A 92,188-nucleotide genomic window follows, 5' to 3' on the forward strand; every position below is an offset into this window, starting at 1 on the left:
GCTTCTGCCGAGAAAGTAACAGTGAAAGTGATCCATCGGCCTTAAATTAATGATATTAGAGATCCATACTGATGCCTGGGGATCGTTATTCTGGTAAAGAAGCACGGCCATCTGGCACTGGGCTAAGAAATTCGGTTCATCTTTAACTAATAAATCTTTCAGTATCTGTTCAGCCTCTTTCTGCCTGTTCTGGTACATTAAAGCCTCAGCCAGATACACATAAAGATTCCAGTGTGATGGGACTGCCGCCATCTGCTTTCTTGCCTCTTCTTCGGCTTCCGCATATCTGCCGCTGTTCAGAAGGCCGATAAAATGAAAATCATCCAGCTTCTCTTTGGCAGGGATAACCTTCTCTCCAGATTCCCTCAGCTGATTATTAACCATATCTAAAAGGGATTCCGCGTCTTCAGAAAATTCGCCTTCTTCGTCAATTTTTAAATATACCTCAAGATTCTCTTTAGCTTCTTCCAACTTTCCGAGATGTGCCATATTATTAGCCAGAAAGAAATAGCATTCACTCATCGAAGGATCAATATCAGTCTTTATTTTAGTCAGATAGTCATTCGAGGCTTCATACTCTCCTCTTTCAGATAGAACAATAGCCAGCTGGCAGCTGAATACCGGTTCTTCCGGTTCAACACGGATCGCCCGTTTAAAATATTGTACAGCACGTTCGATTTGCTGATTCTGGTATGCTTCAATTCCTTTTTTATAAAAGTAACCGCCATCCTGTATAAAAGGAATGACCTGTCCCTTTTTTTCCTTCGTTTCTATACCTGGCATTCAACGTGCCTCCATTTCATTTATACAAAATTCTATACGTTAATTTGACTTTTTTCTCCAATTTTCGCCTTAACCTAGTTGAAGTATAACACGGAGACAATGAACGGACAACGCGGCTCGGCTTTTATCCGAAGAAGAAGCATCAAAATATAAGATTAAGAATTTTTTGAAAGGGTAATTAACTATATTAGAGTCTTTTAACAGTTTCGCCTTATTATCTTCCCTTAAACCGCCTGGTATTAGAAAGCTTACCGCCAAGTCCCATTATAATCTTTGAACTTTTTATACTTATTTCTTTCACAGCTCTGAATTTTCCGTTGAGTATAAAAACAGGGAGGATAGAAATGACTATTCATAACATCATTTTTTTCATTATTACTTTTATCTGGCTCGCTGAATTTATTGTCTTTAGAAACCGGAAACCAGGCGAGAAGAAAAAATCTGAAGAAACCTTTACGTTTTCAGGAATTCTTCTTTCAGTATTGGCAGTCATAACTGCCTCCGTCTTTTCCAGGGAACTGAATATCTGGCTTATAGAGTCTTCATTGGTGTTATGGGTCGGCCTCCTTATTTACGGGACCGGGACGGGGCTCCGTTATTGGGGAATAATTAAGCTTGGAAAGCAGTTCACACGCCATGTTAATGTGGCGGAAGAGGATACGATCGTCAGCTCGGGTCCTTTCCGCATGATGCGTCATCCATTGTATACCGGATTATTTTTTATCCTCCTTGGAATTAGTACATCGATGGGGAGCATAGCCGGGCTGTTACTTGTATTTATTGTTTTTATGCCTTTTTTACTTAGACGTATAAGACTGGAAGAAAAAATGCTGACAGAAACATTCGGTGAAGAGTATAAAGACTGGGCAGGTTCACGATACCGGCTCATCCCTTTTTTATACTGATTAATTCATAATTTTATATTAGTGGAGGTGCATGTCATGCAGCATAAAAAGAAAGCTGTGGTGATTGGGGCAGGACTGGCCGGTCTTTCTTCTGCAATCCGATTGGCAGGAGACGGCTACGATGTGACTGTTCTGGAGAAAAATGAAAACATAGGCGGAAAGTTAAACCGCCGCTCAGGAAAAGGATATACTTTCGATACCGGTCCCTCTATTTTAACGATGCCATGGGTTCTTGAGCAGCTTTTTGAAAGCGTCCATAGAAAGCTGGAAGATTACATTGAGATAGAACGTATTGAACCGCAGTGGCGGACGTTTTATGAGGATGGGACAAGTATTGATGTGTTATCCGATTTGCCGGAAATGCTGGAAGAAATGCGGAAAGTAAAGCCTGACCCTGATTCATCGTTTATGAAATTTCTTGCATATTCACAGGATATGTACGATATTTGTATGAAAAGCTTTTACAAGACGAGCATTACAGGTTTAAAAGAACTAAAAGCTCAGCATACACTAAAAGAACTGCTTGCTATGGACCCTTTCCATACAGTAGCAGACGGAACAAAGAAGCATTTTAAAAACAAGCATCTGGAACAGCTTTTTAACTTTTTCGTTATGTATGTCGGTTCTAATCCATATCAGGCCCCGGCCATACTTAACCAGCTTGTCTACGTCCAGCTCGGCCTTGGAATATACTATGTTAAAGGCGGCATGTATAACATTGCGAAAGGCATGAAAGCTGTACTCGATGAACTTCGGGCGGAGGTTCATACAGACTGCCCCGTTTCACACGTTGTGGAAGAAGAAGGAACGGCTAAAGGCGTTGTTACTGAAGAAGGCGAGTTTTTCGAGGCAGATGTCGTAGTGTCGAATCTCGAAGTCATCCCGGCGTATAAAACGCTCCTCCCTAAAAACAGCCGTACTAAAAAAGAAATAAAACAGCTTACAAAAACGTTTGATCCGACTGTTTCAGGGCAAGTTCTATTACTCGGTGTCAACAAAGAGTTTAAAAATCTCAAGCATCATAATTTCTTTTTCTCTGAAGATCCTGAGAAGGAATTTAAGCAGATATTTGAGAAAGGAGTTCCTGCGGATGATCCGACTGTCTACATTGGTATCTCTTCTAAATCGGATCCAAGCCAGGCGCCTCAGGGGAAAGAGAATTTATTCGTGCTGACCCATGTGCCTCCTAAGACAGCTATGAAGAAAAAAGCTGACTGGGATAAATACCGGGAAGTCATCCTTGATAAGCTGGAACGGATGGGCATGGAAGGTTTGCGTGATTCGATAGAATTTGAGTATGAATTTACGCCGGATACTCTTGAAGAGTTATACGGTTCCACTGGCGGCTCAATTTACGGGATCGCTTCTAATAAAGGGACGAATGGCGGGTTTAAAATCCCTTCAAAAAGCTCGGTTTACGAAAACCTTTATTTTACCGGTGGTTCGACCCACCCGGGAGGCGGGGTACCGATGGTAACTCTTTCAGGCCAGCTCACTGCGGATCTCATTAAGAAACACTCTGAAGAAGCCGAACTCGGTAAAAACGCCTGACAGGCCATACAACACTAAAACCCTGAGGCAGCTGAAAGCTGCTTCAGGGTTTTGTCATTAAAAAGACCGGCTGCTATTTTTTACCGGAATGGCGGTCGGCTAACCGTCTAAGAACATCATCGATAGGAAGGTTTTGTTCACGCAGAAGAACGAGCCAATGGTACAGTAAGTCGGCACTTTCCCAAGTCAGCTCTTCTTTATCCCTGTTTTTAGCAGCGATAATCACTTCTGACGCTTCTTCGCCGACTTTTTTCAGAATTTTATCGACGCCTTCCTCAAATAGGTAAGTCGTGTAAGAGCCTTCAGGGCGCTCCGCTTCCCGGGCTGCAATGACACTCTCCAGTTCATTGAAAATGGCAAACCTGTCCTGTTGGTCTGTTGAAGAAGAGTTCTCTTTCTCTAAAGCATCTGCAGGACTGTTCACATCGCCGGCTGTCCAGAGCGTCTCTGAAAAACAGCTGTAGTCCCCTTTATGGCAGGCGGGACCTGCCGGTTCAGCAAGGATAACCAGTGCGTCCTGGTCACAGTCATACCGTATTTCATTAACTTTCTGAGTGTTTCCGGAGGTGGCTCCTTTATGCCATAACTCCTGCCTGGAACGGCTGTAAAACCACGTTTCTCCTGTTTCCATTGTTTTGTTCAGTGACTCTTCATTCATATACGCCAGCGTCAGGACCTGTTTTGACTGATGGTCCTGTACGATGGCCGGAATGAGCCCGTTTTTATCAAAAGACAGTTCGGTCATCGAATTTCCAGCCCTTTCTCTTTTAAATACTTCTTCACTTCAGCTACAGACGTTTCGCGATAATGAAAAATGGAGGCGGCAAGTGCTGCATCAGCTTTCCCTTCGGTAAACACCTCATAGAAATGTTCCTGATTGCCGGCTCCTCCTGAGGCAATGACTGGGACAGACACAGCTTCACTAACAGTTTTCGTAAGAGACACATCAAATCCTGACTTTTCTCCGTCTTCGTCCATACTTGTCAGTAAAATCTCCCCCGCTCCCTGGGCCACTGCTTCTTTCGCCCACGCCGTTACTTCCCGGTCGGTTGGCGTACGTCCGCCGTGCGTATATACGCGCCAGGAAGACAACTCATCGTCCCACTTCGCATCAATAGCGACGACGATACACTGGGTTCCAAAAAAATCAGCGCCTTCACGGATCAGTTCAGGCCGTTTGACAGCAGCTGTATTAAGGGATACCTTATCAGCGCCGGCCCGGAGAATGCGCCTCATGTCAGCCACTGTGTTTATCCCTCCGCCTACAGTAAACGGAATAGCAAGTTTTCCCGCGACCTCTTCCACCACATCGACCATTGTTTCCCTGCCTTCATGGGAAGCAGAAATATCAAGAAACACCAATTCATCCGCCATCTGTTCATCATAAAAAGCTGCAAGTTCAACCGGATCACCGGCATCACGGAGATTGACAAATTGCACGCCTTTTACGACCCGGCCTTCTTTAACATCAAGACACGGAATAATACGCTTTGTAAGCATTATCAGCGCACCTCCCTTACGGCGTCTTCAAGGCGGATTTTATCAGTATATAATGCTTTTCCGATAATAGCTCCGGCTATGCCGTCATTTTTCCGGGTGATCAGTTCTTTCAAATCATTCATGCTGCTGACCCCGCCTGAAGCGATTACTTGCTTCCCTGTCGCTTTACCAAGGTTCGCAATAGCTTCCACATTCGGTCCTGACATCATCCCATCACGTGAAATATCCGTCATAATGAATGTTTCTGCTCCCTGTGCCGCCAGCTCAGCACCGAGTTCTTCAGCTTTCACTTCTGATGTCTGAAGCCAGCCGTGTGTCGCCACATAACCGTCACGCGCATCTATTCCGATAGCAATCCGTGCGCCTCCATACTCATTAAGCATCTCTTTCACAAACCCGGGGTCCGAGATAGCCGAACTGCCCAGTATGACACGGGAGACACCCGCTTCCAAATACGTCTTCACATCCTGCGGGGTCCTTATGCCTCCGCCCACCTGTACGCTCGCGTCCAATTCGGAAGCAGCCCGAAGAACTTCTGTGTGATTAACAGGCTCTCCTTTTTTAGCACCGTCTAAATCCACCATATGGATCCACTTCGCGCCTTTTTTCTCAAAGCTTGAAGCCATTGCAAACGGGGAATCGCCGTAGACTGTCTCTTTATCATAATCTCCTTGAAGAAGACGGACGCATTTTCCTCCGCGAATATCTATTGCAGGATAAATAGTAAAGTCAGTCATGGTCCGCCACTCCTTCTTTGTCGATAAAATTTTTCAGCATTCGCATACCGAGGACACTGCTTTTTTCAGGATGAAACTGTGCTCCCCATATTTCACCTCGTCCGACCACCGCCGGCACCCTCTCTCCGGCATAATCCGCCGTTGCCACGAGTACTTCCGGTGATCCTTCCTGGACAAAGTAAGAGTGGACAAAATAGACGTGGCCATCAGGAACTTTATCCAGAACAGGATGCTCCGGCTGCTCGAAATTCAGTCTGTTCCATCCCATATGTGGCACTTTATAATCTCCGTTTTTAAAACGGCGGACATGCCCCGGGAGAATTTTGAGGCCCTGGGTTTTACCGTTTTCTTCACTCTCTTCAAACAGAAGCTGCATTCCTAAACAAATTCCGAAAAGGGGTTTATTATCCGCTGCCCATTGTTTAATAAAAGGTGTCAGGCCCCTCTTTTCCAGCTCTGCCATTCCGTCCCTGAATGAGCCGACCCCGGGAAGAATCAGTTTGGATGCTTTTGCCAGCTCTTCTGGCTCCTCTGATAAAAACGGCTGATGGCCAAGCCGCTCCAGCGCTTTAGTTACACTGTGCAGATTGCCCATCCCGTAATCAATAATCCCGATCATGATAAACTTCCTTTCGTTGAAGGGACTCCTTTAACCCGCGGGTCAAGCTGAGTCGCCTCATCAAGGGCACGGCCAAGTGCTTTAAAGACCGCTTCAATTATATGGTGCGTATTCGTCCCGTAATGGACGATCACATGCAGGTTCATCCGGGCTTCCAGAGCAAGCTTCCATAAAAACTCTTCTACAAGCTCTGTATCAAATGTACCGACTTTCGCCTGGGGAATATCTCCGCGCAGCTCAAAGTGCGGGCGGTTGCTTAAGTCAATGACAACTTGGGCAAGGGCGTCATCCATTGGAACAAACGCATTACCGTAGCGGCGAATACCCTTTTTATCCTGCAAGGCTTCTTTTAAAGCTTCACCTAACACAATGCCGATATCTTCTGTCGTATGATGGTCGTCTATTTCCGTGTCACCCTTGGCTGTTAATGATAAGTCAAACAAGCCGTGGCGGGTAAACAAGTCAAGCATATGTGTCATAAACGGCACGTCAGTTCTTAAATCGGCATTCCCTTCACCGTCGATTGTAAAATTCAGCTGAATATCTGTCTCATTTGTTTTACGTGATTTTGATGCCTGGCGGTTAGTCATTGTATTCCTCCAATCGTTTTTCCACAGCCCTCGCATGGGCTTCTAAATCTTCGAGGCGGGCAAAAGCCGCTATTTTTCTACCGTTGTTTTTGACGGCTTCTTTGCTGTATGAAATGATACTCGATTTTTTAGTGAAATCTTCCACATTCAACGGACTGGAAAACCGTGCGGTACCGTTGGTCGGCAGGACATGGTTCGGGCCTGCAAAATAGTCTCCGACAGGCTCGGAACTGTTTTCGCCTAGAAAGATTGCTCCTGCGTGGCGGATTTGCGGAAGGATGGCCCAGGGATCTTCGGTGTGTACTTCGAGATGCTCGGCAGCCAGCTCATTGACCGCTTCGATAGCCTGTTCCATCGTTTCCGCCACGTATACAGCCCCGTAGTCATCAATTGATGCCTTTGCGATGTCTTTTTTCGGCAGTGTTTCAAGCTGTTTTGTTACTTCTTCAGATACTTTTTCGGCCAGCTCTTTATTGTCAGTGACAAGGACAGCAGAAGACATTGGATCGTGCTCTGCCTGCGAGAGAAGATCAGCGGCTATGTAAGACGGCTTCCCTGTCCTGTCAGCAAGAATGGCCACTTCACTTGGCCCTGCAATCATATCGATATCAACTGTTCCGAAAACAAGCTGTTTCGCCAGAGCGACGAAGATGTTTCCAGGCCCGACGATTTTATCAACAGGGTTAATGGTTTCCGTTCCGTAAGCTAACGCACCAACGGCCTGTGCTCCGCCTGTTTTAAATATTTCTTTTACTCCCAGCTCATTGGCTGTAACAAGTACAATATCAGACAGCTTGCCGTTTTTCTGCGGCGGAGAAGTCATGACGATCCGTCTGACCCCAGCGACCTGGGCGGGAACGACGTTCATAATAATCGAGGATGGATAGGCTGCCCGTCCCCCGGGCACATAGACACCTGCTGCCTCAAGAGGAGTGACCTTCTGGCCAAGCATGGTGCCGTCTTCTTTGGTCGTAATCCACGACTGCTGGACCTGACGCTCGTGAAAATCACGGATATTATCAATCGCTTCACGGATAATCTCCAACGTTTCATCACTGACAGCCGTATAAGCTTCTTCTATCTCCTGAGCAGAAACACGGGTTTCCGGCAGGTCCACACCGTCAAATTCGTTAGTGTAATGCCTGAGTGCAGCATCTCCTCTTTCTTTAACATCCTGTAAGATGGAAACAACGGACTGGCGCTGCTTTTCTGTTCCCTGGTCAATTGACCGTTTTAAAGACACATCTTCTCGGAGCGGGATAATTTTCATCGGGTCACTCTCTCCCTTCTTTTGCAGCAATCACATCAGCCAGCCGGTCGACCATCTCATCAATTTCAGCAGATTTTGTCCGGTAACTGACAGGGTTCACAATAAAACGTGACGTAATAGGCATCATTGTTTCAAGTTCCACAAGTCCGTTTTCTTTCAGCGTCTGGCCTGTAGAGACAATATCAACGATTCTGTCCGCAAGCCCGATAATCGGTGCGAGCTCAATTGAACCGTTCAGCTTTATAATCTCGACTTGTTCCCCCTGTTCGCGGAAGTATTCGCTCGTCAGGTTCGGATATTTAGAAGCAATTTTAGGGGCTACTTCAGAATTCGGGTTGTAAGACGGCAAAGAGGCCACCGCCATATAGCACGCACTGATTTTAAGGTCGAGAACTTCGTAAATGTCCCGTTTTTCTTCTATCATGACATCTTTCCCAGCGACCCCGACATCCGCTACGCCGTGTTCCACATAAGTCGGAACGTCCATTGGTTTGGCGAGAATAAATCGCATGCCTGCCTCAGGTACTTCTATTATTAACTTCCGGGACTCTTCAAATTCCGGCGGGAGAGAATAGCCTGCTTTTCTTAGTAACTCCACTGCTTCGTCAAAAATACGGCCTTTTGGCATCGCAACTGTCAGATTTTCATTGCTCATTTAGACGCACCTCCATTTCCATTGGTGCCAATATAGTAAATAACGTCCTGGAACTGTGCAGAGTAGGCATCGACATCTTTAACCCCTGTCAGTTCCTGCATGACAACCGCCTGTCCATCCTGGCGCAGCTGTTTAGCTTTTTGCATGGCCTCTTTTCGGCGGTCATGGCTGAAAATAAGACACGTGTCTTTTGTGACTGGCTCTTTTTCTTTCCCGAGCGCTTCAGTCAGGCGGTCAAGTCTGAGCCCGAACCCGGTAGCCGGTTCGTGGTGGTCAAACTGGTCGAGCAGCTGGTCATACCTGCCCCCGCTGCCGACAGGGTACCCCAAACCTTCACTGTACGCTTCAAAAACAGTGCCTGTATAATAGCTCATATGCATTACCAGGTTTAAGTCAATAATCAGTTTGTCTGAGAGATCGTAAGACTCAAGAATAGAAATTAAGTTATTCAGCTGCTGAAGAGCCTCTTTCGCTTCGGCGGATTCCACAAGCTCATCTGCCTGACTGAGGATTTCCGGTCCGCCTTTTAATCTGAGCAGCTGGAAGAGCCGGCGCTTATCAATAGAAGAGAGCGGGAGCTTTTCAACTTCCTGTCTGAAGCCTACATAATTTTTTTCATATAAATAACGGCGGAACCGTCCGGCGCGCTCGTCATTTCCAAGCACTTCACGAAGAAGAGCGTTCACAAAACCAATATGGCCTACAGCAATCCGGTAAGATGCGGTCCCTGCCCGTTCAAGTGAGGCCATCATAAGCGAAATTACTTCCGCGTCGGCACTGCTTGACTGGTCGCCAATCAGTTCCACTCCTACCTGTTCGAATTCTGCCGGTTTTCCGCCTTCACGCTGCTGAGCTCTGAATACAGGCGCGTCATAAGTGAGTCTTAAAGGCCGGTCGGCTTGATTTAAAGTAGAGGCTGCAATACGGGCAATCGGCGCTGTCATATCCGGCCGCAAAACGAGCGTATTCCCCTGCTGGTCAAGCAGTTTAAACAGCTGCTGGTCAAGGGTGGCTGAGGCGGCTCCTACCGTTTCATAAAATTCAAGCGTCGGTGTTTCAATTGGTTCATACCCCCAGAGAGACACCTCGCTCGATATAGCGTCTTTCACTTGTCTTTTCAATTGATATAACTCAGGAAGGGTATCACGCATCCCGAGCGGTTTCTCGAACATAAATAACTTTGACATAGTGTTGCCCACCTTCCTTATCTCATAAAGCTTATCTGTCTTCTTACCAGGAGAACATAATCTGCTCTCACACCTCTTATGCCTTATGTATCATACGTATTTTCCCCTGACAGTTTTTGAGGATTTAATTATAAAATTCCGGCTTTCGCTTTATCTCACTAATGTGATAGAGTGATAAAGACCTTATTTAGTAGTCTACAAGGGAATCCCCCTCGAGTCAACAGAAAAACGTTCCAGGAAATAACTGGGGGGTCAGACCCCCCAGTTATTTACAAAAAAGCAGCGGCTTTACATGGGCCGCTGCTTCTGCATTTGTTCTTTTGTCCTGATTGTCTGCATCGGGTTGCCTCCGACGAATGTGCCGGGCAGAACATCTTTATGGACAAGCGTGCCGGCTGAGACGATGGCGCCATCGCCAATTGTCACGCCAGGCAGGATAGTCGTATTTGCTCCGATCATCACATTATCCCCAATGTTAACATCTCCGAGCCGGTATTCATCAATTAAATATTCATGAGCCAGTATGGTCGTGTTATACCCTATAACAGAATTTTTCCCAATTGATATTCTCTCGGGAAACATCACATCCATCATCACCATCAGAGCGACCGCCGCCTGATCGCCTACTTTCATGCGCAGGAAGGTCCGGTAAAGCCAGTTTTTCATAGACAAAAAGGGAGTATAGCGGGCCAGCTGGATAACGATAAAGTTTTTGACCACTTTTAGGAAAGGAACCGTTTTATAGACTTGCCATAATGAATTGGCTTCTTTTACGGGATGGCGCTCTGTGTTGCGTCCCATCATGCCCACCTGCCTCAGACGAATTTAATTTTGCTTCACGCTGTTCTTAATTCCGAGAAAATCAAGTAAATCCGGCATATGATTGAGCATTACGTCCGGTTTATAGGACTCCAGATGCTCCCTGCCCTTAACACTCCAGGCTACCCCGGCTGTTTGTGTGCCTGTGTTTTTGCCTCCGAGAATATCATGTTCACTGTCACCTACCATCACAGCCTTTTCAGCTGAAGAGTTGAGGCCGTTCAATGCTTTTTCAAGAGGTTCCGGATCCGGTTTATAGTTAGTGACATCATCAAGCGAGACAACAACAGGGAAGAATTTTTCCATTTCCAGCAGCTTTAATCCTTTAACAGCCGTTTCCCTGCGTTTTGTCGTGACAACCGCCATTTTAAATTCGTTTTCGTGAAGGATTTCCAAGGTTTCTCTTACACCTTCATACTCTTCTACAAGCTCATCGTGCTTCTCGTGGTTAAATGCCCGGTAAGTCCTCGTCATGTCCTCCACTTTAGAAGGATCGAGTTTAGTAAAAGTTTCAGAAAGGGGCGGTCCTATAAAGTGAATCACATCTTCCCTGCAGTACTCTCCCGGGTAATACGTCTCCATCGTATGCAGAAACGAGGCGACAATTAAATCGATCGTATTAATTAATGTGCCGTCCAAATCAAATAATAGTGTATCTATTTTTTTCGTCATTATTTATGCATCCTTTCCCAGCTGTCAAAATCTTTTACGAACGTTGTGAATAAGACACCGAGGCCGTTTCAGTCTCTTCATTTTCCTGTTTTTTCTCAAGCCTGTTCCAGACAAAGGCTACGGTGACAGTAAGCAGTATAGCCACCACGAGTCTTACGAGCAGGAGAGGCCATAGCGGAATGCCGAGAGGTGCAAACAGCAGCGTGTCTTCAATAACTGCGTGGCAGGCCACAAGAAAAATAAATACTAAATAAAGATCTTTCTTGCTTACACCGTCTTCTTTCGCTGCCTGAATCATGACACCTGCACCGTAAGCAAGGCCGAACGTCAGCCCCGCCGCAAGCGTGGTAGACGTATTTGGTTTCACTCCCAGCACTTTTGTAAATGGCGTCATCCACTTAGAAAAGACCTGAAGCCATTGCAAGTCTTTCATAATCTGAATGAAAACCATTATCGGAATAACTATGGCCGCCAGCTGGAGAATGCCTATTATAGCGCTCTCCATCCCGTAAAGGGCAATGGCTCCGTAACCTTCAATATTCTCTGTTCCCCCGGAAGGCACAAATCCGTAGCTCGCTTTTTCACTTCCGCCCTGCCAAAAAATGTGGATTAGCCAGGCTGAAACAAGAGCCAGACCAATACGAACAAGCAAAACCACCCATATTTTCAGCCCTACTTGCTTGGCAACAGCTGATTCTACGAATAAGTTATGAGAAAAAGACAGCATGACTGCCAGTATAAAAACTTGTTTCACCGTAAGGTCCATGGTCAGCATGGCGCCGATAGCCGCGTAGAGATTAAGGACATTTCCAAGGACGAGCGGGATAGCCGATTCACCGGACAAGCCTATAAACCCCATCATCGGTGCCATCATCCGCGTTAACCAGTCCATAACAAACGTCTGACTCAGCATAGTGACAATTAACGTAATCGGAAAAATAATTTTCCCGAGTTTCCATGTAGTCAGGAGACCGGTTTTCAAACCTTGTTTTAACGTATTCATCTGTTCCAGCCTCCTTAATGGATGTCTTGGCTACTTTTTCTTTTTTCCGCCTTTACGCGGATTTTGCCTGCCTTTATTTTTAGGAGACGGTTTTTTCTCCTCTTCATTATCCAAATACCGTTTATCGGAAAGACCGGTCTTTCTGCGGTAGATGATGAGGATAATTCCCCCAATAATCGTTAACACAGAAACCACTTGGGCTGTTTTGAGCACACCGAAAATCAATAGATAATCTGTCCGTATACCTTCGATAAAGAACCTTCCTACAGAATACCAAATCAAGTATGAAATGAACAGTTCCCCGCGGCGGAGATTCACACGCCTTAAATATAGAAGGAGAGCGACCCCGAGCAGATTCCAAATGGATTCATACAAGAACGTTGGCTGATAGTAAGCCCCGTTAATAAACATCTGATTAATAATAAAGTCCGGAATCAGCAAATTCTCCAGGTAGGCTCTTGAAACTTCCTGGCCGTAAACTTCCTGGTTCATAAAGTTGCCCCATCGGCCAATGGCCTGGGCAAGCAGAATACTTGGCGCCACGATATCTGCGATCTTCCAGAATGAGAGCCCCCGGACTCTTGAGAAAATTAAAACAGTAATGAAGGCTCCAATCAGACCGCCGTGTATGGCGAGCCCGCCTTCCCAGATTGCGAAAATCCTGGCGGGGTCCCCGGCAAACTGCTCCCAGCGGAAAATGACATAGTAAAGCCTTGCCCCGATAATACCAGCCGGCAGGGCGAAAATAAGCAAGTCTGCTAAAAAGTCTTCCGGCATGCCGCGTTTTTTTGCTTCATGGTTTGCAATCAAATACCCTATAAATGCCCCAAGCCCGATAAGAAGACCGTACCAGTGAACGGAAATAGGACCGAGCTCAAAGGCAATAGGATTGTAAGGTTGAATCGTTCCAACAATCATATGTACACCTCATTTACAATTTTTCCTGAACGATGATAAAGGACAGCTCAGGCTGCCCCTTAGTCAATATTAATAATGTATCATATTTTTGAAAAATCAATGAAGAATTCGGCTTACAGACTTTTTATTGAAAAAAACTGCCTGTAAAAAAGGATTTCGCCTTGTCCTGGCGGTAAGCCAAGTTTCCAAATTAAAATTCTTCTTTATCTCCGTCTTCAATAACGTTATTCAGCCTTTCAGAGAACTGCTCAGCCGCATTAATGCCCATCCGCTTCAGCCTGAAATTCATGGCAGCCACTTCAATAATTACGGCCAGGTTTCTACCGGGCCGGACCGGAATCGTAATTTTCGGCAGATGAGTATCAAAGATCTTAATGGTTTCTTCATCTAGCCCCAAACGGTCGTACTGTTTTTTCTGATCCCAGATTTCAAGATCAATAGAAAGCCCGATTCGTTTATAGTTCCTTACAGCCCCTGCACCGAACAGAGTCATTACGTTAATAATTCCCAGCCCTCGGATTTCAAGAAGGTGCTTAATAAGGTCAGGCGCACGTCCGACAAGTATGCCGTCATGTTCCTGGCGTATCTCTACCGAATCGTCAGCGACAAGTCTGTGTCCTCGTCTCACAAGGTCGAGGGCCGTTTCACTTTTACCTACACCGCTTGATCCCGTAATCATGACGCCAATCCCGTAGATATCAATAAGCACCCCGTGGATGGCGGTCATCGGTGCAAGCCGGCTTTCTAAAAATGTGGTTAACTGACTGCTCAGCCGCGTAGTCGTTATAGGAGATGAAAGGACAGGAACACCGACACGGTCAGCCGCTTCCTTTAAACTCTCAGGCGCCTCGAGACCCCTGGATAAAATGATCGCGGGTGTATCATATGTACAAAGCCCTTCCATTCGCTCTACCTGGGTTTCACGATCCAGTTCATCATAAAAGGACATTTCTGTTTTACCTAAAAGTTGTATGCGCTTTGCAGGGTAATAAGTAAAATAGCCGGCCATCTCTATACCAGGCCGTGAAATATCACTCGTAGAAACCGGGCGAAAGGCAACAGCATCTTCGTCGTTCAATAATTTAAAGTCAAATTCCTCAATTAAGTCTTTGGCGGTTACTTCTGCCATGTAGAATGCCTCCTTATAATGCTTGTGAGCTATCTTTACATTACGTTTATTTTAGCATACCTAAAAAGATCGCGTGCCATAATCCGTAAAATCCCGTTTTCTTCCTAAAAAAAGCCCTGAATTCCTTAAACGGAGAGGAATTCAGGGCTGCGGTCTATCTTTTAGTAATTGGGTCGACAATAAGGGAGTGAATAAGGGCGCTTAGCAGAGCAAATATAATCGCAGCCAGAATCGCTACGCCAAAACCGTCAATGACAAAGCTGCTGCCCATAATAGCTGAAGTCAGCATCAATGTAACCGCATTGATGACGAACAGGAACAAGCCAAGCGTTAAAATGGTCACAGGAAGTGTAAGAACGAGAAGGATCGGCTTCACTATAAGATTCACTATAGCTAATATAAAACTTGCCAGAAGTGCAGCTCCAAATCCTTCAACTTCAACTCCCTGGAAAAAGTTGGCAATTATAAGGAGAACAACTGCATTGACTACGAGTTGTATGAGCCAGCTCATTTATCTGTTCACTTCCGTTTCGTTTGGAATAACAAATACCCCGATAAAATACGCCAGTATAACTCCTAAGTTTAATGGGATAATCAAAAGCAGCATAATGATCCTTACGATCGTCGGATCAATATTAAAATATTTGCCCAGCCCGCCGCAAACGCCGGCTATTTTACGGTCATCCACTGTTCGGTACAAGCGGTTCATAGTATCCACTCTCCTTTGTCATCGTTAATTGCTAATTTTTAACTGAAATAGCTCCTGTAGTTGCTTCTGCTTCTACATAAAAGTGAGCAGCTTCGTTCTTGTTTGATAAAAATGACATCTTTTTACTGGCGAATTCTTTCTTTTCATCTATCACAGTCATCTGCGGTAAGTCGCAGGAAATACCTCCGACTGTTGACTTCAGTTCTCCCTCAGTCTTCACTCCATCAGGAACACGGACATTGACACTGCCTGTAGTTGTTTTGATATACGCCCGCGCATTAGCTGGTTCAAGCAAAGTATAATGAACAGTCCCGTTTAATGTCTCTGCATCAAGATCCCCTTTCGCCGTGTTAACAGAAATAGTTCCGTTAACGGTTTTGATATCACTCTGGCCGGCTTCAAGACGGGTCACTGACACTGTTCCATTGACTGTTTCAAGGCGTACTTCTTCAGCCTGAAGGGCTTCAAAACTGATGCGGCCATTAACCGTTTGTGTTTCAAGCTTGTTCAAGGTCACATTTTCCCCGGATATTTTACCGTTAAACGCATAAAGCTTGATTTTCTCAAGACTTTTCCTAGGAACGTATACCGTCGTATTCACTTTCATCGATTTTTTACGAGAATCCAGCTTGACTTTTTCATCTGCGTAATTAAACATCACATCATCAAGAAAAACACGGCGGGCTTCATCTGTATCCCGTACTTTATACACTTTTACATTGCATTCCACGCGGACGTCGTCCTCATCCCATGGACGGAATGTAATGCTTCCGTTTTCAACATGAATATCCACTTCTTTAACGGACGCGTTACGGTGATGGAAAATGTGCTGGATTTCAACAGAGGATCCAAAATTAAAATCAAGGTCAAACTCTTTAATTTTATGGACGGCATCATCAACAAATTCAGAGAACTTCGTCGCAAACGTCGTCATTTTTTCTTCCGCTCGCCGGTAGCCTCCGCCTTCCCAATTGACATCGCGTGACACATAGTGGTCAGTAGACTTCTTGCCTGCATTCGAATCCGTGTCGTCAAAAGGATCTGGATCGCTGTGCGGCCCCGACTTTTGTTTACGTGCACCCTCGGAACCTTTCTCATCTTTGAGAGCATTCAGCAGCTGCAGTCCTTCCTCCGCCGTAATCTTCCCATCCTCAATCATCTTCAAAATCATCTTTCTCTCTTCATGCATCGTAACTCCTCCTTTATATTGGATTACTCTATAAATTAACTGGCTGATACTCTGCTGGAAAAAGACATTCACCTATTATTTAATTCCCTATTTTAAAGCAAAATTACACCGAATTTTTGGCATTTTCATGAAAAATATCGGTGCTCTCTTTATTATAACGAAAAGACAAGGAAAGAAGTTTCAAAAATTAAATGGAAAGGCTTTGTGATTCGGGAGCAGGGGGGCTGAGGTGCGGGCAGCACAGGAGATTTTGGACGGGTACTTTAGCGTGGGGATTCTCCTTGTAATGGCGGGATTAGCTTTGTGTATGCGGGGATTCTTGCTTATAATCGCGGGATTTACCGCTTTGATCGGGGGATTCTGCCTCATAATCGCGGGATTTACTGCTTCGATCGGGGGATTCTTGCTTATAATGGTGGGATCTACCGCTTTGATCGGGGGATTCTGCCTCATAATCTGAAGACTCTACCTTATAAACCGACGACTCTATCGTATAACCCCCCAGCTCTACCTTATAAACCGCCAGCTCTACCGTATAGATGGCTCACTCTACCGTATAAACCGCCAACTCTACCGTATAACTATATTCGACATTTTTCGCCATCAAAGTTTCCTGTCTTCCCTCAAGCTGTCTATTTCATTTTTAATTACTTCAGAAGATAGTAAGTCAAATTGCGAGTTTGTTGTGATGCCTTTCCTGCTGACTTTTAAAGTTAAGAGTAGTCGTCTTACAGTCCTGGGATCTTCAATATGTAAAAACTTCTGTAAGTCTTTGTTTTGGGCATACCTCCCAAATAATAAAACATAATCTGTTAAAGCTTTTATATGGGCATTTTGGAAACTCATGCCGCACGACGCGCAGTACCACGTGCGCTTCACACGGGACATTGAAAACTTCTGGCACACCGGGCAACTCACTCCAAGCTTCAGATCATCTTCAGATAAACCTAATTGACTAAGCGGAGAGTTTATAAAATCATCTTTTATATGGTTTCTTTTTATACGGGAAATGACTTTTTTCAAATCAGAGTTTGAGAGAGGAGGGGGTGAAGCTGCGTAGTGTCGTTTTAGAGAATAGATGTAATCAAGAAGGCAGTTGCTTCTGATCATTTTTGGAGAAAGATATTGGGTATTTTCCAGAACCAGGCGGGAATTGGTAAAGACGGCGAGGTGTTCAATTGGCGGCAAAGTCAAATGCCGGGATTCAAGCCAGCTTTCAAGCTGCCATTGCTGATGTTTTGCCTGCTGAACGGGATTTTCGTAAACACGCTTGACGCTCCCGTCCCATTTCACCAGGTCTCCCCGCTCCTGGACTTCCAACACCCCTGACCAGTGCTTGACTTCCACTATTAAGGTGAATTCGGGAAAAATAACGAGGGTGTCAATTAAAAAGTTGTGGCCGTTATTGCTTAATTTTAAACCGTGCAATATAAAACAGGATTCGGTCTTCAGAAAATCAAGGTAATAGTCGACCGATTGCTCCCCACGGTGGCCCCATATTGGTTTGCCCAGTTCTTCTTCGTAAAGGGGTCTTCCAGGATGATTAGCTGACAGGCGTTCGAGTAAAGCAGATAAAACGAGGATTTTGACAGGGATCGTGCGAGGTTTTATCAGCATAATAAAGTAATCACTTCCTTTATCTAATTATCTAACTGATATTCTATTAACTCTTTTAAAAATCCTCTTTTTTATGGAAAAAATCAAGAGGGGCAGTAGGATAACTGTGAGAATCGACCCCACATTGGATAATTCGTCCGAAAAACTGCGGGACTCGCCCTTACGTTTGGACGACTCTACCGTATAAATGCGTCACTCTACCGTATAACCCGACCACTCTACCTTATAAACCGCCAGCTCTACCTTATAGATGGCTCACTCTACCGTATAAACCAGCAACTCTACCGTATAACAATATTCGACATTTTTCGCCTCCCCACCCCCTTTCCGACGAACATCGCCCCCTTCGGTGAATCCACCCAGGACTCACCTCCACTCCCCTCTCCTTACAAAAAAACAGGCTGACATTTGTCAGCCTGCCTGTTCCATACTATACGGAGCCGGCGCTTTCCTTTTCTCTCATACGCTCAGCCATTCGGGCGCGTTCACGCTCGAGGACGGGCTTCAGATACTTACCCGTATAGGAGCCTTCTACTTCTGCCACCTTCTCAGGTGTTCCCTGGGCGATAAGCCGGCCGCCTTTGTCGCCGCCTTCCGGTCCAAGGTCAATAATATGGTCCATCGTTTTAATCACATCGAGGTTGTGCTCAATGACAAGAACAGTATCTCCATTTTCCACCAGGCGCTGAAGCACTTTCAGCAGGCGGTCGATATCTGCGACATGTAAACCTGTCGTCGGTTCATCGAGGATGTACAAGGTTTTACCTGTTGACCTGCGGTGAAGCTGTGACGCCAGTTTCACCCGCTGGGCCTCACCTCCGGACAGTGTCGTGGCCGGCTGTCCGAGTTTCATATATCCGAGACCTACGTCAAACAGTGTCTGCACCTTACGCTTAATTCTCGGGATATTTTCGAAAAATGTGAGAGCGTCTTCCACTGTCATTTCAAGGACATCAGAAATATTTTTACCTTTATATTTCACTTCCAGCGTTTCACGGTTGTAGCGTTTCCCGTGGCATTCTTCACAAGGAACATACACATCTGGAAGGAAGTGCATTTCAATTTTAATAATACCGTCGCCGCGGCAGGCTTCACAGCGTCCGCCTCTGACGTTGAAGCTGAAACGGCCTTTTTTGTAGCCGCGGACTTTCGCTTCATTGGTCATAGCGAAGACATCCCGGATGTCATCAAATACACCCGTGTAAGTCGCCGGGTTAGACCGAGGAGTCCGGCCGATCGGTGCCTGATTAATATCCACGACTTTTTCCAGCTGATTGATCCCTTCCACACGTTTCACTTTTCCCGGCTTCTCTTTAGCCGTTGTCAGTTTTTGTGCAAGCGACTTATACAAAATATCATTAATCAGGGTACTTTTACCTGAACCTGACACTCCTGTTACTGCTAATAGCACACCTAACGGAATATCCACGTTTGTCTTTTGCAGATTATTCTCTTCTGCCCCTCTGATCGTCAGCTTTCGTCCATCAGGTTTACGGCGTTCTGCCGGGAGAGGGATAAACTTTTTACCGGAAAGGTACTGGCCTGTTAAAGACGCCTCGTCTTCCATGACTTCTTCAGGCGCCCCGGTAGAAATGATTTCCCCGCCATGGGCCCCTGCTCCGGGTCCCACATCAATCAGATGATCAGCAGCGAGCATCGTATCCTCGTCATGCTCAACGACGATCAGCGTATTGCCTAAGTCACGCATTCTTTCGAGCGTTTTGATAAGCCTGTGGTTATCCCTTTGGTGAAGGCCGATAGAAGGCTCGTCCAGAATATACAGGACACCCATCAGTGAGGAGCCGATCTGTGTCGCAAGCCTTATCCGCTGGGCTTCACCGCCCGATAACGTACCTGCCGACCGGGACATTGTTAAATATTCGAGACCGACATTAATAAGGAAACCGAGCCGTTCTTCAATTTCACGGAGAATCATTCTCGCGATCGTCATTTCCTTTTCTGTCAGAGTCAGCCCCTGGAAAAACTTCTGTGCCTCTTTAATTGACATGTCTGTTATTTCACCTATATGGTGACCATTCACTTTTACGGCGAGCGCTTCTTTAGTCAGACGGTTGCCTTTACATCTTGGGCACGCCTTTTGGGCCATATAGCCTTCCATCTGTTCACGAATATAATCAGAGCCTGTTTCGTGATAGCGGCGGGAGATATTTTCCATGACCCCTTCAAAATAAATGTGTTTTTCCCTTACGCGGCCGAATTCATTTTTGTACCTGAAATAAATCTTTTCATTTCCGCTTCCATAAAGGATTTTATCAAGCTTCTGTTTTGGCAGTTTCTCAACAGGCACGTCCATATCAATGCCGAAATGGTCGCACACACTTGCTAACAGAGAAGGATAATATTGAGAACTCGTCGGTTTCCACGGCGCAATCGCATGCTCTTTCAAACTGAGTTCCGGATCAGGGATCACGAGTTCAAGATCAACCTCCAGCTTATGGCCGAGGCCGTCGCAGGATGAACAAGCGCCGAACGGGCTGTTAAATGAAAACATCCGAGGTTCCAGTTCGCCGATTGAAAACCCGCAGTGGGGGCAGGCGTGCTTCTGGCTGAACAGCAGTTCTTCTTCACCGATGACATCCACCATGACCCGGCCGTCAGCAAGGTCAAGCGCCGTTTCCATAGAGTCAGCAAGGCGGGATTCGATGCCGTCTTTAATAACAATCCTGTCGATCACCAGTTCGATGCTGTGTTTCTTATTTTTATCAAGAGTAATTTCCTCAGCTACTTCGCGCATCTCCCCATCTACGCGGACACGCACATAGCCTTGCTTCTTAATGTCTTCAAGAACTTTCGCGTGTGTCCCTTTGCGTCCGGAAACAACCGGGGCGAGGATCTGCATCTTTGTCCGTTCGGGATACTCCATCATTCGGTCGACCATCTGCTGGATAGTCTGGGAGCTGATTTCAATCCCGTGGACCGGGCAAATCGGCCGGCCGACACGGGCAAAAAGGAGGCGGAGGTAATCATATATTTCTGTCACCGTCCCAACAGTGGAACGGGGGTTCTTACTCGTTGTTTTCTGGTCAATGGATATTGCCGGTGACAGCCCTTCTATCGCGTCCACATCCGGTTTATCCATCTGCCCGAGGAACTGGCGGGCGTATGCAGAAAGTGATTCTACATATCGCCTCTGGCCTTCCGCATAAATCGTATCAAACGCAAGGGATGACTTTCCGGAGCCGGAAAGCCCTGTCATGACGACTAGTTTGTTCCTCGGGATCGTCACGTCTATATCTTTTAAGTTATGGGAACGGGCTCCCTTTACAACAATATTATCTAAAGCCATCAGTTGTTTCACCCTTCCGCTTTCAGTTCTATAATAATATCACGCAGTTCAGCTGCTCTTTCGAAATCAAGGTCTTTAGCAGCTTCCTTCATTTCTTTTTCCATTCGCCCGATCACTTGTTCACGGTCTTTCTTGCTAAGTTTCTGAGACGGTGCTTTTGTGAATGCTTCATATGCTTCTTCTTCTTCAGCAGCATAAGTTGCCTGGATCAGTTCAGGGATCGCTTTTTGAATAGTCTGCGGCGTAATACCGTGCTTCTCATTGTGCTCTTTCTGGATGGAACGGCGCCTTTTTGTTTCTTCAATTGCAACGTTCATGGAGTTTGTTATTTTATCCGCATACATAATGACATGGCCGTTTGCGTTTCTCGCCGCACGTCCCATCGTCTGAATTAGAGACCGTTCCGCACGGAGGAACCCTTCTTTGTCCGCATCAAGAATGGCAACGAGGGAGACTTCAGGAATATCAAGTCCCTCCCTGAGAAGGTTAATACCAACGAGGACATCAAATTCGCCTCTTCTTAAATCCCTTATAATTTGTATTCGTTCCAGTGTCTTAATATCAGAGTGCAGATACTTCACCTGAACACCAACTTCTTTTAAATAATCCGTCAGGTCTTCAGACATTTTTTTCGTTAGAGTAGTCACAAGGACACGTTCATTTCGTTCCTTCCGCAGGCGGATTTCCTCTATCATGTCGTCAATCTGGCCTTCAATCGGGCGGATATCCACGGACGGATCAAGCAGCCCTGTCGGACGGATAATCTGTTCTATCATTTCCGGGCAATGCTCAATTTCAAAAGGCCCAGGCGTGGCAGAAACAAAGATTGTCTGATAAATATGCTTCTCGAACTCTTCGAATTTAAGAGGCCTGTTATCCTTTGCCGAAGGCAGGCGGAATCCATGGTCGACAAGCACCCCTTTACGTGCCTGGTCGCCGTTATACATTCCCCTTACCTGAGGAAGTGTGACGTGGGATTCGTCGACAACAATTAGGAAGTCATCTGGAAAATAATCAAGAAGCGTGTAAGGTGTAGCGCCCGGTTCACGGAATGTCAAATGCCGTGAGTAGTTTTCTATTCCCGAACAGTACCCCATTTCATGCATCATTTCGATATCGTAACGTGTACGCTGTTCAAGACGCTGGGCTTCAAGCAGTTTTCCTTTGTCGTGCATTTCTTTTAATGTCTCTTCCAGTTCTTTTTCGATATTCACAATGGCTCGTTTCAGCTTTTCTTCGCGGGTAACGAAGTGGGACGCCGGAAAAATGGCCACATGTTCTCTTTCACCTAGAATTTCACCGGTGAGAGCATCCACTTCAGTAATTCTGTCAATTTCATCCCCGAAAAATTCAACACGCAGGCAATGCTCATCCCGGGACGCCGGGAAGATCTCTACCACATCGCCGCGTACTCTGAACGTTCCGCGAGTGAAATTAATATCATTCCGTTCATATTGAACGTCAACTAGCTGACGAAGAAGGGCGTTTCTGTCCTTCTCCATCCCCGTTCTTAGCGATACGACAAGTTCCCGGTATTCAACCGGAGAACCGAGGCCGTAAATACACGACACACTTGCCACAATAATAACGTCGTTTCTTTCAAAAAGGGAACTGGTCGCAGAGTGGCGGAGTTTATCTATCTCATCGTTAATACTCGCGTCCTTTTCTATATAGGTGTCTGACTGTGGAATATAGGCTTCAGGCTGGTAATAGTCGTAGTAACTAACAAAATACTCTACGCGGTTGTTCGGAAAGAACTCTTTAAACTCACTGTAGAGCTGCCCTGCTAATGTTTTGTTATGCGCGATGACAAGCGTCGGTTTGTTAACCTGCTGGATCACGTTCGAAACAGTGAATGTTTTTCCTGTTCCTGTCGCCCCAAGCAGTGTCTGATACTTTTCACCGCTGTTTAATCCGTTAACCAGTTTTTTGATCGCTTCAGGCTGGTCGCCTTGCGGACTGTATTTTGATACGAGATCAAAGGTAATGTCATTAGTTTCTGCCACAGCTTTTCCTCCTTCACATACTCACTTTCATATATAGGCAAACATTATCGTTTTACTTTCAGGGAAATCTTTCATGCATTATTGACAATGAGGACTAAAACTAATCCTTTTACTGAGCCTACCGATTTAATTTGAAAAAATCAAACAAACGGCATTTAACATGCTTACAGCTGTTTTTATATCCATACCCGAACTTTTCACGTAATTATCATTATACCATATTTATTTAAAAAAGGGAACGTACATTCCCGTTCGCTGGACTGCTATCTTTGTTTTCGGGGGAAGGTGGCCTTTAGTGATCGCTGGAATCACACCTGCCTGCACAGAAAATGAGCCAGGATATTTTTCATCCTGGCTCATTCTTTCTTAACGGAAGAGGCCTTTGACACAGCACCTTACCTATTGGATTTATTTTCTTCGGATTCAGTTTCTTCCTCTTCAGACTCAGGTTCCCACATGCTGGTTTCCGCTTTTTGCGTCTCGCGGAATTCTCTGTAGAAAGCAGCTAAATCAGGCGCCTGTTCACGTGATTCACCTGATTCGTCAGCCCTTTTAGTTTCATTGTAGAAGGCTTCCGGATCTGGTTCTTTATCTTTATTCTCTCCAGCGTCAGGTTCTTCTCCTTTGTTTTGATGATCAACAGAGGCTGCCGCTTCATCTTCGTGTGAAACAGTGTCTTCATCCTCACGTACCGAATTGGTTTCAGTTTCACTATCTTCATAAAAGTCCGCTTCTTGGGCCCGGCTGGAAGATCCCCGTTCTTCACTCTCCCCAAGTTCCGCCCTGTCCTGGTTAATCACGACGGAGGAACGGAGAGCACGGGATGATAAGTTGCCATATTCATCATCCGGGACAAATAAACAGCCGATCTGATAATGGTCTTTTTCAAACACAGACGACTGCGTAAAACGCAGCTCGCCTTGCAAATTCTTAACTTCCAGCTTGCAATAGGCAGGATTCTGCTGGAGCGCGTCATAAAAATCCCGTTGCGAATTTACTTCCCGGCCGTTTGTTTTAACAATAATTTCACCGACAAGCAGTTCCATTTTAGCAGCAGTGGAGTGCGGAAGAATGCCAAGAATTTTCAACCCTTTTTCACGGCGCGTAAACATGCTGATTCTCCGCTGGTCAGCTGATTTATATAAATAATTGATGACTTCTTTGCCTATCAGGACTGCAGCAGGTACAGCGAATATGAATAGAGGGTAATAGTAAGCTGCTGCGGCGCAAGCAAGCACCGCAAGATTTAAAAGCAGATAATGCTTGCCTATTCTTTTCACACCATCACGGGCATATTCTCCATAAATTCTTGCCTGGAAACCTAGTATAAATGGAAAAAGAACAAGGCCGAATGTCTGCCCTCCTGTCAGTTCTACCACCGGCCACCACCCTCCGCCGGAGATCTCTCCTGCAGGAAATATAAGAAAAAGAGGCAGGAACCATAATCTTTGCGCAATGTGCTCACCGACCAGTTTCCCTCGTTTGCTTTTTACAATAGCAGGGGACGTCTGTTTCCAACCGTCACCCAGAACCAGCAACGTCTCTGCCAGAAACAGAATCGCCAGAAGCCAGGCTGCGTTCAGCAGATTCATCTGCTCGACATCACCAAGCCACTGGTTTAAAAATGCAAAGTCTGTTCCTCCTGAAGGAAGAAACGGCGCAATTAATAAAGCAAGAGAACCTGCTGCCGTCATACTCAGCCACCTGGCATTGCGGAATGGCAGCAATATGAGCCAGAAAAGCGACCATAAAACGAGCATACCCACAGGCATTTCAAGGCCCAGAAGAAGAACTGCTCCAGAAATACACACGGCGGTAATAAGAGCGGCAGGCAGCGGTGATGTAAGCTGCTGTATCACATCCTCAACCCGTGTATGAAAATCTTTTCTTTCCCGTTTCACCCTCATTAAACCGAACCAAAAGATTGTAATAATGAAAACATATGTAAGAGGGTGCATAAAGAAACGTCCTAATGCTTTTAGTACTTCAAATCCTATCGCTTCCAAGCGTATTCCTCCTCAATCCGGCAATATATAATCACTCAAAGTTTCGGCAGCGCATGTTAAACATGTTTAAACCGTGCGCCGACTGATACGCCGCCACAAAATCCCGGGTATACCGGGTGCAGCGGCTCCATATTAAAATACTGACAGAACTTCCTGTAAAAAGAGTTCTTTCCTTTCATTGTAAATGAATTATCTGAAAAGAAAAGCTGTTTTTTTCAAAACAGAAGATTAAATTTGTATTAAAAAAACCGGCCGGCAAGCAGATTACTCGCTTGCACAGCCGGTTTGTTTGGCATAATGACTGTTATTCTGTCAGCAGTTCGATCGCTTTTTTAAACTGCATGTCATTTTCTTTATCACGAACTGCTTCAATGACTGCTTCCTGAAGCCGGTCAGCCGTTTCTTCATTAATTTCTCCAGTTACCTCCAGGCCTTCATTTTCCTGAAAAGCCTTTACGGTTTCTTCCGTTTCACTGTCAAAGTAGCCGTCTGTCCGGCCCGGGTCATACCCATCCAAACCTTCAAGCATAATTTGAGCGTTTTTAATGTGGTCGCTGGTCATATCTAAACTTAATATTTCTTCTGAATCGATCGGCGATACGTAGAAAAAGTCAGGCTGTGCAACTTCCACAGTCGGCTGAACTCCTTCCTCATTTATATCGTTTCCGTCAGAAGTAAGCCACCTGAACAACGTCAGCTTCATTTCGCTCCCATCTCCGAGCGGTAAAGTCTGCTGGACTGTTCCTTTTCCGAATGTGCTTTTACCTACCACTTCATGTCCGCCTGCTTCCATAAGAGCCGCAGCAAGAATCTCAGAGGCAGACGCACTTCCTTCGTCTATAAGTGCGACCATAGGGTAGTCTTTATCCTCTTCCAGGCTGGACAAATGTCTGATTTTTTCTCCTTCGCGGTCTTCGATCTGAACGATCGGCTCTCCGCCTGGAATAATCAGGCTGCCTATGTCTTCAACGCTTTGCAGGAACCCTCCAGGATTTCCTCTTACGTCAATAACAAGCCCGTCTAAATCATGGCTTTCCACTTCGGCAAGTTCCTCTTCAAAACGTTCAGCCGTGTTTTCAGAGAAAGAACGTAACTCAATGACACCAATTGTTTGTCCGTTTTCTTCCACTATTTCGCTGTAGACTGTCTCAATTGGAATTTCATCACGGACGACATCAAGATTGATTGGATCGTTCACACCGGGACGCTGGATTGTCAGTGTGACTGTCGTGCCTTTCTCCCCCCTGATTTTTGAAACAGCTTCATACAGGGACAATCCTTCGATATTTTCTCCGTCAATTTCAAGTATCTGATCGTTCGGGCGTAACCCCGCTTCTTCAGCAGGAGAATCATGGAATGGAGCCACGATGGTCACTCTGCCGTTTGTCATACTCACTTCGGCGCCAATTCCTTCAAAAGAAGAATCAAGGGAATCCATAAACTGTCTGGCCGACGATTCATCCATATAAACAGAATACGGATCATCGAGAGATTCGAGCATGCCGTGAATCGCGCCATCTAAAAGCTCTGTTTCATCTACATCGTTAATAAAACTTTCCTGAATCATCTTATAAGCCCTTTGGACTTTTTCAAATTGTTCGTCATCAGTCTGTATATTACCGGAAACTTCCTCCGCCTCATTATTCCCGTTTTCAACCAATTCCTCTATTTCCTGGTCTTCCAATACTGTAGAGGCTTCATTCCCGTCCACAGCAGCCATCACTGCATACATGGTCCCGGCCCCCGCCAGGAGAGAAATAATGACCACGAAAGGAAGGAGCAGTTTTAAATTTTTCACATTTCACACCTCATTTTGTCCCATTTTAAAAACCAGAAGAGGTCTCCATCCCCCTCGCAAACTTTTAATCGTTGTTATTATCATACCAAACATATACCTTTTTATGAAAGCCTTCCACTTTTCCTCTGAAAATCTTTTCGATACTTATTGGCATGCCGTATACGAGAGACTCCCGAATAAAGTATAAAAAAGAAGAGGTCCTGTAAAGTATATTTCAGGACACTCTTCTTCATTCAGTTTTAATAATTTATTTAAGGTAGATACGGTGCAGGATTTACGGCAGACGATCCGCCCGAATACCCGCCGGGATGGACTTCAAAGTGAAGGTGGACCCCTGTGGAAACACCCGTCGTTCCCATTGTTGCGATATTTTGCCCTCTGCTGACCCGGTCACCTTGAGACACATTAAACGATGCTAAGTGGGCGTATAGTGTAGTGTAAGATTTCCCGTTCACTGTATGGGAAATCATAATTGTATTCCCGTAACCGCCCATTCTTCCTGCGGATATAACAGTTCCGCTTTCTGCGGCATATATACCGAGTCCGCCATCTCTTCCAAAGTCAATTCCCCTGTGCGGACGGGTTGTCCCGTATACCGGGTGCGTCCGGTTCAGGTCAAAGCCGGAGGTTACCCGTCCATTTGCAGGCCTGTGGAAAGTGGCCGAGCCGCTACTTGATGACGACTGAGCCGTTTCATTAGAGCTGCTGCTGGAAGAGGAATTTCCGCTTGAAGACGAACTTCCGCTCGAGGAGGATCCGGAATTGTTTGACGACGAGGAAGATGTGCCGCTGTTGGATTCTTCCTGTTCAGCTGCCCGGCGTTCTTCCTCTTCCTGTTGACGCCGCTCTTCCTCTTCCTGCTGACGTCGCTCTTCTTCTTCCTGTTTACGCCGCTCTTCTTCTTCACGTTTTTTTCTTTCTTCTTCTTTACGGCGCTCTTCTTCTAACCTGCGCTGTTCTTCTTCCCATTCAGCCAATTCCTGTTTAGCAGCTTCTTCCTGGGCTTTTAAAAATTCCTGTTCTTCTTCTAAACTCATTAAATTATCTTCCAGGTCATATCCTTTTTGCTGCAGGTTTTCAATTAATGCATCTTTCTCTTCAAGCTGACTTTCAAGATCTGCTTTTAACGATTCCAGTTCAGCCATTTGCTGTTCGAGGCTGGCCAGTTCGTTCTCAAGCTTCTGTTTTGCTTCTTCTAAAGCCTGCATATCTTCTATATGCTGTTCCAGGATATTCCGGTCCTGCTCAGCTATGGAATGGAGTGCGGAAACCCGTTCAATTAAGTCACTGAAATTCTGGGCTCCGAGTATAACTTCTATGTAATTGACATTACCTCCATTTTTATACATGGAGTTCACACGGTCTTTCAGGACTTCATCACGTTCCGCAATACGCTCTTCCAATTCTTCAATCTCAAGTCTGAGCTCTTCCACCCGTTCGGTTGTGCCGTCAATCTCTTCTTGTTTTTCATCAATATCCTGGTTTGTAGCTGTTATATTTTCATCCAGTTCCAGAATCTCCTGTTCAACCTGGCTGATTTCCTCTTCAAGCTCTATTAATTCTTCTTCAGTTTTATCAGATTCCCGTTTTGTATCTTCCTGCTCAGACTGGAAAGACTCAATTTTTTCTTCAAGTTCTTCTCCAGTATTTGCTAAAGCAGATTCTGTGTTTAAAAGTTCCGCAAACGTGGTAATAAAAAGCGTAGAAATTAAAAGGATAAACGTTATCCTCCTAATCATAAAAAAACCTCCTTTTTTAGACAAACACTTGCAAATTTCCTGGGAAATAACTTTGGGGAATGAGCAAGGGGAAGTTCTATTAAACTTTCAAGAACTTCCTCACGCTCATGATGCTTCCCCATACACCGACAATTGCACCGATTCCTAGCAGTAGTAAGGATGTTTGTATGGTTAAAGGGTAGACTGGTAAAAATTCAAAAAACTCTAAACCTGTACTTTCACCAATAGCTTCATAGAAACGAACGTAGCCAAAGGTCAATACACTGATTGGAACAACCGCTCCGAGGGTACCGAGAAGAAGACCTTCTATAAAAAATGGCCAGCGGATAAAGCTGTTGGTGGCACCTACGAGTTTCATAATCTGAATCTCTGTCTTCCTTGCCAAAATCGTCAGCTTAATAGTGTTGGCAATTAAAAAGATTGCTGTGAATACCAGCCCTACTATTAAACCTGCACCTACAATACGTACAAAATCTGTTGCAGAGAACAGCTGGTCGAAAATGTCCCTGCCATATTCGACGCCTTCGACATAATCCAGTTCTTCTATTTCATGGGCAATTATTTCTGTTTCCTGAGGATCCTCAGCCCTTACTACAAAGACATCATTTAATGGATTCTCATCCCGAAGACTTTCGAAATAATCCCCTTCGTCTCCCAAACTGTCAATAAAGGCTTCCAGACCTTCCTCTTTAGGGACATATTCAACGGATTCAACCTCGTTAAAATCACCTAAACTATCTTCAAGCTCCTCCTGGTCTTCTGCCTCAGCTGTTAAATCCACAAATACCCGGATTTCCACATCGTCTTCCAGCGAGCTTGCAAAATGATTAATATTCATGATTAAAAGAAGAAAAGCTCCTACTACGAACAGGGTGACGGTCACCGCGCTAATCGAAGCAAAGGTCATCCACCCGTTTCGGATCAGGTTTTTTGAGCCTTCTTTTATGTGCCTGCCAAACGTTCTAGATTTCATAGCCGTATGTCCCCCTTATTTCATCCCGGGAAATGCGGCCGCCTTCTATCGCAATTAATCGCTTGCGCATATTATCAACAATATCTCTGTTATGAGTTGCCATCACCACAGTTGTTCCGCTCTCGTTGATTTCCTCGATAATGTGCATAATCTCCCATGAGGTTTCCGGATCAAGGTTTCCTGTCGGCTCGTCCGCAATCAGTACAGCCGGTTTGTTGACGACCGCCCGGGCTATTGCCACCCTCTGCTGTTCTCCTCCGGATAATTCATGAGGTAGGAACCTTGCTTTATTCTTCAGACGTACAACATCAAGTACTTCCATCACTCTTTTGCGGATATTTTCTTTGCTTTCCTCGATAACTTCCATTGCAAAAGCAACATTTTCAAAGACTGTGAGATTAGGGAGCAGCTTAAAATCCTGGAATACCACACCAATATTCCTTCTTAAATATGGAATGTTTTTTTCTTTTATTTTTGATAAATCTTTTCCGTCAATTGTTATTTCTCCACGAGTTGGCTTTTCCTCACGATACATCATTTTGATGAACGTAGATTTCCCCGCACCACTAGGACCAACTACATAGACAAATTCTCCCTTTTTAATGTATATGGAAATTCCGTTAACAGCCATGACACCGTTCGGATATGTTTTCCATACATCCTGCATTTGAATCAACCCTATCACTTCCCTTTAATGGTCTTTCTAAGATGCCTGTTCAGTTTACACAGCTGTAGACTACAACCCACATGGATGCAGCCGCCCCTTTTGTTCTATAATTTACGTGTATAATCAATTTTCATAATTTCCTTATTTATGTAATTAACAAGGACTTTAATAGAGTAACGTACTCGTTTCCCTTACACATTATATCATCATTGTTCGCCAAAAAAAGTTAAAGTTCATTACATTTATATTTCAAAAAGACAACATCTTTGTCATTTTTCTATTTTTTTCGACAAGAGACTGCAATTAAGCGATTTTTATATTTGTTAAAAAAACCATTGGTGCCGTAAGTTTCCTTTATTACCACCAAAAAAAGAAGGATAAAGCGGTATGCTTTATCCTTCTTCTTTTAAGTTAATTATGAATGCTTACTGGTCTGCAATCCAAGCTGACACGTCATCTGCATCATCGCCTGTGACGAGGTCAGCTGGCATAGTTCCCGGTCCAGCCTCAATTGCTGCCCGGACTTCATCGTGAGACGAATCTTCCAGGTTAGGGCCTGAAGCACCTTCCAGGTCGCCGCCGTGACAGGATGCACAGTTCTGAGCGTAAAGCTCTTCACCGTTTGCGAGGTCGTATGTACCACCTTCGTCGGCTGCATTATCTGTTGTCTCTGCATTGTTACCGTCGTTTACCGGTTGTTCCTCGTCATTGCCGCCGTTATCCCCGCATGCCCCTAATACTAGTACTGCACCAAACATGGCAAATAGAAACTTCTTCATGTTTCCCCTCCTCAAAAAAATATAATTGGCAGGTTTTTCTAAAACCTTCACCTACTATTATAACCTATTTATTTTTTTTTGAAACCTTCTCCTAAAACTTCTGAGGCATTGCTGACCACCACAAAGGCTTCTGGATCAATTGTCTGAACAAGACGCTTGAGTTTTGTGACTTCATTCCTGCTTACTACACACATTAATACTGGCCTTTCGTGGTTCGTGTATCCTCCATACCCTGCTAACTTTGTTACTCCGCGGTCAACTTTAGTCAAAAGTCCCTGCTTAAGCTCTTCTTCATATTTTGAGATAATAATGACCATTTTGGAATATCCGAATCCTACTTGCACCATATCAATCGTTTTTCCGGTAGTAAATAATCCAATGAGTGCATAAAGGGCGAATTCAAAGCCGAATACGGCGGCAGACAGCGCCACAACCAGTCCATCCATTATAAAAACGCAGCCGCCCAGTGTCAGTCCTGTGTATTTATTGATTATTTGAGCGGCCAGATCAGTGCCCCCGGTTGAGGAATTAGACCTGAAGACGATGCCCAGTCCCAGCCCAACACCTATGCCGCCAAATATGGCAGCTAAAAGCGGATCCATCGTTGCCGGTTCCATATGCCTCGTTAAGTAAACGACAAACGGGAGAAAGAGTGTCCCTGCAAGCGTTTTGGTTCCATACAATATGCTTCCTCTGAGGCTTCCGCCAAGCAGCAGCACACCCGCAATAAATAACGGAACGTTAAGCGCCCATTGGGTATAAGCGGGTTCAAAATAAAAAACGTTATAAATAATCGTAGAAATACCGGCAACCCCGCCCGAAGCTATCTGATTCGGCAAAAGAAAAATATTAAATGCGACCGCGACGATAGCCGAACCTGCGAACACGTGGGCAAATTCGAAAATAGTCCGTTGTACCGGCGTGAGCGGCTCCTGGTCTCTTCTGTTCTGAATCCTTTTCATCATTTTCATCACCTGAGTTTCATAAAAGATGTTCTGACAAAGCTGTCAAATTTCTGCATGGCACAAAATCCTACAGTAGTATAGCACCGCTTCCCCCGCCTGTAAACGCGACCAGACTAACGCTTTAATGCACTGCCTCGCTGGGGGACAGACCCCCCAGCAATTGGAAAAAAACCTAGATGGATGAGGGTGCTGCCTCATCCATCTAGGTTTTGTTTAACGGGACATTATTACTCTTTTTTTGGCATCATTAAGGGAATCAGTCGATTTGGGAGCGTAGATACGCATCTATAAATGGAGCGAGCTGTCCGTCCATAACGGACTGGGTGTTCCCTGTTTCCATATTTGTTCTGTGGTCTTTGACCATATTATAAGGATGGAAAACATAGGAACGGATCTGGCTCCCCCAGCCGATGTCTGACTGTTCTCCGCGCAGCTCTTCTGCTTCCTGGCGCTGCTTTTCCATTTCCTGCTGGAAAAGCTTAGCCTTTAACATCTTCATCGCTTTTTCACGGTTTTTAATCTGTGACCGTTCTGACTGGCAGCTTACGACAGTGTTTGTCGGCAAGTGCGTCATACGGACAGCTGAATCAGTTGTGTTGACGTGCTGTCCGCCTGCTCCGCTTGAACGGAACGTGTCAATGCGAAGCTCATCAGGTGACACGTTAATTTCTACATTATCATCCAGTTCCGGCATGACATCACACGAAACAAATGAAGTGTGCCGGCGTCCTGACGAATCGAATGGTGATATTCGAACAAGCCTGTGAACGCCTTTTTCCGCTTTAAGGTAACCATAGGCATTATGTCCCTGAATAAGCAATGTAACACTTTTAACCCCTGCTTCGTCGCCAGGGAGGTAGTCCATTGTTTCTACTTTGAAACCTTTAGACTCTGCCCAACGTGTGTACATACGAAGAAGCATAGACGCCCAATCCTGGGATTCTGTTCCCCCTGCTCCCGGGTGAAGTTCCAGGATAGCATTGTTCTGGTCATACGGTTCACTCAGAAGAAGGTCCAGTTCAAATTCATTAAGCCGGTCAGCCAGTTTCTTCACCCCTGACTCAAGCTCTTTAGCCAGGTCCTCGTCTGCTTCTTCTTTAACAAGTTCAAGAGAAACTTCAAGATCCTCATGCTCTGCTTCTAAATCGCGGTATGTGTTTGTCATTGCTTTTAAGGCATTATTTTCTGAAATCACTTTTTGAGCGTTGTTTTGATCATCCCAAAATGAAGGAGTTGCCATCTTATCTTCAAGTTCAGCAATTCTGGTCTCTTTTTCTTCTAAGTCAAAGAGACCCCCTGAAGTCCGCTAATCGCTTAGCCATTGTAGACAGTTCGTTCTTAATATCTGAAAGTTCCATTTAAAATCATCACCTCTGAATTTATTTACGTGCAAAGTTTGGGAATTACTGGGGGGACAGACCCCCCAGCAATTGGAAATAAGGAGAAGGTGCTTTAACAGGAAAGCACCCTCTCATGGCAGCCGTTTTTTACTGGCCGCAGCACTGTTTGAATTTCTTGCCTGACCCGCATGGACACGGGTCATTTCTTTTTACTGTTTCACCTTTTTTAAAAGGGTTTTTTTTCTTGCTTTCTTTATTGTTTTCAGTCGTACTCTGGTGGACGGCTTTTCCTTCAGCCACCTGTTTCCGCTCCAAGTTTGACTGGATCTGGGCTTTCATAATATATCTGGAGACTTCTTCTTCAATCGAAGCAATCATCTGCTCGAACATTTCAAAGCCTTCAAATTTATATTCGCGCAGCGGATCATTCTGCCCGTAAGCACGAAGGTGGATTCCCTGTCTAAGCTGATCCATCTGGTCAATGTGACTTGTCCATTTGGAATCAACTGTGCGAAGAAGGATCACCCGTTCGAATTCCCTCATTGTCTCTGCAGTAAACTGTTCTTCACGGTCATTATATTCCTCTGACACTTTTTCCATGATCAGCTCGACCATTTCTTCCGGCTCAAGTCCGTTAATTTCCGTTAAAGTCACTTCCCGCTCGTTGAGCACTGTGGCGTTAATATAATCAACGATCCCCTGAAGGTTCCAGTCCTCCGGCACCTCTTCCTGAGGTGTATAAAGAGACACATTACGCTCAACTGTTGACTCGAGCATTTTTTCGACAACAGGCCTTAAGTTCTCAGACTCAAGCACTTCCATACGCTGTTCATATATAACATCACGCTGCTCTCTCATGACATCGTCATATTGGAGAAGCTGCTTACGGGCATCAAAGTTGTTGCCTTCCACCCGCTTCTGGGCTTGTTCCACAGCCCGGGTGATCAGCTTACTTTCAAGAGGCTGGTCTTCTTCCATCCCCATTCTGCCCATCATTTTACTCATATTTTCAGAACCGAACCTTCGCATGAGTGTATCTTCAAGCGACAGATAGAACTGAGAGCGGCCCGGATCTCCCTGACGCCCTGAACGTCCGCGCAGCTGATTGTCAATCCGGCGGGATTCGTGGCGCTCGGTACCGAGAACAAATAAGCCGCCGAGTTCTTTTACGCCTTCACCAAGCTTAATATCGGTTCCCCGTCCAGCCATATTTGTTGCAATGGTAACGGCTTTTTTCTGGCCTGCATTTTCAATAATCTCGGCCTCACGGGCATGGTTTTTAGCATTCAGGACGTTATGAGGCACTTTCTTCTTCTTCAGCATGGAAGAGATCAGCTCAGACGTATCCACACTCACCGTACCAACCAGCACGGGCTGTCCTTTTTCATGTAATTCCTTAATTTCTTCAATAATGGCCTTAAACTTGGCGTCGATTGTTTTATAAATTAAGTCAGGCCGGTCTTCACGGATAATCGGCTCATTTGTGGGAACAGAATACACGTTCATATTATAAATATTACGGAATTCTTCTTCCTCAGTTTTAGCCGTACCGGTCATACCTGATAATTTCTGGTACATCCGGAAGTAGTTCTGGAATGTAATTGAAGCTAGCGTCATGCTCTCCCGCTTAATTTCCAGCCCTTCCTTAGCTTCAATGGCCTGGTGGAGTCCGTCGCTGTACCGGCGGCCTTTCATCAGGCGCCCTGTGAACTGGTCAACAATGGCTACTTCGCCGTCATCTACTACATAATCTTCATCCCTCACCATAACTTTATGGGCTTTCAGCGCCTGATTAATATGGTGATTCAACTGGACGTGCTCTGAATCGAATAAATTATCAATGTTAAAAACACGTTCTGCTTTACTGACACCGTCATCTGAAAGCTGTACGTTTTTAGTTTTTTCATCGTACGTGTAATCCACTTCTTCTTTCAGCATTCGCACAAATGAGTTAGCTGCTGTATAAAGCTCTGTCGTCCGTTCGGCAGACCCTGAAATAATCAGCGGGGTCCGGGCCTCATCAATTAAAATAGAGTCGACTTCATCGACGATGGCGAAATGGAGCTTACGCTGAACCATCTGTTCTTTATAAGTGACCATGTTATCACGGAGATAATCAAAGCCGAACTCATTGTTCGTGCCGTAAGTCACATCCGCGGCATAAGCTTCACGCTTCTCTTCTTTGGACATCCCGCTTAAGTTCAGACCGACAGTGAGCCCTAAGAAGTTATAAAGTTTTCCCATCTCTTCAGCATCACGGCGGGCAAGATATTCGTTCACTGTCACTACGTGCACGCCCTTTTCTGTTACCGCATTTAAATAGACGGCCAATGTAGCAACAAGCGTTTTACCTTCCCCGGTTTTCATCTCGGAAATGTCGCCCCTGTGAAGGACAATCCCTCCGAGAAGCTGGACACGGTAATGGGTCAGTCCTAGAGATCTCGTTGCCCCCTCGCGGACAACCGCAAAAGCTTCTGGAAGAAGGTCTTCAAGCTTTTCACCATCCCGGTAACGCTGGCGGAACTCTTCTGTTTTTTTGCGAAGGCCTTCATCACTTAACTTTTTTACCTCATCACCAAACGAGTCAATCTGATCCAGCTGTCTGTCCAGCTTTTTCAGATGTCTTTTATCCGTATCTCCAATGACCTTTCTTAATAAACCTAACATCGGACATTGCTCCCTTTTTTCAGTTTTCTATAATTACGAAAATCGTAACATTTTCACTCGTATACGATGCGCCTGGCTGCTATCATTCAAAAAATAAATGCTTGCTCATTAGCATGCAGGCAGAGGCACACCACCACAGCCCGTCTTTATCAAAGAAAGATCAGGCTTTCAACTTTACGCTACCCTTCATTTTATCAGTTTGCCCACACGCTTACAAGCAGTGACAGGACACCAGGAAATAAATGGGGGGACAGACCCCCCATTTATTCCCAAGTTGAAGTCGCGTGCTGAGTTCTCTATAATACTTGTATTGTAAACGCTTTTTATGACCATAGTATGAGGGAGCTTTTTCTGCTTGCTCCTTTTAGATAGTATGAATGGTTTTCGCCTTACTTTTAGCCTGGGCTCGGAAACAGACTGACTATATGAATGTTCGGAGGTGATCATATGCTGTCCGTGAAAAAAGTGCTGAATAACAACGTTATCATTGCTGAACACCCCGACTATGAGGAAGTAGTTCTGATAGGCAAAGGGCTCGGCTTCGGCAAACAAACCGGACAAGAAGTGGCCGGGGAAAAAGCAGAGAAATTTTTCGTATTAAAAGATGCCAGTGAGCAGAAACAGTTTATGAATCTGCTTGAATATGTGGACGAAGAATTTATCGGAATAATGAATGAATTTATTGAGAAGCTCGAAAGCCGCTTCGGGACAAATATGAACGAACATATTCATATCGGCCTTACCGACCACCTCTATTTTGCCGTAAAAAGGATTCGTCAGGGGCAGGGGATAAAAAACCCTTTTTTACAGGAAACAGAACTGGCTTATCCGAAGGAATATGCTGCAGCCACCGAGCTGACTGAATGGCTTAACGAAAAACTTAACGTAAGAATCCCTGAAGGAGAGATCGGCTTTATCACCCTTCATATTCACAGCGCGTTAACTAACAGGAACTTAGCTGAAATTAATAAGCATACCCAGCTGGTCAGTGAACTCGTCACTATTATTGAGGACTATTTGCAAATCAATATAGACAGGCAGGATTTAAATTATTTGCGCCTGGTCCGTCATTTGCACTCCGCAATCGAGCGCATCCAGACTGAATCCTATGTGGAAAATCAAGACAGTTTAAAAAAAGTATTGCAGGCTGAGTATCCTGTATGCTACAATTTGTCCTGGAAGTTGATGAAAATCATGCAACAGCGCTTACAAATGTCCATACCAGATGCAGAAGCTGTCTATCTGACACTTCATCTGCAACGGCTGGACACACCAAAAACGAATACGTAACGGAATTGTCCGGCTGAACGGACCACTTTTCTTTTTCCGTGTTACTGGTTATGCAGGCATGAGAGAAAAAGGATTGTAGTAGAAAACCTCAGGTGTGAAGTCTATTCTTCACGCTGGTTTCACTGCATTCTTTTTCCCTCATGCCTTTTTTGTTTGCCTGCGCATCGTTTTTCATTACAGAAATCATTTATTTTATATTTTTTTAAGGAGATGGGATTATGTTAAAAAATTCTTTTGGAACACTGCAAAAAGTCGGTCGTTCTCTTATGCTTCCTGTCGCACTGCTCCCGGCAGCCGGGATTCTTCTGGCTTTCGGTGACGCGATGCAAAACCCGGACATGATTGCCCGGTTTGGATTCCTTGAATCCGACATCATTGCCCTTATTGCTGAAATGATGCAGGAAGCCGGCGGAATTGTCTTTGCTAACTTAGCCTTGCTTTTTGCTGTCGGTGTGGCTATCGGCCTTGCTAAAGGTGACGGGGTCGCAGGTCTTGCCGCTATTATTGGTTATTTAATTATGAATGTGACGATGAGCGTTATCGGCGGAATAGATTCTGAGGCTGTAGCAGGCAGTCCGGATCTCGCCAATGTGCTTGGCATTCCAACCTTGCAAACCGGGGTGTTCGGCGGTATTATAGCCGGTCTGCTCGGGGCCTATATGTATAACCGGTTTTACAATATTGAATTACCTTCATATCTCGGGTTCTTTGCAGGTAAGCGTTTCGTTCCAATCGTAACAGCTGCCTCAGCCATTATTCTCGGTGTAATTATGCATCTCGTTTGGCCATTTGCCCAGGATGGCTTGAACACTCTTGCGTATTTCATGACAGAATCAAACCGAACAATTGCGACATTTATTTTTGGTGTTATTGAGCGTGCCCTGATTCCGTTCGGTCTTCACCATATTTTCTACTCGCCTTTCTGGTTTGAATTCGGAACTTATACTAATGCCGCCGGAGAAGTGATCCGCGGAGACCAGCAAATCTTCTTTAACCAGATTCGTGACGGTGCCGAACTGACAGCGGGTGCCTTTATGACAGGTAAATTCCCGTTCATGATGTTTGGTCTTCCGGCTGCTGCGCTTGCGATCTATCACTGTGCACGCCCTGACCAGAAAAAAATTGTAGCTGGTATTATGGGGTCTGCAGCATTAACGTCTTTCTTAACTGGTATTACAGAACCAATCGAATTCAGTTTCTTATTCGTTGCACCACTACTGTTTGCTGTTCATACTATTTTTGCAGGATTATCGTTTATGACAATGCATTTGCTCGACGTCCAAATCGGGATGACATTCTCAGGCGGGGTCATTGACTTCTTCCTCTATGGAATCCTGCCAAACCGTACAGAGTGGTGGCTCGTCATTCCAGTCGGACTCGTTTTTGCAGTTATTTATTACTTCGGGTTCCGATTTGCAATTACAAAGTTCAACCTTATGACGCCGGGCCGTGAAAAAGCGAATGGAAACGGCGGAGCTGGAGAATCCAAAGCTGCCGGCAACAACAATGAGCTTCCTTACGAAGTGCTTAAAGCTTTCGGCGGGAAAGAGAACCTTAACTACCTCGATGCGTGTATTACACGTCTAAGAATCAGTGTAGAAGACGTATCCAAAGTAGACAAAGACCGCCTGAAAGAACTAGGTGCTTCAGGGGTTATGCAAATAGACAAAAACATTCAGGCTATTTTCGGGCCTCGCTCCGAAACAATTAAAGGACAGATGGAAGATATTATTAACGGACAGGCACCGGAGCCTGAGAATGAAAGTGCTGCAGGCGTAGAACCTGCTGGTCCTGTAGAAAGCGATACAGCTGTAGCTATGCCGTTAAATGGCGACATTAAGCCTCTTTCTGAAGTACCGGACAAGATGTTTGCGGAAAAAATGATGGGCGACGGTTTTGCGATCGAGCCTTCTGAAGGGCGCGTTGTATCACCTGTTGACGGGAAAGTTGTCAACTTATTCACCACAAAACACGCCATCGGCCTTGAAGCAGAAGATGGAACAGAAATATTAATTCACGTGGGAATTGACACTGTAAACCTGAAAGGGGAAGGCTTCGAAGCCCATGTGGAACAAGGGGACAGCGTCTCTGTCGGCCAGGAGCTTCTCACCTTTGACCTTGAAGCAATCAGTAAAAAAGCCCCTTCTGTGATCACACCAGTCGTTTTCACAAACTTAAGCGACACTCAAAAAGTAGTTATTGAAAAAGAAGGAGTAACAAAGACCGGTGAAACCGGCCGGGTAAGCATAGTTAAAAAATAATTGGAAACTGCTGGGGGGTCTGTCCCCCCAATTCCTTCCAACTCCCGACACTCTAAAAAAACGCCGACCGGCATCCAGCCGGTCGGCGTTAATTTTAATCACGTATATTCAGGTTTATTCCGGTTCGATCAAGCCGTAACGGCCGTCTTTACGTTTATAAACAACGTTCGTAAACCCGCTTACTGAGTTGGAGAATACGAAGAAATTGTGCCCTAGCATATCCATTTGCAGCACAGCTTCTTCAGCATCCATAGGCTTCAGGTCAAAACGCTTTGTACGGACAATATCGATATCGTCGTCTTCCGCAGGTATATCTTCTTCAGCCAGCGGCTCCAGCTCGTTTTTAAACATATACTTTAAGCTGTCATCTCCGCGGAATTTGCGGTTTACTTTTGTTTTGTGTTTTCTGATCTGACGCTCCAGCTTCTCGATCACAAGATCGATCGCTGCATACATGTCAGTATGTTTCTCTTCCGCCCGGAGCAGAAGTTTAGGCATCGGAATCGTAATTTCCACTTTTTGTTCATTGTTTAAAATGCTCATTTTTACGTGTACATCGGAAGAAGGCGTCGTATCAAAGTATTTCTCAAGTTTGCCTACCTTCTTTTCAACATAGTCCTTTAATGATGGAGTAATTTCCAGGTTTTCGCCACGAATATTAAAATTCATTAGCAAACTCCTCCTTTCGGTTATGTATGTAATCTTCTTCATACCCTGTTCATATTCCTTCTAAAACTTAAATAAACTTTACGTTTTTTATCAAAAAATGTCGTTTTTACTTTGTTCTGTCGAATGACAGTAAAACGTCACGTGGAAACAGAGCTTTACTCTTAGCTTTTGTAAAAAATCTCCATATAATACATCCTCTAAGCCAATACCTGCTCTAGTGAAGGAAAAACCCGCTTTCCGGATGGAAAACGGGCTATTGTTCGCTCTAAATTCCCTAAACCATATATTCAGCCCGTACTCAATGACCGGCTGCACCTTTCATTTTTGGGGCTTTATGAATAAATTAGTAACTCAGGGATGCGAATTAAACTTTTGTAACGTTAGCAGCTTGAGGGCCACGAGCTCCTTCAACAATTTCGAATTCTACATCCTGACCTTCATCAAGAGTTTTGAATCCTTCCTGATCGATAGCAGAGTAATGTACAAATACATCGTCTCCGTCTTCTCGCTCAATAAATCCAAAACCTTTTTCTGCATTAAACCATTTTACTTTTCCTTGCATTTTTTTAACACAATCCCTTCGTTAAAAAATCTGTGGGCATCCCCACAACTTCAATATAACAATCGATTTCCAGTTCGTCAAACAGTTTTTGGCTGATTATTTTGACAAATTTCGCAAACTATGGGCCACAAGCATGATAGCGCTTTATTAATTAATTTAATCCTATAAGAATGTTAATTATATCAAAAAACCATTTAAGGAAAAATATAGCTGTTTTTGTCACTTTTTAGGTATAATTACCTATTGTTCAGGATAACTTCCTCCAATAAAATACGACTTATAGCAACATAGTTTGCAATCACACGTAACTTTATACTTACTTTTCACAAGTTCTCGCCCCTGATTATTAGGCAGGTTGCCTTACATATTCTGAAATTGGCAGCTTACCTTAATAATATATTTAACCTCTTACCGGATCAGCCGGCTTCACTGTCTTGGCCCGGTGTTCAACATTCCTCCTCTCATCCAGGAGTAGATTTCTTCTTGTCGGCATATGATTCTTTTCCAACACCTATTTAGAAAGACAAGTCTGCAGTAATGTTGAACGTCACAATCAAAACAGAGAGAGCAATTATGGAATAGCGAGCCCGCTCTCCTCCCCCTTTTTTAATTTCCTGCTCCAAAGGAGGAATGCCTCTTCACCACATCAACTATGAACGTATGGCGTTTTTCACCCACTCATCAACTCAGTAATCCCTTGGTCGCTGCAGAGGCGGACAAAGGTCTTCAGTAATGCTCCCTGAACTTCCCCCCACTGATTCACTGCAGACCGGAATTCAGAATAATCCTCACCCTTTAACCCGTTCGTCATTTATCCGCGCAGCATATTTTCCACATCAGTTCATTTCTAACAAACCATTGTTTTTAAAAAGGAGAGACATACACATGCTAAACCAGTTTACTCTTATCGGCAGAGTGGCAAGAGATCCGCAGCTCCAAACAACCAGAGACGGTATCTCTTTTACGAGATTTACTTTGGCCGTCAGAAGATCCTTTAAAAATCAACAAGGACAGTATGATACAGATTTTATTCAGCTCATTTCCTGGAATAAAATGGCCGAACGCGTTGCCGACTATTGTACAAAAGGCTCGTTAATATCTGTCAACGGCAGGCTGCAAATGAGAACGGTGGAACACGAGCAGCAAAAGCGAATGACAATCCCTGATATCGTTGCCGAAAATGTGACGTTCCTTCAGATGAAGCGGGCTGACCAGCAGCACAGCGTAAACCAGGTTCATATCCCCCAAGCGCCCCAACAATCTTCACAAACAGCTGACAGGTCTTCAGAAAGCAATCACCCTGAGCAACAGCCCCCGGCCTCAGCTTCAGTCCTTCCTGACGGCGCACAGCCTGCCGATCCACAAGTTCATACGAACTTACATACAGCGGCAGCTGCCCAGACTTCTTCCACTTAAGAAGCTGCTAATATGTTAACAGGAGGACAGAGTATGAAAGAAGAAGATTTATTAAAAGTCATTTTACACCGGCTCGCAAAAATCGAGGCGAAAATGGCTAAACAGGACGACCTGGATGAAATACACGAACAGCTTTTTGAGCAGGATGAACAAATAAGGCATATTAGCGATGGCCTGCAGGCACTGAAAGTTAATCTGGAGATCAGGCACATTGAAAATATGAATTCAGATGATGTTCTTCTCAGATCCATCCTTGACCGGCAGTCATTGCAGTATAAATAGAAAAAATCGGAAATTAATTTTACCGCTTCCTTTTAAGTTTTAGTTCTGCCAGGATCACGACGAATCCGTCAAATAGAAAGGCTTCCGCCAAGTCCTGGCAGAAGCCTTTTAATATAAGTTTTAAAAAATTATCAAACCTTCACTAACAAAGGCGGCATAAAATGGCCGTCCCCTGTATTTTATATACTACTTTCGGTTGACCTGCAGCTTCCTCCACTTGGTATTCTTCACGATAAATCTATTTTGTGGATTCTGACACAATGATAGTGACATCTCCGCTGATTTCATAACTGTCCACCGTAGAAGGAATGATAAAGTGGTCTCCCTGCTTGACTAAATGCACGGCTTCTTCCGTCTGCACCTTCGCTGAGCCTTCAATGACGCTCACTAACTGGTAAGAAGAGTTTAGCCGTTTTAAAGTGTCTCCCTGCTTCTTCAGCGACCATTTATGCACAGTGAAATAATCTTCCTTTATCAGCCTTTCCACTTTCAGGCCGTCCTCTTCCCAGGAAGGCCGGTCAAGCGCCGGATCCTCGTGCGGTACCATTGAGCAGGCAATGGACTCTTCAATATGAAGCTCCCTGAGTTTTCCATCCTGCCCCGGGCGGTTATAGTCATAAAACCGGTACGTGATATCGGAACTTTGCTGGACTTCAAGAAGCAGAATACCTTTCCCTATGGCATGGACCGTTCCGCTCGGCACATACACAAAATCTCCCTGCTGGACAGGGACCCGCCGGAAAAGTTCCTCCCATTTTTCCTCATCTACCATTTCTTTCAGTTCATCTCTCGACTCTGCATTATGCCCAACTACAAGTTCAGCACCCGGTTCGCTGTCCAGGATGTACCAGCATTCAGTTTTCCCGAACTCATAGCCTTCATGCTCTTTCGCGTACTTATCATCAGGATGAACCTGAACAGACAAATCATCCTGGGCATCAATTATTTTGACGAGAAGCGGAAATTCCTCCCCCTCCTCTTCAGCAAAAAGCTCCCTGTTTTCTTCCCATAACTGGCGCACGGTTTTTCCTTCAAACGGTCCGTTAACCACCTTATTCGTCCCGTTTACATGACCGGAAATGCCCCAGCATTCGCCTGTCTGATCACTTGGTATCGGATAGCCGAACAGCTCTTTCAGCTTCTTGCCTCCCCAGACTTTTTCCTTTAAAACAGGTTCCAGCAGCAGAATATCTTTCATGAATATCTTCTCCTTTTTGTCACATCTTAATTGGACACGCTTTCACGTGAATGCTATAATGTGCGTAAATATAAGTTCTTTTTTTATACACGTTAGCGCAAACGATTGCACTAAATTTTTCCCCATAACAATCAACGTGTTATGCCATTCATTCTATCGATGTTTGAAACGAGTTTCAAATGGTAATTATGTCACAAACACATCAACCGGGACCTGCTCCCTTAAGGAGGAAAATTATGTTACTAGAAGCCATTTACCACCAGCCAAAATCACAATATGCCTATGCCTATGATGAAGAAACACTGCATATCCGCGTGCGTACGAAACGGAACGATATGGACCGCGTCTCAGTCGTTTGGGGCGACAAATATGACTTTGTCCCTGACAAAATTACAACGACAGAGATGGAAGTGTTCGCAAAGGACAGCCTGTTTGATTACTACCAGGTCGCTATTAAGCCTCCGTTCCGGCGCTTTGCTTACGCGTTTAAATTTGAAAAAGGCGACCGCACGGTGTTCTGGAATGAAGTCGGTTTTACGGAAGACAGCCTCAGTTCATCCGGCGTTGGGATGCTATGGTCCCCGTCCGGGATGTTTGAGTTTCCGTTTTTAAATGCAATCGATGTGCACACCCCTCCTGAGTGGGTTAAGAACGCTGTTTTTTATCAGATTTTCCCTGAACGGTTTGCAAACGGAGACCCTTCGCTAAACCCGGAAAATACACAAGCCTGGACACACGAGTCGGTGCCTACCCGTGATAATTTCTTTGGGGGCGACCTCCAGGGCGTCATCGATAACCTTGATTATCTGCAGGAACTCGGTATTACGTGCATTTACTTTACACCGTTTTTCGAAGCCTTTTCCAACCATAAATATGACACGATCGACTACTTGAAGGTTGATCCGCAGTTCGGCGACAATAAGACAGCGAAAAAGTTAGTCGATGAAGCCCACAAAAAAGGAATCCGTGTGATGCTTGATGCCGTGTTTAACCATTCAGGGTATTACTTCCCGCCGTTCCAGGACGTGTTAATAAACGGAGAGAAGTCCCGCTTTAAAGACTGGTTCCATATTAAAGAGTTTCCTGTTTCAACCGACCCGCTTAATTACGACACCTTTGGTTTTGTGCCTGAAATGCCTAAGCTGAATACGGAGAACCGGGAAGTGAGAGCTTACTTATTAAAGGTGGCGCGCTACTGGGTCGAAGAAATCGGGGTCGACGGCTGGCGCCTTGATGTTGCGAACGAAGTTGACCATCGTTTCTGGCGCGACTTCCGTGACACAGTGAAAGCCGCAAACCCGGACGCGTACATTCTCGGTGAAATCTGGCACAACTCGATGGCCTGGCTTCAGGGCGATCAGTTCGATGCGGTCATGAACTATCCGGTTACAAACAGTATTCTCGACTTTTTTGTAAAAGACGAGATTGATGCTGAATCGTTTATGGGGCGTCTGGATGCTATGCAAATCGCTTATCCGAAACAAGCGAACGAAGTGGCGTTTAATCTGCTGGATTCGCATGATACACCAAGGCTTCTCCATATCGCTGAAGGCAATAAAGACCGTATGAAACTCGCTGCCCTTTTCCAGCTCACATACATGGGCGCCCCGTGTATTTATTATGGAGACGAAATCGGCATGACCGGCGGCGGAGACCCTGGCTGCAGAAAGCCGATGATCTGGGAAGAAGAATACCAGGACCGCCAGCTGTTTGAGTTTTATAAAAATATCATTCAGCTGCGTAAAGACCACCCTGCCTTGAAAGACGGCACATTTAAATTTTTATCCGCTGAAAAAGATAATAAATACATTGCCTTTGAACGTACTGACGAAAACGACCGGTTCATCATTGTGATGAACAGCGGTGACACGAAACAGAAGGTCGAAATCAGCGACATGGAACCGGGCAAGTTCCGCAACCTTTACGGCACCGGCTCCTATGAAGTTGAAAACCGTGTTCTAAGCCTTGAACTTGAGCCGTTAAGTGCCGCAGTTCTGAAAGAAAAATAAGTTTCTGACGTATAAAAAACTGCGTGACGGCCATACTGAAGCTATACACAAGCTAACCAGTTAAATTCGATATAAAAAGCCCCCCGCCTGTCTTTACCCCTTTGTACAGGCGGGGGGGTTTTATTTTTTCCCGGCAATTATTTTTCAAGGAAGTACTGCAAAATGATATCATCAAGCCCCGGGAGATTTTCATGCTCGAAGTCCGGAAACAGTTCAAGCCGCTTCGGTGACGTAATCTTATTATAGGCTGCGAACTGTGAAGAAGGCGGGCAGATTTCGTCCATAAGCCCGACGCCCATTAAAAACTCTGCTTTGATTCTCGACGCCAGATGCTGAATATCGATATACCCTAGTTTAGTAAATACCTCATGCCGCCGTTTATGCTGCGGGTCAAATCTGCGGAAATAACGCCTGAGATCCTGATAGGCATCAACCGCCAGATCCAGTTTCCACACGCGCTTGTAGTCGCTTAGAAACGGATAAACCGCAGCTGCTTTTTTGATCCGCGGCTCCAGAGCGGCACAAACGAGAGCCAGCCCTCCGCCCTGAGACCAGCCTGTTGCCATCACTTCATTTTCATTAATATCGGGCCTGTTCATGACGATTTTTGCCAGCTGCGCAGTGTCCAGAAAAACCTGCCGGTAAAAGAGATTATCCGCATGGTCGTCGAGCCCGCGGGTCACATGTCCCTGAAGGGTATTCCCCTTCACCCCGCCGACATCTTCAGACTGTCCGCCCTGACCGCGCACATCCATAGCAAACACCGTATAGCCAAGAGCCGCGTAATGAAGCTTATCACTCCAGTCGCCAGCATTCATACTGTACCCGTGGAACATGAGAATAGCCGGATTTTGCTTTGGGGGATGATCGGCGTTTTCGGCGGCCTCCTCAGAACTGCTGCCTGTGTCAGCTGTGCTGCCGTTATCTCGGGTACTATTTGGGTAAGGAGCCTGGCCGGATTTCGGCATGAGGACTTTTACATGAATCCTCGCTCCCCTGACGCCGGTAAAGTACATATCATAACAGTCAGCGATCCCAACCTGAAAAGTGGACGGCATGAGTTCAATTTTCGGATCCACCGTGTTCATTTCTTTAAGGGCACGGTCCCAATACTCATTAAAATCAACGGGACGCGGGTTTGTTCCCTGATAATTTTTAAGCTCATTAATCGGCATATCGATCATCGGCATAGCTTCTCCCCTTTTCTAATGAATCATGATGTATTTATCAATAATTTTCGTCCAATTTCTTTTTCGCGGCAGCAGCGTTTCATGTAAAAAAACCATCCGCTCCTGCTCATGAGGAAAGACTTCTTCTACTTTTTCAGCCTGAAGAGCCGCCTCCTGAAAGAGATTCAGCGCCTCAATCGCTTCGGCATCTTTCTGAAAAATCGACTGAATCGTCAGGTTTTCTTCATTATAAGGGATCAGCCCCTGCATCACACTTTTTAACAGCCTGTCCCCAATATCATGATCATTCTTTATATAACATTCACTCACATAATTAATGGCACTTTCTACTTCCGTGAGAAGCTCCTTGTAATTTTTTAAAAACGTCTGCTGAGCCTCAGTTAATTGAGTTGAAATAGCCTGCACCTCCAAATTTGCTAATTGATGTCTATTCTAACAAAGTTTCAAGGAGAAGAGGAGGGTGAACAGCAGGTAATCAGGCTAACGGCCCTCCAGGAAAGCAGCAACCCGGGGAGTTTGTGCTTATAAATGGGGAGTGTGGCGGTATTATAGGGGGCGGGGGGCTCAGCTGGAATGGGAGGCCTGTATAAGGGGGGATCGGCTATATAACAGAGAGGATAGCTGCATACGGCGGGGGTTTTGCTGTATAACAGGGGGGGGCTGGCTGGGTAGCTGAGGAATTTTGCTGGGTAGCTGGGAGGATTAGCTATATAACTGGGGATTTTGCTGTTCAACAAGGGGGAGTTGGCTTTATAGGTGGGGGATTGGCTGTTCCACAAGGGGGATTTGCTGTATAACTGGGGATTCTGATGCTTAGTGGGGGTTTCTATCGAATGAATGCGGAATTTAGCGGTATAATTGAGGGATTTTAGCTTATAAAATAGGATTCAGCGGTATGATCAGGGGAACTCTACCTAATAAATCTTGGATACTACCATAAAAATATGGAACTCTACCGTATAGATCGGTAACTCTACCTTATAGATGAGTAACTCTACCGTATAAACTCCTAACTCTACCGTATAGATCGTCCACTCTACCGTATAAAACCGCAACTCTACCGTATAACAATTTTCGACAAAATACGCACCCGCCATCACACCCCGCTCCGCCCGCCATCACACCCCGCCGACAGCATCTCAGCACCCTCATCCGCTTATCCCCCGCCCCCCTACCACCAGCCTTCGACAAAAGGGGTCAGACCCCCCAGTAATTTCCAAACCAGTAATCCCCATCCCCCACCTCATAAAAAACGTTTGCGGCGGCCTCACGGCTGTCGCAAACGTTCCTCAAAGACTTCTAATTTTAATTACTCTTATTTCCGGAAACTTCTCTGACCGCCGCCTGCGGCTGTCAGGCCTTGTTTAGCCTGGGCATACGGATTCCCTGATGCCCCTTTTGCTGCTCCTCTTCCGGAAGCTCCGGCAGTCACCGCGCCCCCGTTACTTCCCGAAACTGGAGCCGAAGCAGGCGTGCCGCTTCCTGTATTCCCTCCGGCGCTTCCGTGACGCTGCTGCCGGTCCAGTTTAATCACTTCTTTCCATGTATCGCGGAAGTCCGCCACAAACGTTTCCGCCTGCTTCAGCGCTTCCACATCGTTGCCCGTATTCGCCTCAACGAGCTTTGACAAAATAAAATCGTACATCTGCATCATATTCCCGCTCACAGCCACGTCTGTATTCAGCGTCACCATCAGCTCGCGGATAATGTTTTGCGATTTGATTAAATTTGTATTCTTTTCCTCAATGTTGTTCTCTGTAATTGCCTTTTCTGCCCGTTTAATAAACTTCAGGCACCCTTCATAGAGCATAAGCGTCAGCTCGCCCGCTGATTTCGTCTCTACTGAAGACTGCTTGTACTTCGCGTAAGGATTATTAACCGCCATATCATCGACACCCCTTCAATGTGCTCAGCTGAGCCGACCCTTAAGCCGCCCCATAAATTCACACACAACATTCTTTTACAAATGGCTCCATTAAACTTTGCGGCTGATTTTCGCTTCATAACGCTCACTGCAATCAACCCCTGATTTAAAATCACCATCACCTTTTTCAGAGACTTTACAATAAAACACTTCCATATTAAATAACAGCCGTTTGTATAAGAACCGGCTGACTCACTCACCTATCCACTTTATCGGCATCCCCCGCCATCTTTTTAACCGAAAAAGCAAAAAGAACCCGTAAAAACGAGTTCCTTCAGCTTAACCATCACCTTAAACTTTTTCATCAATAATAATGCCGGCAAACTCAAGCATCGACGAAATCATATCCAGAAACTCCTCAGGCGGAATCTCTTTCACAACCTCCTCTGTCGAACGGTCAACCACCTTCACCATAGTCCGGTTCAGCACCTCATGCTGCTCAAACTGAAGCGACGTCGAACGGAACATCCCTAAATCATTCATCGCCTCCACCGCCTGATCCAGCTCCTCTAGCGACCACTCGCGCCCCTTCACCCGGGACTCATGCTCAGCCAGACGCGACGACGTATCCACACTTCCCTGTGCCTCGCCGCTCTCACGCGCCTGCACCGGCCCCCGCTCAGCCTTCACCTGCTGAAACAAATCACTCACCGACATCGAGCCCATTGATCTCACTTCCATGTGCATCAACTCCTACTCTTGGCCTTTCCTATTTACTATCGGCAACTCCCGCCGAAGCTTTCACTTTTTCGGGGAAAAATCACGTTGTCACCTATAGAATAGGAGAGGGACGACTCTACTTTTTCGAATCGAAGAACACACCATCGGCAGTCGGTCCATCATAAGGGGATTCATATTTTTTACCCGTGCTTTTCCGCTTCTTCAACTGGCTGATATCCATCCGTATCTTTCCCTGGATCGCGTTCATACGCGAGTTAATCTGTTTGTTCATCTCAATGAGTTCAGTCGCAAGACGCTCATCCGTTTCATTGTCAGGCCTCGTCAGTTCCGTCATCAGCATCTGGCGCCTGCCAAGATAAGATTCAATTGCTTCGATATACTCTTCCCGTCCCTCGTCTTCAGGAAGAGGCTGATCCAGATGATCGTGAAGCTCTTTAGTGATGCCATGCAGCTCTTTCAACACTGCCATACCGTCCCCTCCTTTTTAAGAAAATATTTATTCCTGGCGGAAGTCTCAGCCCTTTGTCAGCAAAACATGAGTTATGTAAAAAGCAAAGCCGCCGCTTTGCTTTCTTAAAGCTTTTATTCACCTTATTTAGAATGTGTAAACGTCCATGCTACATCCCGCCGTATAATGAGGCAAACAATGATTCGGCCTGGGAGTTGGCTTTTGCGACCGCTTTTTCCATCGCAGTGAACTGGGCCCAGTAACGCTGTTCCACCTGCTGCATCCGCCGTTCAAAATTGGAAATTTTGTCATCCAGGCTGTTCAGTTCACGTCCGAGGGCAAACTGATGATTAAGGTTCCGCCCTCTGAGGCCGCCGGCTCTCCTGGAAACCTGGTCAATTAATCCATTAGCACTCTCACGAACCCGGCGCGCCACACCTTTATCGGCCTGAGTCGGCCCGTCTCCGGCAAAAAGCTGGAAGACGGCTTCTGCGTCTGTATCAATCGCCTTCCGCAGTTTATCTTCATTAATTTCAAGCTTCCCGCCGTCACGGTAATTACTCGTCGTTGAAATGCCAATTTGCGCAAGCTGGTTAAACGGCGCGTCTGCCCCAGTGTTGACCGGTGTATACATGTCCATTCTGAACGTGTTAAAGCCGCTCCTGAGCGTGCGGTCATTCCTGAGCAGCCCGCTCATCGCCCGCTCTTCCCACCTTTCAATTTCGCGGTCAGTCATCGCATCCTTCTGGTCGTCGGTCAGCGGACGGTAGTCCCGGTAAAACTCCTGGCCAAGCTTTTCATTAACGAGATCGACAAGCTCATTATATTCCTCTACAAACCCTTTAATCGTATCCATAATTTTATCTGTATCTGTTGAAGCGCCGATCGTGACAGAGTTTTCACCTTCCAGAAAGGTCCCTTGAAGGGTCATGGTGACGCCATTCATCGTAAACGTATTGGAGTGGCGGTGTGTGGTCAGCCCGTTGACCGTAAATTCAGCGTTCGTGCCCCCGCGTTCCGGGGCGGACCCGAGTTGAAGCGCCTCAGTAAAGAAAGCTCCCTGAAATACGAGTTCACGCTCTTCCCCCTCCGGTCTGAACTGTCCTGTAGACGTGCGGCTCACCGCGATTTTATCCGAAAAGTTGTCATAAAAGACGTTAATGCCGGCAGCGGATTTGTTCATGTCGGCGATAACTTGGTTCAACGTCTGGTTGCCTGTGATCATGAACGTCTCGGTGACGGCTTCCCCATTGGCGTTAAAGGTGGTGATGCTGGACGATGCGAATTGATCGGGGCCGTTTTCATCTTCTGTAAAGGCAGTCACTTCTACCTTTGCTTTGGCGGCCAGTTCTTTTCCGAACACGAGCTGTCCGTTTTCTTTGTCAATCATGACCTGTGTCGCCCGGATGTTCCCTTCGCCGAATTCTTCCACAACTTTATAGGAGACGCCGTTTACTTTAACAACGACTGAATCCGGGTTGCCTAACTCCTGGTTCAGATCGATGTTAGTGTGTTTCTGGTCAACGGTGATTACCTGTCTGTTCACAATTCCAGTTTGCCAGAAGCTTCCTTCTGCGAAGTTCTGGTCTTTCAGCGGCTTTGCCGGATCGATTTTGCTGCCATCCGAGATGGGATCGGCACTGGCGTTGGATGCCGCTGAGGCGAGCTGCCTGACTTCGCTGACTCTGAATGATGCCCCGCTTGCCGTCGCTGCAGCTGTGGCGCTGACGAGCTGGTCGTTCGTACTCGACGCCTTTTTCGCTGTCATATTCGACCGGCGGAGAATCGTATCGAAAATATTTGTCCGGAATGTATCCAGCTTTAAGTTAATCTCACGGAACTGTTCCATTTTCCATTCAATCTGCTGCTGATCCTGCTTCATCCGGTCCATCGGCATCCTCTCGGCCCGCATTAAATCCTGAACCATCTGATTAATATCCATACCTGTGGCAAATCCTGATAAACGCACCTACCACCACTCCTTATCCTGTATTCTGTTGTCATTTCTATAGTTTGAAACCTCTGCGAATTTCTGCAGAGGCTATCCATCTATTAGCTATATCGGCTCACGCGAAACAGAAGTTAACACAAACGACCGGATATAGGTATTTGGAAACAGCTGGGGGGTCAGACCCCCCAGCTGTTTCCAGCAAAAAAACTGAACCGGGGTCCTTACTCCCGGTTCAGTTTATCGCGTCTCTACCTATAAACTTATTTACATCTGCTGGCCTCCGCCCATGAGCCCGCCCATTTGGGACATTAATTGTTCGGCCTGCGCGTTCGCCCGTGCCATCGCCTGTTCCATGGCGGTAAACTGGTTCCAATAACGTTCCTCCACTTGCTGCATACGACGTTCAAAGTTTGAAATACGGTCATCGACCTGGTCTATTTCACGCCCCAATGTAAATTGTTGATTCGATGCCATGTCCGAACGCCCTGCCCGTCTGCCGATTTGTTCGATGCTTCCTGCAAGCGTGTCACGGATCCGTCTCGCGATTCCCCGTTCCCCTGTCTGCTCGCCGTCAGCAGCGAAGAGCTGATGGACCGCCTGCGGATCCTCTTCGATCGCAGCACGGAGCTGGGCTTCATCCACTTCGAGGCGCCCCCTGTCCTGGTAATTGCTCGTCGTTGTGATCCCTATCTCCGCAATCTGTGTAAAACTGGCAGCTGGATTTCCGCTGTCAACCGGTGTATAGAAATCCTGGCGCATCTGGTTCAAGGCCCCGGTAAGCATCCTGTCATTGCGCAACAGCCCGCTATTGGCACGCTCCTCCCACAACTCAATTTCACTTTCGGACATCTCTCTCCGCTGCTCATCCGTAAGCGGCGCGTAATCACGGTAATACTCTTCAGACACCTTTCCGCCGACCATTTCAATCAGCTCATTATACTCTTCGACAAATCCCATCACCGTGTCAAAAATATCATCTGTATTATTAGCTACACTGATAGTCACAGGATCTGTAAACTCATCGTTCAAGGAAATATTCAGCCCGTTAATCGTAAATTGATTGCTTTGCCGCTCCATCTCCATGCCGTTAAATGTAAACGACGCGTTACGTCCGGCCGATTCATTCGCCTCGTCCAGATTGAAAATCTCAGTTAAAAACTCTCCGGATCCCCCTTCTTCCGTTCCAAAGACAATTTCCGGATGATAGCCGTCCCCATTTTGTTCAGTATTGTAGATCCCCGTCTCTGTCCTGGACATAGAAATTCTCTGGCTCTGGTCATCGTAAAACGCCTGCACGCCAAGCTCTGAGCGATTGATCTCTGATAATATATCATTCAAACTGTCATTTTCATCAAAAGTAAACGAGACCTCGACAGCTTCCCCTTGCTCATTAAAAGTAGTCATTCCAAACTCAATTTTTCCGTCGCCATTTAAATCGACATTCCCTTGCAGCGTTTCTGCCTGGCCGATCAGCCCTTCCCCGGGATCAAACGTCGCCCCTTCATTTACAATTGAACCATCGCTGAAATTATAAGCGGACTGCGCTCTTTCGACGTCTGAAATTGTATAACTGCCGTTAGCAGCCCCCGCGGATGCAGATCCGCTTACGAGATTTCCGTTAGAACTCGTTACTTCTTTTGCATCCATATTCGACGCCATAATCACCGAGTCAAAAGTGTTGTTTCTAAACTGCATTAACTCCCGGTTCACTTCCCGGTAATCCGCCATTTTTAATATAAGCTCCTGCTGATCCTGCTGCATTTTCTGAAGCGGCTGCCGTTCCGCCTGCATCAGGTCTCCTACCATCTGGTTAATATCCATCCCTGATGCGAACCCTGAAAGTCTCATCCTATCACCCTTCGTTTTTCAGACAGCCAATACTGAAACGGCTGCTTTTTTTGTAAAAAAATATGCTGTAAATTTAAATGGCTGGTCTTCCCTGCCTCATTCAGCTTCTCTTTACTGAACAGAGAGAGACTTTGGAAATTTGTTGCGGTCTTTTCGGGAACTGCCAGCCCAGCCTCCATTCAGTCCAGCTTCAACTTTGAGAAAGCTATAAAAGTCCCGAAACATCATTGATTCTATAAAAAAAACAGAAAAAAGCGTGAGGAATCTCCCACTCTTTTTTCTGTTGTCGACCATTCCTATTGATTCTGATCTTAATATCGGCCATGCAATTGGAATGTTTAGCATCTGCTTTAATTTTTTTGGAATATGGGGGTAGATTCACCGGTAAAAACATGGAATTCGACGATATAATTTGGGAACTCTACCTTATAAATGCGTCACTCTACGTTATAAAGGAGGAACTCTACCGTATAAATTTGAAACTCTACCTTATAAACGTCAAACTCTACCATATAATAAATTTCGACAAATTTCGCCCCCCCCCCTTTCTCTCACCTCAGAACTCCATAAATCCTTCCATCCCCGGACCTCCTCTCTCCACACCGCATCCGAACCTTCCCCCTCCTCCTGCACCCAAAAAAGGAGCCAGTCCTCACTGGCTCCTCAAACTAAACCTGGACGGACTTAACCGTCCCATATCTCAAACTGTCACTTAATAAGCGTTGCCGTCTTCATCAATATAAACCGATCTGATTACTGTTCTTTCAAATTTTTCGCCTGATGGGGTCGTTCCTTCAATATCAATGGTCGCATTGTATGTGCCATTGCCGCGGTCCGGCAGCGTCACTTTTCCGTTTTGAGCCTGCTGTCTGTTATGCAGGCGCTGCTGGCGCATGTTCCGGCCGATTCCTCCGCGGCTCTTCACGTCGCCCGGGTGGAATTCCACATCATAGACCACTTTTGCTCCACGGCCTGTTCCAGGGCGGGCGCCGCTCTTGGACACTGCCTCAGCAGCTACCTGCCACCCCCGCGGGCCATCTTTTGTGACACGCACCTCGTTATTCAGCGTGGACTCTAACAGGAGAACCGCGGTGTAAGCCGAAACTTCTTCTGTTTCTGTACTGAAAGTCCATTCACCGGCTGCCGGCTCCTCGATCTCAACCGTATGGTGCCAGGCACCTTCAAAGAACAAATCATCTTTTTGGCCCTCAACAGCCATCGTGCGGACTGAACTGCTGCCAGGCTCTCTTACAGTTATTTCTGTAAGCTCTTCTCCGCTCAGCCAATGTAAGGTGATTTTTTCAGCTTCTTTTTCCACAAAAAACGATTCTTCAGCTTCTCCAGTCTGTTCTCCGCCTCTGACAATCATATTTGAACTCTCAGCGGAAGATCGTTCAGCAGTGGCGGCTGTTTCAGTATCTGCTGAAAAGGCATCTTCCTCTCCTACAGTCAGCACATTTTTAAAGACGTTAAATGTCTGATGGCCCTGGCGGATATTGTTATGTGTCCAGTTGCCGACCGCAAGCATCGGGGCGTACGGAAGGTGGGCGCTTTCCACTGAAACCACTCCGTCACTTGGCCCGGGAATCATCGTGCCGCCCCACCACGTCGAACTGAACCAAGGTCCGGTGTCGTCTCCCGCCAGTGTATAATAACTATTTTTTTCAATTTCAGGGCGCCCGTCAGTGACGCTCCTGAAATAATTCATGTTTCCAGTCTGGAGACTTTCGGTGCCGGCGTTTCTTGACCCCAGCAGGGAAGCGAGCCACCATGTCCACGTACTGTAGGCCAGATCAGCCAGTTCACTGCCGTGGTGCGGCGAGCCTATTGTAACGAGTTCCGATACTAGGTCATGTTTACCATAGTGGACGAGCGCCGTCTGGGTATCAATTCCGCCTTTACTGTAGCCGACGACAGCTAATTTTTTGCCGCCGTAATGGGCGGAGATTGTTTCGAGCTGTCCTGCCAGCATTTCGCCGTTATCCCAGTAGCTTTCAGGTGTTCCAGCCGAATCATACAGCTCTACAAATGCTGTTTCATAACCTGCCTGATGAGCCATGTCATACATATCGTTGCCTTCATACCACATTGACGAACTGTTCGTCAGTCCCTGGACAAACACAATGACAGGCTTGTCCTCACTAGTCTCAGAAGGCGTCTCTCCGTATAAAATTGTTCCCGGTTCGCCTCCCGATCCTCCACCGCCGAGTCCCGCAAATGTCATGCCATGATGCGTTGAAAAAATAATACTAAACAGCAACAGAAATCCCAGTCCTCCTTTGATAAACGGTTTGTGCATCCATTCATCTCCTCTCAATTCAGGTTTTCGTTTTATACAGGACTTTCATGGAGTACAGATTTTCTTTAATGGGTATACCAACTATGTAAGTCTTATAACAACATACTTAAAGACCTGCGGAAGTCACCGGAAAAATGGACAATAGTTCCCTCCTAATTTTTCCTTCATTTAAAATATTATCACAAAAAATCAATTATATAGTCTTATTTTCGAAATATTCTGAATAGTTATAAGTTCCTATTTTCCTTATTTTCGTCTTCAAATCTTTTAATGAGGCTTTATGTTTTTGCAAAAGGGGTATATAATAATTTAAAGTGTTCTTTATAACGAATGAGGTGACTGTTTATGAACCCTTATAATGAACAACATCATAAAATCGCACGATTTCCTATTAATTCTGCTTTTGTGGCCGGAAAAATGACAAAAGAAATTATTAATAACCTCCCTGAACAGCCTGGTCCTGTCGTAGTCGTCTGCATCGGCACCGACCGTTCAACCGGGGATTCACTTGGCCCTCTGACCGGAACGCTTCTGTCTGAACGCCGCCCCCGGCACCTCCACGTTTACGGGACACTTGAAGAGCCGGTGCATGCCAAAAATCTCGAAAAATATCTTGCATTAATTAATAAAAACCACCCGGACGCCTTTATTATAGCGGTTGATGCCTGCCTCGGCCGTGTAACTTCAATCGGATCAATTGTCATTGCAGACGGTCCTTTAAAACCTGGGGCAGCGATGAATAAAAACCTTCCTGAAACAGGAAACATGCATATAGCCGGCATCGTAAACGCCGGCGGCATGATGGAATTCCTGGTACTGCAAACCACCCGTCTCAACCTCGTCCTGAAGATGGCTCGGAAACTTGCTGAAGCGTTAAAAAGAGTAGACAGAAGCCTCGGCGTTTCTCACGACCAGCCAGGAAGCCAGGTAAAACCCCTTTATTATCACCAGCCAACCAATGAATCAAGCCGCCTGGTTTAGGGGTCTGACCCCTTTGTGATTTTTTCACATACTATTCAATAAGAAAGCCCCGGATAGTTTACTAAACACCCGGGGCTAAGCTTAGTTATTCATCTTCTGCATCTGTTTCGCCGCCATCAAAGAACTCGATTTCAACTTCGAGCTCGTCGTAGTCATCCTCCAGGTCAAACGCTGCTAACACAGCCTCAAAAACCTCGTCGTCTCTGCTTTCTGAAGTCAATTCAAGCTGCGGCAGAATTTGCTCCAGTTCATCCAGTGCTTCCTGGCCTTCCATCTCTACGTCGTTCCCATCACGTGTATCTTCGATTTCAGCTTCCGGGTTTCCATCATTATACTCGTACTCTGCTTCGTATTCCCCGTCCTCATATTCCGCATCTAATTCAAATTCTGAGAAAGCCAAGCCTTCGTACCAGTCATCCCCGGCCTCAGACGCTGCATTCCCGTTTTCGGCATTCTCTTCATTATTAGTGTAATTGTCTTCATTATCAGTAATTCCATTAGTGTCGTTATTGTCCATGTCATTTTCTTCCGCTAACTCATTATTCATGACATTTTCGGCACCCTCATTATCCGTGTAATCTGTGTTTTCATCTTCGCCGCAAGCTGCCAGGCCTGCTGCTAAAACAACCGTTCCGGCTGATAAAGTAAATTTTTTCATGAAAAATTCATCCCTTCCGTCCATAAAATCATCTGTTTAGAAATAATTCCCTTTTAAAAAACCAGTTAAACGTACGGAAAGCCACCGCTCGTAAGGATATGTAAAAATTAGGCGGATGAATTTCTGCCTAATAGTAAACGAAACTTCACAAAAGCTTTTCAAACTTTAGCACTAAAGTATTGAAAAGGTTCAATAACCTGTATTTACGTTTTATACCAATTTTTACCGGGAAGAGAGGCTAGTGTAGCCAAGACTTAAGAGTTACGGCTAAAAAGAAAAAAAGGAGGATGATCACATGGCTAACCTTAGCCCGCAGGAAAAAATAGTTTTACACAAAACTATTAATATGCTGTTTGTCACAGCTACAAAAGGGTCAAGCATGCAAGCTGTTGCAGAAGATGAAAAATTAAGAAGTTTGTTTGAGAAAAAAGTGCAGCTTGCTCAGGAAGGTACCCAGGATCTGAAGGAACTCTTACAGAACAATAAATAATTAAGGGAGGCGATTAGCGTATGGCAACTAACGAATTGCTGGAAGAACTTACAAAGCAGGATGCCGTAAATGATGAATTTCTGGCAACAGAAATGGCAACAGATGCAAAAGCGGCAATATTAGCTTACGCGGTAGCTGTAAGCGAAGTATTGGAAAATAAAGAGGCGCGTGAAAAGTTAAAGAAACATTTAAACCACGCGATTGATGCTCATGAAGAAATTGTCGATTATCTAGTCGAAAAAGGCATTTATGAAGCGCCTGAAAATCTGGATGAGCAACTGGAGAAAGATATTAAACAAGCTGATAAAATACTTGAACTTCCAAAAAAATAAGGAAGCCCGCTTAGGAATAATCCTAAACAGGCAACCTCAAACTCTATGGACATTAAATTTACCATACTTGGTAAATAAAAGCAAGTGAGGGTCGCTTTCAGGCCCTCATTCAACTTTATAAGGAGGGATTAACATGAGCGGAATTCAAAAAACGGCACTTGTCCTCACCATTATTGGAGCTGTTAACTGGGGACTAGTCGGATTTTTCAATTTTGATCTTGTAGCGGCCATATTCGGCGGCCAGGAAGCATGGCTATCCCGAGTAATCTATGCAGTAGTAGGCTTAGCCGGCCTTTACAGTATTTCTATTCTAATTAAGCCAGGATTTGAATACGAAAGAAACACCCAAACACAGAATTAACTTAAATTACCACCTTAGCCGGAAAGCAGACCCACCGTCTCTTTCCGGCTTTTCATTGTTAAGAAACGGGAAAACGGGAGACTGACCCCTGTATGAATTATTCACACAGGGGTCAGTCCCCGTTCTAAATCTTCACATTTGTTTACACAGGTCATGAAAGTAAGTAAGCTGAATTCGTGTACTTCATTTTCAAAACACTGGAAAGGACCTTAATTATGGATGTTACCCTTGTAGCCACTTCGGTAGCCGTCATGGGCTTCATGATTGCTATCGGCTTTTTCTTTGCTATGAAAGTCCCGATTACTGCTGAAGTTAAAAACGCCTTTATATTAATTGTTTTAAACATTGCTGTGCCGGCGATTATCCTTGACGGCATCTTTACTACCGACGTAACGGACGAGCTTTTAACCGATGCCCTTCTCATTTTTGCCATCTCGGTTGTTTTCCATTTAGCCGCTCTCCTGATCAGTTGGACAGCCGTTAAACTGCTCGGATTCGATTCCCTTTTCGCAAAAAAAATGGCGGTGTTGGCCGCCCTTGGAAATGCCGGCTTTATTGGCATTCCTTTATCCGCTGTTATTTTTGGCCCTGTCGGCGGCCTGCTCGCTGCTGTTTTTAATGCCGGGCTCGATCTGGTCATTTTCACCGTGGTCATTTACATGCTTCAGTCCGGAAGCGGCCTGCCGGTCCGGAAAGTAGCCAAGTCACTCGCCAACATGCCTTTAATTGCAGTTATAGCAGGGTTTATTGTGGCTCTCACCGGATTTACGCCACCTGAATTTCTCAGCCAGCTGACAGGGCATCTGGCCGGCCTAGCTGCCCCGCTCTCAATGGTTTATATCGGCATCCTGCTGCATCACTTATTCTTAAAGTCAGGACTGGCTCTCTACCGGCTGATCTGGCTTCCGGTCGGCTTACGTTTAATCATATTTCCTGTATTAATTATGCTCGTTCTGTCTTTTACACCGCTTAATGATTCCCTGAAGCATCTTGTCATTATCTTGGCAGCGATGCCGACATTCACATTATCCGCAATCATTTTTGGGCGGTACCTGCCTGACGGCTCGGAAGACACAGCGGTAATTACGATTGCCGTCTCCACGCTGCTCTCGTTAGCCACCATTCCATTCATCGCCTTCCTTTCCTCTGTATTTTAAGAGAGGAGGCGATGGTGAGTGGCCGTTCCTCCCCTCCCTTTCATAGTTTCGAAAGGCAAGCTGGTGGGTGTTACCTGGGTGCTGCTCCCGTAACAGACACGTATCACCCACTTACGGCCCAGGGAGATAATCGACGTAAACAGTAGCATTCGTGAGGGGGCAGGCAGGTAGGTGTTACCTGGGTGCTGCGCCAGTAACAGGTACGTATCACCCACTCACAACCCAGGGAGATAATCCGCGTAAACAGCAGCATTCGTGAGGGGGCAGGGAGGTGGGTGTTACCTGGGTGCTGCGCCAGTAACAGGTACGTATCACCCACCCACTCAGCAGGAAGAATACCAAAGTTAAAACCACAGTTAACAAGGCATGGAGTCCCCCAATTACCCCATGCCTTCGACCAAAGCATTTTTGATCTTCTAATTCTTATGTGTCACATCCCCCTCCAAAACTATTTTTCTCTCTTCACCATTCAATTCAACTACAGTTAAACTTGTTCCATGGATAAAAGGAGGCTCCCATAATTTTTCTATGGGATAATTTTTGAAAAAAGCTAATAGTGTTTTTATAACAACTGAATGAGTAACGATAAGGACTTTTCCCGATCGATGTACTTGCTCTATTGAATTTACAGCCTTCACTACTCTTTTTTTAACTTCATTAAAACTTTCTCCATTTAATGATTTATAAAGGTGAGGGGTATTCCAAAATGAGTTAAATTCCATCGGATACTTATCCTCGATGGAAGCGAAAGTCTGGCCTTCCCATTCTCCCATATTAATTTCTCTTAAATTATCTTCAAGGAAGAAAGGAACATCTCTTTTACCCTTTATTAAGTCAGCAGTTAGTAAAGTTCTCTTGCTTGGACTTGTATAAATTGCGTCAAAGTCTACCTCTCTGAGCCTGTCCCCTAAAGCAACGGCATTCTCAATCCCATTCTCCGTTAATTCCGAATCACTCCAGCCTTGCATTCTTTTTTGAGTATTCCATACAGTTTCACCATGACGTGTAATATATAAAGTTAACAAAAGGTGCCCCTCCCTTATAATTTCACTTAACTTGAAACATTACCCCTTAAATCTTCAAACGATATCTGTGGAAAAATTCGCTATTCACACTTACATTTTATAACAGAATCTATTAAAACAAGCTACATCTTTAGCCAATTCTCAGAAATCCTCAAGAGTTTAATACAAATAATCGCGCAAAAAAATGCATGGGCGCTCTTCCTTCGCCCATGCATGCCGTTATGACCCGGCTGCTTGTCCGTCTCCATTTACTCCGGACAACTAATATAACAGCTCTTCCCTCACGATCCCCGCTCATCTTTCTCAGCTGGTTCCGGAGTCCCCAATCCTTTTTCCTGTTCATTTCTCTCTTTGACTCTTTCTGCTTTCGCCATTTCATACATTCTCGCAAACCGTTCGTCTGCGAGGGCGAAAATCGATTTGGCCGGAAATTTACCGTCTTCACCGCGTGTACTGCCAGCCCGGACGCCGGTTAAAATTTCGATCCCTTCCTCAATATGGCCGACGGCCCAGATGTGAAACCTGCCTTGTTTGACCGCTTCCACCACTTCATAGTCCAGCATTAGATTTCTCACATTCTGCTTTGGAATAATGACTCCCTGTTCGCCTGTCAGCCCCTTTTCGTTGCATATATGGTAAAATCCTTCAATTTTTTCATTGACGCCCCCGATCGTCTGGACGTCTCCCCACTGGTTGACGGAGCCTGTTACCGCGATTCCCTGGTGAATCGGCACTTCCGCAAGCGAGGATAACAGCACATATAACTCAGTGCTCGACGCGCTGTCCCCGTCAATAGGCGTATACGTCTGCTCGAAGGTAATGCTTGCTGATAAAGGAATCGGCCGGTTTTTTGCAAACTGTCCTGAAAGAAATCCGGTGAGAATAAGGAGTCCTTTATGATGGATTTGTCCGCTCAGCGCCGCTTCACGTTCAATGTTTATGATCCCGCTCTTCCCGGCAAACGTCTGAGCCGTAATCTTTGTAGGGATTCCGAACACTGAATCCCTCGTCCCCATAACCGCCAGCCCATTAATCTGGCCGACTCTGGAGCCGTCCGTCTCAATCATAATCGTCTCATTATGAATCATTTCTCTGTATTTTTCCGGGACGTGGTTGGCGCGCTGTGCTTTTTCTTTCAACGCTTTAAAAATATGGTCTTCATCAACCGATTGGCAGCCTGCTTCTTTCGCATAAAAGTTCGCCTCGACAAGCAGTTTCAAAATATCCTGAAAACGCGTCGTCAGTTTTGACTGTTCATCAACGAGCCGCGAACTGTAGTCGATGACTTTAGCCACTGCCCTTTTATGGAAAGGCATGAGCCCCTCTGTTCCAGCCGATGTCTTTATAAAGTCCGCCATTTTCATAATGTTTTCATCTGCTTTCTCCATAACCGTATCAAATTCCACTTTTACTTTAAAAAGTTTATCGAAGTCTTCGTCAAGCCGTGAAAGCAGTTCGTAAATATAATAGGAGCCGATAATAATTACTTTCGTATTAAGGGGAATCGGTTCAGGCTTAATGGCACTTGCCGGAAAAATGCCAAGTTCCTCATTCGGGTTCTCCATATAAACTTTTCCTGTCTGCAGCGCCCTTTTCAGTCCCGTCCATGCATGGGGATGCTGAAGCAGTTCGGAAGCCTGCAGAATCAGGTAGCCGCCATTAGCCAAATGAAGGGCGCCCGGTTTAATGAACGAGAAATTAGTGACAAGGTTGCCGATCTGACCCTGGTATTCCACTTTTCCGAACAAATTATAGTAAGTCGGATTTGTCTCGTAGATGACCGGTGCCCCATCGAGCGTCCTGTTGTTCACAAACAGATTAACCGTATAGCGCTGATACTGCTTTTCCTTCGACCCGGCAAGGGCGCTCATAATATTTTCCTGTTCATCGTTATCTGACGCAAAAAAAGAAAAGTGTACAACAACATCTTGAAAATAAGCTTCCAGATAAGCAATCACTTTTTTATTATCTTTATACGCTTCCTTTAACGGTTTAAAAAGCTTTTCAACCGCATTGGCGGCAGTCTCCTGCATAAATTTATGCATCGTTTGACGCAGCTCTTCTTCCAGCTTCTGTATTTGCCGCACGGTTTCCTGAAGATGTTCCTCAACCAGCTTCTCTTTTTCTTTCAATCTCTCTTTATCTTCATCTGACAGCCGGTTAAATTCTTTTACGCTCATTGGATTTCCAAAGCGCAGCTGAACCGTGTTAATGCCTGACTGAGTGCGTTCAAGCTTAATATTCTGCTCCATAGCAAATGCATCGGCCTTTTTCCACAAGGCGTCTATGTCCGACCGGAAATTATCCATAAAAGCGAGTTTCTTTTTTGAATAGCCGTCGCTCGAAAAAGCGGCCCGTATCTCCCTTTCTATATCTATTAATAATGTCTCCATCTCACGTCGGAACTTCTGCCCCTGGCCAGCCGTAAAAGAGATGACAAGAGGCCTGTCCGGATCTTCAAAGTTATGGACGTAACACCAGTCCGCAGGGATCGCCCGTTTCCCGGCGAGTTTCGCCACGCTGTTCTGTGTATACGTGATGCGCCCTGTGCCTGTCGGACCTACAACAAACAGGTTGTATCCACTCTGCTCCACAGACAAACCAAACGACATTGCTTTCTCGGCCCGCTCCTGGCCGATCATTTCATTGGAGAGTGTCTCCATATCAGCTGTGGTTTCAAAAGAAAATATTCCAGGATCAACCTCTGACCTTAACGCATCCACCGGCAAACGATGGTTTGCCAACACGTTTTTATATTCTTCCCTGTTCATCCCTATCCCCACCTTTGAATTAATAGATTCCTAAGGCAAAAAAACACGCGGCATCTTACTCATATAAGGGACAGGCGGTAAAAGACCGTCATAAAAAACAAGCTGACGTCCCGCCTTTTCCTGCTGCTCTTTTTGAAAGCTCCTATGTCCCAAACTGGTGATCATCGGGGAGATATGAGAGCCTTTCTGAAAAAAGACAGACTGAGGGTATTTCAATTTAATCTATCAGGATTATATTCGACAAACTCCGGCTATTATCCTGTTTTTGTGAAGCTATTCACGTAAAATTCTCATATTATGACGGATTTGCCTGCCTCGAGGAGTCGGGAGGATACTGTTAAAAAAGTAGAAAGGGGGCAAATGAGGTACAGTAAAATACATAGGCTTAACTATGCAAGGGTGTAAGGAAGTTAACGTAAGTATTTACAGATGAAATTATCAGGATTAAGAGGTACGCCTGATTAATTTTTTTATAGTGCAGACAAAAGGAGCCGGAGAATTATTCTGCCGGCTCCTTTTGTTTTAGAAAACTAATTTAAAAGTCTGTCTTTAAGTCAGTTTGAGAGCTTTACACGTCCAGGCTGCTTTCTTCTTCAGGTTCATGCCCGCTTATTCGCCTCGTTCATCAAGTACGTTTTGCATACGATCCGGAAAATCGGTGAAAATACCCGTTACTCCCCAGTCCAGCAGGCGATGCATCTCTTCTTCTTCGTTGATTGTATAGACGTGGACGTCAAAACCTTCCTCCCGGGCTCTCTGCACAAAAACCTCGTCAATAACTTCCGTTCCATCGTAATACTCAAGGTGAGGCCCAATACCGGCAGCGTATTCACCGATCTCAGCGAAATCTTCCTCTGTCATGTCTTCCGGTGCAGGTGTGATTCCGAGCCACTCTTCCAGGTCTCCCGTTTCTTCATCAACTTCCCACCAGAGAAGCTGTACGAGCGGAATGGAATCATTGAGCTCGTGTACTTTTTCGAGACTGTCCTGGTGGAAAGACTGGATGATAACATTCCCTGCTTCATCGAACCCGTATTCCTCAATGAGCTCCACCATAGGTTCTTCCATGTCCTCGTTTATGTAGGTGGACTTTGTTTCAAGATAGTAATTTTCTGACTCCCCGAACGTTTCAAATATTTCTTCGAGCGTCAGGATCTCAGCACCTTCAAAGCTTTCATCTGCGTATTCCGGATACTCTTCGTTAAACCAGGAACCTGCGTCAAGCTCTTTCAGCTCATCCAGAGTATGAGCGCCGATCTCACCTTCTCCGTCGGTTGTACGGTCAATGTCATCGTCGTGGAATGCGACAAGTACTCCGTCGGCAGTCATCTGGATATCAAGTTCAATCCAGTCAGCATCCATGTCGATCGCCTTTTCGATTGCCGGCATCGTCTGTTCCGGAGCATGGCCGCTTGCACCGCGGTGTGCGATGACGGCCGGGCCGCTGTCTTCATCACCGGATGTTTCCTCGTTCAGGTCTTCTTCCGGCTCATTAACTTCGTTTTCATTGTCTGCCTCTGTGTTCTCTTCGACTGTGTTGTTGGTTTCAGCGTCGTTGCCGTTCGCGGCATCTTCAGACTCCGCTCCGCATCCCGCGAGAAAAATCGCTGCTGCTGCGGTAAGGTAGTATTTTTTCATTAGTGATTCTCCTCTCTTAAATGTTATACAGTCTGTGGCAGGGAAGTCCCGCACAGTAGTATAGCAGACTCAGGAGATCGTGCAACCGTAACAGGATACCAGTGGACGGCTGTCAGAGATTACAGAAGCAACGGGAGATGGCCGCCTTACGGCCATTAAAAATATACTCCCTTGTCATAACCCTTTCTGAGCCGACCTTATTTCAGGTTTATCATCCACTCGACTGCTTCATCACTGACCGCTCGGCCTTATCCGCCGATCCGCACAAAAAAGAGGTGTTCTCAAAAGTTAGACTTTTGGGGCAACCTCTTAGTAAACTTTATCTCTTCCTCGTCCGTAAAATTGACAGCATCAGCCACATAAACAGGACGATGAAAACAATAAATCCGAGTTCGAGGATCGGCAGCGCCATCCAGCCTGTCGTTTCTGTACCGCCGATCGTAATCCCAAGTATAAGCGCGCCAAGGACAAGAGCTACGGCGAGAAGGAGGATGCTGAGTGTGAGCTGGTTTCCGATCCGGGCAATTCGCAAACTAAGCCGTTCGGCGTCAGGAATGTTAATATCGTGGCGAAGACGCCCCCGTTCAATTAACGTCATCGATTTTTTCAGAGTATCCGGCAGTTCCCTCAGAATATCCACATACTCCATCGCATACGTTCGCATGCGCCGAAAAATATAATCGGGATTCATAAATTCCCGTATAAGCTCATCACCGAGAGGCTCCACCACTTCAATAATGCTCAAATCCTGATCGAGTTCGCTCACTACTGCTTCTACCGTGACGAGCGATTTTGCAACCAACGTGACGTCATGCGGCACATCGATATCATACGTGCCGATGAGTGCCAGCAGATCATTAATTACTTCCCCGAATTGGATCTCATGAAGCGGCACGTTTAAATACAGATGGAGAAATTCATCCACATCTTTTTTCAGCCCCTGCACATCCAGATCGATCGGCCCGTCACCGAGTTTGCTGAGCGATTTGACGATATCATCTGTGTTCTGACGGAGAATGCCAATAACAAGAGAGGCCAGAGATCCCCGCAGCTCAGGAGTGAGGCGCCCGACCATCCCGAAGTCGAGTAACGCCACCACGTCCTCTTTCATGACGTACACATTTCCCGGATGAGGGTCCGCGTGGTAAAACCCGTCAATGAAAATTTGCCGGCAAATAGAATGGGCAATCGTCTCGGCGATCAGCTTTCTGCGTTTTTTACTTAACTCGGCCGTATCCATCTGGCTGACGTTTTTCCCCTCAATCAGTTCCATCGTCATAATTTTCCGTGTCGTGCACGTCCAGTCCACCTCAGGAATATAGAGGTTCCTGGAGCTCTCTGTCTGTTTGCGGATTCGGTCCGCGTTACGTCCTTCAATTGTATAATCGAGCTCGCGGCGAATCATCTTCGTAAACTCTTTTACAAGCGTTGGCAAGCGGTAATGTTCCGCTCCATCAATATGGCGGTCAGCCAGAGCCGCAAGTTCATGGAGAATATCGAGGTCAGCTTCAATCACCCGCTGAATGCCCGGACGCTGGACTTTTACCGCCACATCACTTCCGTCTTTCATTTTTGCTTTATGTACCTGGCCGATGGAAGCTGACGCGAGCGGCTCTTTATCAAATTCGGCGAAAAAATCGGTCACCGTCTCTCCCATCTCGGCCTCAAAGACCACTTCCACTTCTTCATAGGAAAAAGGAGTTACATGGTCCTGCAGCTTCTCCAGTTCTTTGATGAGCGGCTGGGGAAAAATATCATTCCGCGTGCTCGCAATCTGTCCAAGCTTCACAAACGTGGGACCGAGTTCTTCAAGCAGAATTCGTATCCGTTCTTCCCTTGACTTCACCCGCTGGTCCTGTATCGTCCACCATTTTCGCGGTCCAGGCACCTCATCCATCAGACCGATTTTCTGCACAAATAAACCGAAACCGTTTCGGATCAGTGCGTTAATAATTTGCCGAAACCGGTTGGCATGCCTCAGTCTCGTACTCTTTAACATCGGGAACACCCCATTTACATTTCTACCTGTATTATACCATTCCAACTGGAGGATTATTGCTCTTCTGCCAATTCGTTATGTTAAAAAGTGTCCACTCTGACTTCAAGTGATACGGATGTCGCCGCCGGGGTAGCTCTATTTGGGCATGTGAGGGACTCGGCTATTTATTTTGGGCACTTGCGCGGATATTTGAGGCACTTCGGCCGGTATTTGAGGCGCTTCCGACATTATTTGATGCACTCCACTACTTATTGGGGCGCTCCCGACATTATTTGATGCACTCCACCACTTTTTTGGGCGCTCCCCGCATTATTTGATGCACTCCACCGCTTATTTGGGCGCTCCCGACATTATTTGATGCACTTCACCACTTTTTTGGGCGCTCCCGACATTATTTGATGCACTCCACCACTTATTTGGGCGCTCCCGACATTATTTGATGCTTCCCAAACTCTTTGGGCACTCCACCACTTATTTGGGCACTCCCCAAAATATTTATTGCACTCGCGCAAGGCCGGTGATCCGCACGACACAAAAAAGCAGCCCCGAAAGGCCGCTTTCCCTTGTTACACTTTGTTGTCGATGCTGCCGCCGAGATGGGGCTGCATCGCATGTTCCCTTCGCAACAGGTCCGCTCATCATATTAAACGATAAATCCCATCATGTTAAAGGCAGCCTTTCAGATAAGAAGTCAACTAAATGGACCGCTCTCACACTGTCTTCCAGTCCTTCACGTTTAATTCCCATTTTCATTTGCAATAAACAGCCTGGATTAGTAGTAATGATGGTGTGTGCTTTAGTTGGTTTCATATGGCTCATTTTAACGTCCAATATTTCCATTGCGTCATCGTAGTGAACAATATTATAAATTCCTGCAGATCCGCAGCATTTTTGTTCATCTTTCATTTCATTAAAGACCACACCGGACAGTGCTTGAATCAATGCTTTTGGCTCCTTTGTAACTTTTTGCACGTGAGTAAGATGACAAGAAGGCTGGTAAGTCACTACTTCTTCTTTTTCTTCTAAAAAAGATACGCCGCCCAATTCCCATAACACTGTGCTTATATCCTTGGATTTCTCTACAAAGGAACGTGCCCTGTCTCTCCATTCAGCCTCATTTGATAAAAGGTGATCATATTCTGTTAACTGGGCGCCGCACCCTCCGGCATTATTCACTACAAAATCGACGTTAATTTCTTCAAAAGCTTTAATATTGCTTTTAGCTAATTCTCTCGCCTGCTTGACGTCTCCGGAATGAGAATGTAAAGCCCCGCAGCAAGTCTGTGCTTCAGGAATATAAACATTTGCCCCGGCATGGTTTAATAAAGTAATCGTATTTTGGTTAGTGGAAAAAAACGTACTATCCATAATACAACCTGTAAATAAGGCTACCGTTGCTTTGGCTTTTCCTTTAGCCGGATAATAAGTCTTTCTGGCTTTTCTTTCTTTAGGTGCCGCCGGTGAAGGAATGATTTCCTCAAACTTCCCTAAATTCAAAGGGGCCAATTTGGTAAGCCCGCTTTTCCGCACCGCTTTCTGCAAGCCTGTTTTTTCATATCCCCACATGACATGCCCGAATCCTGCCATCCACTTTGAAGATGGAAAAAAGGTGTCAAAAACAATCTTCTCTGTCAGCTTTTTACTGACCGATTTTTTTTCTGAATCATTTAATACTTCCTGGGCCCCTTCTAAGATCCTTCCGTATTGAGTATTTGTCGGGCAGGCTGTCACGCAGGCCTGGCAGCCAAGACATTTCTCTATCGGCTCACGCAAATCTTCAAGGGCCATTTTTTCTTCAGCAACCATTTTGACAAGGTTAATTCGTCCTCTTGGGCTGTGTGTTTCTTTTCCCATAGTTTCATATGTCGGGCAAGCAGGGAGACAATAACCGCATTGAACACAATCAAACGTATAGTCATAACCAATTTTTTCTCGGAGGTCTTTTAAAGCCTGTTCTTTCATTCTGTTAACACCAACTTTGTCTGTCCCTTTTCAGGAAAGATCTTTCCCGGATTCATAATATTATTGGGATCCCAAGACTCTTTTACACGCTTCATCATCTCAAGGCCAGCAGAGCCAAGCTCTTTTTCCATAAATGGAGTTTTCATTGTGCCGATCCCATGCTCTCCTGAAAGAGTGCCTCCAAGATCAATAGCAGCTTCAAAAATTTCTGAAACAGCAAGTTCGACACATTTCATTTCCTCTGTATCCCGTTTATCCGTCAGGATGTTCGGGTGTAAATTCCCATCTCCAGCATGGCCGAAAACGACAAGTTCAATATTATATTTTTCTCTTATTTTATTGAGTCGTTCAAACATTTCAGGAATTTTGCTTCGTGGGACTGTAGCGTCTTCTGAAATTTTGGTCGGCTTAATTTTTGCAATGGCTGGTGATACTAGTTTTCTTGCTTCCCACAGGCTTTTTTGGTCTTCCTCATCGACAGCTGATTGCACAGTCCGTGCTCCAAGTTCTTTGCAAATGTCTGTCACCTGTACACTTTCTTCTTCAATGGCTTTTGGGTGGCCATCTAATTCGATTAAAATAATGGCTGCCGCATCGGTTGGATACCCGGCCGGCTTATAATTTTCTACTGCGTTAATACAATGTTTATCAATGATTTCCATCGCTGAAGGCATGATCCCTGCTGAAAGGACACCCGATATCGCTCTGCCTGAATCGACCAGGTCATCAAAGACGCTTAAAATAGATACCCGTTTTTTAGGTTTAGGAACTAGCCGCAGTGTAATTTCAGTAATTACCCCGAGTGTGCCTTCTGATCCGACCAATAGTTGCGTCAGGTTATAGCCGGTCACATTTTTGATCGTCTGTCCTCCTGTGTAAATAATTTCTCCTTCAGGAGTGACAACTTCGAGACCGAGAACATAGTTGCCTGTCACTCCGTATTTTAAGCCTCTTGGTCCGCCGGAATTTTCAGCTACGTTCCCACCTATCGTTGAGACATGGGCGCTGCTCGGATCTGGCGGATAAAAGAAACCTTTTTCTTCTGCTGCTTCTTTTATTTTAGAAGTAAGAATACCGGGCGAAACTACTGCTGTTAAATTCTCTGAATCTATCGACAGTTGGCCTGTCATATGGCAGGTATCCAGGACAATCCCGCCTTTCACCGGGAGCGGGCCGCCGCTTAAACAAGTGGCCTGGCCTCTCGGATAGACAGGAATACTGTATTTATTGGCAAGTTTCATGACGGCCGCTACTTCTTCCCGGTTGACCGGCTGGACGACCCTTTCCGGTTTGTACTGGCCAAAAGAACCATCAAACCCGTAACTCAGGAGGTCGGCTGAATCTGTTAATATACGCTTGTCATCTTTAATAATCTTTTCCAGTTTTTTTTGCCACTTTTTCTTCAACCTGTTCACCAGCCTTCCGGCGATTAACCTATATTCAATGAGACAAATTTATCTTCTAAGTACTCATCGATTCCTTGATGACCGCCTTCTCTTCCAATTCCGCTTTCTTTAACTCCGCCAAACGGAGCTTGGGCGGTAGTTGGGATCGGATCATTAATGCCTACAATGCCGTATTCTAATTCTTCCATCATAAAATAGGCCTGATTAAGATCTTTTGTAAAACAGTAAGCTGCTAAACCATACTGATGATGATTGGCTCTTTTTACAGCTTCCTCCTTAGTAGAGAAGGAGTATATCGGAGCAACCGGACCGAATGTTTCTTCAGTTGAAATTACCATTTCATCAGTCGCGCCATGCAGAACCGTAGGCTCGTAAAACCATCCGTCCTGGCTGTCCACAGCAGCTTGTCTTCCGCCGCATAATACTTTAGCTCCTCTGTCAGTGGCATCGGAAATATGTTCTTCAACTTTCTCATAGGCCTCTTTGTCAATAAGAGGACCAATTGCAACGCCTTCCTCAAGCCCGTTTCCTATTTTTAACTGAGAAACTTTTTCGGAAAGTTTTTTGCCAAATTCTTCAGCAACGTTTTCCTGCACATAAATTCTGTTCGTACAAATGCAGGTTTGTCCGGCATTTCTAAACTTGCTCGCAATCGCGCCTTCCACGGCTTTATCAATATCGGCATCATCAAATACAATAAATGGCGCATGGCCGCCAAGTTCCATTGCTACTTTTTTGACGGTATCAGCGGAATCCCGGATTAATTTCTTTCCAACTTCAGTTGAACCGGTAAAAGTAATCTTTTTCACTGCTGGATTTCTTGTCATTTCTCCAACCACTTTTGAAGCAGATCCAGGAACGAGGTTGGCTACTCCCTTAGGGAGACCAGCTTGATGAAAAGCTTCAAACACTTTTATTGCTGATAGCGGAGTAGCTGAAGCCGGTTTAATGACTACCGGACAGCCCGCTGCCAATGCGGGAGCAAGCTTTCTTGTAATCATAGCCACCGGAAAATTCCAAGGTGTGACTGCCCCGGTCACGCCTACAGGCTCTTTTAGAACCATTAAGCGTTTATCTTTATGTGAGGCTGGGATTGTTTCACCATAGACTCTCTTTGCTTCTTCTGCATACCATTCCAGATAATCGATTGCCAGATTAATTTCTCCCTTCGCTTCATTAACCGGCTTGCCCATTTCCTTGGTGACCGTTTCCGCAAGGCTGTCTATACTTTTTCTTAAAGAAGCTGCGGCCTCTTTTAAATAAGATGCACGTTCTTTGGCCGGCAGCGACTTCCACGCTTTAAAAGCATGATCCGCCGCTTCAATGGCCAATTTGCTGTCCTTTTCATTAGCTTTAGCTACTTTACTGATAACTTCCTTTGTTGCAGGATTTATTACTTCTAATTCTTCCCCTGAAACAGACTGAACCCATTCGCCATTTATATATAACATCGTTTCACTTCACTCCTTCGTTATTTTTTCAAACCTTCTTTTACAACAGATAAGGCATAATCTATTTCTTCTTTAGAAACAGTGGTGGGAGGGATGAAACGAATGACGTTTTTATCGGTCCCGCACCCCAGGAGAATGACCCCTTGTTCCTGTGCGTAGTTTCTGAGCTTGCCTAACCTTTCTGTATCAGGGCTTCCGTCTTCTTGGATCAGTTCCATTGCAAGCATTAAACCAAGGCCTCTGACTTCTCCAATTCCGCTCTCTGTCTCTTTTAATTCCAGTAATCTCTCAACAAAATACCGTCCCATACGTTCAGCATTTTCCAAACCTTCTGATTCGAGAATATCAATAGAAGCAAGGGACGCGGCGCATGCTACTGGATTACCTCCATATGTTCCTCCGTGGGTCCCTGCAGGCCATTTTTCCATAATTTCTTTAGGAGCTATAAGAGCACTTAAAGGAAACCCTGAAGCTATTCCTTTTGCAAGAGTTAAAATGTCAGGTTTCACGCCGAAATGTTCATAGGCAAACATTTTACCTGTTCTGCCGAAACCTGTCTGGATTTCATCAAAAATCAGCATGATGCCATGTTTATCACATATTTCACGTATTTTCACTAAGAATTCCTTAGGCGGCACAATGTACCCGCCTTCGCCTTGAACCGGTTCTAAAATAATTGCTGCCACACTGTCCGGGGCAACCTGGAATTTAAAGACTTCTTCCAATTGCTGCAAACAGTAAGTGACCTCCTCTTCTTCCGAACGGCCGGAACGGTAAACATAAGGGTACTCAGCAAAATACACGCTTGGCATTAACCCTTCATAATCTTTCCGGTAAGCCGAACTTGAGGCAGTGATTGATGTAGCTGCAAGTGTTCTTCCATGAAATCCGCGTTTAAATGAAATGACAGCTGGTCTTTTCGTGGTTTTTTTGGCAAGTTTAATTGCTCCTTCATTCACCTCTGCACCACTGTTACTGAAATAAACCATGTTGTCTCCGCCATTTAAATCGTTTAACTTCTCTGCAAGTTCAATATAAGACGGGTAATACACGACATTATGGCCGGCATGGATCATTTCGTCCATCTGATTTTTTGCTGCTTCGATGACTTTCGGGTGGTTGTGTCCAACATTCATCACTGCTACGCCGCTGGCGAAATCAAGATATTTTTTGCCGTCTTCTCCTAAAAGGTAGCTTCCTTCTGCTTTCACTATTCCTAATTGAGTCGCTCGTTGTGCGATAGGCGGTGTGACTTTCTGTGCTCTTTCGAACAGGGACGTTTGTGTTTTTACCATAGGATGGTTCCTCCTTAATTAGTTAGCATTTTCTCTGTTAAACTGCGGATGATATAGGGAAGTGTGTGAAACGTATAAGGCTTATATACTCTCTCTGTCCGTTTATGAGCGTCTCTTCCGTAAACCCCCATATTAATAGAAGGAATATTAAGCTTTCGGATATCGTGGACCGGCACGGGATATATTTCTTCCCATTCAGGGAAGTTATCAATTAAATGGTCAATTTCCGTATCCGTATCATGCAACGATAAATAACTGCTGTCTGACAGGAAGGGGAAGAATTTTTTCACTTTGAAGACTTCGTGTGATTTTTCCTCATAAGTTTCCAGAACGTCATGGATAATAGTTAAGGTTTCTTTTTCACTTTCTACCTCATCCCTTAAATAATTGTGAGGACAATAAGGAGGCGCAAAAAACACGACAACTTTTGGTGACTTATCCGGATCCGCCTGCTGTAATGTTTCCAGGATTTCGAAACATAAATCCCGTTTCTCTACAGTCCCTCGGTTTTCAATGACTTTTTTGTTAATGCCTTTTACATCTATGCCTTTCTCTACTAACCTGCTTGTATATTCTTTATAAGATAAGACTTCAATTTTCCATTTTAATTTTGAAGAATTTGGAATTTCTGTCACTTCACAAAAAGATTGATATTGCCTTCTCATATGTTCTTCTATTTCCTGGGAGGCTTCTTTTGCTTTATTAAGCAGTTTTCTCATCACGTCGTCAGGACTGTCTTTATAAACAAAGTAATTAAAAAATAAATGACTGCTTAAAGCCGTCTGGACATTATAGAAATCTTTATTATCACGCTGGTGCAAACACGCGGGCGGCAGCACTAATTCACCTTTTATCTTCTCAGCAAGATCCATATTATTATTAATTTTCCGGTTAATGGCCGAGGAAATAAGCGTAGGGTCAACACTGGTCAGAGATTCCCCCACATGCGCCTCGCGTCCGAAAATATAAAAACATGGAAGCAATTTGCCCACAGCGCCTGTATAGATGTATTTATTTTTGTCCCCCTCGTATAAATCAGTTATAAAATCATTATTAATTCCTATAACAAATTCAAAATTTTGTTCATCTTTCAGTCTTGATAACTCCTCAACTGAATCAATGACACCTGTATGTTCGTTCTCTTCTACGGGGTTTAACATCACAAGAATATTTCCTTCAAGACGAGTAGTTTGTTCACTGAAATGCATAAGATTAGCTAGATGAACAGCTATGCCGCTTTTCATATCCACCGAACCCCGCCCAAACATCCACTCATTACTCTCAGCTGCCTGTTGCAGTTCCAAATCATCTTCCTGCTTCGCAAATTGGGCTTTAAGAATATCCGGCTGGAATGCTTCTTCTTTATTTCCTCCAAAATCATCTACCCCGACTGTATCCATATGAGAATGAAAGAGGACTGTTTTATTGCTCTTTACCTCTCCTTTTAATAAAGCGAAAACATTTCTTCTTCCTAAATGATCATTTTTTAAAGGCTGGTTCCAAACAAGTTCAGGGTGATCGTTAAAATATGGAATTTGTTTAATAAACGTGGATAAAAACTCAGCAATGTTTACTTCTCCTGAAGTACCATTAATACTTTGAATGCCTACCAGAGCTTTAGTTATTTCCTCGATTTTTTCCGGAGTCGGCAAGTTTTTTATCCTTCTATATAATGTATTGGGGCTAAGATGGTTTTCTTTAAAAGCTGTTTGCATATTTCTAAAACCACTTCCTTCCTCTAATAATGCCGGCTTAAATCGACTGCGTTCACCATTTCTTCCATTGGCGCCGGCTTGGTTTTGTACGCTTTATAATTGGCTAAAAAGATCTCCATGCACCTCTCAAGATAGCGGTGGGACTTAGCGGACATATGAGGAGTGATTATTACATTCTCCAATGTCCATAATGGATGGCCTTTCGGAAGAGGTTCTGTTTGGAAAACATCAAGAATAGCTCCTTTTATCCTCTTTTCGGATAGTAAGTCAATCAATGCTTCTTCATCAATCAAGTCTCCTCGTCCGACATTGATGAGAACCGCCTCTTCATTCAGCCTGTTAAGATAGCCTCTGGAAAAAAGTCCTTTTGTTTCTTTTGTAGAAGGCAGCACAATGACTACATAGGCATATTCATGAACCCGTTCCTCCGCCTCTTTTAACGTAAGAACATCATCAAACGGTTCTACAGGCCGGCCCGAGGTGTTCACGCCATGAACCTTCATACCGAAAAATTCAGCTTTTTCCGCAATCCTTACCCCTATTGCCCCTGTCCCGTATACGAGAACAGATTGACGGTATAATTCTCCTACCAGCGTTTCACGCTCCCATTCCTGCTTCGCTTGAAGGCGAAGGTAACGATCAAAATGCTTTTCAAAATGGAGCATTCCGCCTATCACATATTCACTCATAGGAATAGCGTGAATCCCTTTCGCACTGGTGACCAGAATTCCTTTTTCCCGCAGCGCAGTAAACGGTAAATCCTCCAGGCCTGCACTTAGCATTTGAACCCATTTCAGCTTTGGGTAACGGGTAATATTTTCATCAGTTAAGTCGTTGCCGTATGTGATGAGTATTTCTAAATCCTTTGCAATCTCCTCCGGAATGTCATCAATATGAGGGTAAGTAAGAATCTCTTTATTTATTTTCTTTTTAACCATGTCCTGATGATGATCTAAGATCTCATCCGTCGTGCTGACGATCATATAATTACCTCCCTAGAAAATGGTCAGGTAAGGAGTGAACCTCTCCCGTCTTTCCTCTCACTAAAGGCCATGCCTTTACGCCTCTTTTCTCTCCGGATAAACGAGAGCCATGATTTCCATCGAATGAGCTGAAGGGTTTTCCAGACCGTGGCTTTGTCCAGCTTTAATGGTACAAATATCTCCTGCCTGAATCGCAAGACGTTCTTTTTGGCTGTTTATAAAAAAACCTTCACCTTTCAAAACATAATAAGCCTCCGCCTCGCCTGTGTGCTGGTGGTATCCTATAGTAGTTTCAGGATTCACAACCACCCTTGCAAACAAGGAAACATTCCCCATTGTTTCTTCTGAGGTTAATAGTTTATTTATCCGGATAGATCCCGTCCCCCCGTGGGGATTTTCGATTACCAGTTGTTCCTCTGTCTTTCTAACCATGACGCTCCCCCTTTATCCAAATACATTTGGCAAAAATGTAGATATAGCCGGTACAAAAATGATGATTAAAACAATAACAGCCACAATTAAAATAATGTGCAATATATAAGGGATCGTATCTTCTATCCCCATATTCCTGTCTGTAATACTGCACCCTGCTATTAAAGATAAACCGACAGGCGGAGTAATATTAGCAAGGGCAAAATTCATAATTAACACCATCCCGAAATGAATAGGGTCTATGCCATACTGCATTGCAACCGGCATAAATAACGGGCTCAGTAAAATAATTAATGAGGTGACTTCTGTCAACGTACCGAGTATTAATAAAATCACTGAAACCATTAATAAGAACTGAAGGGGAGTGGTAGCATACGATAAAAAGAAATCAGTGATCATAGCTGGTATTCTGTTAGCTGTCAGGACATAACTGAACGCATTTGCCACTGAGATAATGATTAAAATAGTAGCCGACGTAACGGCGGAAGTAACCATAATTTCCTTAAACTTATTTAACGTTAATTCACCATAAAACATAGCCAAAATGAAACCGTACACGACAGCCAGCACAGCGGCCTCAGTAGCAGTGACTAATCCACTGAAAATACCCCCTAAAATAAATACCGGTGTCATGAGCGGGAAAAAAGCTTCACCGCATATTTTCAGAAATTCCTTGCCGGTTATTTTCTCTTGCTCTATCACGCCGTAACCCTTTCGCTTAGCCATAAATCCTACATATACACAGATTAAAGCCGTAAGCAAAATACCCGGTACAAGACCTGCAATAAAGAGTTTGCCGATAGAAATATTAGCGGTTATACCTAGTATTACCATCGTTATACTAGGAGGAATAATTAAACCAAGGACACCGGCAGGACCTAATATGCTTGCACTGAAGGCATTACTGTAATTTTGCTCTTTCAATTTCGGCCCCAACACAGACCCGACAGCATATGTCGTGGCCACAGTAGAACCCGAAACTGCCCCAAATAACGCACTTGTAACAACTGCAGTCATACCCAAACCACCGGACAGTTTACCGACTATCGCATTGGCCAAGCGCATCAGGCGTGTCGTTAATCCACCCTTGCCCATGATATTTCCAGCCAAAATAAAAAGCGGTAAAGCTAAATATGAAAAGTTATCTACGCCTGCAAACATCCTTTGAACCATCAGCTCTAATGAAACGTCTTTTATAAACAACATTCCGACTGTTACTGTTCCCATCGTGAAAGCGATCGGCATCCCGAGGAAGAGCAATAGAAAGAATGAAACTAAAATCGCAAGTATCATGCCGTATTCTCTCCTTTTTTAGGGAACTCGAACATATGAACGACAATAAAATAAATCGAGAAGATCGCACTAATTGGAATCACCATGTAGAACAAACCCATAGGCAACTGTAAAGTTGATGAAGATGATCCCATTGTGAAAATTGTTAGTCTGAAGCCATAAATCAGCAGAATACTAAATAAAAGAATCATTAATCCATGGACGAGCCAGCTAATTTTCTGACGCATATTCTGTCCGGCTAAATTAACGAAATAACTAACAGATAAATGCATTTTTTCATGCAATGCCAAACTGGAGCCTAAAAAAGTCAGCCAAACAACAAGAAGCCTTGCTAACTCCTCAGTTCCAGGCAAAGAATATCTAATATACCTGGAGAATACTTGCACTAAAACAATAATCGTCAAAGCCGTAATTGTTATGATGCAAAGTATGGATAATAACTTCACTAACTTTTCGGTAACTTTTGTCAACATATTATTCTCCTTTAATTTGAGAATCATTTCTAAAACAGTGAATCTCACAAACTCCAAGAGTTCCATAAAAAGTCCGGCATGGTTATTACTCACCAAAACAATTTTAAAGAAAGAGTTGGCTAAGACGGAGGGGGTTCCCTCTCTGTTTAAATGACTTTCATCTAAACAGAGAGAGTATCCATTTACCAGCCAGAGGCCTCCCTATATATGTCCATAAGCTCTTCCCCGAATGTTTCGTTTTCCCACTTTTCATAAACTGGGAGCATTTGTTCACGGAAAGCTTCGGTATTAACATCTTCATTAATTTCCATTCCTCTATCAGCCAGCTCCGCTAAATACTCTTCTTCACTCTCATTGTTAATCTGCTGGACTTCCTGGGAAATTCTTTCACCTTCAGCCAGGATTATTTCCTGGTCCTCTGGAGAAATTTGCTCCCAAATATCGTTGTCTACGACCATCATAACCGTGTTATAAAAATGTCCGGTCAAGGATAAATAATCCTGCACTTCATCGAAATTAGGGGCGACAATATTAGCAAGAGGGTTTTCCTGAGCGTCAAGTGTGCCCTGCTGCAATGCTCCATAAACTTCGCTGAACGCCATGACTGTTGGCAAAGCCCCTAACTGTTCAAACGCATCGACACGCAGACTTGTTTCTGCCACTCGGATACTCATGCCTTCCATATCCTCAGGCTCAACTATAGGATGGCTGTTATTGGTCACATGCCTGAATCCCCATTCTAAGTAACCTACTTGTGTCATGCCTTGTTCATCCATCACATCGGCTAAGTATTCCCCAAATTCCCCTTCATAGGCTTCACGTGCATGCTCAATGTCTTTCCACATATACGGTAAATCTTCAATAGCCATACGGTCATCCAGGGCTTGCATAGATCCGACCATAATTGCTCCTGCTTCCATAGAGCCAAGTTGTATCTGCTCTAACATTTCTGTTTCAGAACCTAGCTGACTGTTAGGAAAAACATCAATATTAATCCGTCCATCTGTTTCTTCTAAAACGTTTTCTGCCATTTCATCTATTAAATCAGCCGCCGGAGTCCCTTCTGAGAGGGCATGGCCTAATTGGAGATCAACACTTTCTCCGCCCCCGCTGCTGTCCCCATTCCCTGCTGACGTCTCTGCATTGTTGTCTCCACAGCCTGCAAGAACACCCATTGACAATAATCCGCTAATTAACATACCAGTGCTTCGTTTCATTAATAAAATCCTCCCTTGATTTAAAAACTGTTTGAAAGTGTCCCGTCTCTTTGCATTTAACGCCTCAAAAGTAACGTAACCGCTTACAAAACTTAATTGGTCGTTCTTTCTTCACTAATTTGCCTCCTTAGTTAAGGTTATTGCTAAGTCAAAATGCGTTTTGTTACATTTTGAACGTGTAGCTTCATCTGCTCTTCTGCTTTAAGAGGCTCTCTTGTTTCTAACGCTTTTACTACTTCCAAGTGTTCCTCTACAGCTCCAATCGCGCTTTCCTGTAACGTATTAGATAAAATTAAAAACCGTTGGACTTTGTAAATCAGGTTAACTATATAGTCTTTTAATTGTTCATTTTTAGAAAAACCGGCTATTGAAAAGTGAAACTCATTATCCAACTCAAGGAATTTGCTGTAATCCCCCTCAACGATTGCTTCTTTTTGCCGGGCGCAGATATCTTTTAATAAGTTAATCTGCTGACTGTCAATATGCTCTACTGCAAGACGTGCTGCCAGAGTCTCCAATGATTCACGCAGAACTTGATAGTCTACTACATCTTTCATCGAAACTGTACTTACTCTCGCTTTTCGGCCCGGCTTCATCTCAACAAGGCCGTCATAAGCCAATTGGGTTAATGCCGATTTAATAGGAGTTCTGCTAATCCCTAATTTTGCGGCTAATTGTTCCTCAGCTAAGATCTCCAGAGGCTCAAAATCATTAGCAATGATGGCTTGTTTAATGACTTTATACGCCTGTTCAGCAAGTGTTTCAGTAGGTTTAATTTTTCTCATTTTTTTCACCTTTTTAATTTATTTATAGTGTAAATACCGTATTCTGAATCCTGTATACAGAATACTGCACAAAAAAATGCTTGTCAATTACAAATTTTCTAAAAATTTTGTTTCTTATGAAAAGACCTCCTTTGCTAAAGTATTAAAAAGGCGCTTATTAACACTCATTCTCTTCGCTTTGTTTAATAAGACTACTGAGAAAATTACTCCCAATTGAAAATATTTTAAATATTCAATTTGTAATTGGTGTTCATTCTACTCACCTGGAATAGTTATATCAATGGACTCGTTACATTTCTTAACAATGTTTTTTCTTAAGGGAGTAAAAAAAAGCAGCCCCGAAAGGCCGCTTTTTCTTCTTACACTTTGGTGTCGATGCTGCCGCCGAGATGGGGCTGCATCGCATGCTCCATTCGCTGCAACTCTGCGGAGTCTATCAGCTTTTCGAGCGCTTGTCCCTGCTGGCCGGCCTGATCAATCGATTTTTGCATCATCGAAAGAGAGGCCTGCTGGTTCACTCCCGCCTGGCTAAGGGCAATGGAGAGTGAAGGAATTTCCATCGGATCACCTCCTTTATTAAATCGAATCGAGACCATAATGTTATATACATCGCTCAATCTTTTTATAGCAAGAAAACGATGTATCTATCATATCGACCTAAATGAAGAGAGTTTAAGAGGCGTCTGCAAAACTTACGAGTCTGCCCTTCAAACCTTAACATCTTTTCAGCAGCAAGCATTTTTTTAAAAGGAAAAGCCCGCTCCTGAAGCTTCCATTTTCTCCTGCGCCTTAATTCAGAAGAGCCATTTATGTAACAAACTCATCACAGTTATGTTTCTGAGATAACAACATTATTATATTTTTATTAATTTTAAGTTTAAATATAATAGTCCCGGTGAAAAGGACTACTAAGCAGTAAATATATTACTCGGAGGTGTACAAATGAAGAGAAACTTCTTCGTGACCCTTTGCAGTGTGTTGTTAGTCAGCTTAGTTGTACCGGCAGGAGTCTACGCGGAAGAAGATTACAACCACCCCGATGTCGTTTATCTTACATTTGACGATGGACCAGGAAACCACACCACAGACGTCCTCTCAATCCTGGAAAGTTATGATGCACAAGCAACTTTCTTTGTACTGGAGCCGGATGTGCGCAACCACCCTTCCACAGCCCGGCAAATTGCAGACCAGGGCCATACGATAGGAGCCCACAGTGTAACTCATTCGAGAGCGGAGTTTTTCGCTTCTCCGTCGAGCGCATTGAACGAAATGCAAACCACACAGCAAACCATTCAGCAAATTACCGGTTATGACACTGAATTCGTACGTGTCCCATACGGTACCATCCCCGATTTAACACAGGCCATGAAAAATACTTTAACTGAAAACGGATTTGAAATATGGGACTGGAACATTGACAGCAGAGACTGGGAACACGAAAATAACCCGGACGCGATCGTAAACAATGTTATTAGCGGCCTTGAGGAAAACCGCAGTAACAATGTCGCCTCAGTTATTCTACTTCACGATGTGCTGCCGCAAACAGTTGAAGCTCTCCCTGAAATTCTTGATTATTTAAGAGACAATAATTATGAACTCCGAACGATAGATAATCATACACCATCCCACAACTTTATGAGTGAATGGCCGTCTTACCAAGGCGACACCTCCCCGCCAGCTGAAGGAAATGGCTCATCAGGAGAAGTCAGCCTGCCTGACGGAATTTTAAACACAGGAGCGACTGGTCCCGCAGTTGAAGACGTGCAGTCAGCCCTTAATAACGCTGGCGCAAACTTAACTGTCGACGGCATTTACGGCCCGAAAACCCGTAATGCAGTGCACAGTTTCCAGTCTGACTATTCTCACTTAGTTAATGATGGAATATACGGGCCTCAAACACGAGGAGAACTTGAGGATGCTGCAAATGGCGGAGAAAGTTCTGAACCTTCCGAGCCTTCCGAACCAGCTGCCTCTCTTCCTGATGGTGTTTATAACATCGGCCACACCGGCGAACCGGTGGAGCATATACAATCCGCTTTAAACAGTGCCGGTGCTAACCTGACAGTGGACGGCATTTATGGCCCGAAAACGAGAGATGCTGTGCTGGACTTCCAGTCTGGATACAGTTCACTCGTAAATGATGGCATTTACGGTCCTCAAACCAAATCACAGTTAAGAAATTACTAAAATGGAATAGCCCATGCTTCAAGAGACAGTGAGGCTCCAGTTAAGGCTGGAGTCTCTTTTTCGTTAATTAAAAACACCTGTGAGTAAAGATACTTGTTTTTGACAAAAATTATACATATTTATTTACATTATATTCAAAAATACGTTACCAAATCTTACAAGATATTAATTTTTATACACTAGTATTGATTTTTATTCATAGACTTGGTATGTTTATAACCGTTCTATTTTATTTATACTTTGGAGGTTGCTTTTAATGGCTAACGATTATAATACACAAACGGTGACAAAATCAGATGAGTATTCCTTATCTTTAATGAAATTTTTATTGCCTTCCTTATTCGGGATTCTAATGTTTCTTGTTCCGGTTCCGTTTAATGGAAGCATCACTATCGGCGTGGGGATTTTAGCAGAAACGATTCAGTCGACTTTCGCTGACATCATTCCTTTGTTTATGACGGGTGTGATTATACTGTCGGCAGCCGGTGCCATAATCGCTAAAACAGTGAAGCCAACATGGATCACAAATAATGAGGCGATGCGAAACCTTTTTAATATCTCAGCGTTCTGGCTCCTTGTCCGAGTCATCGGTTCGGTTTTCGCGCTCATGGTTGTGTTCGAGGCTGGCCCGGAAATGATCATTGCGCCATTCACAGGAGGAACTGTCCTGTTTGAACTGGTTCCTGTATTGATGGCATGGTTTTTATTTGCCGCTTTATTCATGCCGTTTTTGCTCTCATTCGGTTTAATGGATTTTATCGGCACGCTTTTACGTAAATTTATGCAGCCTATATTCAAACTGCCTGGCCGTTCCGCGGTTGATGCGAGTGCGTCGTGGATGGGCGCCGGACCTGTTGGGGTGTTAATCACAACCCAGCAGTTTGAACAAGGGTATTATACAAAACGTGAATCATCGGTTATTTCAACGAACTTTTCGATTGCTTCAATCGCCTTCAGTCTAGTTATTATCAGTTTCATCGGCCTTGAAGCGTATTTCGTACCGTTTTACCTGACAGTGACAATCGCTGTCTTTGTGGCAGCGGTCATTATGCCGCGCATTCCGCCGCTGTCCCTTAAGAAGGATGACTATCATGAACCTGTCGGGAAACAGATCACTGAAGCTGCTCCTAAAGATGAGTCGACGCTCTCATTCGGCCTGAAGGTCGCAGTGGAAAAAGCGAACAGCGTGAAAAGCCTGGGAAGTGTGATACAAAAAGGCGCCACTAACGTCCTCGATATGTGGCTTGGCCTCATACCGGTCGTCATGACACTTGGAACGATTGCTTTAATTCTCGCGGAATTCACCCCGCTCTTTGTGTGGCTGTCCATGCCGATTGTTCCTCTTCTCCAGCTGCTGCAGCTTCCGGAAGCACAGGCGGCAGCTCCTGCGATGGTCGTCGGGTTTGCGGACATGTTCCTGCCGGCAGTCATCGGTAACGGTATTGAAAGTGAACTGACGCGGTTCGTTATCGCCGGGGTCTCGATCAGCCAGCTCGTCTATATGTCTGAAATCGGTGTATTAATTATGCGGTCAAAAATTCCCCTCAGTTTCTGGGAACTTGCCGTGATTTTTATCCAGCGTACACTTATTACACTGCCAATTATTGCCGGGATTGCCCACCTTATTTTTTAATTGTTGAACGTCAATTGTTGAACGGCACTGAGACTGTTATGCTATGGCAGTAGTAATTATTTTTCGTAAAAAAACAGGAGGCTTTATTCATGGCTATAAATGCAGAAGAATCGTTGAAAAAGCGGATGAGTGACCGGCTTGCGCCGAGCATGGCTAAAGACCATCCGAACCTTCCTGTGATTAAGGAAGAAGGCTGTTATTACTACGGCGCTGACGGAAACACCTATCTGGATTTTACGTCAGGCATTGCCGTGACCAATACGGGGCACCGCCACCCGAAAATTGTAGAAGCCATTAAGAACGGGGCAGATTTATTAACCCACGGCCCTTCCGGTGTCATTATGTACGACTCCATTTTAACGCTGGCAGATAAACTGGCAGAGGTTATGCCGGGAGAAATCGACTGCTTTTTCTTTGGAAACAGCGGGACAGAAGCGATTGAGGGCGCATTAAAACTGGCTAAGTTCGTCACGGAACGAACCGCAGTTGTGTCCTTTACAGGCGGCTTCCACGGCCGGACGTTCGGCGCAATGGGAGTCAGCACCTCTAAGAGCAAGTACAGGAAACATATGCAGCCAAATATGAACGCGTTTCAGCTCCCTTATGCTGATCCTGAGCTGACAGAGGAAGAAAATATAGACAATCTGGACAAGCACCTTGATAACCTTTTCGCCCATCAAGTGACCCCTGAAGAGGTTGCCTGCATGATCGTCGAACCGATTTTGGGAGAAGGTGGCTATATCGTGCCGCCTGCAGCGTGGCTCAAAAGAATCCGCGAGCACTGTTACAAGCATGACATTCTTCTGATTTTTGACGAGGTCCAGACAGGGTTTGGACGGACCGGCCACTGGTTCGCATCACAAGCTTTTGATGTAACGCCTGATATCCTCGCAGCAGCAAAGGGAATTGCTTCAGGCATGCCGCTCGGAGTCACTGCCGCTTCAAAAGAACTCATGCAGAAATGGCCGCTCGGCGCCCACGCGACAACTTTCGGCGGAAACCCGATCGCCTGTGAAGCCGGCATTGCCACGATCGATGTGTTAATGGAAGAAAACTTGATTCATAACGCACAGGAAATGGGCGATTACGCTGTTTCCCGTCTGGAAAAAATGAAAGAAGACCACCCGACCTTAGGGACGATCCGGGGAATAGGGTTAATGATCGGCATTGAAATCATTAATCCCGAAACAGGAGAAGCCGACGGCGGCGGATTGATGGAAGTCCTTGATCTCGCCCTTGAGGAAGGCGTCCTCTTCTATTTCTGCGGCAACAAGACGGAAGTCATGCGCATGATCCCGCCGCTCATTGTCACAAAAGAGCAGATTGATGAAGGGCTGGAAAAGCTGGATAAGGCGCTGGACAGGTTTGAGAATTCATAACAAAAAGAGGTTGAGGAACGGCTCCTCAACCTTTTTTTGTGCCTTGTATCCAAGCCCCTTTAGAGAGTTAGTTTTTCACAGCATGTATCGTGGCCGAAACGACATCCTCAATGTGCAGGTCGCCCTCTTTCCAGGCTTCGAGCAAATCATCACTAGAGGTGTTTTTTGTAATTTGAACAGCGGAAAAGCCTGCATCCTTAAGCATCTGTTCAATCTTATCCATACGTTCTGCTCCAATTATACAATCACATACCTGAGGATCTTTATATGCACTTTCAGGCGTCTCACCACTGACCCGGACAATGTCAGAAATGTTTATACGGCCGCCCGGCTTTAAAACGCGATACACTTCTTTAAAAACTCTCTCTTTTTCAGGAGAAAGATTAATGACACAATTAGAGATAACGACATCGATAGTAGCGTCGGCCACTGGCAAATTCTCTATTTCACCCAGCCTGAACTCCACATTCCCATACCCCTGCTTGTGTGCGTTATACCGGGATTTCTCAATCATTTCGTGAGTCATATCCACTCCGATAACTGCTCCTGATTCACCGACTTTCTTTCTTGAAAGGAAGGCATCAAACCCGGCGCCGCTTCCAAGGTCGAGGACAGTTTCGCCTTCCCGAAGACCAGCAATGGCGGTCGGATTCCCGCAGCCCAGCCCAAGGTTGGCTCCCTCTGCCCCATTTATTTCGTCATCCCGGTAACCCATTGTTTTAGCAATCCCGCTTGCTTTCCCGTCGTCAGAGCAGCACCCGTCACCTGCTCCTGTCGCAATGCCGCCGTAACGCTCCCTGACAAGTTTCCTTTGACTATCTGCTTTCATAAGTCATTCCTCCTCTTAATGATCGTTCACCAGAGAAGACGAAAACAGTTTAAAAGGGTCGCAAAACTTCTTATGCACAGCACACATTTCTTTTCTCGTAACGCACCACGTTGCCGTACGCGTCAAACTGAACATCACAGCAGTTCAGCAATATCTCCTTGAGCTGCCTCCTGGCCCTTTGCACTCTCGTTTTTGATCCTGACAGCGTCAGGTTCAATTCAGAAGAAATTTGGCGATGTTTCCATTCCTCCCCCACATACAGCCAAAACGGCAGCTGGTACTTTTCAGGAAGGCCCTGTAATTCTCTCAGTAAATAAGAGGCACAGTCTTCATTAAAATTAGTTTCCGCATGTTCCATACCAGTTATAGGAGTGTCGGGTACATTGGCATCTGGAATTTCCACCTTTCTTTTCCGGTAAAAATCGATGATCGTACTCCTGGCAATCTGGTATAACCAGCCGCGCACGTGTGTGACATCAGCCAGTTTGTTCTCCTCTCGAACGACCTTTATCCAAATAGTCTGAAGGACATCCTCTGCATCAAACCTGCTTGCGACCCGTTTTAACACAAACCGCCTCAGTTCCTGATGATACTGCTCTACAATACGATCCAGTTCAACCGCCATTATATGCACACTCCTTTATATAACTATCTTATTATATAATATACCGTTTACTGCTCAGGAAACAAGAAAAAAGATGATCCGTTTTAAGATCATCTTTTATATCAAGCAACCTTTAATTTATTTTACTGACAGATGCTTCTTAATATCTTTAACACTCAGTAACTTTCCGGTTGTAAGGACTTCCCCATCGACCGCAAAGCCGGGGGTGCTCAGCACACCGTAATTCATAATGTCTTCCAGGTCCTCCACTTTCACAACTTCCGCTTCGATCCCAAGATCAGCGATGGCTTCCCGGGTTCTTGCTTCCAGCTTCTTGCACTTAGCACATCCGCTTCCTAAGATTTCAATTTTCATTATTATCCCTCCATCTATTTATTTAAAAGATCAGCACGCCTGCAAGGAAGGCAAGCAGCGTCGTCAACCCAATAACTAAACCAATATAAGCTCCTGCCCGTTTCAGTCCCATAATTTTTGAAACAACGATCATATTCGGCAAACTCATCGTCGGCCCTGCCAGCAGAAGGGCAAGGGCAGGTCCTTTGGCCATGCCGAGGTCAAGGAAACTGTTCACGATCGGCACTTCAGTAAGTGTCGCAAAATACATAAACGCGCCAAAAATTGAGGCAAGGAAGGTGGCCTGAACCGTATTCTCACCAGCGGCGGCTGACATAAATGTTTCAGGGATTAATACCGTAATGACGCCTGCAATAAATATCCCTACGACAAACAGCGGAATAATTTTTTTAGCCAGATCAAAAGTCTCCAAACACCAGCTCCACAATTCATCTTTATCGAAAAACCATATAAGCTGGACGGCTAATATGACAAGCGCGCCCAAGGTCACAAAAGGCATATTCATGCCTGACAGCAACATGACGAGCAGGGTCACGAAGAACAGGCCGTTTTGCCACAAGTTTCTAGGAGAAGTGTCATTTATCTCAAACATCTTGGCATTTTTATCTGTGTGATTTTCGTCCTTTTGAAAAATAAGCTGCATGATAAAACCTATAATAATGGCTAAAATAACCGCACTCACGACTCTGGCCGCCCCTATGTCTGCGCCGATAAAACTGAATGTAAAGGTGATCGCAAGCAGATTAATCGCGGGGCCGGCAAAAAGAAACGTAATAGCAGGACCGATTCCTGCCCCCTTTTTCCAGATGCTCGTAAACATCGGCAGCACCGAACACGAACAGACAGTGAGAATGATGCCTGAGACGGAAGCCATGGAATACGAGACTGATTTCTTAGCATTCGGGCCGAAATATTTAAGCACGGCACCTTGCGACATAAACTGGGCGATTGCTCCTGAAATAAAGAACACAATTGTCAGCGTAATCGTTCGGGGAAGGGTGAAATACTCAATAAGAAATTGCCAGCCGGCATATAAAATATCCATCATTAGTCTCCCCCTCCTAAAAGAACGTCCAGGCTCTTAACAGAAGGGTTCAATTTATATATTGTGAATTTCCCCTCTCTCCGTGACTGAATGACCCCTCCTCGTTCCAGCAATTTCAGATGATGAGTCACCGTTGAATTTACACTGCCAAGAGCTTCGACCAGCTCGCACAGGCAGCATTCCCGGACAGCTAATAAGGAGACGATTTTTAGACGTGTCTCGTCACCGAGCGCTTTAAACAACGCGGCTTTCGCCTCGATTTCTTCATCTGTCTTAAGGTGAGGGAATTTTTCCTGCGCCTCATTAAAAAGCTCTTTGCTTTCTTCTTTATTTAAAATGATCCATTCCTTCTTCGCCATATCTCTCACCTGCCTTTTAATTACCTATGTTCAATATATCACTAACCAGGTGTTAAAACTACATTTCTAGTTTTGTAGTTTTGACAGGTTTGTGACGGCTTTGGAGGGAGTTAGGATGTAGTTTCTGGTGGTGGAGAAGGTGGTGGTTGCGGGAGCAGACAGTGGAAAGAGTACCATCTGGCTCGTTTTTTGTGGGAAGAAGCGGGACGGCCGGGATGCGCATTTGAAAATCAAGCCATAAAAAAAAGACCCTGTAAAAACAGGGTCTTCTTGGTTATTACTTCTGTACGTTAGCAGCCTGTGGGCCACGTTGGCCTTGCTCGATGTCGAAGTTTACTGCTTGACCTTCATCAAGTGTTTTGAAACCTTCACCTTGAATTGCGGAAAAGTGAACAAAAACGTCGTCTTGTCCTTCAACTTCGATGAAACCGAAACCTTTTTCTGCGTTAAACCATTTTACTGTACCTTGAGTCATAACTTATTCCTCCTGCGTGGGAATTTCCCACATTGTATTACTAGTTGAGCCCTTCATTTAATCAATCCAGAGGAATTTAACTTGTAAAAGCAATCTCTTTCATTCTTATCCGAACCTCAATAAGCTTTCTATAGTATAACCCGTGCACCTTGAGAATGATACCCCTTTTCGAAAATTTATTATAATTTCTTTTTATGGAGGCGCGCTGAAGACTCGCATAGAGGGATAATTTTCATATAAAAAATTTTTATTTTTCTGCTGTTTTTAACAACTTTTTAAAAATAGGAGCTAATCTTTTGTACATCGAATACCGGCCATCACAAGAAACAAAGTGGTAAAAAAAGCCTGCAGATCATGCCTGCAGGCTTTGCTTATAGTTATTTTAAAGCATTGTACGCGTCAACGAGTCCGTGGCCGAAATACTCGTCATGCCCTTTTTTGCCAAGATCCTCGGCTGTTTGCTGTAAGTGAGTGATTGTTCTTGCCCTTGAAAACTGAGGATTCTCAGCTTTCACGAGCGCGGCTGCCGCTGCTACTTTAGGAGCGGCCATGCTTGTTCCCATCGCCCAGCCGTAAGACCCTCTGCTCACAGGAACCGTACTGTAAGCGCGGGATTCAGAAACGAGTAAACTCTGGTCATTTTCAGGATTAGGCCAGTTCGGACCATAGTCGCCGCCCGGAGCAGCCAAATTGACGTTCGACGACCCATAGTTGGAATAATAAGCGAGCGTATCTCGATCAGTAGTAGACGACACGCTGACTACCCCAGGGATGTCTGTGAATGTATCAAAAAGCGGGCCGTAAACTTTGCCTTCGCCTTTTTCAGTGTGAACAGCTTTTCCTAAATCCATGCCATTGTTACCGTTGGCGCCAACGATAATCATCCCTTCCTGATGGGCGTACTGGACCGCTCTTTTTGAAGAGAGGTGGAGTAGCCGCTGGGCTTCATTTGTGATCGTTGAATACGTGCCAAGGCTTAAGTTCGCTACATCCACGCCGTCATCCGCTGCCGTAGTAATAGCATCAAGGATGCCTGCCCAGTTCATCCGCCCCTGGTCATTGGTTACACGGTAAGAAGCGAGACCAAGCTCCGGCCCTACTCCTAACACTCTGCCATTAGCGGCAATCGAGCCTGCCACATGCGTGCCGTGCATGCCGGAATCTTTGTAAGCATCCTCTTCTTCAGCACCCGGGAAGAAAGCTTTGCCATACAGAAGGTTATCTTCAAGATCCGGGTGAGTGAAGTCCACGCCGGTATCAATGACACCGACAACGACGGAATGGTCACCTTTAGTAATGTCCCATGCTTTCCCATTACCAGTCACGCGCTTAATGTCCCACTGGTATGCCTCAAATAAATCCGCTTCAATTGTCTCTTCATTTAAAGAAACCTCACCATCTGCCTCAAGCAAATAGTCATTTGTAAAAATATCAATATTTTCAGCCACGAGGCTCACATCTTCCATTCCACTCGCCTCATCCTGGAAACTTTCCGGAGCTGCCACGTGAACCAGCCCAACTTTGGAGGCTTCCTGTAAAATGTCGGCCCCTCCTGCTTCCATTTCAGCTAACGTCTCCTCATTAATCGTATTCGATTTAAAAAGCACTAAGTATTCTTTGTCTTCTTCTTCCTGCCCCAAAGCCATCGTGCCAAAACTGGTCACAGTTAAAGCAGTAACAAGAGTCAAACTTAACAGTTGTTTTTTCATTTGAACCTCCATATAATATGTAATTTTTAATGCAGCGGACTGACCACAACCCTCCTTTGTTATTTTTTGAAAATTATTAATTTTAAAATATCACATATAATGGAAGAATTGTTTGAAAAAAGTAAATACAGTCGTGTTTTGAGAAAAAAGAACTAGATAAAGTAAGTGAAAACTTGAGTTCCTTGCGAATAGGACAGCAAATAGAGTCCAAAATTTTTTGGGGCGCTAATTTGATTACACTCAATAGGATCTTCGGCATATAAACGGCCTCCCGTTTGCAGTTCAGTTTTAAAAAAAGAGTTACCTTTAGAGGCAACTCTTCCTGTTTATTTAATTCGGATCACTAAGTTAGACAAGACACTCTCTTCTATAAATGAAAATCGTATTCACATGTATTGATCATGATTTTTAAGGAACAAAATAAAGAACCAGTATGACTTTGATCAGGATACAATGTAAGGCTTAAACACTGTTTCCATCTCTTCTTTTAATTTCTTCACGTTTGGGAGGAGCGTAAACTGGATGACTTCCTGGACTGTCCCAAAATCCTCTTCCTCCAGCAGTGTCACCACTTGCCCCATGTTTTTACGGACATCGTCTAAATGGCCTTCTACCTGACCTTCTTTTTCCAGTGCTATTAGAACCGGGCGAACGGAATTCTCAATCGATGCATAACCAGATATCACATCGGTTAACAGCTGGGTTGCCTCTAAATACTTCCCCTCACTCAGCTGCTTTTGGATATGCGATAAACCTTCCACCATTGTTTCCGTCAGCTGTAAACTATGTTTCATAACCTCTGTGTACTTTTCCATATGATCACTGCTTTCTATGTAAGTATTTAGAAATCTATTCTTTAACTGCCATTTTACATGAGTCATTCTCATTCAGGTAGTTCTAAGGACTTTGTTTTAAACCTTTGCTGTTTCTGCTAGCTATAAATGACTGATTGCTGACAGCGTTGTCTGTCCGGGATTTGTCGAGTATACTGTCATTAAAAAGCTGCAGAAAGGAAAAAAGAGACCCAAAGGATGTTGACCG

80 protein-coding genes and 1 pseudogene (1 of these 81 cut by a window edge) are annotated in these 92,188 nt (G+C 45.0%); 15 read left to right on the forward strand and 66 right to left on the reverse strand.

Going from position 1 to position 92,188, the window contains the following annotated elements; genetic code table 11:
* Positions 1-783, reverse strand: the 5' portion of a protein-coding gene (locus K8O68_RS11910) for a tetratricopeptide repeat protein (RefSeq protein ID WP_230897102.1). 264 nt of this gene lie to the left of the window's left edge; 783 of the gene's 1,047 nt are visible here — the first part of the coding sequence; its start codon is at positions 781-783; its stop codon lies off the left edge, out of view.
* 344 nt (positions 784-1,127) lie between these two features.
* Between K8O68_RS11910 and K8O68_RS11915 the strand changes: the two genes are divergently transcribed.
* Complete coding sequence (locus K8O68_RS11915) at positions 1,128-1,688, forward strand: methyltransferase family protein (protein WP_230897103.1); 561 nt, start codon at positions 1,128-1,130, stop codon at positions 1,686-1,688.
* Between the two features lie 36 nt (positions 1,689-1,724).
* A complete protein-coding gene (locus tag K8O68_RS11920) occupies positions 1,725-3,239 on the forward strand; it encodes a phytoene desaturase family protein (RefSeq protein ID WP_230897104.1) in 1,515 nt (504 codons plus the stop codon).
* A 73-nt stretch (positions 3,240-3,312) separates the two neighbouring features.
* On the opposite strand, the gene hisIE is transcribed toward K8O68_RS11920, so the two are convergent.
* The 28 genes from hisIE to secA form a co-directional block, all read right to left on the reverse strand.
* Positions 3,313-3,984, reverse strand: coding sequence for a bifunctional phosphoribosyl-AMP cyclohydrolase/phosphoribosyl-ATP diphosphatase HisIE (gene hisIE / locus K8O68_RS11925; RefSeq protein WP_230897105.1), 672 nt, complete (start codon positions 3,982-3,984; stop codon positions 3,313-3,315).
* Complete coding sequence (gene hisF / locus K8O68_RS11930) at positions 3,981-4,739, reverse strand: imidazole glycerol phosphate synthase subunit HisF (protein ID WP_093056061.1); 759 nt, start codon at positions 4,737-4,739, stop codon at positions 3,981-3,983. Before hisF ends, hisIE begins: the two co-directional genes overlap by 4 nt.
* A 2-nt stretch (positions 4,740-4,741) precedes the next feature.
* Positions 4,742-5,476, reverse strand: a complete 735-nt coding sequence (gene hisA / locus K8O68_RS11935; RefSeq protein WP_230897106.1) for a 1-(5-phosphoribosyl)-5-[(5-phosphoribosylamino)methylideneamino]imidazole-4-carboxamide isomerase — start codon at positions 5,474-5,476, stop codon at positions 4,742-4,744.
* On the reverse strand, positions 5,469-6,095 hold the full coding sequence (gene hisH, locus K8O68_RS11940) for an imidazole glycerol phosphate synthase subunit HisH (protein WP_230897107.1): 627 nt from the start codon (positions 6,093-6,095) through the stop codon (positions 5,469-5,471). The genes hisA and hisH overlap by 8 nt, the downstream gene beginning before the upstream one ends.
* Entirely contained in the window at positions 6,092-6,685 is a 594-nt protein-coding gene (gene hisB / locus K8O68_RS11945) for an imidazoleglycerol-phosphate dehydratase HisB (protein WP_230897108.1), read from the reverse strand. The genes hisH and hisB overlap by 4 nt, the downstream gene beginning before the upstream one ends.
* A complete protein-coding gene (gene hisD, locus K8O68_RS11950; RefSeq protein WP_230897109.1) occupies positions 6,678-7,955 on the reverse strand; it encodes a histidinol dehydrogenase in 1,278 nt (425 codons plus the stop codon). The genes hisB and hisD overlap by 8 nt, the downstream gene beginning before the upstream one ends.
* Before the next feature lie 4 nt (positions 7,956-7,959).
* On the reverse strand, positions 7,960-8,610 hold the full coding sequence (gene hisG, locus K8O68_RS11955) for an ATP phosphoribosyltransferase (protein ID WP_093056071.1): 651 nt from the start codon (positions 8,608-8,610) through the stop codon (positions 7,960-7,962).
* The gene (locus K8O68_RS11960; RefSeq protein WP_230897110.1) at positions 8,607-9,797 is read right to left on the reverse strand and encodes an ATP phosphoribosyltransferase regulatory subunit; all 1,191 of its coding nucleotides are present in this window, start codon (positions 9,795-9,797) and stop codon (positions 8,607-8,609) included. The genes hisG and K8O68_RS11960 overlap by 4 nt, the downstream gene beginning before the upstream one ends.
* Positions 9,798-10,085: 288 nt before the next feature.
* The gene (locus K8O68_RS11965; RefSeq protein WP_230897174.1) at positions 10,086-10,598 is read right to left on the reverse strand and encodes an acyltransferase; all 513 of its coding nucleotides are present in this window, start codon (positions 10,596-10,598) and stop codon (positions 10,086-10,088) included.
* A gap of 24 nt (positions 10,599-10,622) precedes the next feature.
* On the reverse strand, positions 10,623-11,288 hold the full coding sequence (gene ppaX, locus K8O68_RS11970; RefSeq protein WP_230897111.1) for a pyrophosphatase PpaX: 666 nt from the start codon (positions 11,286-11,288) through the stop codon (positions 10,623-10,625).
* A gap of 34 nt (positions 11,289-11,322) precedes the next feature.
* Complete coding sequence (locus tag K8O68_RS11975; protein WP_230897112.1) at positions 11,323-12,291, reverse strand: nucleoside recognition domain-containing protein; 969 nt, start codon at positions 12,289-12,291, stop codon at positions 11,323-11,325.
* Positions 12,292-12,321: 30 nt separating this feature from the next.
* Positions 12,322-13,206 (reverse strand): prolipoprotein diacylglyceryl transferase, encoded by an 885-nt coding sequence (lgt, locus tag K8O68_RS11980; RefSeq protein WP_230897175.1) that lies wholly within the window; start codon positions 13,204-13,206, stop codon positions 12,322-12,324.
* Between the two features lie 193 nt (positions 13,207-13,399).
* On the reverse strand, positions 13,400-14,338 hold the full coding sequence (gene hprK, locus K8O68_RS11985; protein WP_230897113.1) for an HPr(Ser) kinase/phosphatase: 939 nt from the start codon (positions 14,336-14,338) through the stop codon (positions 13,400-13,402).
* Between the two features lie 154 nt (positions 14,339-14,492).
* The gene (locus tag K8O68_RS11990) at positions 14,493-14,849 is read right to left on the reverse strand and encodes a phage holin family protein (RefSeq protein ID WP_093055407.1); all 357 of its coding nucleotides are present in this window, start codon (positions 14,847-14,849) and stop codon (positions 14,493-14,495) included.
* On the reverse strand, positions 14,850-15,047 hold the full coding sequence (locus K8O68_RS11995; protein ID WP_093055409.1) for a PspC domain-containing protein: 198 nt from the start codon (positions 15,045-15,047) through the stop codon (positions 14,850-14,852). It lies immediately after the preceding gene.
* A gap of 31 nt (positions 15,048-15,078) precedes the next feature.
* Positions 15,079-16,236, reverse strand: coding sequence for a DUF4097 family beta strand repeat-containing protein (locus tag K8O68_RS12000; RefSeq protein WP_230897114.1), 1,158 nt, complete (start codon positions 16,234-16,236; stop codon positions 15,079-15,081).
* A 603-nt stretch (positions 16,237-16,839) separates the two neighbouring features.
* Complete coding sequence (locus tag K8O68_RS12005; protein WP_230897115.1) at positions 16,840-17,853, reverse strand: nuclease-related domain-containing protein; 1,014 nt, start codon at positions 17,851-17,853, stop codon at positions 16,840-16,842.
* Positions 17,854-18,283: 430 nt separating this feature from the next.
* Positions 18,284-21,160 carry an excinuclease ABC subunit UvrA gene (gene uvrA, locus K8O68_RS12010; RefSeq protein WP_230897116.1) on the reverse strand — a complete coding sequence of 959 codons (2,877 nt, stop codon included), beginning with the start codon at positions 21,158-21,160 and terminating at the stop codon, positions 18,284-18,286.
* An 8-nt stretch (positions 21,161-21,168) separates the two neighbouring features.
* Complete coding sequence (gene uvrB, locus K8O68_RS12015) at positions 21,169-23,166, reverse strand: excinuclease ABC subunit UvrB (RefSeq protein ID WP_370640523.1); 1,998 nt, start codon at positions 23,164-23,166, stop codon at positions 21,169-21,171.
* Positions 23,167-23,561: 395 nt separating this feature from the next.
* The gene (locus K8O68_RS12020) at positions 23,562-25,172 is read right to left on the reverse strand and encodes a PDZ domain-containing protein (RefSeq protein ID WP_230897117.1); all 1,611 of its coding nucleotides are present in this window, start codon (positions 25,170-25,172) and stop codon (positions 23,562-23,564) included.
* 304 nt (positions 25,173-25,476) lie between these two features.
* A complete protein-coding gene (locus K8O68_RS12025) occupies positions 25,477-26,970 on the reverse strand; it encodes a S41 family peptidase (protein WP_483314041.1) in 1,494 nt (497 codons plus the stop codon).
* Between the two features lie 251 nt (positions 26,971-27,221).
* Complete coding sequence (locus K8O68_RS12030) at positions 27,222-28,709, reverse strand: murein hydrolase activator EnvC family protein (RefSeq protein ID WP_230897118.1); 1,488 nt, start codon at positions 28,707-28,709, stop codon at positions 27,222-27,224.
* A gap of 79 nt (positions 28,710-28,788) precedes the next feature.
* The gene (gene ftsX, locus K8O68_RS12035; protein WP_230897119.1) at positions 28,789-29,682 is read right to left on the reverse strand and encodes a permease-like cell division protein FtsX; all 894 of its coding nucleotides are present in this window, start codon (positions 29,680-29,682) and stop codon (positions 28,789-28,791) included.
* Complete coding sequence (gene ftsE / locus K8O68_RS12040) at positions 29,672-30,358, reverse strand: cell division ATP-binding protein FtsE (RefSeq protein WP_093055427.1); 687 nt, start codon at positions 30,356-30,358, stop codon at positions 29,672-29,674. The genes ftsX and ftsE overlap by 11 nt, the downstream gene beginning before the upstream one ends.
* Positions 30,359-30,774: 416 nt before the next feature.
* On the reverse strand, positions 30,775-31,128 hold the full coding sequence (locus K8O68_RS12045) for a c-type cytochrome (RefSeq protein WP_230897120.1): 354 nt from the start codon (positions 31,126-31,128) through the stop codon (positions 30,775-30,777).
* A gap of 68 nt (positions 31,129-31,196) precedes the next feature.
* The gene (locus tag K8O68_RS12050; protein ID WP_230897121.1) at positions 31,197-32,093 is read right to left on the reverse strand and encodes a YitT family protein; all 897 of its coding nucleotides are present in this window, start codon (positions 32,091-32,093) and stop codon (positions 31,197-31,199) included.
* A gap of 256 nt (positions 32,094-32,349) precedes the next feature.
* Positions 32,350-33,451, reverse strand: a protein-coding gene (prfB, locus tag K8O68_RS12055) for a peptide chain release factor 2 (protein ID WP_230897122.1) whose coding sequence is annotated in 2 segments (ribosomal slippage) — positions 32,350-33,378 and positions 33,380-33,451 — 1,101 coding nt in all. Because the reading frame shifts where the segments join, the coding sequence is not laid out codon by codon here.
* Positions 33,452-33,580: 129 nt separating this feature from the next.
* Positions 33,581-36,100: a preprotein translocase subunit SecA gene (secA, locus tag K8O68_RS12060; protein ID WP_230897123.1), complete on the reverse strand. Its 2,520-nt coding sequence runs from the start codon at positions 36,098-36,100 to the stop codon at positions 33,581-33,583.
* A 447-nt stretch (positions 36,101-36,547) separates the two neighbouring features.
* Here secA and glcT point away from each other — a divergent pair, with 447 nt between their 5' ends.
* Complete coding sequence (gene glcT / locus K8O68_RS12065; RefSeq protein WP_230897124.1) at positions 36,548-37,390, forward strand: glucose PTS transporter transcription antiterminator GlcT; 843 nt, start codon at positions 36,548-36,550, stop codon at positions 37,388-37,390.
* Positions 37,391-37,608: 218 nt separating this feature from the next.
* On the forward strand, positions 37,609-39,651 hold the full coding sequence (gene ptsG / locus K8O68_RS12070) for a glucose-specific PTS transporter subunit IIBC (protein WP_230897125.1): 2,043 nt from the start codon (positions 37,609-37,611) through the stop codon (positions 39,649-39,651).
* 114 nt (positions 39,652-39,765) lie between these two features.
* Here ptsG and hpf read toward each other — a convergent pair whose 3' ends face one another.
* Together hpf and K8O68_RS12080 are read right to left on the reverse strand one after the other, a co-directional pair.
* The gene (gene hpf, locus K8O68_RS12075) at positions 39,766-40,320 is read right to left on the reverse strand and encodes a ribosome hibernation-promoting factor, HPF/YfiA family (RefSeq protein ID WP_230897126.1); all 555 of its coding nucleotides are present in this window, start codon (positions 40,318-40,320) and stop codon (positions 39,766-39,768) included.
* A gap of 364 nt (positions 40,321-40,684) precedes the next feature.
* A complete protein-coding gene (locus K8O68_RS12080; RefSeq protein ID WP_093055443.1) occupies positions 40,685-40,882 on the reverse strand; it encodes a cold shock domain-containing protein in 198 nt (65 codons plus the stop codon).
* A gap of 885 nt (positions 40,883-41,767) precedes the next feature.
* Here K8O68_RS12080 and K8O68_RS12085 point away from each other — a divergent pair.
* Together K8O68_RS12085 and K8O68_RS12090 are read left to right on the forward strand one after the other, a co-directional pair.
* The gene (locus K8O68_RS12085) at positions 41,768-42,298 is read left to right on the forward strand and encodes a single-stranded DNA-binding protein (protein ID WP_230897127.1); all 531 of its coding nucleotides are present in this window, start codon (positions 41,768-41,770) and stop codon (positions 42,296-42,298) included.
* A 33-nt stretch (positions 42,299-42,331) separates the two neighbouring features.
* Positions 42,332-42,580 (forward strand): hypothetical protein, encoded by a 249-nt coding sequence (locus tag K8O68_RS12090; protein WP_230897128.1) that lies wholly within the window; start codon positions 42,332-42,334, stop codon positions 42,578-42,580.
* 238 nt (positions 42,581-42,818) lie between these two features.
* Here K8O68_RS12090 and manA read toward each other — a convergent pair whose 3' ends face one another.
* Entirely contained in the window at positions 42,819-43,778 is a 960-nt protein-coding gene (gene manA / locus K8O68_RS12095; protein WP_230897129.1) for a mannose-6-phosphate isomerase, class I, read from the reverse strand.
* Positions 43,779-44,014: 236 nt separating this feature from the next.
* On the opposite strand from manA, the gene K8O68_RS12100 reads away from it, so the two are divergent.
* Positions 44,015-45,787 carry an alpha-glycosidase gene (locus K8O68_RS12100; protein ID WP_230897130.1) on the forward strand — a complete coding sequence of 591 codons (1,773 nt, stop codon included), beginning with the start codon at positions 44,015-44,017 and terminating at the stop codon, positions 45,785-45,787.
* A gap of 137 nt (positions 45,788-45,924) precedes the next feature.
* Here the strand turns inward: K8O68_RS12100 and K8O68_RS12105 are convergent, their stop codons facing one another.
* The 9 genes and pseudogenes from K8O68_RS12105 to K8O68_RS12145 all read right to left on the reverse strand — a co-directional run bounded on the left by K8O68_RS12105 (position 45,925) and on the right by K8O68_RS12145 (position 56,128).
* Entirely contained in the window at positions 45,925-46,977 is a 1,053-nt protein-coding gene (locus K8O68_RS12105) for an alpha/beta fold hydrolase (protein ID WP_230897131.1), read from the reverse strand.
* Between the two features lie 15 nt (positions 46,978-46,992).
* On the reverse strand, positions 46,993-47,382 hold the full coding sequence (locus K8O68_RS12110) for a DUF8042 domain-containing protein (RefSeq protein ID WP_230897132.1): 390 nt from the start codon (positions 47,380-47,382) through the stop codon (positions 46,993-46,995).
* A 509-nt stretch (positions 47,383-47,891) separates the two neighbouring features.
* A complete protein-coding gene (locus K8O68_RS12115; protein ID WP_230897133.1) occupies positions 47,892-48,074 on the reverse strand; it encodes a hypothetical protein in 183 nt (60 codons plus the stop codon).
* A 395-nt stretch (positions 48,075-48,469) separates the two neighbouring features.
* Positions 48,470-48,862, reverse strand: a pseudogene (fliS, locus tag K8O68_RS12120) (flagellar export chaperone FliS); the annotation flags it as partial.
* Positions 48,863-49,192: 330 nt separating this feature from the next.
* Positions 49,193-49,510 (reverse strand): flagellar protein FlaG, encoded by a 318-nt coding sequence (locus K8O68_RS12125; RefSeq protein WP_230897134.1) that lies wholly within the window; start codon positions 49,508-49,510, stop codon positions 49,193-49,195.
* A gap of 187 nt (positions 49,511-49,697) precedes the next feature.
* Positions 49,698-50,051, reverse strand: a complete 354-nt coding sequence (gene fliT, locus K8O68_RS12130) for a flagellar protein FliT (protein ID WP_230897135.1) — start codon at positions 50,049-50,051, stop codon at positions 49,698-49,700.
* 148 nt (positions 50,052-50,199) lie between these two features.
* The gene (gene fliD, locus K8O68_RS12135) at positions 50,200-51,999 is read right to left on the reverse strand and encodes a flagellar filament capping protein FliD (RefSeq protein WP_230897136.1); all 1,800 of its coding nucleotides are present in this window, start codon (positions 51,997-51,999) and stop codon (positions 50,200-50,202) included.
* Between the two features lie 246 nt (positions 52,000-52,245).
* Entirely contained in the window at positions 52,246-53,829 is a 1,584-nt protein-coding gene (locus K8O68_RS12140) for a flagellar hook-associated protein 2 (RefSeq protein WP_230897137.1), read from the reverse strand.
* 712 nt (positions 53,830-54,541) lie between these two features.
* The gene (locus tag K8O68_RS12145; protein ID WP_230897138.1) at positions 54,542-56,128 is read right to left on the reverse strand and encodes an alpha/beta fold hydrolase; all 1,587 of its coding nucleotides are present in this window, start codon (positions 56,126-56,128) and stop codon (positions 54,542-54,544) included.
* Positions 56,129-56,473: 345 nt separating this feature from the next.
* Here K8O68_RS12145 and yyaC point away from each other — a divergent pair, with 345 nt between their 5' ends.
* Complete coding sequence (yyaC, locus tag K8O68_RS12150) at positions 56,474-57,109, forward strand: spore protease YyaC (RefSeq protein WP_230897139.1); 636 nt, start codon at positions 56,474-56,476, stop codon at positions 57,107-57,109.
* An 85-nt stretch (positions 57,110-57,194) separates the two neighbouring features.
* Here yyaC and K8O68_RS12155 read toward each other — a convergent pair whose 3' ends face one another.
* Entirely contained in the window at positions 57,195-57,767 is a 573-nt protein-coding gene (locus K8O68_RS12155; protein ID WP_230897140.1) for a YusW family protein, read from the reverse strand.
* Between the two features lie 295 nt (positions 57,768-58,062).
* On the opposite strand from K8O68_RS12155, the gene K8O68_RS12160 reads away from it, so the two are divergent.
* From K8O68_RS12160 to K8O68_RS12175, 4 genes are all read left to right on the forward strand, one after another.
* Entirely contained in the window at positions 58,063-58,257 is a 195-nt protein-coding gene (locus K8O68_RS12160; RefSeq protein ID WP_230897141.1) for a hypothetical protein, read from the forward strand.
* Positions 58,258-58,277: 20 nt separating this feature from the next.
* Positions 58,278-58,589: a spore coat protein gene (locus K8O68_RS12165; protein WP_230897142.1), complete on the forward strand. Its 312-nt coding sequence runs from the start codon at positions 58,278-58,280 to the stop codon at positions 58,587-58,589.
* Between the two features lie 133 nt (positions 58,590-58,722).
* Positions 58,723-58,950 carry a DUF378 domain-containing protein gene (locus K8O68_RS12170; RefSeq protein WP_093055487.1) on the forward strand — a complete coding sequence of 76 codons (228 nt, stop codon included), beginning with the start codon at positions 58,723-58,725 and terminating at the stop codon, positions 58,948-58,950.
* A 215-nt stretch (positions 58,951-59,165) separates the two neighbouring features.
* Positions 59,166-60,107, forward strand: a complete 942-nt coding sequence (locus tag K8O68_RS12175) for an AEC family transporter (protein WP_230897143.1) — start codon at positions 59,166-59,168, stop codon at positions 60,105-60,107.
* Positions 60,108-60,523: 416 nt separating this feature from the next.
* Here K8O68_RS12175 and K8O68_RS12180 read toward each other — a convergent pair whose 3' ends face one another.
* The 16 genes from K8O68_RS12180 to K8O68_RS12255 all read right to left on the reverse strand — a co-directional run bounded on the left by K8O68_RS12180 (position 60,524) and on the right by K8O68_RS12255 (position 81,112).
* Complete coding sequence (locus K8O68_RS12180; protein WP_230897144.1) at positions 60,524-61,132, reverse strand: histidine phosphatase family protein; 609 nt, start codon at positions 61,130-61,132, stop codon at positions 60,524-60,526.
* Between the two features lie 281 nt (positions 61,133-61,413).
* Positions 61,414-63,903, reverse strand: coding sequence for a Lon protease family protein (locus K8O68_RS12185; RefSeq protein ID WP_230897145.1), 2,490 nt, complete (start codon positions 63,901-63,903; stop codon positions 61,414-61,416).
* Between the two features lie 609 nt (positions 63,904-64,512).
* Complete coding sequence (locus K8O68_RS12190; protein WP_230897146.1) at positions 64,513-65,541, reverse strand: glycerophosphodiester phosphodiesterase; 1,029 nt, start codon at positions 65,539-65,541, stop codon at positions 64,513-64,515.
* Positions 65,542-65,860: 319 nt separating this feature from the next.
* Positions 65,861-67,540 (reverse strand): ABC1 kinase family protein, encoded by a 1,680-nt coding sequence (locus tag K8O68_RS12195; RefSeq protein WP_230897147.1) that lies wholly within the window; start codon positions 67,538-67,540, stop codon positions 65,861-65,863.
* A 660-nt stretch (positions 67,541-68,200) separates the two neighbouring features.
* Complete coding sequence (locus K8O68_RS12200; RefSeq protein WP_230897148.1) at positions 68,201-69,502, reverse strand: (Fe-S)-binding protein; 1,302 nt, start codon at positions 69,500-69,502, stop codon at positions 68,201-68,203.
* Positions 69,499-70,908 carry an FAD-binding oxidoreductase gene (locus K8O68_RS12205; protein WP_230897149.1) on the reverse strand — a complete coding sequence of 470 codons (1,410 nt, stop codon included), beginning with the start codon at positions 70,906-70,908 and terminating at the stop codon, positions 69,499-69,501. The genes K8O68_RS12200 and K8O68_RS12205 overlap by 4 nt, the downstream gene beginning before the upstream one ends.
* Before the next feature lie 23 nt (positions 70,909-70,931).
* The gene (locus tag K8O68_RS12210; RefSeq protein ID WP_230897150.1) at positions 70,932-72,359 is read right to left on the reverse strand and encodes an NAD-dependent succinate-semialdehyde dehydrogenase; all 1,428 of its coding nucleotides are present in this window, start codon (positions 72,357-72,359) and stop codon (positions 70,932-70,934) included.
* A gap of 20 nt (positions 72,360-72,379) precedes the next feature.
* Positions 72,380-73,654, reverse strand: coding sequence for an aspartate aminotransferase family protein (locus K8O68_RS12215; protein ID WP_230897151.1), 1,275 nt, complete (start codon positions 73,652-73,654; stop codon positions 72,380-72,382).
* A gap of 14 nt (positions 73,655-73,668) precedes the next feature.
* Positions 73,669-75,306 carry a M20/M25/M40 family metallo-hydrolase gene (locus K8O68_RS12220; protein ID WP_230897152.1) on the reverse strand — a complete coding sequence of 546 codons (1,638 nt, stop codon included), beginning with the start codon at positions 75,304-75,306 and terminating at the stop codon, positions 73,669-73,671.
* A gap of 86 nt (positions 75,307-75,392) precedes the next feature.
* Complete coding sequence (locus K8O68_RS12225) at positions 75,393-76,352, reverse strand: D-2-hydroxyacid dehydrogenase (protein ID WP_230897153.1); 960 nt, start codon at positions 76,350-76,352, stop codon at positions 75,393-75,395.
* Positions 76,353-76,427: 75 nt separating this feature from the next.
* Positions 76,428-76,784: a cupin domain-containing protein gene (locus K8O68_RS12230; protein WP_230897154.1), complete on the reverse strand. Its 357-nt coding sequence runs from the start codon at positions 76,782-76,784 to the stop codon at positions 76,428-76,430.
* A 12-nt stretch (positions 76,785-76,796) separates the two neighbouring features.
* Complete coding sequence (locus K8O68_RS12235) at positions 76,797-78,077, reverse strand: TRAP transporter large permease (protein WP_230897155.1); 1,281 nt, start codon at positions 78,075-78,077, stop codon at positions 76,797-76,799.
* Positions 78,074-78,550, reverse strand: coding sequence for a TRAP transporter small permease (locus tag K8O68_RS12240; protein WP_230897156.1), 477 nt, complete (start codon positions 78,548-78,550; stop codon positions 78,074-78,076). Before K8O68_RS12240 ends, K8O68_RS12235 begins: the two co-directional genes overlap by 4 nt.
* A 182-nt stretch (positions 78,551-78,732) precedes the next feature.
* On the reverse strand, positions 78,733-79,767 hold the full coding sequence (locus tag K8O68_RS12245) for a DctP family TRAP transporter solute-binding subunit (RefSeq protein ID WP_230897157.1): 1,035 nt from the start codon (positions 79,765-79,767) through the stop codon (positions 78,733-78,735).
* Positions 79,768-79,910: 143 nt separating this feature from the next.
* The gene (locus K8O68_RS12250) at positions 79,911-80,552 is read right to left on the reverse strand and encodes a GntR family transcriptional regulator (RefSeq protein ID WP_230897158.1); all 642 of its coding nucleotides are present in this window, start codon (positions 80,550-80,552) and stop codon (positions 79,911-79,913) included.
* A 359-nt stretch (positions 80,553-80,911) separates the two neighbouring features.
* Positions 80,912-81,112, reverse strand: a complete 201-nt coding sequence (locus K8O68_RS12255) for a YjfB family protein (RefSeq protein ID WP_230897159.1) — start codon at positions 81,110-81,112, stop codon at positions 80,912-80,914.
* 382 nt (positions 81,113-81,494) lie between these two features.
* Here K8O68_RS12255 and K8O68_RS12260 point away from each other — a divergent pair, with 382 nt between their 5' ends.
* The 3 genes from K8O68_RS12260 (at position 81,495) to K8O68_RS12275 (ending at position 85,751) form a co-directional block, all read left to right on the forward strand.
* Positions 81,495-82,739, forward strand: coding sequence for a polysaccharide deacetylase family protein (locus tag K8O68_RS12260; protein WP_304619340.1), 1,245 nt, complete (start codon positions 81,495-81,497; stop codon positions 82,737-82,739).
* A 256-nt stretch (positions 82,740-82,995) separates the two neighbouring features.
* Complete coding sequence (locus K8O68_RS12270; RefSeq protein ID WP_230897160.1) at positions 82,996-84,372, forward strand: YjiH family protein; 1,377 nt, start codon at positions 82,996-82,998, stop codon at positions 84,370-84,372.
* 89 nt (positions 84,373-84,461) lie between these two features.
* On the forward strand, positions 84,462-85,751 hold the full coding sequence (locus K8O68_RS12275; protein WP_230897161.1) for an aspartate aminotransferase family protein: 1,290 nt from the start codon (positions 84,462-84,464) through the stop codon (positions 85,749-85,751).
* A gap of 67 nt (positions 85,752-85,818) precedes the next feature.
* On the opposite strand, the gene arsM is transcribed toward K8O68_RS12275, so the two are convergent.
* The 8 genes from arsM to K8O68_RS12315 all read right to left on the reverse strand — a co-directional run bounded on the left by arsM (position 85,819) and on the right by K8O68_RS12315 (position 91,962).
* Entirely contained in the window at positions 85,819-86,580 is a 762-nt protein-coding gene (gene arsM, locus K8O68_RS12280) for an arsenite methyltransferase (RefSeq protein WP_230897162.1), read from the reverse strand.
* A gap of 70 nt (positions 86,581-86,650) precedes the next feature.
* On the reverse strand, positions 86,651-87,205 hold the full coding sequence (locus K8O68_RS12285) for a sigma-70 family RNA polymerase sigma factor (RefSeq protein ID WP_230897163.1): 555 nt from the start codon (positions 87,203-87,205) through the stop codon (positions 86,651-86,653).
* Positions 87,206-87,322: 117 nt separating this feature from the next.
* Entirely contained in the window at positions 87,323-87,559 is a 237-nt protein-coding gene (locus K8O68_RS12290; RefSeq protein ID WP_230897164.1) for a thioredoxin family protein, read from the reverse strand.
* A 22-nt stretch (positions 87,560-87,581) separates the two neighbouring features.
* Positions 87,582-88,607, reverse strand: coding sequence for a permease (locus K8O68_RS12295; protein ID WP_230897165.1), 1,026 nt, complete (start codon positions 88,605-88,607; stop codon positions 87,582-87,584).
* Positions 88,607-88,963, reverse strand: a complete 357-nt coding sequence (locus K8O68_RS12300) for an ArsR/SmtB family transcription factor (RefSeq protein WP_230897166.1) — start codon at positions 88,961-88,963, stop codon at positions 88,607-88,609. Before K8O68_RS12300 ends, K8O68_RS12295 begins: the two co-directional genes overlap by 1 nt.
* A gap of 277 nt (positions 88,964-89,240) precedes the next feature.
* The gene (locus tag K8O68_RS12305; protein WP_093054336.1) at positions 89,241-89,438 is read right to left on the reverse strand and encodes a cold-shock protein; all 198 of its coding nucleotides are present in this window, start codon (positions 89,436-89,438) and stop codon (positions 89,241-89,243) included.
* 377 nt (positions 89,439-89,815) lie between these two features.
* A complete protein-coding gene (locus tag K8O68_RS12310; protein WP_230897167.1) occupies positions 89,816-91,147 on the reverse strand; it encodes a S8 family serine peptidase in 1,332 nt (443 codons plus the stop codon).
* A 443-nt stretch (positions 91,148-91,590) separates the two neighbouring features.
* The gene (locus K8O68_RS12315) at positions 91,591-91,962 is read right to left on the reverse strand and encodes a DUF8042 domain-containing protein (protein WP_230897168.1); all 372 of its coding nucleotides are present in this window, start codon (positions 91,960-91,962) and stop codon (positions 91,591-91,593) included.
* Positions 91,963-92,188: the final 226 nt, after the last annotated feature.

The sequence above is a fragment of the Salipaludibacillus sp. CUR1 genome (genome assembly GCF_021028955.1).
In the GTDB taxonomy this organism is placed as follows: Bacteria; Bacillota; Bacilli; order Bacillales; family Salisediminibacteriaceae; genus Salipaludibacillus.

What these genes read in the sequence shown, in the direction of transcription:
- K8O68_RS11915 (WP_230897103.1), top strand. Translation starts at nt 1,128, where the DNA reads ATGACTATTCATAACATCATTTTTTTCATTATTACTTTTATCTGGCTC.
- K8O68_RS11920 (WP_230897104.1), top strand. Translation starts at nt 1,725, where the DNA reads ATGCAGCATAAAAAGAAAGCTGTGGTGATTGGGGCAGGACTGGCCGGT.
- hisIE (WP_230897105.1), bottom strand. Translation starts at nt 3,984, where the DNA reads ATGACCGAACTGTCTTTTGATAAAAACGGGCTCATTCCGGCCATCGTA.
- hisF (WP_093056061.1), bottom strand. Translation starts at nt 4,739, where the DNA reads ATGCTTACAAAGCGTATTATTCCGTGTCTTGATGTTAAAGAAGGCCGG.
- hisA (WP_230897106.1), bottom strand. Translation starts at nt 5,476, where the DNA reads ATGACTGACTTTACTATTTATCCTGCAATAGATATTCGCGGAGGAAAA.
- hisH (WP_230897107.1), bottom strand. Translation starts at nt 6,095, where the DNA reads ATGATCGGGATTATTGATTACGGGATGGGCAATCTGCACAGTGTAACT.
- hisB (WP_230897108.1), bottom strand. Translation starts at nt 6,685, where the DNA reads ATGACTAACCGCCAGGCATCAAAATCACGTAAAACAAATGAGACAGAT.
- hisD (WP_230897109.1), bottom strand. Translation starts at nt 7,955, where the DNA reads ATGAAAATTATCCCGCTCCGAGAAGATGTGTCTTTAAAACGGTCAATT.
- hisG (WP_093056071.1), bottom strand. Translation starts at nt 8,610, where the DNA reads ATGAGCAATGAAAATCTGACAGTTGCGATGCCAAAAGGCCGTATTTTT.
- K8O68_RS11960 (WP_230897110.1), bottom strand. Translation starts at nt 9,797, where the DNA reads ATGTCAAAGTTATTTATGTTCGAGAAACCGCTCGGGATGCGTGATACC.
- K8O68_RS11965 (WP_230897174.1), bottom strand. Translation starts at nt 10,598, where the DNA reads ATGGGACGCAACACAGAGCGCCATCCCGTAAAAGAAGCCAATTCATTA.
- ppaX (WP_230897111.1), bottom strand. Translation starts at nt 11,288, where the DNA reads ATGACGAAAAAAATAGATACACTATTATTTGATTTGGACGGCACATTA.
- K8O68_RS11975 (WP_230897112.1), bottom strand. Translation starts at nt 12,291, where the DNA reads ATGAATACGTTAAAACAAGGTTTGAAAACCGGTCTCCTGACTACATGG.
- hprK (WP_230897113.1), bottom strand. Translation starts at nt 14,338, where the DNA reads ATGGCAGAAGTAACCGCCAAAGACTTAATTGAGGAATTTGACTTTAAA.
- K8O68_RS11990 (WP_093055407.1), bottom strand. Translation starts at nt 14,849, where the DNA reads ATGAGCTGGCTCATACAACTCGTAGTCAATGCAGTTGTTCTCCTTATA.
- K8O68_RS11995 (WP_093055409.1), bottom strand. Translation starts at nt 15,047, where the DNA reads ATGAACCGCTTGTACCGAACAGTGGATGACCGTAAAATAGCCGGCGTT.
- K8O68_RS12000 (WP_230897114.1), bottom strand. Translation starts at nt 16,236, where the DNA reads ATGCATGAAGAGAGAAAGATGATTTTGAAGATGATTGAGGATGGGAAG.
- K8O68_RS12005 (WP_230897115.1), bottom strand. Translation starts at nt 17,853, where the DNA reads ATGCTGATAAAACCTCGCACGATCCCTGTCAAAATCCTCGTTTTATCT.
- uvrA (WP_230897116.1), bottom strand. Translation starts at nt 21,160, where the DNA reads ATGGCTTTAGATAATATTGTTGTAAAGGGAGCCCGTTCCCATAACTTA.
- K8O68_RS12030 (WP_230897118.1), bottom strand. Translation starts at nt 28,709, where the DNA reads ATGATTAGGAGGATAACGTTTATCCTTTTAATTTCTACGCTTTTTATT.
- ftsX (WP_230897119.1), bottom strand. Translation starts at nt 29,682, where the DNA reads ATGAAATCTAGAACGTTTGGCAGGCACATAAAAGAAGGCTCAAAAAAC.
- K8O68_RS12045 (WP_230897120.1), bottom strand. Translation starts at nt 31,128, where the DNA reads ATGAAGAAGTTTCTATTTGCCATGTTTGGTGCAGTACTAGTATTAGGG.
- K8O68_RS12050 (WP_230897121.1), bottom strand. Translation starts at nt 32,093, where the DNA reads ATGATGAAAAGGATTCAGAACAGAAGAGACCAGGAGCCGCTCACGCCG.
- secA (WP_230897123.1), bottom strand. Translation starts at nt 36,100, where the DNA reads ATGTTAGGTTTATTAAGAAAGGTCATTGGAGATACGGATAAAAGACAT.
- glcT (WP_230897124.1), top strand. Translation starts at nt 36,548, where the DNA reads ATGCTGTCCGTGAAAAAAGTGCTGAATAACAACGTTATCATTGCTGAA.
- ptsG (WP_230897125.1), top strand. Translation starts at nt 37,609, where the DNA reads ATGTTAAAAAATTCTTTTGGAACACTGCAAAAAGTCGGTCGTTCTCTT.
- hpf (WP_230897126.1), bottom strand. Translation starts at nt 40,320, where the DNA reads ATGAATTTTAATATTCGTGGCGAAAACCTGGAAATTACTCCATCATTA.
- K8O68_RS12080 (WP_093055443.1), bottom strand. Translation starts at nt 40,882, where the DNA reads ATGCAAGGAAAAGTAAAATGGTTTAATGCAGAAAAAGGTTTTGGATTT.
- K8O68_RS12085 (WP_230897127.1), top strand. Translation starts at nt 41,768, where the DNA reads ATGCTAAACCAGTTTACTCTTATCGGCAGAGTGGCAAGAGATCCGCAG.
- K8O68_RS12090 (WP_230897128.1), top strand. Translation starts at nt 42,332, where the DNA reads ATGAAAGAAGAAGATTTATTAAAAGTCATTTTACACCGGCTCGCAAAA.
- manA (WP_230897129.1), bottom strand. Translation starts at nt 43,778, where the DNA reads ATGAAAGATATTCTGCTGCTGGAACCTGTTTTAAAGGAAAAAGTCTGG.
- K8O68_RS12100 (WP_230897130.1), top strand. Translation starts at nt 44,015, where the DNA reads ATGTTACTAGAAGCCATTTACCACCAGCCAAAATCACAATATGCCTAT.
- K8O68_RS12105 (WP_230897131.1), bottom strand. Translation starts at nt 46,977, where the DNA reads ATGCCGATGATCGATATGCCGATTAATGAGCTTAAAAATTATCAGGGA.
- K8O68_RS12115 (WP_230897133.1), bottom strand. Translation starts at nt 48,074, where the DNA reads ATGGCGGGTGCGTATTTTGTCGAAAATTGTTATACGGTAGAGTTGCGG.
- fliT (WP_230897135.1), bottom strand. Translation starts at nt 50,051, where the DNA reads ATGGCAGTGTTGAAAGAGCTGCATGGCATCACTAAAGAGCTTCACGAT.
- K8O68_RS12140 (WP_230897137.1), bottom strand. Translation starts at nt 53,829, where the DNA reads ATGAGACTTTCAGGGTTCGCATCAGGGATGGATATTAACCAGATGGTA.
- K8O68_RS12145 (WP_230897138.1), bottom strand. Translation starts at nt 56,128, where the DNA reads ATGCACAAACCGTTTATCAAAGGAGGACTGGGATTTCTGTTGCTGTTT.
- yyaC (WP_230897139.1), top strand. Translation starts at nt 56,474, where the DNA reads ATGAACCCTTATAATGAACAACATCATAAAATCGCACGATTTCCTATT.
- K8O68_RS12155 (WP_230897140.1), bottom strand. Translation starts at nt 57,767, where the DNA reads ATGAAAAAATTTACTTTATCAGCCGGAACGGTTGTTTTAGCAGCAGGC.
- K8O68_RS12160 (WP_230897141.1), top strand. Translation starts at nt 58,063, where the DNA reads ATGGCTAACCTTAGCCCGCAGGAAAAAATAGTTTTACACAAAACTATT.
- K8O68_RS12165 (WP_230897142.1), top strand. Translation starts at nt 58,278, where the DNA reads ATGGCAACTAACGAATTGCTGGAAGAACTTACAAAGCAGGATGCCGTA.
- K8O68_RS12170 (WP_093055487.1), top strand. Translation starts at nt 58,723, where the DNA reads ATGAGCGGAATTCAAAAAACGGCACTTGTCCTCACCATTATTGGAGCT.
- K8O68_RS12175 (WP_230897143.1), top strand. Translation starts at nt 59,166, where the DNA reads ATGGATGTTACCCTTGTAGCCACTTCGGTAGCCGTCATGGGCTTCATG.
- K8O68_RS12185 (WP_230897145.1), bottom strand. Translation starts at nt 63,903, where the DNA reads ATGAACAGGGAAGAATATAAAAACGTGTTGGCAAACCATCGTTTGCCG.
- K8O68_RS12190 (WP_230897146.1), bottom strand. Translation starts at nt 65,541, where the DNA reads ATGAAAAAATACTACCTTACCGCAGCAGCAGCGATTTTTCTCGCGGGA.
- K8O68_RS12195 (WP_230897147.1), bottom strand. Translation starts at nt 67,540, where the DNA reads ATGTTAAAGAGTACGAGACTGAGGCATGCCAACCGGTTTCGGCAAATT.
- K8O68_RS12200 (WP_230897148.1), bottom strand. Translation starts at nt 69,502, where the DNA reads ATGAAAGAACAGGCTTTAAAAGACCTCCGAGAAAAAATTGGTTATGAC.
- K8O68_RS12210 (WP_230897150.1), bottom strand. Translation starts at nt 72,359, where the DNA reads ATGTTATATATAAATGGCGAATGGGTTCAGTCTGTTTCAGGGGAAGAA.
- K8O68_RS12215 (WP_230897151.1), bottom strand. Translation starts at nt 73,654, where the DNA reads ATGGTAAAAACACAAACGTCCCTGTTCGAAAGAGCACAGAAAGTCACA.
- K8O68_RS12225 (WP_230897153.1), bottom strand. Translation starts at nt 76,352, where the DNA reads ATGATCGTCAGCACGACGGATGAGATCTTAGATCATCATCAGGACATG.
- K8O68_RS12230 (WP_230897154.1), bottom strand. Translation starts at nt 76,784, where the DNA reads ATGGTTAGAAAGACAGAGGAACAACTGGTAATCGAAAATCCCCACGGG.
- K8O68_RS12235 (WP_230897155.1), bottom strand. Translation starts at nt 78,077, where the DNA reads ATGATACTTGCGATTTTAGTTTCATTCTTTCTATTGCTCTTCCTCGGG.
- K8O68_RS12240 (WP_230897156.1), bottom strand. Translation starts at nt 78,550, where the DNA reads ATGTTGACAAAAGTTACCGAAAAGTTAGTGAAGTTATTATCCATACTT.
- K8O68_RS12245 (WP_230897157.1), bottom strand. Translation starts at nt 79,767, where the DNA reads ATGAAACGAAGCACTGGTATGTTAATTAGCGGATTATTGTCAATGGGT.
- K8O68_RS12250 (WP_230897158.1), bottom strand. Translation starts at nt 80,552, where the DNA reads ATGAGAAAAATTAAACCTACTGAAACACTTGCTGAACAGGCGTATAAA.
- K8O68_RS12255 (WP_230897159.1), bottom strand. Translation starts at nt 81,112, where the DNA reads ATGGAAATTCCTTCACTCTCCATTGCCCTTAGCCAGGCGGGAGTGAAC.
- K8O68_RS12260 (WP_304619340.1), top strand. Translation starts at nt 81,495, where the DNA reads ATGAAGAGAAACTTCTTCGTGACCCTTTGCAGTGTGTTGTTAGTCAGC.
- K8O68_RS12270 (WP_230897160.1), top strand. Translation starts at nt 82,996, where the DNA reads ATGGCTAACGATTATAATACACAAACGGTGACAAAATCAGATGAGTAT.
- K8O68_RS12275 (WP_230897161.1), top strand. Translation starts at nt 84,462, where the DNA reads ATGGCTATAAATGCAGAAGAATCGTTGAAAAAGCGGATGAGTGACCGG.
- arsM (WP_230897162.1), bottom strand. Translation starts at nt 86,580, where the DNA reads ATGAAAGCAGATAGTCAAAGGAAACTTGTCAGGGAGCGTTACGGCGGC.
- K8O68_RS12285 (WP_230897163.1), bottom strand. Translation starts at nt 87,205, where the DNA reads ATGGCGGTTGAACTGGATCGTATTGTAGAGCAGTATCATCAGGAACTG.
- K8O68_RS12290 (WP_230897164.1), bottom strand. Translation starts at nt 87,559, where the DNA reads ATGAAAATTGAAATCTTAGGAAGCGGATGTGCTAAGTGCAAGAAGCTG.
- K8O68_RS12295 (WP_230897165.1), bottom strand. Translation starts at nt 88,607, where the DNA reads ATGATGGATATTTTATATGCCGGCTGGCAATTTCTTATTGAGTATTTC.
- K8O68_RS12300 (WP_230897166.1), bottom strand. Translation starts at nt 88,963, where the DNA reads ATGGCGAAGAAGGAATGGATCATTTTAAATAAAGAAGAAAGCAAAGAG.
- K8O68_RS12305 (WP_093054336.1), bottom strand. Translation starts at nt 89,438, where the DNA reads ATGACTCAAGGTACAGTAAAATGGTTTAACGCAGAAAAAGGTTTCGGT.
- K8O68_RS12310 (WP_230897167.1), bottom strand. Translation starts at nt 91,147, where the DNA reads ATGAAAAAACAACTGTTAAGTTTGACTCTTGTTACTGCTTTAACTGTG.
- K8O68_RS12315 (WP_230897168.1), bottom strand. Translation starts at nt 91,962, where the DNA reads ATGGAAAAGTACACAGAGGTTATGAAACATAGTTTACAGCTGACGGAA.